Raw genomic sequence first — 115,343 nt, forward strand, 5'->3', positions numbered from 1 at the left:
ATCAGCTTGAAGATTTTGTGCCAAGGCTTGAAAGACTTGGTTGAAGGCAGCCGTAGCTTCGTCTTCGTGACCTTTTTGGCGCTCGAGAGCCTGGTCCATGACTTCTTGACCATACTTATCTACCGCCTCTTGCTGGTATTTTTGATGGTCTTGATAGCTAAATCCAGTGAATTTTTCCTCAATAGTCATTTTTCTTTCTCCTTTTTGTTCTTGAATGGTTTTTTGCAAGGTGGAAATCAAGGTATCCAGATGTTGCCTTTCTCGAGTTAGATAGTCCAACTGCCTAGTCAAATGTGGTAACAAGTCCGTCTTTTCTTCCTTCAATAGCTCTGCTATTTTTTCTAAAGAAAAGCCTAGATACTTGTAATAAAGGATAACCTGAAGTCGTTCTAAATCTTCTTGACTGTAGGTTCGATAGCCATTTTCTGACTTTAACGGAACCAAGAGTCCTATCTTATCATAATGGTAAAGGGTCTTGATAGAGACGCCTGAAAGCTGCGCAGCTTCTTTGATATGGTACATGATTTCCTCCTCACATAAATAGTATATACCCTCCCCTTTGAGGAGAGTCAAGTATTTTATCATATTTTTTATAAAAACATGAAAATCGCTTTCTTGACAGACTTGAAAAATCATGATAGGATAATCAAGTCTATCAATCAAATAAAAAGCTCATAAAGAGCCATTGAGAGAAGGCTATTTGACAACTCAAGTAGCCTTTTCTTATTTTAAACAATAGATCGGAGTTTAACGATGTCTGAAAAATCGCAATGGGGCTCAAAACTGGGCTTTATCCTTGCATCTGCTGGTTCTGCTATTGGTCTTGGGGCCGTTTGGAAATTCCCTTATATGACCGCTGCTAATGGTGGAGGAGGATTTTTACTGGTCTTTCTCATCTCGACACTATTGATTGGTTTCCCACTTTTGCTTGCTGAATTCGCCCTTGGTCGGAGCGCTGGCGTGTCAGCAATCAAAACCTTTGGAAAATTGGGCAATAACAAGAACTACAATTTTATCGGTTGGATCGGTGCCTTTGCCCTTTTCATCCTCTTATCCTTTTACAGTGTTATTGGGGGATGGGTTTTAGTCTATCTAGGTATCGCTATTGCTAAAGCCTTCCAAGTTGGGATTAGCAGTGATTATGCCCAGCTCTTCACAGACATTATTTCAAATCCATGGATTGCCCTTGGTTCCCAAGCCCTCTTTATCTTCCTCAACATCTTTATCGTATCTAAGGGAGTTCAAAAAGGAATTGAAAGAGCATCGAAAGTTATGATGCCCCTGCTCTTTATCATCTTTGTCATTATCATCGGGCGCTCTCTCAGCTTGCCTAATGCCATGGAAGGTGTGGTTTACTTCCTCAAACCTGACTTTTCAAAACTGACAAGCGCCGGACTCCTCTATGCTCTGGGGCAATCTTTCTTTGCATTATCGCTCGGTGTTACTGCTATGTTGACCTATGCTTCTTACTTAGATAAGAAAACCAATCTGGTCCAATCAGGTATGTCCATCGTTGCCATGAACATCTCTGTATCCATCATGGCAGGATTAGCCATCTTCCCAGCCATGTCAGCCTTTAACATTCAGTCTGAAGGTGGGCCAAGCCTCCTCTTCATCGTTTTGCCTCAACTCTTTGACAAGATGCCTTTTGGAAGTATTTTCTACATCCTCTTCCTCTTGCTTTTCCTCTTTGCGACAGTCACTTCTTCTGTCGTGATGCTGGAAATCAATGTAGGCAACATCACCAATCAGGACAATCGTAGACGTGCTAAGTGGAGTATGATTTTAGGGGTTTTAACTTTTGTATTTGGTATCCCTTCAGCCCTATCCTATGGTGTTATGGCAGACGTTCAAATCTTTGGGAAGACCTTCTTTGATGCCATGGACTTCTTGGTTTCTAATCTCCTCATGCCCTTTGGTGCACTCTGCTTGTCCCTCTTTACAGGCTATATCTTCAAAAAAGCATTGGCTATGGAGGAACTGCATCTTGATGAAAAACCATGGAAACAAGGACTTTTCCAAGTCTGGCTCTTCCTTCTTCGTTTCATCATTCCAATCATCATCATCGTGGTCTTTATCGCCCAGTTTATGTAACTATAAAAATGGACTTGAATTTTTCCCTCAAGTCCTTTCTTTATATTATGGATGACTAACAATCAATTCCAAATCTTGTCCTTCAAGTGTCCAAGCTTCAACATCGCTTGGAAGGATAAAGTGGCTACCTTTTTGAATTGGATATTCCTTACCGTCTACAGTTAGTTTCCCTTGACCAGCTAAGACACTGAACAAGCTGTAGTCAGCTGTTTTTTCAAAGTCAACTTTTCCAGTGATTTCCCACTTGTAAACTGCGAAGAAGTCATTAGACACAAGAAGAGTTGAACGCAAATCATCAGCTTTGACGGTTACAGGACGGCTGTTAGCAGGCTCGCCAATATTTAGAACATCGATGGATTTTTCAAGATGAAGCTCGCGCAAGTTGCCATTGTCATCCTTACGGTCAAAGTCATAGACACGGTAGGTTGTATCACTAGACTGTTGCGTTTCAAGGATCAAGATACCTGCACCGATAGCGTGCATAGTTCCACTTGGAACATAGAAGAAATCTCCAGCTTTTACAGGAACTTTTGTTAACAAGGCATCCCAGTTTTTATCTTCGATTTGCTGGCGGAGTTCTTCTTTTGACTTAGCGTTATGGCCGTAGATAATTTCTGAACCCTCATCTGCAGCAATAATGTACCAACATTCTGTTTTTCCGAGTTCGCCCTCATGCTCTAGTCCATAAGCATCATCTGGGTGGACTTGAACACTGAGCCAGTCATTGGCATCAAGGATTTTTGTTAAAAGCGGAAATACTGGCTCTGGACGGTTACCAAATAACTCACGGTGTTCCGCATACAAAGTAGCTAGGTCTGTTCCTTGATAGCGACCATTAGCTACCTTAGACACTCCATTTGGGTGAGCTGAGATTGCCCAATATTCTCCGATTTTTTCATTTGGAATGTCGTAGCCAAACTCATCACGTAGCTTGGTTCCACCCCAGATTTTTTCTTGCATAACGGAATTTAAAAATAATGGTTCTGACATGTTTCATCTCCTGTCTGATTTTTCCCCCTCATTATAGCAAAAAAAGAGTCCTAATTGAACTCTTTTTTTCTATCTTATAAAGAAGGGAGAAGATTTTATAAAAATAGTGAATAAATGTGTTCTACTCAATGCTTGCACCATTGCTAGCAATAACATCCTTGTACCAGTAGAAGGACTTCTTCTTGCTACGTTTGAGACTTCCATGACCTCCATTATCACGATCCACATAGATAAAGCCATAGCGCTTGTTCATTTCGCCTGTTCCAGCTGAAACCAGATCGATACAACCCCAAGTTGTATAACCGAGCAAGTCTACTCCATCTTGGTATATGGCATCTCGCATAGCCTTGATGTGGGCCTCTAAGTAAGCAATCCGATAGTCATCCGCTACATAGCCATTTTCATCCGGCGTATCAATAGCACCGAGGCCATTTTCTACGATGAACATAGGCTTTTGGTAACGATCCCAGATGGCATTGAGGGTAATACGAAGCCCAAGTGGATCAATCTGCCATCCCCATTCTGAGGATTCTAGATAGGGATTTTTGAGAGAGGCAAAAACATTTCCAGCTGTTAATTCTTTAACTTCTGGATCCCCTGATGCCACTCGACTTGCATAGTAAGAGAAGGAAACAAAGTCAACAGTGTAATTCTTCAACAAGTCTAGATCCTCTGCCGTCATTTCAATCTCAATTCCTTCACGCTCCCACTGCTTCTTAGCGTAGCTTGGGTATTCCCCACGCGCTTGAACATCAATGAAAAAGTAACTCTTGCGATCTTCCTCCATAGCAGCCCAGTAGTCTCTCGGATGGGCTGTGTTAGGATAATACTGCCCTGCTGCCAACATACATCCAACCTTGTTTTCTGGGTCAATTTCGTGGGCAAGCTTAGTCGCCAGAGCTGAAGCTACCAACTCATGGTGAGCTGCTTGGTATTTGACTTGTTCTTGATTTTCACCTTCTTCAAAACAGAGACCAGCTCCCATAAAGGGTGCATGGAGAATCATGTTGATTTCATTAAATGTTAGCCAGTATTTGACCAAACCCTTGTAACGGGTAAAAAGTGTGCGACAGAGATTCTCATAGAAGTCTAACATACGACGATTGCGCCAACCACCATACTCAGTAATTAAGTGCATGGGGCAGTCAAAATGCGTGATGGTTACCAGAGGTTGGATCCCATACTTATGGCATTCCTTAAACAAATCCTCATAAAAGGCTAGACCAGCTTCATTTGGCTCGGTTTCGTCGCCCTTAGGAAAAATCCGAGTCCAAGCAATGGAAAGCCGATAAGTCTTAAAGCCCATTTCCGCAAAAAGGGCAATATCTTCCTTGTAATGATAGTACATATCAATGGCTTCCTTGGCTGGGTAAAAATAGCCCTCCTCAAACGAAAACATCTTTTTCTGACCAGTGATAATGGCTTCACGATCTGCACCAATAGGTACAACATCAACGTTGGCCAATCCACGCCCATCAAGATTATAAGCACCCTCACATTGATTAGCTGCCGTAGCACCACCCCAGAGGAAACCCTCTGGAAATTGTAGTATTTCTGTCATCACTCTACCTCACATGATTTAGTAGTACTATTATACTATCAAACATTTAAATAAAGCTGAAATAGCCCAAAAAATGTTTTAAGAAAAGCATTTTCTTTATAAAAAAGCTTTTACGATGAACATAGAAGCTAAATAGGGTAGTTGAAGTTTGTATACAAAACTGCTTTATTTCATAAGATTTGGAAGAATGAACATGATAAAGAAAGCTAGAACAACCATAATAAAAACATTGAGATAGATAAAACATTTTGCCAACCATGCATATCGCCCAGGTCTTAGTGGTCTTTCTACATAGGAATGTTTTGGTTTGTTAGGATCATAGTAAACAGCAACTTTTCCACCAATTGGAAAGCGTTCTTTAAGTGGAGATTTTGTATAAGACAAAAAACTATTCCCCTTAACTTTGTATCTTAAAACTTGTGGAATTTCACCATTTTCAAAATTATCCGTTTTTACATCAGATACGATTGAACCTAAGGGAGTACTGATTGTATTTGAAATAGCAGATAGAAATTTAGGCCCTACGACCTTGTATTGGTTTCCATCAACAGTGTATTCAACAACTGGGAGACTAATCCCATTATAAAGAGCATAGGAATATCGGATAATAACTCCTTCCGTTCTTTCGATACATCTCTTGGCATTTCTATAATTACTAAATATAAAATAGGAAAACATAAAATAGGTGAAGGCAGCAAATCCTAAAATCATTAATCCAAATAATAGAAAGAAAGTTGTTGGCATCTTTTTTCTCCTTAAAACATGATGATGAATCTATTTTAACAGAAATGAAAGAAAAAGACCGGATTGCTCCGATCTTTTAATAGTTTATGTTCTCAATTTCTGTTTTAAAAATAGCTAAGGTTAACTTCAAATGACTAAGCACCCTATTTCATACGATAAAAATCAATCACTAGACCAGCAGGGCCTTTAACTAATAAAGACTCTGTTCCCCAATCCGTTTCACAAGGCCCATGTAAAATCTCGACACCAATCTCTTTTAATCGTTGGTAATTCTGTTCTACGTCCTCAACCTCGATGTGAAGAATGATTCCTGACTGAAAGTTTTCCAAAGGAATCAAATGATTTTGAGAGAACATGAGACAGTGACTGCCAATCGTGAACTGAGCAAAACTATCATCAACATAATCGGCCTTTTTATCCAAGATATGCTCCAGTTCCGCACAGACTTGGGGAACATCTGAAACGATAATATCTAATTGATTTAAATTCATTTACTATTCTCCATAAAAAGACCGGATGACTCCGATCTTTTCAAGTTTCCCTCTAAGAAAATCAATGCATAAAATCTACAATATTTACTTTTTGATTTTCGACGAGAGGAATTATTTGATTGCGCGTGATTGCAATCCTTCTTCTTCCAAGAAGAGGCGGAATGGTACAAGCTCTTCAGCTTCGTATTTTTCCTTAAATGCTTTGATAGCTTCTTCTGAGTGAAGTTTTGGATCCAATTCAAGTACTTCTACTGGAAGTGGACGGTGTTGAGTGATGTGAGCATCGATCACAACAGTTTTACCTTCTTTGTTGAGTTTAACAGCTTCAGCAACAACTGCATCGATATCTTCGATACGGTTTACAGTGAACCCTACAGCACCTTGCGCTTCAGCGATTTTCGCATAGTCAGCATTAGGGAAGTCACAACCAAACAAGTGTTTGTTTGTGTCTTCGTATTTGTCCTTGATGAAGGCATATTTACCATTTGAGAAGACAACGTTGATAACTGGAAGGTCGTATTGAACGTTTGTGATAACGTCTGGGTAGCACATGTTGAATGCACCGTCACCCATGATGTTCCATACTTGGCGATCTGGATTGTCTTTCTTAGCAGCGATACCACCAGGAAGGGCAATACCCATTGTCGCAAAGAGTGGAGATGTACGCCACATGTTCTTAGGTGTCATGTGAAGGTGACGAGTAGATGTTTGAGTAGTGTCACCTACGTCGATTGAGTAGATAGCGTCTTGATCAGCATGTTTGTTGATTGCATTGTAAACTTGATACAATTGCAATTCACCCTCAGTTTTACCTTCGAGTTTGTTCATGTAATCACGCCAGTTTTGGTTATTCTTAACGTTTGCACGCCACCATGGAGTAGATTCAACTGGATTCACTTTGTCAAGGATTGCTTTCGCTGCTTGACCTGCATCACCAAGGATTGAAGCGTCAAGGGCGTGACGTTTACCAAGTTTGTAAGGGTCGATATCCACTTGGATGAATTTTTCAGTGTTTTTGAATGCTTCGTATACTTCAGCAAATGGGAAGTTTGAACCAAGGAAAAGAACTGTGTCTGCTTCAAAGACCACTTCGTTGGCTGGTTTCCAACCAACACGGTAAGCAGAACCTGTCAAACCTTCGTAGTTCCATTCGAAAGCTTCGAAGTTTTTACCAGTTGTGATGATTGGGGCTTTGATTTTACGTGACAATTCAGTGATCACTTCACCAGCTTTCACACCACCGTAACCAGCGTAGATAACTGGACGTTCAGCGTTGTTCAAAATTTCAACAGCTTTGTCGATTTCAACTTCGTTCAAAGCAGGAGCGATGAATGAACGCTCGTAAGAACCTGAACCGTAGTATGAGTTTTCGTCGATTTCTTGGAAACCAAAGTTTACTGGAATTTCAACAACAGCTGGACCTTTTTTAGAAACGGCAGCACGGCAAGCTTCGTCGATAACTTTTGGTAATTGCTCTGCGTAAGCTACACGTTTGTTGTAAACAGCGATACCGTTGTACATTGGGTTTTGGTTCAATTCTTGGAAGGCATCCATGTTGAGTTCATTAACAGGACGTGATCCAAGGATAGCGAGGAATGGAGTGTTATCCATAGCTGCATCGTAAACACCGTTGATCAAGTGAGTCGCACCTGGACCACCTGAACCAACTGCAACACCGATAGAACCGCCAAATTTAGCCTGCATAACCGCTGCAAGAGCACCTGTTTCTTCGTGGCGAACTTGCAAGAAACGGATATCTTTGTCTTCAGCCAAAGCGTCCATAAGTGAGCTGAGTGTTCCTGATGGGATACCGTAGATAGTGTCTACGCCCCATGTTTTCAATACGTTAAGCATTGCTGCAGATGCAGTAATTTTCCCTTGAGTCATAATGATAACTCTCCTTAAAAGTTAATTTGATGAATAATAAAAGCGCTTTTATATGTTTTTTGAAAACGATTCAGTAAATTTACACTCCTAATTTATCACATTTACTTATAGTTTCATAAGAATGTGCTCAGAAACTTTCATTCTCTATTACAGTACAGATTGAAAACGTTTTGAAAATCTGTTTTAGAATAGCAAAAAAGCGGTTAAAACCGCCTTTTTATACTCAATGAAAATCAAAGAGCAAACTAGGAAGCTAGCCGCAGGCTGTACTTGAGTACGGCAAGGTGAAGCTGACGTGGTTTGAATTTGATTTTCGAAGAGTATTAATCGACTTTAGTAAAATTAAGCATGAGAGAGCTGATTAAAACAGATACTGAACTAAAGGCCATGGCCAATCCTGCAAGTTCTGGATTGAGTACCAAACCAAGACCAGAAAACACTCCTGCTGCAATCGGAATACCAATGAGGTTATAGATAGAAGCCCAGAAAAGATTGAGTAGAATACGATTAAAGGTCTTCTTACTCATATCAAAAGCACGTGCCAATCCTAGTAAATTGTTGGTTGTAAGGACAAGATCTGCTGATTCAATGGCAATATCTGTCCCAGAGCCCATGGCAATTCCGACATCCGCTACACTGAGGGCCGGCGCATCATTGATACCATCTCCAACAAAGGCCAATTTGCCATTCTTTTGAAGCTTGTGAATTTCATGTGCCTTTTCCTCTGGCAAGACATTTGCGATCACTTCTTCGATTCCAATTTGCTCTGCAATCGCATGGGCTACTCCAGCATTATCTCCAGTAAGCATAACCGTTCTAAGACCACGTTTTTTCAATTTAGCAATAGCTTCTCGAGCATTTTCCTTAGGGACATCCTGCAAGGCAATTAAGCCTTTTAACTGACCATCTACGGATAGGAAGACAACTGTTTTTGCTTCTTTCTCAAGCAAATCAAATCGTTCTTGATAATCATGTGGAATAGCAAGGTCAGCTAAGAGCTTAGCATTCCCAAGCAAGACTTGTTTACCATTAATAATCCCAGTCACACCTTTTCCATGCAAGGCTTGGAAGTTTTCCACTGGGTAAAGGCTAATTCCTAGTTCAGATGCACGATTAACAATAGCTTGAGCTAGCGGGTGTTGAGATACATCTTCCAGTGAAGCAGCCAAACTTAGCACTTCTCTTTCATCACCAATAACATCTGTCACTACTGGCTTCCCTTCGGTCAAGGTTCCTGTCTTATCAAAAACAACCGTTTGGACCTTTTGGATTTCCTGTAAAACTGTACCATTTTTGAGAAGAATCCCCATCTTGGCACTTCGTCCTGTTCCAACCATGAGTGCTGTCGGTGTCGCGAGTCCTAGTGCACAAGGACAGGCAATTATCAAAACAGCAACTCCGTAGAGAAGTGAAGTCACAAAGCTATCTCCAAGTAAAACAAACCAGACCCAAAAAGTAAGAAGTCCTAAAATGACAACTGCTGGTACAAAAATCCCAGAAATCTTGTCTGTCAAATCTTGAATAGGAGCACGACTCGTTTGCGCTTTCTTCACAAAGTCCACAATCTGAGCCAGCATAGTCTCAGAACCAACTTTTTCAGCTTTAAAAATGATCGTACCACTATTATTGATAGTTGACCCAATAACAGCATCTCCAACTGATTTATCGACTGGAATACTTTCCCCAGTCACCATTGATTCATCAATACTCGTTTCACCTTCTAACACGGTCCCATCAACGGCAATTTTTTCACCTGGTCGAACGCGAATGAGATCCCCAACTTTGACTTGTTCTAGAGGGATTTGAACATAAACATCATCACGCAAAACCTCTGCTGTTTTTGCTTGTAGGTCTAATAATTTTTCGACTGCCTGTGAAGTATTTTTTCGCATTTTTTCCTCAAAAACTGCTCCCAAAAGAATGAAGAAGAGGATAAATGCAGCACTTTCAAAGTAAACGGGCAGACCAGTGAAGAGGGCAACTAAGCTATAGAAATAGGCCACTAGGGTTCCCAGAGCAACCAAGGTATCCATGTTGGAATTGTGCTTTTTAAAACTAGCCCAGGCGCTTCTGATATATGGAACTCCAGCTACCAGCATAATGGGTGTTGTGGCTAAAAAGGTGCCCCAACGCATGACTTGGTGACTAATTCCTCCTGTAGACATCCCAATCATGAGAATCACAAGAGGCACAGTAAAGATACTAGTAATCCAAAAACGCTGAAAAAGACTGAGAGACTTTTTAGTTTTTTCAACAACGGTGTAGGTCCCCTTTTGCATCTTCATGCCGCATGAAAATTCATGCTCGCCCAAGTCTTGAGGCGTAAAGCGAATGACTTTTTCCTCGTCTTGAGCGATTGGTTCTAGGATTCCTTCTTCTTCGAAGAGAATCTCTTTATAACAGTTTGAAGGTGTCACACGATGAAAGGTAATCTCAGCAGGAATCCCTTTTTGCAGTTGAATGTGGGCTGGATGGTAGCCTTTGTCTGCCGTGATACGGATTTTTTGAACGCCATTTTCAAGGCTTGCTTTTACAATTTCAGTCATAATATTCTCCTATTCTACAATCATCTTACCGTGCATCATGTTCATGCCACAAGAGAAACCATACTCACCTGCTTCTTCAGGAGTGATTTCAACCACATATTGGTCTCCCATAGGCAGATTTGCATGCACTCCAAAGTCTGGAAAAACGATTTGATCCAAGCAAGGTGAAGGATCTTTTCGATCGAAAATAATGCGAGCAGGTTGCGATTTTTTGAGGATAATGGTTCCTGGAGTGTAGCCCCCCATGACCTCCACTCGAATCTCCTGATAGCCATTTTTTTGCTGGGCTCTCTTAGCATCTTCTTGCGGTTTTTTGAAAAACCAAAAGAGGATAAAAGCAATCATTCCTAAAACAACAATAGATACAAATAGATTTAACATAGCGTCTCCTTTACATACAATTACATCTTACTTCTGCCACAGCACTTGCTTTTTTCTCAGCAATCACTTCCTCCAAAACTTCCAAGTCAGCTAGGGTAAAGTCACATTCTTCAATCAAATCAGCTAGCAAGAGCTTTATTCTGCGAGAACAAAGCTTGTCTTTGATATCCTGAACCATTAAGCCCCTACTATCATCTAGCGTTAAAAGGGCCGAATAGACAAAGGACTTGCCCTGTTTTTCTCGAGTCAAACATTCTTTCTCCACCAAACGAGCCAAGAGTGTCTGGATCGTGGATTTGGACCAACTGAACCTTTTCTCTAATACTTTTATAAGATCAGTGCTTGTCTGTTCTCCCTGCATCCAGATAATCTTCATGACCTGCCATTCTGCATCCGAAATCTGCATCAGCACACCTCCAAAATCTACATTTGTCAATTACAATTATCAGTATACTCTTAAAATCTACATTTGTCAATCATAAAATCACATTTTTAAAATTTATCGCTGCTATAAATATTTTTTATCACCACAATAAAAAATACATATTATCCAAAGCTCTCTTTTAATGCTACAATGTTTTTATCATTTCTAGATGGGAGGTTCTACTTTTGGATTGGTCCATTGTTGAACAATATCTACCACTCTATCAAAAGGCATTCTTTCTGACCTTGCATATTGCAGTTTGGGGAATTCTAGGTTCTTTTTTGCTGGGGCTCATCGTCAGCGTCATCCGGCATTACCGAGTTCCTGTTTTCTCACAGTTAGCAACAGCCTATATAGAATTGTCAAGAAATACACCCCTTTTGATACAACTTTTCTTTCTCTACTTCGGTCTTCCTCGAATTGGGATTGTTCTTTCTTCAGAAGTCTGTGCAACAGTCGGGCTCATCTTCTTAGGTGGTTCCTACATGGCAGAATCCTTCCGAAGCGGGCTAGAAGCCGTCAGTCAAACCCAGCATGAGATTGGCTTAGCTATTGGCCTCACACCTTTTCAGGTTTTTCGCTACGTGGTTCTTCCACAAGCGACTGCGGTGGCTCTACCATCCTTTAGTGCCAATGTTATTTTCCTTATCAAGGAAACATCTGTTTTCTCAGCAGTTGCCCTTGCTGACCTTATGTACGTTGCTAAGGATTTGATTGGACTCTATTATGAGACAGATATCGCACTAGCCATGTTGGTGGTTGCTTACCTTATCATGCTTCTACCTATTTCACTAGTCTTTAGTTGGATAGAAAGGAGGCTCCGTCATGCAGGATTCGGGAATGCAAGTACTCTTTCAGGGAAATAATCTCCTGAGAATTTTACAAGGATTGGGAGTCACGATTGGAATTTCTATCCTGTCTGTCCTCTTATCCATGATTTTCGGAACGGTTATGGGAATTATCATGACCTCTCATTCTAGAGTGATTCGCTTCTTAACACGCTTCTATCTAGAATTTATCCGGATCATGCCCCAGCTGGTGCTTCTCTTCATCGTTTACTTCGGCTTGGCTCGAAACTTTAATATCAATATCTCTGGAGAGACTTCTGCCATTATCGTTTTCACCCTCTGGGGAACAGCTGAGATGGGGGACTTGGTCCGTGGGGCTATCACTTCCCTACCGAAACATCAGTTTGAGAGCGGACAAGCTCTTGGCTTAACTAAAGTGCAACTCTACTACCATATCATCATCCCGCAAGTCTTGAGAAGACTGCTCCCACAAGCTATCAACCTTGTCACTCGGATGATTAAAACGACTTCCTTAGTTGTTTTGATTGGGGTTGTTGAAGTTACCAAAGTTGGACAACAAATCATCGATAGTAATCGTCTAACTATCCCAACCGCTTCCTTTTGGATTTATGGAACCATCCTAGTCTTGTATTTCGCGGTTTGCTTCCCTATTTCCAAACTATCTACTCACTTAGAAAAACATTGGAGGAATTAAATGTCTGAAACTATTTTAGAAATCAAGGAACTAAAAAAATCCTTCGGAGACAATCCTATCCTCCAAGGACTTTCTCTAGATATCAAAAAGGGAGAAGTGGTCGTCATCTTAGGACCCTCTGGTTGTGGGAAAAGTACCCTTCTTCGCTGTCTCAATGGTTTAGAAAGTATTCAAGGGGGAGATATCCTGCTGGATGGTCAGTCCATCGTTGAAAATAAAAAAGATTTTCACCTGGTTCGCCAAAAGATCGGTATGGTCTTTCAAAGTTATGAACTCTTTCCTCACTTGGATGTCCTTCAAAATCTTATCTTAGGACCTATCAAGGCTCAAGGGAGAGACAAAAAAGAGGTTACTGATGAAGCTCTGCAACTACTAGAACGTGTCGGACTTCTAGATAAACAACATAGCTTCGCTCGCCAATTATCCGGCGGACAAAAGCAACGGGTTGCTATCGTTCGTGCCCTTCTCATGCATCCAGAAATCATTCTTTTTGACGAGGTAACGGCTTCACTGGATCCAGAAATGGTACGTGAGGTTTTGGAACTTATCAATGACTTGGCACAGGAAGGGCGTACTATGATTCTGGTAACCCATGAAATGCAGTTTGCCCAAGCCATTGCGGACCGCATTATCTTCCTTGACCAAGGGAAGATTGCTGAAGAAGGAACGGCTCAAGAATTCTTCACAAATCCACAAACCAAACGAGCACAAGAATTTTTAAACGTCTTTGACTTTAGCCAGTTTGGCTCATATCTATAATCAATAAAGGAGATTATTATGAAACTACTTAAACCAATTCTAACTGTTTTTGCTCTAGCATTTGCGCTTATCTTTGTCACAGCTTGTAGTTCAGGCGGAAGCTCTGATACTTCGTCTACTAAGGCAACTGCCAAAGCTCGCACCATTGATGAAATTAAGAAAAGTGGCGAACTTCGAATCGCGGTATTTGGAGACAAAAAACCGTTTGGTTATGTTGACAACGATGGTTCTTACCAAGGTTATGATATCGAACTAGGTAACCAATTAGCACAAGACCTTGGTGTCAAGGTCAAATACGTTTCTGTCGATGCTGCCAACCGTGCTGAATACTTGATTTCAAACAAAGTTGATATCACCCTTGCCAACTTCACAGTTACTGACGAACGTAAGAAACAAGTTGACTTTGCCCTTCCTTACATGAAAGTTTCTCTCGGTGTTGTGTCACCTAAGACTGGTCTAATTACAGATGTTAAGCAACTTGAAGGCAAAACCTTGATTGTTACAAAAGGAACGACTGCTGAAACTTACTTTGAGAAAAATCACCCAGAAGTAAAACTTCAAAAATATGACCAATATAGCGATGCCTATCAAGCTCTTCTTGACGGACGTGGAGATGCCTTTTCTACTGACAATACTGAAGTCCTAGCTTGGGCGCTTGAAAATAAAGGATTTGAAGTAGGAATTACTTCTCTAGGTAACCCAGATACCATTGCACCAGCAGTTCAAAAGGGTAACCAAGAACTTCTTGACTACATCAACCAAGAAATCGAAAAATTAGGTAAGGAAAACTTCTTCCACAAAGCCTATGAAAAAACACTCCACCCAACTTACGGTGACGCTGCTAAAGCAGATGACCTGGTTGTTGAAGGTGGAAAAGTTGACTAATACTCTTCGAAAATCAAATTCAAACCACGTCAGCTTTATCTGCAACCTCAAAGCTGTACTTTGAGCAGCCTGCGGTTAGCTTCCTAGTTTGCTCTTTGATTTTCATTGAGTATAACATCCAATGAAATCACAAAAAGAAATCAGGTAATCCTAGTGATTACCTGATTTTCTATTTTTTAAGCATTTTGCCAATTTTCTTGGTCTTCTTTAAATCGTTTGAGGAGGTCAAGTCCTTCTGGTGTGATGTAGCCTTCTTCTTGGGCTAGGTGGATAAGCTCGCTATAGTTTGAAAGGGTCACCAGTTTGACACCAGCATCCGCAAAGTTCTTATCTGCTTTTGCTAATTGATAGCTGAAGATAGCCACGACACCAAGAACATCCGCTCCTTCGCGTTTGGCAGCTGCAACAGCTTCAAGCACAGAACCACCAGTTGAAATAAGGTCTTCAACAACAACCATCTTTTGCCCTTGGGCTACACGGCCTTCAATTTGGTTGCCTGCTCCGTGGTCTTTTGGTTTGCTACGGATATAGGCAAATGGCAAGTTCATCTTGTCAGCGATGATGGCACCATGCGGAATGCCTGCAGTCGCTGTTCCTGCAATCACTTCTACTTCTGGGAATTCTGCCTTGATGGCTTCCACAAAACCATTTTCAATCAAGCTACGCGTTTCTGGGTAAGCAAGCGTCACACGGTTGTCCGTATAAATCGGTGACTTAATGCCGGATGCCCAAGTAAAAGGTTCTTCTGGCTTGAGGTAAACAGCTTGAATTTTCAATAGATGGCTAGCAATGTCTTTAGCAAGTGTCATGGTGTGCTCCTTTTTATAGCGTTAAATGAATCTTCTTTTTAAACCCAATCTTGTGTCCATTCTTCTTTGATGGCATGGTAGGCTGCGACTGGATCAGCTGCTTGCGTAATCGGACGCCCAACTACGATGTAGTCACTGCCAATCTGGTAAGCTTCTCCTGGGGTTACTACCCGTTTCTGATCTCCTGCTTCTGTCCCTCTTGGGCGAATCCCTGGTGTCAGACAGATAAAGTCTTCATGAGTTGCTTGTTTGATAAGCTTGGCTTCTTGGGCCGAGCAAACGACTCCATCTAGACCAGCTTCAGCTGTTTTCTGGGCATAGTGGATAACCGACTCTTGGAGGCTGGTTTGGATATTTTGACACTCTTGCATTTGTTCCTCCGAAGTTGAGGTTAATTGGGTCACAGCTATGAGAATCCCCTTGTCTCCCAATCCTTCACGCGCTGCTTGCATCATCTCAACCCCACCTGCTGCCTGCACATTGGTCATGTCAACTCCCAGGTTCGATAAAATTTTCATGGTTGATTTGACTGTATTGGGAATATCATGCAGTTTGAGATCCAAAAAGACACTATGTCCTAATGACTTCAAATAACGGACAACTTCAGGTCCTACAGCATAGTAGATTTCCATTCCTACTTTGACATAGAGCTTTTCCTCTGCTGGAAATAGGGCTAAAAACTCCTTGGCTTCTTCAAAACTTGGAAAATCCAGAGCTATGACTGGGCGACTTTCACGCATGCGTTTCTCCTCTTATCTTTCTTATCAGCCCAGCTTCCGTCAAAGAGACTACAAAAAAGGAACCTGCCAACAGCAAGGTTCCACGAAAAATGGGTAGAATCCACCCTTTCACCGTCTAACCTTAGCTGCCTCTCTGGACTGCTTTAAAGGTTTTTTACTATTCTATTATTTAAAGCGGGACTTGTCAAGTAAAAACTAGTATCCGAAGAACTTTAAAGTCAAGACTCACAATCAAGCCGATAGAATGTTCTCAAGCTTAGCGACTCTGTGATTGTTGAGTTGTTTGATTTTGATTACCCTGTTCCTCTTGTTTTTTCTTTTCTTCCTCCTGCTTTTTCTTCTCCTCTTCTTTGGCCTTGATTCTTTCGTCCTCAAGTGCCTTATCCGCCAAACTATAACTATAGATCCCAACTTCCATATCAATACCACTTGGTACTGTCAATTGAGGTTTAATCTTACTGTAGTAAGGTAATTTCTTCCCTAGTTCGGATAGAGGAACCAAAACTTCATCCGTATCATACATGGTAATCTTAAGCATATCACTAGTTACACTAGTTGGAGCCAATTCAATCGTTTTGATCGCTTGCTTAATCTCTGGGCTGATTTCAGCCAGTTGTTCAATCAAGGTTTTGACTTGCTGTTCATCGTTGAAGAGAACAGATAGATAGGTTTCTGGAAGACTGACTAGGCTAACTGGACTAGTTTCCACCGTCCCACTAGAAAGAATCGGATAATGGTCCTCTCCAGAAACATAATAGGCTACAATCCCGTATTCCTTGACCTGGATGGTGAAATTGGTCGGAAATTGATAGTGAATGCTCGCAGATTCAATCCAGTGATTGGACTTAATCATCTCAGCATGTTTGTCTTTATTGAGAAGTAGACTAAAGGTATAGTCACTATCACGAATCCCTGAAGCCTCTTTGATTTGATCTGCATTGGTCTCTACTGTCCCAGTGACTTCTATGTTTTTCAGAGTTGAGAAGGGCGTCAACAGATAGATCGAAAAGACCAAGAAAAGCAAACTCGGGATTAGAATCGTAACAGCACGCCATATATGAACTCTAGGAATAGAAGGCTTGGTAGGCTTTTTCTTGGTTTTAACCTTCTTTTCTTCTACTTTTGTTTCTTCAGATTTTTCGTCCTCTTCTTCTACTTGTTCTGTCTCAGTAGTTTCCTCCTCATTCTCAGGAGAGGACTGGTCTTCTACACTTTCCTTCTGCTCTTCAGGATTAGAGTCTGAATCATCTTCCTCCTCAGTGTCCTCAGATAAGTCTGACTCTTGTTCTTCCTTGGTCTCTTCCTCAGCTTTTTTGCGCAGATATTCACGGTTCTGCTTCTGCCACTCTGATAAAGTGGTTTCTTCTTCCGGAGTTTTTGCAACTTCTTTTTTATTGGCTTCTGCTTGGGCCTTTTCTTTGGCTAGTTGGGCCTCTTCTTCAGCTTTTTTTTGAAGATACTCTTGATTTCGTTTTTGCCACTCTGACAATTCCTTGCCTTGAGTTGGCTCTTGTTTCTTATCCTTTGACATCAATTTTCCTTATGATAAATCTTTTTTTAATAGCTCATAAAAATCTGCCACAGATTTTAATTCCTGAGAATTCTTCATCGTGTTCTGGTAGTCTTCTTTGTGGGTCAAAAGCTTGCTTACTTTTTCTTCTAAAGTTGACAAGGTCAAGTCGCTTTCTTGCAACTCCTCAGCATAGCCTTTTTTCACAAAGTAAGCCGCATTTTCAATCTGATCTCCACGGCTGGCTTCTCGACCTAGTGGCACAATGACATGCAATTTAGCCATAGCAAGGAGTTCAAAGATGGTATTGGCACCACCACGAGTGATGACAACATCAGCCATATTCATGAGCGGTTGATAGAGGTTAGTCACATAGTCAACACGATAGAGGTTTGAACTTAGTTCATTTAAACTAGCATCACCTGTCAGGTTGATGATATTGTAGCGACTAGTCAACTCTTCCTTGTGGTCTGTAACTAATTGGTTAAAGACACGCGCACCAGCAGAACCACCTACAAAGAGAAGGGTTGGTAACTTACTATCAAAGTAAGTTCGGATATCCACCATTTCTTCGGGTTCTTCCATAATTGGACCAGAAACCTTAGTCACAGCTCCAACGTGCTCTACCTTAGTGAGACTAGACGCTTGTTCAAAAGTAGAGTACATCTTAGTCGCAAACTTATAAGCGATTTTATTGGCCAAGCCCATAGAGAGGTCAGACTCGTGGATAAAGACAGGTACTCTACATACTCGCGCTGCAATGACAGGTGGAACAGATACAAATCCTCCCTTAGAAAAGAGGGCCTGTGGACGAAGACGGAGCATGATAAAGAGCGATTGAAGGATTCCAAATGTAACCTTAAAGACGTCAACCATATTTTGCCATGAGAAATATCGGCGCAATTTCCCAGTTGCAATAGAATGGAAAGTGACATCTAAACCTGACTTGAGGATTTCATGATGCTCAATTCCGTTTTTGTCACCAATATAGTGGACTTCCCAGCCATCTTCGATGAACTTAGGCATTAACAAAAGGTTGAGGGTAACGTGTCCAACCGTTCCCCCACCTGTAAATACTATTTTTTTCATATTATCCCTTTAACTCCGCTACAGTGTCGATGAAAAGATCTCCACGTACTTCAAAGTTAGCATACATATCCCAGCTAGCATTAGCAGGACTGAGGAGAACCACATCTCCTTCTTCTGCAAGTTCATAAGCCTTGCGGGTTGCATCTGCAATATCTGTTGCATCCACATAAGCCACACCTGCCTTATCGGCTGCACGTTTGACACGTTCTGCAGACTGACCGAGAATGACCATTTTCTTAAGTCCAGTAATATCTGGTACCAATTCGTCAAACTCATTACCACGGTCTAAACCACCAGCAATCAAGATAACCTTGCTATTGTCAAATCCAGACAAGGCTTTTTGAGTTGCCAAGATATTGGTTGATTTACTATCGTTATAGAATTTAACCCCATTGATTTGGTCTACAAATTGGAGACGGTGCTTGACACCACCAAAGGCTGACAAGGTTTCCTTGATGGTTTGGTTATCCACACCACGAAGCTTGGCCACAGCAACCGTCGCAAGAGCATTTTCTACATTGTGGCTACCTGGAACTCCGATTTCATTCGCTGCCATGACTACTTCCCCACGGAAGTAGAGTTGACCATCTTCCAGATAAGCTCCATCAACCTTTTCCTGTGTTGAAAATGGTACAACGGTAGCTTGTGTTTTGCTAGCCAATTCTTTTGCCAAGTCTTGGTTGAAGTTCAATACTAAGTAATCAGTCGCTGTCATATTGCTTTGAATATTCCACTTAGCTTCGACATAGGCTTCAAAAGAACCGTGATAGTCAATATGTGTTGGCATCAGGTTGGTAATAACAGCAATTTCAGGATGAAATTCTTGGATTCCCATTAGTTGGAAAGAGGATAGCTCCATGACAAGGGTATCCTTATCTGTTGCTGTCTGAGCTACCTGGCTTGCAGGGTAACCGATATTCCCAGAAAGAAGACCATTTTGTCCTGCAGCAGTCAGAACTTCACCAATCATGGTTGTGGTCGTTGTCTTACCATTTGAACCAGTAATACCGACGATTGGTGCATCAGAAATCAAATAGGCCAACTCAACCTCTGTCAAGACTGGAATGCCTTTTTCTAGAGCTTTTTCAATCATCGGATTGCTATAAGGAATTCCTGGATTTTTTACCATGAGAGCAAAATCTTCATCCAATAATTCCAAAGGATGGCCGCCAGTGACAACCTTGATGCCCTCTTCCAAGAGACTTTGCGCAGCTGGATTTTCCTCAAAAGGCTTGCCATCATTCACTGTCACAATGGCACCTAGCTTGTCCAAAAGACGAGCTGCAGATTCACCAGATTTTGCCAATCCTAGGACTAATACTTTCTTATTTTCAAATTGATCAATTCGTTTCATATCTAGAACTCCATTTCTACTCTTACTATTTTACCATTTTTATGAAAATAAAAAAGCCACAAAGGGCTTTCTTATTTGTTTTTGTCCTCGACCAACTATTCTACAGACTTGAGGGCTTCAAGCATATCTACCTTTCGGAGATAATGATTGACAAAAAAGCCTAGGATAGTCAAGATGACACAAACAGCTAGAATTGGGATGAGATACACTTCCCAGCCGACCTTGGGTTGAAAACGGAAGGTTCCAGGTGCAATCATCTGAATGAGAAATTGATGGAGATAAAAGCCTGATACCAATCCTACAATCATTCCAATTAGTGACAATATGATGGTCTCCCGATAGATGTAAAGGGTCACTTCTTTGTTATGAAAACCAAGAACCTTAATGGTTGAGAGTTCCCGAATCCGTTCAGCAACATTGATATTGGTCAAATTATAGAGAATCACAATGGCTAATAGCACCGATACCAGCACCAAAATCGCCATGGTATGATTCAGAGAATTGGCAAAACTTTCAAAGAGCTGAATGGTTGAAGCATTTTGAACGAGGCCACTGACAGCCGCCTGATCCATAAATTCTCCTGCGACTCTTTCGGTATTGACTTCACTTTTATCCTTGAGTTGGACCAAATAGGTATTCATCTTGGGTGCTTGACCGTATATCTCCTCATAGGTTGCCTGATTCATATAGACAAAATGGCCCACATAGTGCTCGGTAATAGCACCTACTTTAAAGGTTTTCCCATCGATTGTAAAATTGTCACCAACAGAAACTCCAGCCAACTGGGCTAATTTTTCAGTCAAGACAACTCCGTTAGACAAGCCCAGTTTTTCCCCATTTTTTTCTAGGAGGACAAAGGGAGCTAGGTCATCTTGATCCGTTACCATCATGGTCACGGTCTGAACGCCAGCCTTACCGGCATAGTCTTCCTCAATCTGTTTGGAAGAAATTAAACGATAGTTTTCAACTTCATCACTCTGCAATTTTTCTTCTAGCTTGGCCTTGTCAGAATCAGAAGCCCCAGCATTGACAGAGAGAATCATTTGATATTGTTGCAGATCCTTAAACTGCCTGTCGGCCACGCCAACCACAGAGGATTGAATACCAAGCCCTGCAAAGAGGAGGGCTACTGAACCTGCAACCCCAAAAATGGTCATCAGCATGCGTTGTTTGTAACGGAAAATGTTGCGAGCTGTTACCTTCTGAGTAAAACTCAAGCGTGACCAGATAAATGTTACGCGTTCCAAGAGAATTTTAGAACCCTTGACTGGTGGCTTGGGTAGTAATAATTGCGCTGCTTCTTCATGCAATTCTCTGCGAGATACAAGGTAGGCGGGTAAAACGCTAGCTATTAAGCTTAGTCCAAGAGCCAAGCAACTATAGGTCCAGTAGAAATACTGCTGACTCTCTCCAACAATCATTCGCTCAGTGATAATATGAGAGATTGTAGGTGCCAAGACGTAATGCCCAAGCAAGATTCCTAGAAGGGTTCCAAGAGTTCCAGCAACCAGACCGTAAATCACAAACTTAGCAATGATATCCTTGCTATGGTATCCTAGAGCTTTGAAAATCCCTGCATTGGTTCTTTCCTCGTCTACAAATCGTGTCATGGTGGTAAAGGTAACCATGGCTGCAACGGCATAGAGAACAACTGGAAAAATATTTCCCACGGCACGAATACTCATGGCCGAGTTACTATACATGAGATACCCTTGACCAGTAGGAGAACTCTTGCGATTGTAGACATGATAGGTTGGCTCTGTCAGAGCATTGACTTCATCCTGACTGGTCTGCCATTTAGCCTTTTCCTTAGTAAGATCTGTTTCGGCTTGGCTCAGCTTTTCCTTTTCTTGCTTTAGTCGTTCTTTTGCTTCTCCTAACTGACTAGATGCTTGACTTTTTTGTGGTTCTGGTAGTTGGCTCACTTGATTTTCTTGAGCTTGTAGACGCGTTTCGATTTCCTGCAGGCGTTTCTTGCCAGCTGTCAAGTTGCTTTCAGCCTCATCTAGCTGTTTCTTGCCCTCATCAAGGGACTCTTGAGCCTCCTTCTTCATTTTTTCTAGCCGCGCTTGACCATTATCAGCAACTAAGTTCTTTAGAGTTGCTTCTTCTTCCTCTAACTTCTTTTCGTAATCACTAGAGAAAGGATTGACATCTGTTAGACTAGCAAAACGCAGGCGGGCAATCGTGTAAACAGAGCTCTTAAAATTTTCTTCAGTTACGACACCATAGGCTGCTAGATTCCCATTACCACTGGCTGAACTCCCCATATCCGTTTTTGAGAAAATATCTGGAGAGTGGACGAAGCCTGTAATGGTATAACTATCCCGCTTCAACTGAGAATTGCTGCCCTTCTTTTGGTTCAAATGAATGACTTGACCAATCTGATAACGATCTTTCCAAAAATCCGCCAAAGCTAATTCATCTTCTTTTTCAGGCAAACGACCTTCCGTTACTTGAAATTTTGAAATCTTTTCAGTATTTGAAAAGATTCGTATGGCATCTTCACTATTTGCCAGAGTCAAATCTGTCATATAGCCAAATTCAACATCTGCTCCTGATAGAGTTTGCAATTCTTTCTGGTCTGCCAGATCTAGACCATAATCTGCTATGACGGTCATATCTGCCGCATTAGTATCTTTCAGATAAGCCCAAGCTGTTCGCTCCATATTAGGACTAGCAACCTTGAGACCAACCACGGCTAAAGAACCTAACATCATCAGAGTTAGGATGGATAAAAACCGTCCCTTTGAACCTGTGAAAGACTGGAGCAGGTCTTTCCAATATGTCTTTCTTTTCATCTTAGTACTCCAAATCATCAATATCCTGTGGTTGAGGATTGAGGATAACACTCTTGACACTGGCATCATGCATCTGAATCACCCGATCAGCTATTGGAGCTAGGGAGGCATTATGGGTCACAATGATAACGGTGGCCCCTTTTTTACGTGACATATCTTGAAGAATCTTTAGAACCTGCTTACCAGTCTGGTAGTCCAAAGCTCCCGTTGGTTCATCACAAAGGAGAATTTTAGGATTTTTAGCCACGGCTCGAGCAATGGATACTCGTTGTTGCTCACCGCCTGACAGCTGAGCTGGAAAGTTATTAAGACGGTGCCCTAATCCTACATCCTTGAGAACCTGCTCAGGATCCAAGGCATCAGCAACAATTTCTGAAGCTAGCTCAACATTTTCCTTAGCAGTCAAGTTAGAAACCAAGTTGTAAAACTGAAAGATAAAGCCAACGGCATCTCTACGATAGTTGGTTCTCTGATGGGAGGTATAGTCAGAAATGTTAGTCCCATCAATCCAGACTTGCCCTTCATCGTTTGTATCCATACCGCCTAGAATATTTAAAACGGTTGACTTCCCTGCACCAGATGACCCAAGGATAATGACTAGTTCTCCCTTTTCAATCTCGAAGTTGACATCTCGATTGGCCACGATTTCCGTATCTCCAGTATGATACCTCTTATAGCTGTTTTTCATTTCAATATAAGCCATCCTATCTCCTCCTCTTCTATCCCTATTTTCATCTTTATTATAACTCTTTTGAGGAGAGAAAGAAAGCTTATCCCTGTAGACTTTAGAGAGATTTTGAAACTTCAAAAAATACTGAAAACCGGTCAGTACGGCCTTGCCTTACTCACCATGTTTCTGAGGCAAGTCTACTTAGCTTGCTCTCTATTTTTAATCGAATATCATCTCTGGTCTTCTTTTGCAATTAATTGTTTAGACAAAAAAGCGAACAAGACCAGATTCTGTTTATCAGAAAACTAGTTTTGTCCACTTTTTATTGTCGAGATTAGTCTCTTGAACCAATCTCTATGACTTAGATGCTTTTACATCATCTTATTCGTCTTCTTTTTTCTTTCCCATTGCAAAGAGACCAAGTAATGCTCCTACAACACCTGCTGTTGCAAGGGTTGCATTTTCCTTAGTACCTGTTTTAGGGAGGATATTTTGATGACTTGCAGGTGCTTGGTAGGTCTTGTCTTGTGACATAGCAAGAGCTACTTGTGACTGCTCATCTTTGAATTCTGGAAGTTCATGGATAGCTCCTTCTGAGCCATTGACACCACCTGTGTATTCTGGAACTTGGTGAGTAGTCCCTTCTCCACCAGGAACGCCACCAGTGAACTCAGGTACTTCATGAACAGCTGCTTCTGCTCCATTGACACTGCCTGTGTATTCTGGGATTTCCACTACTGGTGCTGCTTCATCGCCTACTGTGCCAATAGCTCCTGTGTATTCTGGAACTTCATGAACAGCTGCTTCGACTGCGTTAACGCCACCCTTGAATTCTGGAACTTCTACTACTGGTGCTGCTTCATCGCCTACTGTGCCAATAGCTCCTGTGTATTCTGGAACTTCATGAACAGCTGCTTCGACTGCGTTAACGCCACCCTTGAATTCTAGGACTTCTACTACTGGTGCTGCCTCATCACCTGCTGTACCAATAGCTTCAGTGTATTCTGGAGCTTCATGAACAGCTGCTTCGACTGCGTTAACGCCACCCTTGAATTCTGGGACTTCTACTACTGGTGCTGCTTCATCGCCTGCTGTGCCAATAGCTTCAGTGTATTCTGGAACTTCATGAACAGCTGCTTCGACACCATTTACTCCACCAGTAAATTCTGGAACCTCATGGATAGCTGGATCTGTTTTACCAGATACTTCTTTCTTAGTTCCGACTAAGACAATCTCATCTTGCGGTGCTTCAATAGTTTCGCGAAGTTTTTCAGTACGGCTTCCATCTACTGCTACTTCAGTCAGGATACGTTCTTTACCTTCACGACCTTCTTGACTCACACGAGTTTCACCTTCTGCTAGAGTTGGATCTTCTTTCTTCACTGTCTTGAAGCTGAGAGCTTCTTCAACAACTTCTAGGCTAGGAAGCTCTTCCTGAACAGCTGGGGCAACTTTTCCAGTTTCAACCTTTTCTTTGGTCAATTGGATACGGTATTCCTTAACGTGTTTACCACTTTCTGAAACGAGACGTACCAATACTGGAAGTTTATCGTCACCACTATCGACAACTGTTGCCGCTACGTTTTCACCAGCTTCAACGGTCACTTTAGGACGGTTACCACTATAGGTTACTTGGTAATCCACACGAGCTTCAGAGAAGTCAGCAAGCTCTCTACCATCTACTAGAAGTTTAGAAGCTGTATTGTCTTTAGGTGCTTCACTTGGTGCGATAAAGGCCATTTCAGTGATAGCCACACCCTTCTTGTCTGCTTTTCTGTCCATGCGCCATCTCATAGCTTTAGCTTTGACCGGTGCAAAGGTTACATGGATGTCAGTTCCTGCTTGAACTTCTTGATCCGCACGGTATTCAACTTTCTCCCAGTTAGAAGGAGTGTTGAATGGATGTTCTGGATCGTATGGTTGATAGTTAGAGTAATATTCTGGTGAATCAAATTCTGGTCCCACATAGCGTTCTAGAACAAGTTTAGAAGGTGCATCTGTTCCACCATCTGCAAAGAAACGAATGCTTCCTTCAGCTACTGTACGTTCAACAATCTTACCATTTTCTCTGAAGATAACTCCTACTGAAACTTCTGGATTTTCAGATGGAGTTGGAGACCAGTTAGTCCAACGACGAGTTTCATCATCTGAACCATCGTTAACATAATCTACACGGTCATGAGAGTTTGGATCAATATCGTTAGTTGCTGAGGCAAATGAACGGTTGCTATCGTCATCGAAGTCTGGGTTGTCTGAAAGATTTTCTCCGAGCTTGTCTGTTACACGAACAGCCACTTCAGCAGTTAAATCAGTACCCAAAACGCGACCATGAACTGTAAATTCACCTGCTTTTGTTAGATTCTCTGCTGGGACTGCTTCCCAGTCAACAGCCAAGTCTTTGACTTCATAGTCAGATTTTCCTGTGAAGTAAACAGGAACTTTTGCTGGTAGCTCAAGAGTTTGTCCTTTAGCAACCAAGCGAGATGATTTGGCAACAGCAACAGGTTTACTTGCGAGCAAATCTTTATCATTTGTGAAGTGTAAGCGGTATTCACCTAGGATATCTCCGTTTTCAGCCTTGACAACAACACGAACTGGATCTCCTTCACCTACGCTTGGTACAACTGTTGCAATACCATTTTCAGTGACACTTGCTGTAACAGCTGGAGCTTTTCCTTGGCTTGCTTCTAGGTAGTAGTCAGTCAAGCCTGGGTTAAAGTTTGGCAAATCTTTTCCATCTACTTGGATTTGTGCTTGAGCATTCTTAGCTGCAGCTACTTGTTTAGAGAAGATTTGCATTTCTGTAATAGAAGTACCCCATTTACCATCTGGTCTAACCATGCGGATACGAACTGCGTAAGTGTTGACTTTATCAAAGCTAAAGTGGGTCATTTCTCCAGCTCTGACTTGATCTGGAGCCTTGAGATTTGTTACTTCTTTCCAGTTTTTATCGTCATTAAAGACATGGTCTTCGCGTGCTACGAAGCTTGGATTCTTAGGAACTGTTGGAGTTGCTGAACCGACATAGTATTCGATGACATAGGATTTAGGTGCACCAACACCGTGGTCTTCGTGGAAGGCTACATTGAGGTTATCCACTGAACGTTTAGACAGGATACCAGAGTCACCAAAGAGAATTCCTACGGATGCTTCACTTGTACGGTTCCAGTTTGTCCAGCGGTTCGCTGGTTGATTGTTATAAGAAATCAATTTATCATTGACATTAGCTACTGGGTCACTTGGATTTGAGTCTGATGCAAAGGCAAGTGGCAATTCTGAACCAGTCCACTGGTCAGAAATATTAGGACCAGTTTCTGTCTGAGCAGACACACGAACATGAAGTTTAGTTGGTAGTTGAGTACCTTCGACATGTCCTGTCACAGTAAACTTGCCTTCTTGTGCGTATTGGCTTGGTTCAATTGCGTCCCAAGTTACTTTAGCTGAAGAGACTTGGCCATTTGAGTGGTAAGTACGAACGCTCTCTGGTAGTTGAGGAGCTTCTGCAACTGGAGTAGTTACGCTCACTTCTTCGACAGCAATGATACCTTCGACAGATACCTTAGCATGTGCTTCTTTCTCAATTCCTTCAACTTTACCTAGGACTTCAAAACTATGGTATTTAGCAAGGTCTTCCTTAGCAACTGCTTGCCAAGTCACCTTGTGAACCTTCGGAAATCCTTTGTCATACTCTACAGTTACAGTAGCAGGTAGACTTGGTTCTTGGTTCAAACCTGTCACGACACTAACTGGACGGATGGCTTGGACGACTTTGCTTTCAGTATTTGCTTGAATGTTCAAGTCAATCTGACCTTCTGCTCCTTCAAATTGAGCTTTCAGAGTTACTTGACCAGGTTTGTGCAATTCAAGCATACCTTTACGAACAGCTACATCACCTTCACCTGTAGTTGAGAAGGTAACCTTATCAGCTTTCAAGACTGCTTGTGTACCGTCTTGATAGTGAGCCAAGACCTTGATACCAACCGTTTGGTCCTCTTTCAAAGCGGCTGCATTTTCAACCTCTAGGCTCAAACGTTCAATTTGTGGAGCTTCTTGTAGGAATTGGATAGCATAGGTTTGTAGTGGGCCACCATCGTTTGGTTGAACATGGATGCTTGCACGCATACCATTTGCTTCATTAGCTTGAATAACTGTCACTTGAGCATTTTCAGCTGTAGCTTTAACCTCTGGCAAGGCTGCTCCATAAGCAAGCTTGTGATATTTTACAGGTTGGTCAGTTGAAAGGCCTTCAACCGCTTGATCTGCTACAGTTACACTTGGAACTACTGGATTAGCAGCTTCCCCTTCTGCAACTACCAAGGTCGCAGCGATTTCTTCATCTTCTAAAATACCTTTTGCTGGGATGCGAGAGCCTGGGATTGCTAGTTTAGCTTGGTCTTCAGCTGCAATTTCCCACTTATTAACATCATAGCTTGCTACAGTACCATCTGACAATACGTAGGAAACAGATTTGTCAACTGAATTTAGGTCTGTATTTGGAGCGATTCTCTTGACTACAGGCAATTCTGCTTCGAGAGCCAAGACTTCAACACGCGCTTCTACATCACGTCCATCTGCCACACCCTTAACAGTCACAATTCCTGGTTCGTTGACATCAACTGCTGACCACTCTACTGGAAGTTTTGCACGACTGCCGTCACTGTAGATAAATGCCACTTTCTTAGGCATTTTTGGTGCTTGTCCGATAACTGTACGTACTTTAGGTACTTCTGTACCTAAGACAGTTTTTTCTTCTTGGTCTTTCTTACCTGTGAAGATAGTAGTTTGAGCAGATTTCAAGAGATCAGAGTGAGCAGTCAAAGTAAATTTACCAGCTTGCTCAGTTGATTTGACAATGACAACACCCTTACCATTGAAGGCCTTACGAACCCATGAACCGTCTGCTTGCTCTTTGTAACGCTCACGGCTAGCTTGTTCACCGTTATCCACACCGACAATCTGACCTTGGCCGTGCAACTGGAAGCGAACAAGGTTATTGGCAGTTGGAACTACATTACCAGCGCTATCAACGATTTCGTAGTAAATATAAGTGAGATCTTTTCCGTCTGCTGCGATAGCATTTTCTTCTTTGACTAGGCGAACACCTGCAGGTTCACCAGCAGTCGTAACCTTATCACGAGCAATTTCATTACCAGCCTCATCGCGAGCTACTGCTTCCAAGGTTCCAGGGTGATAAGCAACCTTCCACTCAAGGTAAAGTTCCTTGGCATTGGCACCTTCTTGGTAAGTACGGCCATCACTAGTTTGTTTCTTGTTAAAGGTTTTCTTACCTAGAGACTCGCCATTCAAGAACAGTTCCACACTGGCAGCATTTGAAAATGCACGAACAGGAATCTTACCATCTGCGTCCGCTACATTTGCTTTCAGAGTAGGATCTTCCCAGTTCCAGTGAGGAAGGAGGTGAACCATTGGTTTCTTCTGAGCAGAAACCCATTGGCTTTGGTACAAGTAGTAGTCATTCTTAGGAATGCCAGCTGTATCTACGATACCAAAGTAAGAACTCTTAACTGGTGTGTTGTTTTGGTTGTGCCATGGAGTAGGCTCACCGATATAGTCAGTACCTGTCCAGATAAACTGACCAGCATAACCAGCATTGTCTCGGTCAAAAGTCCACGATGCAGTGGCTGTTTTACCCCAACCAACACGGTCATTACCATAGTCTGATTGCTCATAATGACGGTAAGCTTGGTTGCTATGAACTAGCTCACTTTCTGGACGGAAATAGCTACCACGAGTACGAGTTGCAGAAGAAGTTTCTGAACCGTAAATCAACCAATTCGGATGTTTCGCACGAAGCTTCTTGTAGTTGTCCTCTGAGTAGTTAAATCCAACCGCATCAAGTTCGTTGGCAATCTTTTCATGATCACCACTACCATCACCAAAGCGGAACTTATCTGCTCCCATAGTAACATAGCGTGTCTTATCAACTGCTTTAATAACTTGGACCAAGCGTTTAACAGTCGCTAGAGAACGAGCCTTACCGTCTGCTTCACCGATTTCATTACCGATAGACCACATGACGATAGCAGGGTTATTCTTGCCTCTCTCGACCATTGTACGTAGGTCAAAATCAGACCATTTTTCACCTTTTTTAGCATCTGGGTGAGTGGCGTCTTTGTCAAAGAAACGTCCGTAGTCATACTGTTTCTTCCCACCGTACCAAGTATCGAAGGCTTCTTCTTGCACCAACAAACCTAGTTCTGCAGCGATCTGCAAGGTCTGCTCACTAGCTGGGTTGTGGGTTGTACGGATAGAGTTCACACCCATATCCTTCATCTGTTTCAGACGACGGTATTCTGCCTTATAGTTTTCTTCAGCCCCTAGAGCTCCGTGGTCGTGGTGAAGAGAAACCCCATGGAATTTGATGCGTTCACCATTCAAAGAGAATCCTTCATTTGGTGTCCAGTTATAGTAACGGTAACCAAACAAGTCCTTCTTAGCATCGACCAATTGACCATCACGATAAACACGAGTCACTAATTCATAAAGAGCTGGTTTATCATTAAGGACTGTCCAGAGTTTTGGTTTCTCAACTTGCAAAATAGCATTTAGGCTAGTTGATTGATGAGCTTTCAAGACTTGGCTATCTGTACGAACCACGTCCGTTACAGCCTGACCATTTCTTTCAATAATTTGGTATTCAGCAACAATTTCATGATCTTTGTCATCTGTATTGACAATCTTACTTGTTACATGAGTATCAACCTTACCATTTTGTTGTTTTTCAAGGTCTGGTGTTAAGATAGTTGTTCCATTTTTCTCAGCATGAACCTTATCTGTGACTTGAAGGGTAACATCGCGGTAAATACCACTTCCTGAATACCAACGGCTACTTGGTTGTTTATTGACCGCATGTACAGCTACGACATTCTCACGACCGTCTTTATTGAGATAGTCAGTGATGTCATATGAGAATTGGTTGTAACCATTTGGATAGTGACCAACTAGCTGACCGTTTACGTAGACTTGCGAATCCATATAAACTCCATCAAAGACCAGACGAACATTCTTATTAAGGTCTTTTTCATCAAGTTTAAAGGTCTTGCGATACCAAGCATCACCACCATTGAGTTGTCCACCTTCGTTTTGGGCAGGAGAATCATGATCAAAGTCATTGTAAATACTCCAGTCATGAGGAAGGTCTAATTTCTTCCAGCTTGATACATCTGCATCTGGTTTGATAGCATCTTTTGCATTGGCATTGAGTTTAAAATGCCAGTTTTGGTTAAATTCTACTTTACGGTCCTCAACCAATTGATTTACCTCCTCGCTGGTAGCCGATTTTAGGTCCGGTTTTTCCGTTTGAGCAGATTGATCTTGAGTAATTGCTTGAGGTTTCTTATCTAAGATGGAATCCACTTTTTTATCAGAATCTGATTGTACAGTTTGGTCGTCCTGTGCCTTTTCAACTTCATGAGCTGGTGTAGCAACTTCACTTGCAGCTGATTCAGTTGATGCTGGCTGTTCTGGACTTCTTGTTTCACCAAGATCCTCTTTATGAGACTCATCCTCTACTTTTTCTGCAGCAACTGCAATTGGAGTTTCATCAGCTGAGACTGGGCTTGCACCAGCTACACTTGCTCCAAATAAGACTGAGCAAGTACCGATGACTACAGAGCAAGTTCCAACGGTAAATTTTCGGATACTGTACACTCTTTTTCGATTCCAATGATCTTTTCTCATAAGATCCTCCTTATATTCGTAACCGCTTCCAATTTTATGTAAGCGCTCTACTTTTTCAGTAGTATTTTGCTTCTATTTTATAAAATAATATAAGAAACTTCAATACTGGCAGCATAAAAATCATACTTTTGATTCTTTTTTCTATAATTAGTAGAAAACTTTGAAAATCTGAATGTACATTTAGTGAATGATTTTACTAAAAAAGGCGGTGGGACAGAAATCGATAGACAAAGTCTCGATTTCGTAGTCCCAGCCCCGCGAGGATGATTAGGATCTTTTTGGAGTCTAATACTCAATGAAAATCAAAGAGCAAACTAGGAAGCTAGCCGCAGGTTGCTCAAAGCACTGCTTTGAGGTTGTTGATAGAACTGACGAAGTCAGCTCAAAACACTGTTTTGAGGTTGTTGATAGAACTGACGAAGTCAGTAACATACCTACGGCAAGGCGACGCTGACGTGGTTTGAAGAGATTTTCGAAGAGTATAAAAGACGAACAAAAAGTTCAATCAACTACCGCGTCAAAGTTTGATTGCTAATAAAAAGTGAGGTCGGGATCTTTTGTCCCAACCTCTTTTACGGACTATCAAACTGATATTTCCTTATAGATTATTGACTAGATTTCTCCTTTTTCAGTAGCTTGACCATCTCATTTTTACGTTCTTCAAGCTCGGCAATTTGCTGAAGCAAAAGCTCTGAAAAATCACATTCAAGCTCTTCAGTTTCGCCACTATTATACCAATCTAGAGCTACTATATGATTGTCCTTATCAAAGCAGAAAATCACATCTCCATCCCCGATGATAGATAGAAATGGAATATAGTCAACAAATCCTAAATCATGTAATTCCTTGGTTTTTATTCGAATGTCTAAAAAGTCTGGGATCCCATTTGCAATTCCAAAGACCTTAATACCTCGACAGAAGGTCCAAAATGGTGCTACATCGTAAGCCTTGGCTCTTGGCCATAGCTCTTCCCTGACTTCCATAAAGAGGCCTCCCAGAGCTGACATGGTGAATTCTCTGAAATCTTCTGGCAGACGAATACCATATTGATTTTCAAAATCCTGAACATCTTCTTCCGATGGTTCATTGCCCATGCAGGCGACAACTTGATAAGTTTCCTTATCATAGTGACGAAAATAATCATAAACTTCCTTGAGTGCCATCATCCAACTCCTTATCCAAGATAGATATACTCGATAACCACATCACATAGTTGGTGATCCTCATCATAGCCAAAGTAAACAGGATAATTTCCATCTCCAAAACCAGACTGAATCATTGGAATAGTCAGGTCTGTATCTGGGATTTTAAAGTTAATCCAATCACCGCCTTCTCGTTGATATAGGGGATGTTCTATGGCATTTTGAGCAAAAATTTCCGCAAAGAAATCATCATAGATGTTTTTTTCAGGATTTTCTTGATACCATTTTTCTTCAAAATCACAGTAGGCATTTTTTGTCTCAACATCCACAATAGTTGCCAAGCCTGCATCGACTGAAAATCCAAAATAAGAATCTTCTTCAACCGAATCCAGGTTTTCATTGCCAATTAAGGCTTCATAGTAGACAACTGGAAGCTTATCTGTAAATTGAACTCTTGTTGCAACATACCGATAATGATCTTCTTCTATCTTGACTACTAAGGTTTTGAGAGGAAATGTTCCTTTAGGAACTGTCTCTAGATAGGGGTTTTCATTCCTACGGAGCCAGACCAAAGGATCTCTAACTAATATTTCTCCACTTGGGAAGATCACTTCCCCCATATCTAAGACAAAGACTTCCTTGCCGTCTATTTCTTTCATCTCGAAACACGCTGCGTAATTGACAGACGAGGTCAAAATATGTTTGATTTCTTGGTATTTTTGCAACCATTCTTCAGAAACTTGAAGTTTTTCCATCGGTCTTTCCTTTCTCGTTTAAAACAAACCTGTACTGAAGTTAAAAATAGATTTAAATCGAATCTAAATAAACCACAAATCCAGCTGGCAAGATAACTTGTTGTCCATCTTCAAACTGGCAATGACTCGCTAAATCAACTGAATCTCTGTCTAAAATGTATTTCTCAGAAGACTGATTGAAGATTGCCTGAACTTCTTTTCCTTCATAGCTCCATTTCAAAGCTAGAACATCTGGTTTCAATTCTTCCAAGCGATAATTACCATGCTGGATCATGCTTGCCACTTCCTTACGAACCTTAATTAATTTCTTCATGAAATTCAGCATATCATTGTCCTCAGAAACACGGTCCCAAGGCATGACACGACGGCAATCGGGATCTGGTCCACCTTTAAGTGCCAGCTCTGTTCCGTAATAGATACAAGGAGTCCCTTTTTGAAGATAGAGGAAGGTTAAAGCAGCCTTAACATACTGGATATTTCCTTTGGCAGTCGTGAGGATACGCTCTGTATCGTGAGAGTCTAAAAGGTTAAACATCACTTCCGAGATTTGTTGCTTATAGTACATAGACTGGCTATTGATTTCTGAAATGAACTGCTCTGTCTTTTTATGCTGACGCAAGAAATAATCCTTGATACTTTCAGAAAGTGGGTAGTTCATAACTGCATGGAACTCATCCCCTTTTAGCCAAGGCTGAGAAGTATGCCAGATTTCACCCAAGATGTACAAATCAGGCTTTTTAGCAAGAACTGCCTTTCTGAAATCTCTCCAGAACTGGTGGTCAATTTCATTGGCAACGTCCAAACGCCAAGCATCGATATCAAAATTCTCAATCCAGTAGGTCGCAACACTTAAAAGATAAGCTTTAACCTCAGGATTGGCTGTATTTAACTTAGGCATATAGCTGGCAAAGGCAAAGGTATGATACGGTAGTTCTCTTGGGTTCTTAACTTTATCCTCAGTAACTGGGAATTCTTGAATATGGAACCAATCTTTATAAGGGGAATTTTCTCCGTTTTTTAAGACATCCTGCCATTGGGCAGACTGGTAACCGATATGGTTAAACACCGCATCAAGCATGATCTTAATGCCACGTTTATGAGCTTCTTCAACTAGATTATGAAAGACTTCCTTGTCTCCAAAGTGACGGTCAATCTCAAAATAATCCGTGGTATCATATTTGTGATTGGTTGTAGCTTCAAAAATCGGACAGAGATAGAGCCCAGTGATTCCTAGGTCTTTGAGATAGTCCAGATGGTCGATAATCCCTTGCAAATCTCCACCAAAAAAATCATCCCTTTCAGGAGAAATCTCTGCATCCCACGCTCGAGCTCCATTTGGAGTTAGTTTTGGATTTCCATTAGCAAAGCGTTCTGGAAAAATCTGGTACCAAACGGTATTTGAAACCCAGCTTGGAACTTGGCAACCATCGATTTCGTGAATGTAAGGAAGCTTGAAACCATTACCTTCAGCATCCAAGTTTTCTTGAGTATGTTCTACACAACCCTTATCTCCATAGAAGACACCCTGACCTTCCTTATCAAGGAGTTCAAAGAGATACTGAATCCGTGCAAAATGAACCGAAACTGTAACCTGCCAATAATCAAATAAGGCGTCTGAGGTTACTTTGGTCATTTCATTCTTAGCTTCATACTTATCCTCAATAAAAATAAAGGGATCACCATAGTGTAGAATGACCTGCTGGACATCATTTTTCTTGGTTCTGATTCGAATATGTATCTGACCTTCCTTATAAAGATAAGCATACTCTGATTCTGGTCTATGATAAATGGCTGTTAATTCCATGTCTTGTCTCCTAAAATTAATAAAAACGCAAACGTTTTCATAATTGCTGGTTCCAGTATACTATTTTAAGATTCGATTTGCAATTTTTATACCAGTTTTACGATAGATATATAGATGGACAAGGGAAAAATTGAGTAGACTCTTTTTGAGCTTTAAAAAGAGAGTTTCCATGAACCGGAAAACTCTCTCATCATTACGGAGCAGATGATTAAAATAAATGCTATCTGATATCTTTAATCTTCTAAAATGAAAATTTCTTCAACATGTAGTCGTAGCAATCTTGCAATTTTCATTGCTAGTTCAAGTGTAGGATTGTACTTGTCATTCTCTATAGCAATTATGGTTTGTCGACTAACGCCTAATATTTTTGCCATATCTTCCTGACGTAGTCCTTCAGACTTTCTTAACTGTTTGATATTATTTTTCATACAGCATTAGTCTTTCTGAAAACAATAAATGCCAATTGCCAAAACTACGATAAGGATAACAACCATCAAAATTACTCCTTGAACAAGTTTATTTGGTTCTTTAAAATCCTCATCACCGTCAATCATTTTATGTTTTATTGCATGTTGAGTAAATCCTTGAATAGAAATAGATAAACATAAAATCAGACATGGTAACATTTCAAGTTTAATGCCTTTTGTAATAGATTGATAGATATTAAATACTGTCCATCCACATAAACCAAATAGAGCCGTTTTATAACCCCATTCCTCAGAACGTAGCTGAATCGCTCTGTCCATTTCATCCATTTTTCTCATAGTCCTGTTCCTCCAATCCGTCAAAAAATGTCAAGAGCTCTTTACATTTTTTATTATACTCTAAATCGATAAAATGTCAAGATGTTTTAACATTCTTAGGCTTTTTTTATTTTCTTCATCTATTCTAAAAATATTCCTAACTCCGATTTACAGCCTAGTCAATCTGACAAAGGGCAAGTTCTTTTAATCCTATTTTATCTTGACTTCATAAGCTTCGGCTATAGATATACTTTTAGTTATGTTAGACTCGAAGTTTATCCTCTCTTTTCTGCTTTCTTATCTAAATTATACTCCAAAACTATCAAATAGAGATAAACTACCAGTATATTCAGAGTTTATTTTTGATAAACAACTCCTCAAAATTAAAGCAAAAAGCCATTCCTCAAGGGAACAGCTTTCTCACTTATAATTAAAGGTTTCCCCAGCTAACTTATCTGCTAACTTGGGAAAGAGGGTGTAAAACTTATGGGCTAGATTGAGCAAGATTGGAAGATTGAGTTCCCGCTTGTTTTTTCCTATGGTTTTGACAATCTTTCTAGCTACTGCATCTGGCTCGAGTAGGAAACGGTCAACCGATTTAAGGTAGGTTCCATCCGGATCAGCCTGGTCAAAAAATCCTGTACGAATCGGACCTGGATTGACCGTTGTCACATAGACTCCATAGGGCATGAGTTCGAGACGCAAAGCGTTTGAAAAACCAATAGCCGCAAACTTGGTCGCTGAGTAAAGACTGGACTTGCCAGTAGCTATCAAACCTGCCATGCTGACGATATTGATGATATGCCCTTTTCGGTTCTCCCTCATACGAGCTCCAACCAACCGAGACAGATTCATCAAAGCAAAGGTGTTAACCTCAAACATCTGATGAATATCTTGATCAGAAATCTTGTCGAAGTCTTCAAAAATCCCGTAACCAGCGTTATTAATCAAAACATCAATCTTGCCATAGCGCTGGTAGAGTTCAGCTACTAGGCCTTCTAGGGCTTGAGGATCGGTAATGTCCATCTCGACCAAGTCAGCATGTGGGTGATTCGCATATAGTTGAGCTAATTTTTCCTTGTTTCTGCCGAGTAAGATGAGTTGGTCATCTGGCAAGAGTTTGACCATTTCTTGGGCTAGACCACCACTAGAACCCGTAATGAGAATAGTAAACATACTTATCCTTTCTCAATCTTCTAGATTTCCACTTCTTCTAGGTCTTTAACCACATGGACATTTTCAAAAATCGTTGCCGCATCTTTCTTGAGCTGGCTAATGTCTTTTGAAAGAAAACGGGCACTGATATGGTTGAGTAGGAGGCGTTTGGCACCTGCTTCAACTGCGACCTCCGCTGCCTGCATGTTGGTTGAGTGACCATGATTGCGAGCAATTTTTTCATCACCCTTGCCATAAGTAGACTCGTGGACTAGGACATCAGCATTGATACCAAGACGCACACTAGCATCCGTTTTTCGAGTATCACCCAAAATAGTGATAATCTTACCAGATCGCGGTGCTGAGATATAATCTGCTGCCTTGATCTCGGTGCCGTCTTCTAGGACAACATCCTGACCGTTTTTGATTTTTCCAAAGAGTGGTCCAAATGGCACACCAGCAGCTTTGAGCTTTTCAGCATCCAAGGTTCCTTCTAAATCCTTTTGCATGATACGATAGCCGACACAGAAAATAGTGTGATCCAACTCTTCTGCATACACCATGAATTTATCAGTTTCGAGAATTTTCCCTAGGGAATCCTTGTCAAACTCATGGAAATGAATCTTATAGGGCAGACGTGATCCAGACACACGTAAACTAGTCAAGACAAATGACTTAATACCTTGGGGACCATAGATTTCCAAATCTGTCTGCTCTTCATTGGCTTGAAAGGCACGACTAGAGAGAAATCCTGGTAAGCCAAAGATATGGTCTCCGTGTAAGTGGGTGATAAAGATTTTGCTGACCTTGCGTGGTCGAATTGTAGTCTCAAGAATGCGATTTTGCGTTCCTTCGCCACAGTCAAAAAGCCAGACTTCGTTAATCTCATCCAAGAGTTTCAGGGCGAGACTTGAAACGTTGCGGGCTTTAGAGGGCTGACCAGCCCCCGTTCCTAAAAATTGAATATCCATTCGATACTTTCTAATTAATCAATATATAACATAGCGGTGCGGTTTTCTGAGCGATAATAAAACTTACCAGTATAGGCTTTAGCTTCTTGTAGCAAATCCTCTTGACTATAGCCTTTGAGACGTTTGCGACCATCAGCCAAGCTTTCCAAATCAGTCAAAGCTGTGAGATTTTCTACGTTAACAACATCCTCTTCTCCGACAGCCTTCATATAAATCTTTCCAGACTCCTCAAAGACTAGCTGATGGGGGAAAATTTGCGCAATTTCAAAAAGCAAGTCAGCTGTGATTGTTTCCTCAGTTTCTGAGAAAATCCGACCCAGACCTTCTTTCTCATAGCAAAAACCAAAAGATTTGCCTGACAGATTAAGACGAATAAAGGGTTTGCTTTCTTCCGTGAAACTTGGCTCAGCATTGTAGAGGTTCAGTTCCTGGCTGACTTCTGCAAAATAATCCGTCGCAGCTTGAGGACTTTTTTTCTGGTAGAGTTCTGCAAAGTAGGCATTAACCACGCTAGGTGGAGGTGTGATGAGAGCTAGTTGCTCCTCTTCAGACCTACTAGCTAAAAGCTGATCTAGATATACCTTGTCTAAACTCGTATAGCCACCATATTTGAGAGCTAATGATTTGATATCAGTCATAAAATTCTTCTAATCTCCATTTATTTTTCTCAGAAATGTAGCCTCTGATGACTTCGCCATCATCTTGGTAGTCACGTTCTTCAAGAATCGCAACACTTTCTAAATCATGAATCTTGTAAGACTTAGAAAAAGGCACGCGCAAAGTAAAGGGTTCAAAAATTTCCTTGATCTTATCTAGCAATAAAGCTTGCAACTGTTCTCGACTATCTTTAGACTTGGCAGAAATCAGTGCATACGGCGTTTGGGTAGGCGTGAAATCTTCCACCAAATCCGCTTTATTATAAAGGGTTAGGCGAGGAATATCCTCCATGTCCAAATCTTTCATGATAGACAGGACCGTTTTTTCATGTTCCTCATGGTAAGGATTGCTGGCATCAATAACATGAACCAGAAGATCTACATGCTTGCTTTCTTCCAAGGTCGACTTGAAACTAGATACCAACTCTGTCGGCAAATCTTGAATAAATCCAACGGTATCGGTCAAGGTTACCTGTAGATTGCCACCAAGATGGATGCTTTTAGTCGTCGCATCCAGAGTTGCGAAAAGCTCATTTGCCTCATACTGGATCTTGCTAGTCAAGGTGTTCATGATGGTTGACTTACCAGCATTGGTGTAACCAATCAAACCAATCTTAAAGGTGCTTGACTCCAAGCGTTTTTCTCGAACTGTTGCCCGATTTTTCTCCACCACTTTAAGTTGACGTTCGATATCTGTGATCTGATTGCGAACACTACGACGATTAAGCTCCAACTGACTCTCACCTGGACCACGGGAACCAATTCCCCCTGCCTGACGGCTAAGCATAATTCCTTGACCAACCAAGCGAGGTAAGAGATACTTGAGTTGCGCAAGATGAACTTGAAGCTTTCCTTCATGACTTCGAGCTTTCATGGCAAAGATATCCAAAATCAACTGCATACGGTCAATAACCTTGACCCCGAGAACTTCTTCTAAATTGACATTTTGACGAGGTGTCAGACGGTTGTTGACGATGACAGTCGTGATTTCTTCTGCGTCCACCATTTGAGCTATTTCTTCTAACTTACCAGAACCGACGAAGGTCTTGGAATCGTATTTTTCACGTTTTTGTCTGTAGCTATCTACTACAACTGCACCTGCTGTCTTTGCTAGACTGGCTAGTTCTTCCATAGAGAGGTCAAAATTTTCCATGCCCTGGAGTTCAACACCAATGAGCAAGACTCGCTCCTCTTTTTTCTCCGTTTCAATCATTTAAAAACTCCTCAATCTGGCTTAAAATGCGCTCTTTCACACCAGATTCTCCTATCTGATAAAAGGTCACCTGCATGCGGTTACGGAACCAGGTTAGCTGGCGCTTGGCAAAACGACGAGTCGCCTGCTTGAGACTATCACTAGCCTCCTCCAAACTCTGCTCTCCTCGAAAATAGGGAAAGAGTTCCTTGTAGCCAATCCCTTTAGCAGCCTGCACATCTGGATAATGGTCAAAGAGCCACTTGGCTTCATCTAGAAGTCCAGCTTCAAACATCAGGTCCACTCTGTGATTGATACGCTCATAAAGCTGACTACGCTCATCATCCAAGCAAATAATCAGAGGTTCATACAAGGTCTCTTGATTTTCCAAGTCTTGAGCAAAATGGGCAATTTCCAAGGCACGCATGGCACGACGACGATTAAACTGGGGAATTTCAAGGCCTATTTGCTCTACAAGATGGGCTAACTCCTCATCTGAAAAAGGATCTAGACTAGCACGATAAGCTAAAATCTCCTCATGAGGTGTCTCCCCACCTAAATGATATCCTTCTAGCAGACTCTGGATATAAAGTCCTGTCCCACCTGCAATAATAGCGAGCTTACCTCGACTTTGAATATCCTCAATGGCCGCCTTAGCTTCTGAAACAAAATCAAAAGCCGAGTAAGACTCGGTTACTTCTCTCACATCAATCAAGTGATGAGGAACACTTGCCTGCTCCTCTGGACTAGCCTTGGCTGTCCCAATATCTAGTCCTCGATAGACTTGTTGGCTATCTCCACTAACTACTTCACCATTAAAACGCTTAGCAACTTCAATGGCTAGAGCTGTCTTTCCAACTGCAGTCGGTCCAACAATCACAATTATTTTTGTTTTCATCTTTTTTCCTTGAAAAATTCCCATTTTTTCGTTACTATTATTATATCACAAAAAGGTCAGTCAGAAAAATGCGACCTCTTGAGGTAGCTGGCTGATTTATAAGTTAAAGGAGGAATACTCATGGCTAAAGGTTTCGCTAAAGGTCTTGTAACAGGTATTGCAGGAACTGTCGCTGCAGTTGCAGGTGCAGTTTACGCAGTTAAAAAGAAAGTGATCGAACCAGAAGAACAAAAAGCAGCTTTCATCGAAGAAAACCGTAAGAAAGCAGCGCGTCGTCGCGTATCACGTTAAAAAACAAAAGAAGTTGGGATTTATAGTCTCAACTTCTTTTTTTCTATATTTATACTCAATAAAAACCAAATAGGAAACTAGGAATCTAGCGTGTTTTGAAGAGATTATCAGAGAGTATTAAATAGCTAGGTCAAACTTCAACTGTGGCTTGACTGGATCATAATCAACCAGCTCAAAATCTTCTGCTTTAATATCAAAGAAGTTTGTCTTGTCTGGTACATTCAAGACCAAACGTGGTTGGCAGTTTGAAGGCTCACGACGAAGCAATTCCTGAGCTTGTTCAAATTGATTGTCATAGATGTGAAGGTTGTTGATAAAGTAGAAGAATTTCCCAACTTTCCAACCAAAGTGTTTAGCAATCATCATTTGAAGAGCCACATACTGCATAGCATTGATATGGTGGGCCACCAGCATGTCATTAGAACGCTGGGTCAAGGTTGCATCCAAATAGATTTCCCCATCTACACGACGGACATCAAACATAGTCTGAAAGGCACATGGAAGAAGGCCGTCTGTTTCCTCGAATGCTTGATAATCCCAGAGCGAGATGATATTGCGACGGTTCCAAGGATTGACTTCTAACTGTTTGAGAATCTTGTTAATGATGTCATGCTTCTTAACAACAGCCCCATAACGTTCCCCAATAGTCCCTGTATCTCCAACTTCCCAGTCATTCCAGTAGTGAACATTGTACTTATCATTGAGTACTTCTAAGCTATTGGTCTGGTCTTGATAAATCCAAAGTACTTCCTTGATGGCTGATTTGATTGCGATGGGGCGCAAGGTCGTGATTGGAAATTCGCCCTTAGACAAATCATACTCCGCAAAAGCACCTGTGATGTACTTGGAGTTAGCTACTGTTCCATCCTTATACTTGGGACGTGCTTGCTCGGAAAACACACCCTCATTCAAGATTCGCTCGATATTTTCTTTAAAAATCGTATCTGCTTTTGTCATTTACTCTCACCTCAATTATTGTCTTAACTAGTATAGCATAAAAAGGGCTTTTCTACCTGCTCAGCAAATCAATGGCCTTTTTATATTTCTTCAATCTTTCCCTATCCTTTGCAGTAATAGAAGGCAATCTCGATAAATCTGAATTATGTTTTAGATCAGCTAATTTGACTACTCGTGCTAGAGGATTTGTCTTTACAGTTTCCAAATATGCTTGATAATCTTGCATTGGTTTCTTTGTCAAAACCTGAACATCAGTAACAACTGTTTCTGGTAAACCAGCTTGTAATAGTTCTTCAGCTGAAACAGGACTATCCTCAAGAACATCATGCAACAAAGCAACTGCTTTTTCTTCTTCCGTTTGTACAAGACTGGCTACATAGATTGGATGTTCTATGTAAGCCACCCCTGCCTTATCCAGTTGCCCTTCATGAGCTTGCCTAGCAATAGACAAGGCTAAATCAACCATGGATTGTTCTACAGTATTCATCCAAAACTCCTCCTATCATTAGTGAGCTATTACTTTATTTTAACAACTTCAACTTAAAAAGAGCTTGATCAATATCCAAGCTCTTGATTCATGTGCATTATTGCAAGACAAGTGACGCAGCACCAATCACTCCAGCGTCATTTCCTAGAGTTGCAAGAGCTAGTTTAGTTGTTGTGCGAACTTGTGGGAAGGTATTTTCATCATAAACCTTTTGCACACCTTGAAGGAGGAATTCTCCCGCAGCTGATACACCACCACCTATAACGATTGTTGATGGGTTTAGGATTGAACCGATGTTGGCACATGCAATACCCAAGTAACGTGAGAAGTTACGGTAAACGATCAAGGCAAGGTCATCTCCTTCTTTTGCCAAATCAAAGACAGTTTTAGCTGTTACTTCTTCTCCGTCATCAATCAAGCGTTTCAACTCTGCATCGCCTTCGTATTCATCTGCGTAACGACGAGTCAAGTTGACGATACCTGTCGCTGAAGCTACTGTCTCAAGACAGCCTTTCTTACCGCAAGTACATGCGATTGGTTGGTCAAAGTCAACTGTGATGTGTCCAAGTTCACCAGCAGCACCTGCAACACCGTGAAGCAATTTACCTTCTGCTACGATACCGCCACCAACACCTGTACCAAGTGTCATAAAGACAACGTCTGGTTGGTTGTCACCAGCACCCATCCAACGCTCACCAAGAGCTGCCACGTTGGCGTCGTTGTCAATGAAGAATGGAATACCCAAGGCTTTTTCCATTTTTTCTTTGATTGGTTGAAGAGTTTTCCAGTTCAAGTTGTAGGCACCGATAACAGTCCCTTTTTCACGGTCAACCACACCAGGTGATCCCATACCAATTCCACGGAAATCTTCAGCAGACAATCCAAGCAAGCCCAAACGGTGTTGAATAGTTTCAATCATATCGTCTACGATATGGCTTCCTTCATCCAAAATGTTAGTCTTAATAGACCATTTTTCTTGGATTTCTCCTTCTTGCGTTAAAATAGCGAACTTGATAGAAGTTCCACCAAGGTCAATCCCAATAATCTTTTGACTCATCGTCTTCTCCTTATCCTTAATTGAAAATGCTTACAGTACTAGTATAACAAAATCTGCCATTCAGTGCAAAGGTTTGCATTAACTTTCCAGAATTTTTTCTATTCTATGGTTTCCACAAACCAGAAGCATCTACATAATAGCGTCCGCCATCAACTCGCTCATTCTTAGCCATTTTACCATCCGATTTCAAATAGTAATTTCCTTGCCATGCATTACGAGCATAAGATCCATCTGATTTTAAGTAGTACCAAGATTGGTAAGAAGAGTCATAGACCCATTCACTCTGAGCCATTTTCCCATTTGACTTGAGGTAATATGCACCTTGCCAAGTATTTTGCGCATAAGATCCATCTGATTTGAGGTAATACCAGGCTTTGTAGTAAGAATCATAAATCCATTCACCCTGAGCCATCTTACCATCTGATTTGAGGTAGTAACTTCCTTGCCAAGTATTGCGGGCATAAGATCCATCTGATTTGAGGTAATACCAGGCTTGGTAATAGTTATCGTATACCCACTCATTCTCAGCCATTCTTCCATCTGACTTGAGATAGTAAGCACCCTGCCAAGTATTTGTTACTGGTTTCCCATTTTCAGAAAAATAGTACCAAGATCCATTCTGACGAACCCAGCCACTTTCAGCTGCTACACTTGGGGTAGGTGCTACACTATCAGGTGCTACATTGGTGTTAGCTTGAGATGCACCCGTCTTTTTCTCTTTTAAAACTCCCTGAGGCGCATTCTTCGATTCACAAGCGATTCCATCATGATCCTTATCCAGAGTGGCAGAATAACCTGGTTCTCCCTTATGAATATCTGCATATCCATTCTCCCAAGCTTCCTTACAGCTCGAAAAATGGATACTTTCATCTGCAACAACAGGATGTAAAAACAGAGCAAGGACAGGTAAAGAAACTAGGCCTAGTTTTAATAGATGACGTTTGTTCATGATTTTCTCCTAAAATTATAATATCAATCTCAATATTATTTTATCAAACTTGTTTCAGCAATTCAAGAAAACTTCTGGTTAATTCTGCAAACTCTTTTGGTTTTGCCTTATTCAAGACATGAGGGCCGTCAGGGATGATCTCAAACTGAGAATCTGGAATCAGTTCTTGAATAGCTTTCATTGAACTGAGATTAGGCTTATCCTGACTACCACAAATTAACAAGCTTGGATAGGGACAATTCCGTGCAATCTCTCTTAAATCAAGTGTTTTTAATTCCTCAGAAACTCCAACCATAAGAGCTTTATCTGCCCCCTGCTTCTCATATATCCTCTTAGGAAGCAATTTAAATATCAGCAACTGAATGTAAAAAGGAATGTTACCTGCTAATTTCAGTGGACATCCTGACAAAACCAAGGCCTGAAGATTTGGTATCTCAGAACTTGAAAGCTCCAACGCTAGTGCAGCCCCTAAAGACAAACCGATTAAGACAAAAGGTTCTGTTTCCTTTGATAAGTGCTGATAAATGCGTTCCTTGGCTTCTTGGTAGGTCCCAACTCCTGAAGAAAATAAGTCCAGGGCTTCAGAGGGATAATCTGCCAGCAAATCCTGAACTTCTTTCCAACTATCTGCTGACTGTCCCAAACCGTGTAAAAATATGAGTTTCAATTAGTTCTCCTTTACTGACAATTCATACAAGCCCCTGACTGCATTACAGCCATAGATAACTTCTGCGCGCTTCAAATCTTCTATGGTCAAGTTCTTCTCTTCTACTTGTCCGCTTTCAAGTAAATGCTGGCGATAAATTCCAGGTAAAAGACCAAGATAGCTAGGTGGTGTATAGAGCTTACCATCCATTTTTAAAACCAGATTCGCAATAGAAGTTTCAAGCAATTTTCCATCAACAGTGTGATAGATGATTTCCTGCTCTCCCGTTGTCAAATGCGGTCGGTGGGTCGTCTTAAAGTAGGTAAAGGCCTGCTGCAAATCAGCTTCTTGCAGACAAAGTTTAGCCTGACAGAAGCCAGAACTAAGTGGTGTTAATACTTGTCGATCAATGTCTATTTCTCCAGACTTATTGAGACTGATTCGCAAACGGTAGTCTTGATGGAGGTCACAAGCCTGACATTCCTTCTCTATTTCTTCTATCAAACCAGCTTCATCAAATGGAAAGGCAAAGTAACGACTTGCTTTTTGCAGTCTTTCTAGATGTTGCTTTTCAAAGAGTAATTTTTTTTGGCTGATTTTCCCTGTCGTAATCAATTGAAAACGAGGCTGTTTTCGGTAAAGAACAGCAGCCTTTTGCTGGACTTCACGGTATTCTGACTCCCAAGTGCTATCCCAAGTGATGCCTCCACCGACTCCATAGATGGCTTGCTCTCGATGCAGTTGAATGGTTCGAATAGCCACATTGAAAATCCGGCGCCCATTTGGAAGCAAGAGACCAATCGTACCACAGTAGACTCCTCTAGCTTGTGGTTCCAAGTTCTTGATAATTTCCATAGTCGCTATCTTGGGAGCCCCTGTAATAGAACCACATGGAAAGAGTGAACGGAAAATTTCAACTAGGTCAACATCTGGTCGTAACTGACTCTTGATGGTCGAAGTCATCTGCCAAACCGTTGAATACTGTTCCACCTGACATAAACGTTCCACATGCTCACTTCCCACCTCAGACAGACGATTCATGTCATTGCGCAAGAGGTCCACTATCATCATATTCTCTGAGCGATTTTTAGGATCCTTTTCTAACCAAACTGCCTCTTTCAAGTCTTCAGCATCAGTCAAACCACGTTTAGTCGTCCCCTTCATAGGACGAGTTGTCAGTTCACGATCATTTTGTTCAAAAAAGAGTTCTGGACTCATGGAAATCACTGCCATGTCGTCATGTTCAACATAGGCATTGTAACCTGCCTCCTGCTCTACCACCATGCGATTGTAGATAGCAAAAGGGTTAGAAGTCAACTCCTGCTTGAGTTGAACGGTGTAGTTGACCTGATAGGTATCTCCCTGCCGTAAATGATGGTGAATCTGGGCAATCGCCTTTTCATAGTCCTCTGCAGAAGTTACTTCCTGCCAGTTTGATGGCAAATCCACCTCCTCATAAGTCAGAGGAATGCTGGATGTTTCAACTTTGTCATGAACAGTAAAGTAAAGCAAATACTCGCCCAGTAGAGGAACCTTGTGAACTGCTAGTTTTTCCTCAAAAGCAGGTGCAGCCTCATAACTGACATAACCTGCTACATAAAAGCCTTGCTCTTGGTAGTTTTCCACTTGAGCTAATAAGTCTGCCACTTCTGCTAAATCTCTGGTTCTTAACTCTTTGATAGGCTGGGTAAAGGTGTACCGCTCGCCCAAAGCCCTAAAATCAATCACTGTTTTTCTATGCATATCCTAAGTATACCATAAAAGCCAGACCCCAAACAGGAGATCTGGCAATTTTATTCTTTGAGAATGATAAAGTAGATGTCACTTTCTAAGAAAATCTGAACATAGCATTCTCTTTTATCACACCGACTTTTTATCTATCCTTTAGGAAAGAGTTCAGATGAAAAGGCATCTGTAACCTGTAATAGTTTTTGGAAGACTTTTTTCTTCAGAGCTACTGTATAGTTTGCAACTGAGCCTCCATACTTAAAGTTTCGGTAATCCGTTTCTACTGCTTGGTCAAACAAATCTTGCAATTTCTCGTAAGAATCAATTTGCTGGCCATCAATTTCAAAACTATGAATTCCTCGTTTTGCCTTGGCAATAATAGCGTCAAACCAGGCCTTCTTCCATTCTTCCAAGTTCTGGAACTTGCCCTTCGAAACCTTCTGGATGATGAAATCATCTCCAAGGGTGTCACGTCCCTCGCTTAACGCCTCATCCTTGTATTTATTAGAAGCATAGCCTAGGAAACCATTTTCGTAGCCATAATAACCCCACATACGGAAGGCATTATGCTTGAAGGATAGGGCTCCTGGAGCTCCCTGACTTGTATTTCCACCATAAATAGCATCCACCATCTTGACATTGACATAAGCTGTCTTGAGTTCTTCTGGTCGGTAAGTTCCTTGGTAATGCCTATTGGTGATGATGTTATGTTTGATTAAGTCATCCACAGAATTTAGCTGAGTCTTGGCTTCCTCATCTGTCAATGGACGGACATAGTCCCACTGGTTTGGAGCAAGGAGTTTATTATCTTGGTCCTGATGACGCATTTGCTTGGTCATCTTGCTGAACCAAGCCTTCTTCAAAGCCAGATCATTCTTAGCGAGTACTCGTTCTCCTTCCAGATAATCTAGAAGCATCAAGGCCTCGTTATACCCCTTCATGTAGTGGTCAATCTGCTGGCGTGTTTGCAACTTGGTTGGATCTGGATTGTACCATTGATCCCCATCATTTGGTCGCATGTAAGCCATGTTGATACCGAGGGCGCCGTACTCACCCTGATGACCTTCCTCAGCCGGTGACTGGAGCATGCCCTGAGCATAGGCTTCTACATAGGTTCCTTCACGGTGTTTGTAGCCACCCAGATAGACAATACGATCGTTGACGTGAGTTGTCTCATGGGTGTATACAGACAAGCCATACTCACTCATCATGTCAATTTCTACAAAGTGAACAGCATCTCTGGCATTTATCTTTGGATAGATAGAGGCATAAGCTCCTAGCTTATTGTCTTTATAGTAGCGACCTGCTGGTCCAAATACCTCACGAATTGGCGCGTAATCTTCCATACCACTAGTATGTCCATAACGCTCTACCCAGCCACGTCCATCAACGCGATAGCCTTCCCAAACTGGTGTAGCTACATTAAAGTCACTCTTAACCATACGGTCTTTGACATCATCAGCAGCAAGTCGATACCAGAAGTCCAAGTAAGTCAACTGACGGTCCGCTACTAGATCAATGTCAGCTTTCATCTGGTCTATTGTTTTGCCAGATTTATCTGCTGATCCAAAAGTAATGGTATTGTAGTTGGAAATCAAGAACATCTGTGCCTTCTTAACATTCAACAAAGGCAGAATCATATTGCGATGCAACCAGTTATTAAGATTGTCATAAGCCCGATGCTTCCGATTTGCAATTTCTTGATTCTTCGAAGCTCTCTCGGCTATGTACACATGGCCCTTGGTAGCATTCACAAACCAGTCATTCATATCCTTGTCAGTCGTCAATAACTGTCTGTTGTAGTCTAAGAAGGCATGTAAATCTTCAGATTTTGTATCTTTGGCTAGGACTCTTGCAAAGGTTTCATGAGTCTGGTCGCCTTTTAGGTTGTTCTCTCTTGAACCAAGTTCAATCAATCGATCCAAGATATCCACATTTTGCCCATAAAAATCTGGTTTAAAGAGCATGAGTTCTTTCAGGTTGTAATCCGCAAATCGGATACCGTAATAGCGATTAAGATAAGCAAGTCCCAGCATGATAGCTGATTGATTGTCCTGAACTTTTTTCTTCAAGGCAGCAGTTCTAGCAGGCGAATCATTCCACTGATAGTCTAGATTGGTAAGCAACTTATCAACTAGGGTTCCCAGCTGCGCTTTGACTTCTGCAAAGCTTTCTTCTAGATACCAGTTCTTCACTTCCTCAACCTTCTTATCAAGGCTAGTGGTTTGATCATCTAGGATTCGATAAACTCCATCCGACTGTAAGTCCACCGTTTTCAGGATAGATATTAGCTCCTTGGCTAGGGCTGAACGGTCCTTAACCAGCATATCTGGAGTATAAAGCAGATCCAAGTCGGCAATCTTGTATTCCTTGATGGCAGTCAAGCCAGAATTTTGTGAGGTAATTGCAAATACATCCTTGGTCTTGTCTGCATAATGAACCATGATATGATCTGCCACTGACAGGTCCGTCACAAAATCTTGTCCCTTCATAGCAATAACAGAGACTATCTCTTTCTTGGCTAGATTGTGTTTAAGATCCAGTTTATTCCCTTGATTAACGATCCATTCTTTATTGTAGAAAGGCTGTAATTTTTCAAGGTTACGATAGGCTTGATCATGGCGACTATCATAATCTTGAATATCCTTATAAGCGTATTCTTTTACACCGGCAATAGTCGGAGAATCAGCACTTGACTTAGCCAAGTAGTAGCTGTATCCTGCTTCAAAGGTTTTCTGAGCATTGCGCTGAATCAAGTCAGTTGCCTCAGCAGTAACCTTGTAGTACTCTTTGCCATCTATTCTCTCAGTTTGAATAGACTTGATGGCTAAACGGCTGGTCTTGTGGTCCTCTGAACTAATCTTGAGGTAATAGTTTGCTAAATCGCTTGGTGCTTCTGTTAGTTGTTGAATCTCAGACTCTTTGCCATTTTCAACCTTAACAAGGCTTGTTTCCTTGATATCTTTTATTTCTAGCTTTTTAAGCTCTAAACGAAGCTTCTTGTCCTCAAGTAGAGTGCTCTCCTCACCCTTACCACGATTAAAGACCATCCTTGTAGATATGGTGTAATCCGTATAAAGTTTCAGATTATCAACTGTTGCTTCCAGCTGATCACTCGTGAAGTCCAGAGTCTGTTCCTCTAGCCCCTTGGCTTTAATAGTGGCACTGATTTTTGAAACGGTAACGCCATCTGCCTTGTCCAAGTTATAGCTTAAGCGAGCTGAACGGCCCATCGAATTTCCAGTAATATTAGAAAGAGTAAGGACTGGTACAGGTTTTATCTCTACATTTTTCTTACTACCACGGACGATAATCTGATCTTTAGCTTCTGTTAAAATCCGTGTTGTTTCTTTGAGTTCTGAGATACGTTTCCCATCTTTTTCCTCATAGCTGGTAACAATCTCTTTCTCACCATCTTGACCGACTTGCTCAATTCTTGTTTCACCAAGAAGCATGTCTGGATCAATTTTTTCCCTAGTTTGTTTAGGAATCAACTCTTTTCGGACTTCAACATGTAGAGTCGGTTTTGCATCTTGAACGAGCGCTTCAGTGGCATTCACACCACCACTATAGCTAGGGAGTTCCTGTTTCAGAGTATCAACTGGGACTGCGCCTCCTTCATAATCTGGTAGGCTTTCAGCTACTGTACCTTGACCATTGACGCCTCCTTCAAATGTTGGTTTTGTTGGCTCGACTAAGGATTCGCCGAATACGCCACCGGTGAACTCAGGATGTTCCTGTTTCAGAGTATCAACTGGAACTGCACCACCTTCATACTCTGGTAAGGTTTCAGCTACTACACCTTGGCCATTGACGCCACCCTCAAATGATGGTTTTGTTGGCTCAACTAAGGATTCGCCAGATACACCACCTATAAATTCAGGTTTGTTGTGGACTTCTGGGACGCCACTTTGACTACTAAATTCTGCTTTATACTCTGGCAAGGCTTCAGCTACTGCTCCTTGACCATTGACGCCACCCTCAAATGTTGGTTTAGACGGCTCAACAAGTGGTTCACCATTAACTCCACCTGTGAATTCAGGATGTTCTTGTTTCAGAGTATCAACTGGAACTGCACCACCTTCATACTCTGGTAAGGTTTCAGCTACTGCTCCTTGGCCATTAAAACCACCCTCAAATGTTGGTTTAGACGGCTCAACCAAGGATTCGCCTGATACGCCACCTGTAAAGTCTGGTTTTTTGTGGACTTCTGGAAGGCCACTTTGACTGCTAAATTCTGGTGTGTACTCTGGCAAGGATTCGGCTATTGTACCTTGACCATTGACGCCACCCTCAAATGTTGGTTTAGACGGTTCAACCAAAGATTCTCCCGATACACCACCTGTAAATTCTAGTTTGTTGTGGACTTCTGGAAGGCCACTTTGACTGCTAAATTCTGGGATATACTCTGGCAAAGCTTCAGCTACTGTACCCGCGCCATTGACGCCACCTTCAAATGTTGGTTTAGGTGGTTCAACTAAAGATTCGCCGGATACACCGCCTGTAAAGTCTGGGATTTCCTGTTTCAAAGTTTCAACTGGAACTGCACCACCTTCATAGTCTTGTAGGGTTTCAGCTACTGCTCCTTGGCCATTAACACCACCCTCAAATGTTGGTTTAGACGGCTCAACCAAGGATTCGCCTGATACGCCACCTGTAAAGTCTGCTTTGTCATGGACTTCTGGGATGCCACTTTGACTGCTAAATTCTGGTGTATACTCTGGTAAGCTTTCAGCTACTGCTCCTAGGCCATTGACTCCACCTTCAAATGTTGGTTTTGTTGGCTCAACCAAGGATTCACCTGATACACCGCCTGTAAAGGCGGGTTTCTCGTGGACTTCTGGGATGCCACTTTGACTGCTAAATTCTGGTGTATACTCTGGTAAGCTTTCAGCTACTGCCCCTTGGCCATTAACACCACCCTCAAATGTTGGTTTTGTTGGCTCAACCAAGGATTCGCCTGATACGCCGCCTGTGAATTCGGGAATTTCATGAACGGCTGCTTGATTTACTGGTTTTGCAGGAATTTCTGGATTTGCACTAGATGTTAGATCTTGCCCCGTCCCTCTTAAATCGGACTCTAATAAATAACCGACATAATCATAGCCTTTAATGTCAATAATACCTTGAGAGAAACCATCTGCAGAGACAAGGGTTTTAGTCTGATCATAAGCTAGTAAGTCCTTGTGTTCAAAAGCAAATACTTGATAAGGGAGTAATAAACTCTTACCTACAGAAGCAATCAATAACACTCCAACTATCTTAGAAGGCTTTTTCCTAGAAAATAGGAAAACCACCAAACTAGCCGTCAGAAGACCAAGACCAGCCAAGGGGAAGGTGACTGATCCTGTTTGAGGTAAGACGGCTTGTCCCTGCTTACGATAGACTAGATAATAGCTCTCTTGACTAAGATCTTGTGGTAATTCATGGTGAATGAGTTCACGTTCAGCAGCTGTCAACTCCGATTCCGATAAATAGTGAAAGGAAACTTGCTTGGTTTCATCTGCCTGAACCAGTTTGGGTTCAAGTGCTCCTCCAATGAAGGCAAGTCCAATCAATACCGAGCCCACCCCCATGCTCAGTTTACGAATGGCAAATTTTTGTAACTTTTTTCTATCTTCCATATCAGCTTTGTTCTTGTCCTTAAAGACATCTCCTTTATTCCGTTTTCATAATCTTATTATAATATTTTGTTGATTTTTTTACAAAATATTTTCGAGATAAATCGATATTTTTATTTAAGTACATATTCCAATATACCATCTGGCTAGCGACCCAGTTATTAGTAGATAGCTTCAAGCGTTGAAAAACGGATAGCTTTAGCCTTGCCTGTTTTCAGTATTGAAAGATTTGCGGGAGTAATACCTACACGTTCGATTAAATTGCCCAACCGCTTCTAAAATCCAAATTCTACACTTCTTATGAATTAAAATATATTTCTAGTAAACTCTTTTTAATAATTTCAAGATCACTCAACATAATCCAACAAATAGCCATAGCCCTTTTCTTCCATTTGATCCTTAGGAATAAAGCGAATGGAGAGACTATTGATACAATATCGTAGCCCACCCTTTTCTGTAGGTCCATCTGTAAAGACATGTCCTAGGTGAGAATTCCCTGTTCGACTTCTGACTTCTGTTCTGACCATATTGTATGACTTGTCTTCCTTATAGGTCGCAACATCTGGACTGATCGGCTGGGTAAAACTTGGCCAACCACAACCCGACTCAAATTTATCTTTCGAAGAAAAGAGAGGTTCGCCAGTCGCAACATCCACATAAATACCTGCTTCAAATTTATCCCAGTAACGATTTGAAAAGGCACGTTCTGTTTGACCATTTTGAGTCACGGCATACTCCTCTGAAGACAAAAGTTTTTTCAATTCATCGTCGCTCGGTTTTGGATATTGACTTGCATCAATGACCGGATAGGCTGCCTGATTGACATTGATATGGCAATATCCATTAGGGTTTTTCTGGAGATAGTCTTGGTGGTAGTCCTCAGCCACGATAAAATTTCTTAAGGCTTCCTTTTCAACCGCTAGAGGCTGGTCGTATTTCTGAGCAACTTGGTCAAAAACTTGATTGATGACTTCTAAATCTTTCTCATCTGTATAGTAGACTCCTGTTCTGTACTGAGTCCCCACATCATTTCCCTGCTTATTCTTACTGACTGGATTGATAATGCGGAAATAATGAAGCAAGATCTCTTTTAGAGAGATTTGATTAGCATCATAGGTCACATGAACAGTCTCAGCATGCCCAGTTTGGCCGATCAATTCATACTGGGTTGTTTCTCCTCTACCATTTGCATAGCCCGAAACAGCATCTGTCACACCCGCTACTCGCGAAAAATACTCTTCTACTCCCCAGAAACAACCTCCCGCTAGATAGATATCATGTAAGTCAGCATCTTTACTTGGCTCAGTTTTTTTCTTGGCCTTTTGTCCTTGACTAACTGCTGCCTTCTCGATTTGAGTGGTATCTGTGTAGCTTGCGCTCCTTTTTTCCAAAAGAAATAAAAATCCAATAATAATGCAAATGATGATTCCAATGAATACAATTATTTTTAATTTATCATTCATGATGAGCCTCTAATCTATGCTTTTTAGCGTCTGTAAAATAGTTTCCTTGTCCATAAAACCTGGCTGGGTCTTGACTAGTTTGCCTTCTTTATCGATAAAAGCCTGAGTCGGATAAGAACGAACTCCGTAACTCGCTAAAAGTTGTCCCGAAGGGTCTAACAATACTGGTAAATCTTTATAGTCCAAGCCCTGATACCATTTCTTGAAGCCTTCTTCTGCTTGCTCGCCTTTTTGACCAGGAGAAACGACTGTCAAAACAACATAGTCATCGCTTTCTTCTTTAGCCAGCTCATCGGTATCAGGTAAACTAGCTAGACAAATAGAGCACCAAGATGCCCAAAATTTGAGATAGACCTTTTTACCCTTATAATCAGATAGATGATAGGTTTTCCCATCAACTCCCGTGAGTTCAAAGTCTGTAACTGCTTCTCCGTTTTTTGCTACCTGAGAGCTAACTTGCTCTTGTTTGTCTCCATTTTGTTTATCAGCCTCGCTTGTTGTCTGATTTTTACAAGCTGATAGACAAAGAAAACTAGTGCAGACCAATGCAGTTGCTTGCCATTTTTTCATCTTCATCACCTTCCTTGTTTATCATATGAATATAGATATTGACTTTGTAGTTCTATTATATACCTACCTTGCTAAAAATACTTAGAATCTGTTTGGAAAATCATTAAACTTCGGCTCTATAATATTTGTAGTGGGTAAATCCCCTATGGATATTATGGAGCCTATTTTTGTGTAGAAAAAAAGTCCCATATGACCTATAATGAAAAGCGACTAAACAACTCATTAGAAAGATTCATATGGAACAATTACATTTTATCACAAAACTACTCGATATCAAAGACCCAAACATCAAAATTCTAGATATTATCAATATGGATACTCACAAAGAAATCATCGCTAAACTGGATTATGAGGCTCCATCTTGTCCTGATTGCGGAAGTCAAATGAAGAAATATGACTTCCAAAAACCGTCGAAAATTCCTTACCTCGAAACGACTGGTATGCCTACTAGAATCCTCCTTAGAAAACGCCGTTTCAAGTGCTATCAGTGCTCGAAAATGATGGTCGCCGTGACCTCTCTCGTCAAGAAAAATCACCAAATTCCTCGTATTATCAATCAAAAAATTGCGCAAAAATTGATTGAAAAGACTTCTATGACTGATATTGCCCATCAGCTTTCCATTTCAACTTCAACTGTCGTTCGCAAGCTCAATGACTTCCGTTTTAAACATGACTTTAGCCGACTTCCTGAGATTATGTCTTGGGACGAGTATGCCTTTACCAAGGGAAAGATGAGTTTTATCGCACAAGATTTTGACAATCTCAACATTATCACCGTGCTTGAAGGTAGAACCCAGACTATCATCCGAAATCACTTTCTGCGCTACGATAGAGCCGTTCGCTGTCAGGTGAAAATAATTACTATGGATATGTTTAGTCCTTACTATAACTTGGCTAAACAGCTTTTTCCATGTGCTAAAATCGTTCTAGATCGCTTTCACATTATCCAACATCTTAGCCGTGCTATGAGTCGTGTCCGTGTTCAAATCATGAATCAATTTGAGCGAAAATCTCATGAATACAAGGCTATCAAGCGCTATTGGAAACTCATCCAACAAGATAGCCGTAAACTGAGTGATAAACGTTTTTATCGCCCTACTTTTCGCATGCACTTAACGAATAAAGAGATTCTAGACAAGCTTTTGAGCTATTCAGAAGACTTGAAACACCACTATAATCTCTATCAACTCTTGCTTTTTCACTTCCAGAATAAAGAAGCTGACAAATTTTTCGGACTTATTGAGGACAATCTGAAGCAGGTTCATCCTCTTTTTCAGACTGTCTTTAAGACATTTCTCAAGGACAAAGAGAAAATTGTCAACGCCCTTCAATTGCCCTATTCCAACGCTAAATTGGAAGCGACTAATAATCTCATTAAACTCATCAAACGAAATGCTTTTGGTTTTAGGAACTTTGACAACTTTAAGAAACGAATTTTTATCGCTCTGAATATAAAAATGGAGAGGACAACGATTGTCCTCTCCAGATGTTAGCTTTTATTCAACCCACTACAGTTGACAAAGAGCCTAAACTTCTTGATTACAAAAACTCCCACCTGCTAAGCAGATGAGAGCTTTGAATTATTAGACTTCCTGCGAAACTAGAATCCTAGTTCACGATTGATAATGCCAGTAATCAAATTCATTCGTAATCCAAACCGTTTGCGTCGATTTCGATAGGTTGTTGAAAATATTTTAAACGTTTTTACTTTGGCAAAAATATTCTCAACCTTGATTCTCTCTTTAGATAGCGCATGGTTATAGGATTTATCTTCAAGAGTTAGTGGCTTAAGTTTGCTTGATTTCCTCGGAGTTTGCGCTTGTGAATACATCTTCATGAGTCCTTGATAACCACTGTCAGCCAAGATTTTACCAGCTTGTCCGATATTTCTGCGACTCATTTTGAACAATTTCATATCGTGGCAATAGTTCACTGCAATATCCAAAGAAACAATTCTCCCTTGGCTTGTGACAATCGCTTGAGCCTTCATAGCATGGCATTTCTTTTTACCAGAATAATTGGCTAGTTGATTTTTTTAGGACGATTTATTTTTACCTCTGTTGCATCCACAATCACCGTATCCTCAGCACTAAGATGAGTTTTTGAAATCGTAAAGCCACTTTGAATAAGAGTTGATTCAACCCATTGACTCCGACGAATTAAGTTGCTTTCGTGAATGCCAAAATCAGCCGCAATTTGTTCATAAGTACGGTATTCGCGCATGTATTGAAGAGTAGCCATGAGGAGATCTTCTAAGCTTAACTTAGGGGTCCGTCCACCTTTTGCGTGTTTACGTTGATAAGCTGTTTTTAATACGGCTAACATCTCTTCAAAAGTAGTGCGCTGAACACCAACAAGGCGTTTAAAGCGTGCATCAGTTAATGGTTTACTTACTTCATAATTCATAGTTTTATTGTATCATATTTTGTTTCGCAGGAAGTCTATTTAAAGATTGAAGTTTTAAAGCTATCTGTTTGTTGAAGAAGTTTCTTGAAGACTTTTTCTTTCAAAGCAACAGTATTGTCAAATTTAACAGATCCGTTATTTAGAGTAGCCTTATCTTTATCAACTGCTTCAGCAAATGCGCGTTTCAAGTCTTCATAACTATTGTATGTTTTACCATCAATTTCAATAGATTGAATTCCTTTTTTAGCGCTTGTTACAACTTCATTGAAGTATGCTTTCTTCCAATCTTCAAGATTGTTGAATTTTCCTTCAGAAATCTTGTTAATGATGAAGTCATCACCTAGAGTATTTTTACCAGCTTTTTTAGATTCAGCTTTCAGCATGTTAGAAGCATAGTTTAAGAAGCCTTTTTCGTAACCATAGTAACCCCAGATTCTGAAAGTATTGTGTTTGAAGGACATAGCTCCAGGAGCACCTTCACTTGTATTACCACCATAGATACCAGTCATCATTGGAACATTCACATAAGCAGAATCAAAGTCAGTAGGATTATAAACTCTGTTACCTGGACCACGGTTGGTCATGAAGTTGTTGGTTACTAAGTCATCTACTGTACGTAAAGGAATAGCTTTCTCCTCATCACTTAAAGGTCTAACCTTATCGAATTGGTTCTTGGTGTTATTTCCTCGGTATTGCTTATCAACCTTCTTGAACCAAGCATTGTTTAAATCTTGATTTGCTTTATCGAGGACAGCTTCTCCTTCAAGATAATCCAGAAGCATAAGAGTATCGTTGTAGCCCTTCATGTAACGATCAATTTCGTCACGTGATTTCAGATCATTTGGATTGGTGTTATACCATTGATTTCCATCATTTGGACGTTCATAAGCCATGTTAAGACCTAGGGCCTTATATTCACCGTTTGGATTTGACACTGATGGAGTTTGCAACATTCCTTGTGCAAATGCTTCAAGATCTGTTCCTTCACGGTGTCTTGAGCCACCTAGATAAACCATTCGGTCATTGACGTGAGTTGTTTCGTGAGTAAAAGCAGAAACTCCAAAATCACTAATCATGTCCGTCACCATAAAGAAGACAGAGTCATCTTTATATGGATTCGCGTAAACACGAGCAGTTGCTCCCATACGCCAATCAGTCGCATGGTAACGATCGGTTGGTCCGTACAATTCGCGAATTGGAGCTACATCTTTACCACTATTAGTATGCCCATAACGGTCTGTGCTGATACCTTTATAGTTTTGGTTATCCAAAACTGGTGTTGGTACCATGTTATTGCTCTTCAAGAGTTGATTCCGAACCTTATCAGTTGCTAAACGTGACCAGAAGTCTAGATAATTCTGCTGCTCTTTAGCGACCTTATCAATTTCAGCTTTGAAGGCATTCCGTTCTGCTTCAGTATACTTACCATATTTCTCAAAGGAACTATAGGCCAAGGTATTATAGGTTGAAATTAAGAACATATGAGCATCTTTAAGATTCAAAAGTGGCAAGATCATCTTACCGTGCATATCATTGTTTAAACCTTCGTAGGCTCTGTGTTTCTTATCAGCAAACTCAGGAGTTGTTGTTTTTGGTTCCACGATATAGACATTATCTTTAGTTGCTTTAATGAACCAATCATTTAGATCTTTGTCTTCTGTGAATAGACGCATATTATAGTCTAAGAAACTGTTTAACTCGCCTATACCGATAACTCCACCGATAGTTTCGCGATAAGCTTCTAAAGTTCTATCACCTTTAATATTATTTTCTTTGGAACCAATCTTGATCAAGAAGTCTAACACACTTACATTTTTACCATAGAAGTCTGGTTTGAACAACATAAGTTGCTTGATATTAAAGTTATCAAACTTAACTCCATAATAACGATTGAGGTAAGACAAACCAAGAAGAACCGCTGCCTTGTTGTCATCAATCTTCTTGATCAAGGCACGTTTAGCAGCCTCATCTGTGTTTAATTGATGATCTTCATTTTCAAGCAACTGTTTCACAAATTTAGCCAGATTATCCTTGACTTCTTTGAAGCTTTCTTCTAGGTAAAGATCTTTGATAGCGTTAACTTTATTTGGTCCTGTTCTACCAAGTTTTTGGTAAACTGGATCTGATTGTAGCTCAACTGGACTTAATTTTTCAACGATAGCATTGATAAGATCGCTACGGTCTTTGTCAACGATATTAGGTGTGTAAACAACTTCTCCAAGTTCAGCAATGTTGTACTCTTTCACTTGTTTAACCTTAGATTCTTTCAGCGAAACAGTAAAGATGTCTTTTGTCTTATCAGCATAGTGCACCAAAATGTGGTCAGCATCAGCCAATTCTGTTACAAAGGTATTGCCTTTCATGGCAGTTACAGACAAGACTTCTTTAGTCAAGAGAGGACTACTTGCAGCAAGTTTGTTTCCTTGGTTTACGATCCATTCTTTATTATAGAATGGTTGCAATTTTTCGATATTGCGGTAGGCAAGTTCACGAGAGGCATCGTAATCTTGAGTATCTTTATAAGTATCAGCTTTTACTTTCTTATTATTGAGAGTATCCTCAACAAGAGGTTTAATTTCAAACGTATCAGCAGTGATACCGAATTCAGCGATCTTTTTATTTGCTTCTTCAAGACTGATTTCTTGAATTCTGTTAGTACGAGAACGTTTGAATGAACGTTTACCAGAGCTGACATCTTTAACAACATAGTTTCGCTCAATCCAATCGTTTGTATAGTAACCGTCTTCTTCGTCTAAGTCTTTTGAACCGTAGAACTCTTCACCATTTTCAACTTTCATCATTGAAACAGTATCAGCAACTCTACCCCATGTCCAGTTTTTACTAATGAATCCACCAACCTCAACAGGTGTCTTAACATTAATGGTTCCTTTAGTAACAGCATTACGAACAGAAGCATACTTGTCGATTCCATTAGGATCCGAACCATTATCAGATCTAGCAAGAAGACCACCAACACGAGCTTTATTGGCTGTAATATCAGCATCTACATAAGCGTGTTTGATATTCCCTCTCCAAATTTCACCGGCAATACCACCAATATCCCAGCCTTTGTCACCAACACCAGTAAGTTTACCAATGAATGCGACATTTTTAAGTAGGCCACCAACATCTGCTTTATTGACAATACCAGCAATACCATCTTTACCAAGAACACTACCAGTCACCTTGACATTCTCAACTGTAGCATTTTTAATCGTTCTTGCAAGTGGTGAAATATTTTCAGCCCAAGGCATATTGATATCAACGTTACCTAGGTTAATATTTGTAACCGAGCCACCCTCGATATTATCGAACAATTGACGAGCCATATTGTGGATTGTGTACTGCTTTCCTTCAACACTTGTTAAAGTTCCACTAAACTTACCAGGTACATATTGTTTATTTGGTGTTGGAACATTAGCTGCATTAAGATCAGCACCTAGTTTAAATGTTCCATTTTTATTGTCCTGCATGGCCTTTACAAGATCATTGAAATCATAGTAAACATCACCTTCATGGGCTTTTGGCTTAGCAAAGTAATGAACATATTCCTCTGTAAACTGATTATCTGCGTTACGTTGGACTAGGTCTGGTGCTTTAGCAGTTACTTTGTACAATGTTTTACCATCTACAGTAACTTCTTCAATCTTGTCAACAGCTAGTCTTGTAACCTTGTTATCATGAGTTGTCACTTTCAAGTAATAAGGTTTAACATCTGATGGTTTAGCTGACAATAGACTATTATCAGTTTCTACACCTTGGTCATCAACACTGATAAGGCTGGTTTCCTTGATATTTTTGACTTCGACTTTTTTGAGATCAAGTCGCAGTGGTTCTTCCGTGAGAACAACTTCTTCGTTCCCATTTCCACGATCGTAAACCATCTTAGTCGCAATCTTGTAGTCCTTGTAGTATTTCAAGTTTGTAAGATTTGCAGTCAGGTCTCCCTCAGACATGTTGACTGTTTGAAGGCTAGTATCACCATCTTTCAAGACAACTTCAAGAGATTTAATGGTTACACCTGTTGGTTTAACCAATTGGTAACGAACCTTGGCACTACGCTCTAATTCTTCTTTATCTATATGAGTGAGGGTCAACGTTGGCTCAGTCAGGATTTGATCACCTTTTTTGATGATACGATCTTGAACTGCTTCAACAACTTCCTCTGAAATCGTTGGAGCATCCGCAGTTTTCACGCCCTTAAGAGTCTTATAGACTTTGGTAATCTTTTTCTTACCGTTTTGACCAGCTTGAGCAACAACTTCTGTTCCCTTCGGAAGAGTGCTGTCTACTTCTGTTCTTGTCTCGAAAGGAATTTCTTCAAACGAAACTTCTTCAACTTGACCTTCAATAGCCTTGGTACCACGACTAATTTTTTCGTTTACTGGCGCCGTAACAATTTCTGTACTCGTGCTGATTGGGTCCCCAACTTTTTGGCCATTGACTGTCTTATAGACACGATGAATCAGCTGACTTCCTGCTTGACCGTTTTGAATCACTGTTTCTTCATCAGTGTAACGAGTATCATCAGCTACATACTCCTTTGTATATGGAACTGCTACTGTTTCAGTTTCTGTGACAGTTGCTTCAGCTACTTCATACGCTGGCAACTCTGGCTGAACTAGGGATTCACCTTCGTGACCTGCTTCTTGGGTTCCTTTGGCTGTAATCTCACCTGTATAAGCTGGGGCTTCTGGCTGAACAAGAGATTCGCCTTCATGGCCTTCTTCTTGCGTGCCTTTAGCACTAATCTCGCCGGTGTAGGCTGGCAATTCTGGCTGAACTAGGGATTCGCCTTCGTGGCCTTCTTCTTGCGTGCCTTTAGCACTATGCTCGCTAGTGTAAGCTGGGGCTTCTGGTTGAACTAGGGATTCACCTTCGTGACCTGCTTCTTGGGTGCCTTTAGCACTAATCTCGCCGGTGTAGGCTGGCAATTCTGGCTGAACTAGGGATTCGCCTTCGTGGCCTTCTTCTTGCGTGCCTTTAGCACTATGCTCGCTAGTGTAAGCTGGGGCTTCTGGTTGAACTAGGGATTCACCTTCGTGACCTGCTTCTTGGGTGCCTTTAGCACTAATCTCGCCTGTATAGGCTGGCAACTCTGGTTGAACTAGGGATTCGCCTTCATGGCCTGCTTCTTGAGTTCCTTTAGCGCTAAATTCGCCTGTATAGGCTGGCAATTCTGGCTGAATCAAAGATTCGCCTTCGTGGCCCTCTTCTTGAGTTCCTTTAGTGCTAAGTTCGCCTGTATAGGCTGGCAATTCTGGTTGAACCAAAGTTTCGCCTTCGTGGCCTGCTTCTTGAGTGCCTTTAGTGCTAAGTTCGCCTGTATAGGCTGGCAATTCTGGTTGAACCAAAGTTTCGCCTTCGTGGCCTGCTTCTTGAGTGCCTTTAGCACTAAGTTCGCCTGTATAGGCTGGCAATTCTGGCTGAACCAAAGATTCGCCTTCGTGACCTGCTTCTTGAGTGCCTTTAGCGCTAAGTTCGCCTGTATAGGCTGGCAATTCTGGCTGAACCAAAGATTCGCCTTCGTGACCCTCTTCTTGGGTTCCTTTGGCTGTAAGCTCGCCGGTGTAGGCTGGCAATTCTGGCTGAACCAAAGATTCGCCTTCGTGGCCTGCTTCTTGAGTGCCTTTAGCGCTAAGTTCGCCTGTATAGGCTGGCAATTCTGGTTGAACCAAAGATTCGCCTTCGTGGCCTGCTTCTTGAGTGCCTTTAGCAGTAGCAATTTTCTCTGACTGGTCTTGGAAATCTGATGCTTTAAAGTAACCTACGTACTCGTATCCTTCAATTTGAATGACACCTTTTGCCAAGTCCTCTTGACTACTTCCAGCAATCGTTTGGTTATAAGACACCAAGATTTTATTCTCAAAGGCTTGAGCTGACTGAGGGATAAAGTAACTACCACCTAGAGCTCCAATAAAGAGAATACCCAACATTTTATTACGATGTTTTTTAGACATCACCACAACAACCAAAGACGCTGTTGCAAAACCAAGAGTTGCTAGGGCCAACTCCTTGCTTCCAGTGTTCGGCAATTGTTGAGAATTCACTTCCTTTTTTCTGTAAACAAGATAGACAACATCATCTTGCTTTAAATCTGAAGGAAGTTCGCGATGGATCAAAGCCTTTTCTGCTTCTGTCAATTCTTGTTCAGCCAAATAACGGTAATGAACTTGGTTTGGTGCTGCCACTTCGTTAGCTGCAACAGTTTCAACTAAAAAGTTGTTTGCTCCCAAAAGAAATGTCCCGATAACTGCAGAACCTACACCAACTGAGAACTTCCGAATAGAGTATTTAATAACTTTATCAAACTGCATTTTTCTGTTTTTCATTTTAAATCTTTCTAATGTGATCTATTGGATATTGAGCACGCGTCCCTCCAATGAGTTTTGGTCGACTAGCAAGTGCTGTCACATGAGCCAGACCAATCTCTCTTAAGACTGGTCGAATGGGTACCTGAACATGTTTGATATGCATACCGATAGCTGTATCACCAATGTCTAGACCAGCATCTGCCCTGATAAATTCGACCTCCACGGGATCCTTCATATAGCGAAAGGCGGCCAATTGACCAGAACCTCCTGCATGTATGGTCGGGAGTACACTCACAATCTCCAACTGATGTTTTATAGCTACTTCTCGTTCAACAACTAAAGCCCGATTGACATGTTCACAACCTTGAACAGCCAGTTGAATTCCCTTAGCCGTCAACAGTTCCAACATAGTCTTGACAATAAGTTCACCGATTTCCTGACTCGAATCTTTTCCGATGTGTCCTCCCAGCACTTCACTCGAAGACAAACCCAAGACAAATAGTGCTCCCTCCTGTAAAGAAGCCTTGTCTAGTACATCTTCAAGAATCTGCTGTGTTTCTATTTGAATCCGTCTTTGGTCCATATTTCACCTCGCTTTTTTCATTCTATCATATCGTTTTTCATCAATTTTAGCAAGATTGGAAGACATAGGAATACCATTTGCTCGGATTCAAAAACTATATGAGGGCTCTTTTCAAAAACTGATTCAAATTTTATCTATTTTCAAATATAAACTAAAATTATACTTTGAAAACAAAAAAATATAATAGTTTAGTAAAATCGTTGATGTAACAACATTTACACCTAAAAGATTTGTCAGTTGATTCGATTCTAAACTACCGAAAAGCAACTTCTACCATTCTACCCCATGTCTTCCATTAAAGCTACTACTTTGCCTTATTTTTTGGACATTTTTTCTACCTTGTATTAACATTTAATCATTCAGAAAATTTTCATGAAATTATGCTAAAATTTTAATTCTACTATCAAATTATAATATAGCAATTTTTTGAATACAAACTGTATCCAATTTTTTTAAAATAGATTTTACAGAGAAGATAACAAAAGGCGGTGTGACAGAAATCGATAGACAAAGTCTAGATTTCGTAGTCCCAGCCCCGCGAGGATGATTAGGAGCTTTTTGGAGTCTAATACTCAATGAAAATCAAAGAGCAAACTAGGAAGCTAGCCGCAGGCTGTACTTGAGTACGGCAAGGCGACGCTGACGTGGTTTGAATTTGATTTTCGAAGAGTATAAAAGACGAACAGAAAGTTCAATCAACTACCGCGTCAAAGTTTGATTGCTAATAAAAAGTGAGGTCGGGATCTTTTGTCCCAACCTCTTTTTCTAGATTAAACTTTTTGGAGTCCTTGGACAGCATCGTGGTTGATGATGATTTGACCGTATTCTTGGAGAACTGAACGGCTGATATCACTATCATCAGCAAATTCACGCATGCGAGCCAATAACCAAGCTGGATAAAGACTTGGATGATCTTCTACATCAACCAAAACTGTTAGATAGTATTGGTCGTTCATTTTGTAAAGTTCTGAAGTCTCCATTTGGTAGTCAACCGTTTTGGCAAAAGAAACCAAACTAGCTAAATTGTCAAAACGTAAGATGTAGTAGATATACGGTTCTCTTTTTCCTTCTTCTACTTCAAGGACTTCATCAAGCGCTGCTTCCTCTTCCTTTTCAACCTGTTCTAAAGATTGAATGGCTTCAATATCGTCTTTAGTTTTTTCTGCCATGGTTTTCTCCAAGGTTTTCAAAAACTCATCTGGAGACATTTTAGCCAACTCATCCATATCAGGAAGGTCTGCCAAATCGTCAAAATCCAAATTCTGGTCGATCTTAGACTTAGTTACAAAGACGTCGACCTTATCAGGCTTCGGTGTTACTCGGAAACTAAGCATGCCTGTATCCAAAAAACTATCTGGCATTTCTAGTTCATCCAAAATGGCGTAGAAAAATTCTTCTGTTTTCTCTTGCGGAACGAGAAAGTCTGCGATTTCCATTCCACGATCCATCAAATCTTCTAAAGACATGGTGATTTTTAAAGTCGTATCACTGATTTGTTTCATTTTCATAGTTCGTAACCTCATACTTTCAGTTCTATCTATTATACAAGATTTCACAGATTTTATCAAAAGAATGGCGTTGGGTTATCGATTACTATCTAGTATAGAATACTTATTACGCTATCACACTCTTTTTTATCAAAGATAAAACACTTCATTATGCACTTGACCTAGTTCGTGCAAGGATTAAAAGAGGATAAAGGTCTGTATCCCTTTCAAAAATGTTCAAATTAAATATTATGTAACAAAAAGAAGACCTTACAGAGTCTTCTTTTTTTCTTTACGGACTACACAATAAATACCCACTCAATAAGCTTGTTAGAGCAAACGAAGTCAAGTCGATACTGACCTAGCTTAAAAAATCACTTTATAAATCTACTGTTAGTACCTTCCCAGCTCTCACGACTTGCTCACCTGTAATATAGACGTCATCAACATCACTGGATTTGACAGCATAAACGAGGTGAGACAGCATGTTTTCTTGAGGTTGGAGATGGATTTTTCCTTGAGGTTGAATGACTAGAAAATCTGCTTGCTTGCCGACTTCCAGGCTACCAATCTCATCTTCCATTCTCAACACCTTAGCTCCCTCGATAGTCAGAGCCTTGAGGGCAGTTTCGATTGGAAATTGGCTAGCATCGCCACTTTTCATTTTCTGTAAAAGAGCTGCGGTCCGTCCTTCCTCAAACATATCAAGGTTATTGTTAGAAGCAACTGAGTCAGTCGCAATACCGACTGGCACTCCTGCCTTTTGAAGTTGGACGACTGGTGCAATTCCCGAAGCTAGTTTGAGATTGCTGATAGGATTGTGGGCAATGGCAACTTGCGAATCTGCCAAGCGGGTAATTTCTGCTTCATTCAACTCCACACCGTGGGCAAATACAGCCTGATGATCTAAATACCCAAGTTCATCTAGAAAGGCTATTGGACGTTTACCATAACGCTTCAGGATAATGTCTGACTCTTCCTGTGTTTCTGCCACATGGATATGAAGTGGGATATCTTCTTCTTTTGCTAGGTTCAAGCTTGCTTCTAGCAATTCTCGACTACAACTGTAGGGCGAATGAGGAGCCACCATAACCTTGAAATTGGGATCCTGATAGCCTTTGATTGTCCCGATGACAGCACGAGTTTTTGCTATAGTCTCATCTGTGGTCTCCATGTCTGAAGAAAAGAGAGTTGGAGAAAAATAGCAACGCATCTTGGATGCCTTGACTGCTTCATAAATCTTCTCTATCTCTACTCCATTCGGATTGTACATATCATTGAATGTTGTCGTTCCTGACTGGAGCATCTCTGTTAGCGCCTCTTTGACGGCTTTTGTAGTCATCTCTGGTGTAAATTCTGCTTCTGCTGGCCAGATATAGTCTTCTAGCCATTCATGGAGATTGCTATCGTCACGAATGCCTCTCAAGCCTGTCATAGCAGAGTGGGTATGGCAGTTAACCAAACCAGGCATAATCCAAGCACCCTGATAGTCTATGATTTGATCTGCTTGCTTGAGAATTTCTTGATTTTCCTGACCGACATAGACGATTTGAGAATTTTCAAGAGCTAAGATACCATCCAGGTAGACATGGAAATCTTGGTCACAAGTCACGATATTTACATGCTGAAAGACTTTCATCAATAGGCTCCTTTTCTAAATTATACTCTTCGAAAATCAAATTCAAACCACGTCAGCGTCGCCTTGCCGTATGTGTAGGATACTGACTACGTCAGTTCCATCTACAACCTCAAAACAGTGTTTTGAGCAACCTGCGGCTAGTTTCCTAGTTTGCTCTTTGATTTTCATTGAGTATTAGCTTTCATACTAGATAATTTTCTAGCTATTGTAACAAAAAAGTCACCCGAAGGCAACTTTTATTCTGTATTTGCTTGTTTGCTTTATAAACGATTAAAAGTCTATTCTGGACTAAAAGTAGCTGCTTCTTGCATTTGATAGTATTTTCCTTTTCTAGCCATCAGTTCCTGATGATTGCCATACTCGACAATATCTCCATCCACCAAGACAAGAATCAAATCAGCATCCTGAATGGTTGACAAACGGTGGGCGATGATAAAGCTTGTCCTTCCCTTCATGAGTTTGGCAAAGGCATCCTGAACCAGCACCTCGGTACGGGTATCAATGGATGAAGTCGCCTCATCTAAGATAAGAATCTTAGGAATGGCTAGAAAGACACGGGCAATGGTTAAGAGCTGAGCCTGACCAACAGACAAGGATTCCCCTGCATTTTCAAGCTTGGTATCATAACCATGTGGCAACTGTTGGATAAAGAAGTCTGCGTTAGCTGCCTTGGCTGCCGCAATGACCTGCTCTCGGCTAGCATCAGGATTGCCAAAGGCAATATTGTCATGAATGCTTCCTTGCTTGAGCCAAGTTTCTTGAAGCACCATTCCAAACTGCTGTCGAAGAGAAGCTCGAGTATAGTCATAAATGGAATGACCATCCAATAAAATATCTCCAGAGTTAATCGGGTAAAAACGCATAAGAAGATTAATGATGGTAGACTTCCCCGCACCCGTTGGCCCAACGATGGCAACCTTGCTACCAGCCGGAATGTCAATAGACAAATCCTTAATCAAGATTTTTTCTGGAGTATAGCCAAAAGAAACATGCTTAAAGGAAATAGCTCCCTTGACTTGGTCGCTGTTCAATTCTTTAAGACCAGTTTCTCTAATCTCAGGGCTTTCTAAAACAGTATAAACACGTTCTGCACAAGCCAATGCACTCTGCAACTCGGCTAAGACTGATGAAATATCATTAAAAGGCTTAGTGTACTGCTGCACATAGTTTAAAAAGGTCACTAAACGTCCAACTGTCAAAGTAGAGCCCATCATGATACGGAAGGCCCCTACTCCAGCAAGGAGGGCATAAATGAGGGCATTGACAAAACGGGTTGAAGGGTTAACAGTCGAAGAATAAAAGATAGCTGACTGAGAATAACCTGCGTAGTTATCATTTGCCTCATGAAGTCTCTCGATAAATTCTTCTTGAGCATTAAAAGACTGGATTATAGTCTGTTGGGTGAGCGATTCTTCAATCAACTGGGTTTGAATACCCCTAGACTCTGTCTGTTTTTGAAAAAGATGGTAGGATCTCTTAGCGATAAAGCGTGAAATGACCATAGACAGAGGTGTTAAGAGCAGAACTAATAGAGTCATCAAAAGATGAATTTGGAGCATAGCAAAGATGCTGACCAAAATCATTAAAACTCCTATGAAAAATTGGTTGAAAATCATGTTCAGTCCCGCTGCCAACTGCTCGATATCTGTCGTTACACGGCTGACCATTTCTCCACTACCTTGTCTATCTACCAGGGCAATCGGAAGACGATGGAGCTTTTCAATGATTTTTTCGCGCAAATCTCTGGTATAGGAGAAAATCAGTCGATTATAGAGGAGAGGATTGGCCCATTGTACCAGCGTATTCCCAATGATCACCAGAATCATCTGGAGGAAAATCTGCCAAAATAGCTGGGATGAACTATCGACTAGGACTTGGTCAATCACCTGTCCTATCAAGATTGGTAGATAGATTGATAGGGCTACCTGAGCAATGGTACCCAAGAAAGCCAGGAAAAGAAGGACGGGATAACTTGCTAAATCTTTTGCCAGACGTTTGAGGGTTTGACTTGCATGTTTGCCTTTCATTCTAATCCTCCTTTCCATGTTGGGATGCATTGATTTCACGATAGACTTGACTAGTCTCCATCAATTCCTCATGATTTCCAAGTGCTAATTGCTCCCCTTTCTCTAAAAGAAGAATCTGGTCTGCAATCTTCAAGGTTGAGGTCCGTTGGGAAATCAAGATCAAGCTAGTATCTGGCAAGTTTTCCTGAATGGCCTTTAGAAGATTGGATTCAGTAATGGTATCAAGTGCTGAAGTCGCATCATCCAAGATGAGAAATGGTGCTCGACGCAAGACTGCCCTAGCAATCGACAAGCGTTGCTTTTGACCACCTGAGAAATTACGACCACCTGCTTGAACCTCTGCGTCCAGCTGACCTTCCTTGTCACTGACAAAATCCTTGGCTTGAGCAATTTCTAAAGCCTTCCAGAGTTCTTGGTCTGAAACAGTCTCTTCCATACCCAAAGTTAAGTTTGAGCGGATAGTACCTTTAAAGAGTTCAACCTTTTGAGGGACATAGGCTATCCAGGACCGCCATTGGGCAAGATTTTGAGGACTGTTTCCAGCCTGGGAAAGGACTATACTACCACTATCTGGTTGGTACAAACCAAGTAAGACCTGAACCAAGGTTGACTTACCAGAACCAGTTCCTCCGATAATCCCAAGAATCTCCCCTTGTTGCATATCAAAAGAAATATCTCTCAGAGAAGGTTGGGCAGCATCTGGATAAGTAAAGGTCAAGTCTTGGATGTGTAAAACTTGATTTCCAGAAACCCTTCCTGCCTGAAGTTCAGAATGAATATCTTCAGGTTTTTCAGCGAATACTTCCTCAATACGCTTGGCAGATGTATAAGACTGGTTGAGCGAATTGATCAGCATGGCTAGTTTAATTAACTCAACCAAGATTTGAAGAAGATAGTTGATCAGAGCAATCAAGGCACCCTGACTGAGCCAGCCTCCCTGGATAGAAATATAACCATTCCAGATAATCACCAGCAAAGTTCCGTTGACGATCAAATAGGTCAAAGGTGTCAAGAGACTAGACCAGTAGCCTGTTCTCATTTGGATAGCCGTATAGACTTGGTTGAGTACTTGGAAATTCTCGATTTCTCGTTTTTCTTGACCAAAAGCACGAATCACGCGCATCCCTTGTAGTTGTTGGCGTGTTTCCTGAACCAGCTGGTCTGTTTTCTTTCTCAAAATGCTATAAAGAGGATTGACCAAGCGCGATAACACGACAATGACAAAGGTCAAAATGACAACCATGACCAAAAACCAGAAGGTCAATTCAGGCGAGAGACGATAGGCCATAAAAATGGCACCAAAAACAATAATAGGAGCCCTTAAAAATAGGCGTAAAAATTGATTGATCCCTGTCTGAATCTGATAGGTATCTGAAGTCAAACGCGTCACCAAACTCGATGTCGTCAAACGGTCTCGACTATCCTTGGGCAAGGAGAGAATATGACGATAGAGGTCATTGGTCAACTCCTTGGTAAAGCCAACAGCTGCCTTAGCTGAGTAAAACTGGGCAACTAGAGCAACTAGGACACCGATGACCGCAAAAACAAAGAGGAGACCCATTTGCATCCAGAGGTGTGCTTGATCTTTTTGAGGGATGGATTGGTCGACAATCCCAGCTATCACCATGGGAACTAAGAGTTCAAAAACGGCTTCTAGCAATTTAAACAAGGGCGCTAGGAAAGACTCCTTGAGGTAGAGTTTAAAGTAAGAAAGTAATTGTTTCATATGTCCCTTCTATTTTCAAAATGAAGAAGGTGGAAAAACCACCATCTTTTTTACTTATTCAAATATGGAAGTAGGTAGCCATAACCAGCCTCTTCCATTTCATCCTTAGCAATGAATCGTAGAGAGGCAGAATTGATGCAATAACGTAAGCCACCTAGTTCCTGAGGTCCGTCTGTAAAGACATGACCCAAGTGGGCATTACCCGAACGTGATCGAACTTCGATACGCTCCATACCGTGACTCAAGTCCTGATAGTAATGAATGAGTTCCTTGGAAATAGGATGGCTAAAACTTGGCCATCCACAGCCTGAGGCAAACTTATCCTTGGCAAAGAAGAGGGGCTCACCAGTCGTGATATCGACATAAATTCCTTCCTCAAAAGTTTGGTCATAAGCATTGCTAAAGGGAGCTTCCGTGGCAGCTTCTTGCGTGACTCGATAGGACTCTTCTGACAAATTCTCTCGTAAAACTGCCTGACTAGGTTTTTCATAGTTGGCGGCATCTATCAGTGGTTTCTCAGCATCCCTCACATCAATGTGGCAATAACCACCAGGATTTTTCTTGAGGTAGTCTTGGTGATAGTCCTCAGCCAGGATATAGTGTCGGAGTTTCTCCACTTCTACCGCTATCTTGCGACCGAGCATGCGCTCCTGCTCTTGGACAAGAGCATAGATAGTCGGTAAATCCTTTTCATCTAGGTAATAAATCCCTGTGCGGTATTGACGACCACGGTCATTTCCTTGTTGGTTGACAGATAAAGGATCAATGACTCGGAAATAATAAAGCAAAATCTCACGGAGTGAGACTGCCTTTTCATCATAGATAACTTGCACAGTCTCTGCGTGATCTGTTTCTTTAATTAATTGATAATTGGTAGTTTCTACCTGACCATTAGCATAACCAACACTTGTTTGCAACACTCCAGAAATACGGGAAAAGTATTCCTCTAAGCCCCAAAAGCAACCACCTGCTAAATATATTTCTGCCATCTCATACCTCCTTGACTATCTATCGGTCAGCAAAAGTGGGAAACATTTCATATCCCATCTTTCATTTTCAAAAAAAGGACAGGAAGCCCTCTAATAGAGAGTTTCCCCATCCTATCGCTATATTTATTTTTCTTCGACGCGCACGCCTTGTGTGTCTACTTGCAAATCATGAAGCTTGCCTTTGAACGGTTGTTTTTCAAGCTCTGCCTTAATCTTCGGCATCTTATCAGGCTCAGCTAGAACCATGACAGTAGGCCCAGCGCCAGACAAGTAGGTCGCATAAGCACCATTTCTCTTAGCAACTTTTTTTATGGTCGCAAATTCTCGCACCAAATCTTGGCGGTAACGCTCATGGAAAAGATCACTCTCAATAGCTTGTCCTGCTTTGACCATGTCTCCAGTCAGCAAGGCTGCAATCGCTACATTGGCGATAGAACTTGCTGCAACAGCTTCTTTATAAGAAAGTTTCTTGGGCAAGACACCACGACTATCTCGGGTACGCAATTCATAATTTGGAATGTAGGCTAGAAAGGCACACTCTGGAAAAGGCGCTACAACTGCTGAAACCTGACCCTCGACTGAGCTGGCAATGACCAGATTTCCATAGATAGCAGGTGCAACATTATCAGGATGCCCTTCAATCTTAGTCGCCAATTGCAACTTATCGTGATCCGTTAATTTTAGGTTCCCTAATTGATTTGCCAGCTCAATTCCTGCAACGATGACTGAACTAGAAGAACCAAGTCCACGCGCAAGTGGAATATCACTAATCATTTTCAGACGTCTTGGTTGTAGGTCTGGAACAATTTGTAAAGCAATCTTCAGCAAAAGATTACGTTCATCACGTGGAATCCATTTGCCTAATTGGTGCTCGATCATCCATTCTTCACGTTCCTCACAAACCTGAATTTCTAGATACTTAGTTACAGCTACACCAACAGAGTCAAAGCCAGGACCCACATTGGCACTTGTAGCAGGTACAATAATCTTCATCTTAGTCTCCTAAAACCTTGAAGGTGTTGAGAAGTTCAAATTCAGCTACACCCTTCAAAGCTGCTGTAATATTTTCAAGCTGTGCCTTGTTAATCTTATGGGTAATGATGACAATACGAGCCTTGCCTTCTTGCTTACCATCTTGAAGGATTTGCTTGAAGGAAATATCTTCCGCATTAAAGAGCTCTGCCAATTTCAAGACTTGCCCTTTTGAATCTGGAGCCAGGATTGAGAAATAGTAGTTGGCTTTGACATCTTCTGGTTGAGCTAAAACAAGGTCACGATGGTATTCGTTAAAGGCTTTGCCAATGGTGCCGTCATTCAAACGACGAACGATACGGGCAATATCAGCTACAACGCTTGTTGCAGTTGGTTTTTGACCTGCACCTGGTCCATAGTACATAGACTCGCCGATACCGATAGATTCCACAAAGACCGCATTCATAACACCGTTAACACTTGCAAGTGGGTGAGCCTTAGGAAGGAAGGTTGGTGTAACCTCAGCAGCGATTCCAGAAGGTGTTTCTTCGATAGAACCTACTAATTTAACCACGTACCCAAGATCTTGGGCAACTGCCACATCTTCTGGAGTGATATTGCGGATTCCTTGGTGGGCAACATCTTCAAATTTGACATTCATCCCAAATGCAAACTGGCTGAGGATGACCATCTTGTAGGCCGCATCAATCCCGTCAACGTCATTGGTTGGGTCGCTTTCAGCAAAGCCAAGTCGTTGGGCTTCTGCCAAAGCATCTTCATAAGACCAGCCTTCTTCTACCATTTTGGTCATCATGAAGTTAGATGTTCCATTGACAACACCAAGAACACGAGTAATTTTATCTGATGCAAGTGAGTTGACCAAGGTACGAAGGATTGGGATTCCTCCCGCAACAGCTGCTTCATAATAAAGAGCAACATTATGAGCTTTGGCAATCTCAAGCAATTCTGCACCATGAACAGCCAAAAGGTCCTTGTTGGCTGTCACGACATGTTTCCCTGCTTCTAAGGCACGAGTGATAAATGTTTTTGCCGGTTCGATACGTCCCATCAACTCAACAACAATCGCGATGTCTTTATCTGACAAAATTTCGTCAATATTTGTTACAAAATTAAAATCATTTCCTGCTTCAAGCAAGCGTGCTTTCTCTTCATCGTCTTTGACCAAAACTTTTGCTACTTCAATTTCTGAATGTGCTGCTTGAAAAATTTTTTCTCCATTTTCCTTTAGCAAGAATGGTACACCACTGGCTACTGTACCAAATCCAAGTAAAGCAATTTTAACTGACATGTTTGTCTCCTTGAAATTTTCTAATAGTCCTATTATACCAAAATTGTGAGAAAATTCCTACCATTCTGAACTAAAAATAGAAGCATCAAATCATAAAAAAGCCTGCCCTGATTCAATCAAGAGCAGACGCTATTTTCAATCTATTTTACAAAGACCATTTCCTTGTCACTAGACAGGTCGTCTCGATAGGTAAAACCTGCAAAACTGAGCTTTTTAATCTCTTCTACCGAAGTTACCTGATCTTTCATCAAGACTGTTAAGAAAGTACCTCTAGCTTTCTTTGAAATGGTTGAGTGGACTTTAAGTTTTCCATCTCTGTCTTCCATAAACTTAAAGGTCACCAATTTTTCACGGATATCTTTTGGAAAGACAGTTTCAAACTCCGAAGACAAGAGTGAAAAGATTAGTTCTTCACCCTTCACCGACTCTTCATAAGCTGATTGCCAGTGACTTTTCAGGCTTTTCCCAGCAATTTTAAGCTTCATCAAAAAGTCTAGTCTGTGAGGTGCAATCGGTGCAAAGGCTGGAATCACACCGTAAAGAGCTGACGTTATCATGAGGTGTTTCTCCAGATAGGCTTGTTCAGCCTTGGTTAGATTGTCCCGTTTGATGTTGCGATACATGAGTCCATCAAAGAGGTGCAAGGCTGGATAGTTTTTTTCAGTGCCAGTTTTTAAGGCCTGGATATGGTCATACTCCTCTTGTGCTTTTTCAGCAGAAATTTTGTAAAAACTTTCCAGCTCTTGGGCAGAATATCTGGCCAATTCATCTAGCACCGCCTGACTTTCAGGACGTAAAGGTCTAGCCTCTAAACTAGGGATTTCGGTATTCATTTCTTTTGCAGTTGGGATTAGAATTTTCATAGTGTTAGTGTAGCATATTTTTTTAGGACTACCAAGGATTTGCACCTAAAAACCTCGGTGACTACCGAGGTTTCTTTCCTTATTTTGGCAATCCTAACCAGATTGCAAAGAGAACTAGTGCTGTCCCAAGGCAGCTTGTCAAGATAGATGAAAGAGTAACCTTTTTCTCCTTTAGATGAGAAAATCCTATCTTCAAAGCGAAAAGACCAAGCAACATCGAACCAATCATCAGATAAAATCCCATTTGACTGTCCTCCATTTATTATTCTTTCATTTATTATCACAAATTTCAAACAAGAGTGCAAGAAAAACGAGGTTGTTTCCTTAAGCTTGAAGGATGGACCCTGATCTAGGATACAAGGCCTATATGATAATCCCTTCCAAATGATCCAATTCATGCTGACAAATCTGAGCAGGAAATCCTGTCAGGGTAATGGTTTGCTCTTGCCAATGGATATCTCTGTAGCTTACTGTAATCTTCTCATACCGAGTTGTCGGTCTTACACCTGTCAAAGACAAACAACCTTCCTCTGTCTCGTATGACCCTTCAAAAGATTGGAGAACTGGATTAAACATAACCATGGGAATCATTCCAATATTAAAAATAATGACGCGTTTTTGTACTCCAATCATATTGGCCCCTAGTCCAACACAGGTTTCTCGGTTGGCCTGTAGAGTATCCTGCAAATCCTTTGCTAGGGGTAAATCTTCCTGACTAGCAGGCTGGGATACCTGCGACAAAAACAAAATATCTTTTACAATTTTCTTTTCCAAGATTCTTTCCTCCATACGATATCGTTCTCCTTGATTATAGCACAAAATTATACTCTTCGAAAATCAAATTTAAACCACGTCAGCTTCACCTTGCCGTACTCAAGTACAGCCTGCGGCTCTCTTCCTAGTTTATTCTTTGCTTTTCATTGAGTATTATTTCAGTTTATCTTTACATTAAAACAAAAAGCCATCCGAAGATGACTTTTCATAATTGTTTAAATCGCGTTTTTATCTTTTCCAAGTGCTCGTTGAACTGCTTTGACAATTTCAACAAGGACCACAATCATAAGTGCTCCTACAGCGACCACTATCCATTGAGTCAAACTCAAATGTGACACGTGGAAGAGATTATTAAATCCAGGAACCAAAATTGTCACCACAAAGAGGACGAAGGCAACTGGGATAGACCAGTTAAAGGTCTTGTTCGTAAAGAGTCCCACTTTAAAGATTGATTGGTAAACCGACTTAACGTTAAAGGCATGGAGCAATTGGATCAAACCGAGAGTTGCAAAAGCCATGGTAAGGGCATCCGCGTGGATTTCACTTTGAACTTGGTGCTCTGGGAAGATAAGAGCCCAACAATAAACACCTAAAACTAGCATAGTTTGGAAGATCCCTTGATAAATGATTGCTCCGAAGACACCGCCATCAAAGAAGTTAGACTTACGGCCACGAGGTTTGTGAGTCATGACACCTGGTTCAGCAGGTTCCACACCAAGGGCGATAGCTGGTAAAGTATCTGTTACCAAGTTGATCCAGAGAAGGTGCACTGGTTGCAACACATCCCAACCAAAGAGGGTTGCAAAGAAGATGGTGAAGACCTCAGCCATATTGGCAGACAAGAGGTATTGAATAGATTTTTGGATGTTAGAGAAGACCTTACGTCCTTCTTCAACCGCTACGATAATAGTTGCGAAGTTGTCATCTGCAAGGACCATATCAGAAGCTCCCTTAGAAACCTCTGTACCTGTAATCCCCATACCGATACCGATATCAGCTGTCTTAAGTGATGGTGCGTCATTAACCCCATCACCAGTCATGGCAACAACCTTGCCTTCTTTTTGCCATGCTTTCACGATACGAACTTTGTGTTCAGGAGACACACGAGCATAAACAGAGTATTGCTTGAAGACTTTTTGGAATTCTTCATCAGTGAGTTCATTCAACTCAGCACCCGTGAAGACATGGTCTTCGGTGTCATTTGGATCGATGATTCCAAGACGTTTAGCAATAGCTTCAGCTGTATCTTGGTGGTCACCCGTGATCATGATTGGACGGATTCCTGCTTCCTTAGCAACACGAACAGCTTCTGCTGCTTCTGGACGCTCAGGGTCAATCATGCCGACCAAACCAGAGAAGATGAGGTCAGACTCAACGATTTCAGATTCCAAGGTTGGGATTTCGTTGTTTGTCTTATAAGCCATCATCAAGACACGAAGGGCTTGTTTAGCCAAATCTTTGTTGGTAGCAAGGATAGCTTGTTTGTCTTCTTCTGTGATGTGGCGAACTTCCCCATTGACTTCAATACGTGTCACACGTTTGAGCAATTGGTCAGGGGCACCCTTAACAGCGATAAAGTAAGTACCGTCTGCTTCCTTATGGATTGTAGACATAAGTTTACGTTCTGAGTCAAATGGCAATTCTGCCACACGTGGCTCGTCCTTCAAGATTTCACGAACGTCAAAACTGTGATCCAAACCAAACTGTACAAGGGCTGTCTCCGTTGGATCTCCAATCAATTTACCAGATGGGTCCACTTTAGTGTCATTGGCAAAGTTCATGATGCGAAGCGTATTGTTGTTTGCAGCAATTTCAGCTGCAGAGCTTTGCAATTGACCGTTAGTATAAACTTTTTCAACAGTCATTTGGTTCATGGTCAAGGTACCTGTTTTATCAGATGCAATGATTTCTGTTGAACCAAGCGTTTCAACTGCTGGTAATTTACGAACAATCGAATTACGTTTAGCAAGGGTTGTTGTTCCCAAAGAGAGAACGATAGTTACAATAGCAGGGAGACCTTCTGGAATCGCTGCAACCGCAAGAGCAACCGCAACCATCAAGCCTTCTAACGGATGTTCTCCACGAACGAAGACACCAACCAAGAAAGTGATAATCGCAATCACAACGATTAAGTAAGTCAAGGCTTTAGATAATTGTTCCAAGCTTTGCTTCAATGGTGTTTCTGTCTCATCGGCATTGGCCAACATATCCGCAATCTTACCAACTTCAGTATACATACCAGTGTTAGTCACGACACCAATACCACGACCGTAAGTTACGTTTGAGTTTTGGTAACCCATGTTAACACGATCACCGATACCAGCATCTGCTTCCACCACTTGAGTAATATCTTTTTCAACTGGTACAGATTCACCAGTAAGAGCAGCTTCTTCGATTTTAAGAGACGCCGCTTCCAGCAAACGCATATCGGCAGGCACCACATCTCCAGATTCTAGCAAGACGATGTCCCCAGGCACCAATTCTTTTGAGTCAATCTCAATGACATGACCATCACGACGAACACGGGCCATTGGGCTAGACATATTTTTCAACGCTTCAATGGCTGCTTCAGCTTGCCCTTCTTGGTAAACACCAAAGGCTGCATTCAAGACAACTACGGCCAAGATGATAATGGCATCTGTTAAACCGTCCATGCCTTCTGTAATCACAGAAAGTGCGGCTGCCGCCAGCAAGATGATGATCATCAAATCCTTAAATTGATCAAGGAATTTAGCTAGTAGGCTACGTTTTTCGCCCTCTTCTAACTCATTTCGACCATAAGTCGCTAAGCGTTCTTGAGCCTGGGCAGTTGACAAACCTTCAACAGATGAGTCCAAATTCTTTAGGACTTCCTCAGAAGATTGCGTATAAAACAAGTCTTTATTTTGTTCTTTTGACAAAACAGTCTCCTCCTTTTTGGCCTCTTTTTACAAAAAAAGAGACCTGTTTTTTAAAAAAACAAGTCTCGCTGTTTAATATAGTGCCGGAAATAATTCGTAATGACGACACTATCGCGGTTAACCGCCAGCTACTCCCTTGAGTAGTTCTATTATAACAGATTTTCAAAAATTTTCAAGTGCTGGAGTGGAGTGAGTCACCTCCATTTGAATTTTCCTTACAAAACCAGTATAATGATAGAATACAAAAATTCTAGGAAGAGAGTCAGATGAATCAATCGGTTTCAAACTTGAAATTAGCTGAACGAGGTGCTATTATAAGCATCTTGACCTACCTTTTCTTGTCAGCAGCTAAGTTAGCAGCAGGCCACCTCCTTCACTCGTCCAGTTTAGTAGCAGATGGTTTCAACAACGTTTCTGATATCATCGGAAATGTTGCCCTCCTCATTGGGATTCGTTTGGCCCGCCAACCAGCAGATAGAGACCATCGTTTCGGTCACTGGAAAATCGAGGACTTGGCAAGCCTCATCACTTCCATCATCATGTTTTACGTTGGTTTTGATGTTCTACGGGATACCATTCAAAAGATACTCAGCCGTGAGCAAACGGTCATTGACCCACTTGGGGCTACTCTGGGAGTCATCTCTGCTATCATCATGTTTGCAGTTTATCTCTACAATACTCATCTGAGCAAGCAAGCCAAATCCAAAGCCCTTAAGGCTGCAGCCAAAGATAATTTGTCAGATGCAGTGACATCTCTTGGAACATCTATTGCTATTCTAGCCAGCAGCTTCAACTATCCAATCGTGGATAAGTTGGTCGCTATTATCATTACCTTCTTTATCCTCAAGACTGCCTATGATATCTTTATCGAGTCGTCTTTCAGTCTTTCAGATGGTTTTGATGAACATTTGTTGGAAGATTACCAAAAGGCTATCATGGAAATTCCTAAGATTAGCAAGGTCAAATCACAACGCGGTCGTACTTATGGAAGTAATATTTATCTAGACATTACTCTCGAGATGAATCCAGACCTCTCCGTTTTCGAAAGTCACGAAATTGCTGATCAGGTCGAATCCATGCTGACAGAACGCTTTGGTGTCTTTGATACAGACATTCATATCGAACCAGCACCGATTCCTGAAGATGAAATTCTAGATAATGTCTATAAAAAATTGCTCATGAGAGAGCAACTAATTGACCAAGGAAATCAATTGGAAGAATTACTGGCTGAAGATTTCATTTATATTCGCCAAGACGGACTAGAACTAGACAAGAAAGCCTATAAGGAGGAAAAAGAATTAACCTCTGCTATCAAGGAACTTCACTTGACGTCCATTAGTCAGAAGACAAAACTCATCCGCTATCAGATTGGGGACACCATCCATACAAGTATCTGGCGCAGACATGAAACTTGGCAAAATATATTCCATCAGGAAACGAAAATTGAAAAAGACTAAAGAAAGAGGCCGGGACAAATCCCGACCTCATTTTTATGCTTATTTTGCTACGCTCTTAGCAAGAACGAAGTTTCCAAGTGTAGCCGAACCATTACCTGCAACAGCTGGTGTTACGATATAGTCACGTACATCCGGAACTGGTAGGTAACCATTGAGCAAGGATGTGAATTTCTCACGCACACGGTCAAGCATGTGTTGTTGGGCCATAACCCCACCACCAAATACGATGACATCTGGGCGGAAGGTTACAGTTGCGTTGACTGCAGCTTGAGCGATATAGTAGGCTTGAACATCCCATACAGAACTATTCAATTCGATGTTTTCACCACGAATTCCTGTACGAGCTTCTAAGCTTGGACCAGCCGCAAAGCCTTCCAAACATCCTTTGTGGAAAGGACAAACACCGTTGAATTCTTTTTCAATATCCATTGGGTGTTTAGCCACGTAGTAGTGACCCATCTCAGGGTGACCCACGCCACCGATAAACTCACCACGTTGGATGACACCTGCACCGATACCTGTCCCGATTGTGTAGTAAACCAAGTTCTCGATACGGCCACCAGCATTGTTACGGGCAACCACTTCACCGTAGGCAGAGCTGTTTACGTCTGTAGTGAAGTACATTGGCACGTTTAGGGCGCGACGAAGGGCACCAAGCAAGTCCACATTTGCCCAGTGAGGTTTTGGAGTTGTTGTGATAAAGCCATAAGTTTTTGAGTTTTTGTCAATATCAATGGGACCAAATGAACCAATTGCAAGACCTGCAAGATTATCAAATTTTGAAAAGAACTCGATGGTTTTATCGATTGTTTCGATAGGAGTTGTTGTTGGGAATTGTGTTTTTTCTACAATGTTAAAGTTTTCATCACCGACAGCACAGACAAATTTTGTACCGCCCGCTTCCAAGCTTCCGTATAGTTTTGTCATGATAAACCTCTAGTTTTTATTTTCTCTATTATAGCATATTTCAAGGAGGAAAGTTGCTCTATATTTTAGTTTTTTCTCTGTAAATTTTACGATTCAATCAAAAACGAACAAACATGACATTTGTTCGTTTTTTTGATTTATTAAGCTTTAACTTCGATGATTGCATCACCCTTAGCAACTGTTCCAGAAGCAACTGGATTTACTGAAGCAAAGTCTGCAGTGTTTGTCACGATAACCATTGTTGTGTTATCAAGACCTACAGCAGCAATCTTAGCTGAGTCAAATGTTCCAAGAACATCTCCAGCTTTAACCTTGTCACCTTGAGCAACTTTTTGGTCAAATCCTTCACCGTTCATTGAAACAGTGTCGATACCCACGTGGATCAAGATTTCAGCTCCGTTTGCAGTTTTCAAACCATAAGCATGTCCTGTTGGGAAGACGATTGTCACTTCAGCATCAGCTGGGGCGTAAACAACATCTTGACTAGGTTTTACAGCGATACCTTGTCCCATAGCTCCACTTGAGAAGACTGGGTCATTAACATCTGAAAGGGCAACTACGTCACCAACGATTGGTGTTTGGATTGTTTCGTCTGTTAGCTTAGATGCAGTTTCTACTACTTCTTCGCTAACTTCAGGCTTTTTTACAGTTGATTCTCCATCAGTTTCATCTTCATAACCAAACATGTAAGTAAGAGCAAAACCAAGAGCGAATGATACAGCTACCATAAGAAGGTATTGTGGAAGTTGTCCGTTACCAATGTAAAGCATTGTACCAGGGATGATTGTGATACCATTACCAGTACCAGCAAGACCAAGGATAGATGCCAATCCACCACCGATTGCACCAGCGATCAATGAAAGGAAGAATGGTTTACGGAAACGCAAGTTAACCCCGAAGATAGCAGGCTCAGTAATACCTAGGAAGGCAGAAAGAGCAGCTGGGAAAGCAAGTGTTTTAAGTTTTGGATTTTTAGTTTTAACACCAACGGCTACTGTTGCAGCACCTTGAGCAGTCATGGCAGCTGTGATGATAGCGTTGAATGGGTTAACATGGTCAGTAGCAAGCAATTGAACTTCAAGCAAGTTGAAGATGTGGTGAACACCTGATACGACGATAACTTGGTGAACTCCACCAATCAAGAAACCACCAAGACCAAATGGCAAGTTAAGGATAGCTTTTGTTCCAAGAAGGATGTAGTTTTCAACAACGTGGAAGACTGGTCCGATGATAAACAAACCAAGAATTGACATTACGAGGAGTGTTACGAATGGTGTTACCAAAAGGTCAAGAACATCTGGAACAACTTTACGAACAGCTTTTTCAAACTTAGCTCCGACAACCCCGATGATGAAGGCTGGAAGAACTGAACCTTGCAAACCAACAACTGGGATAAATCCGAAGAAGTTCATAGCAGTTACTTCTCCACCAGAAGCAACAGCCCAGGCATTTGGAAGTGAGCCTGAAACGAGCATCATACCAAGAACGATACCAACGGCTGGGTTACCACCGAATACACGGAAGGTTGACCAAACAACCAAACCTGGCAAGATGATGAAGGCTGTGTCAGTCAAGATTTGAGTGTAAGTTGTCACATCTTCTGGAAGTGTCATTCCAAGAGCATTCAAGAGACCACGAACACCCATGAAGAGACCAGTTGCTACGATAACTGGAATGATTGGAACAAAGACGTCACCAAAAGTACGGATGGCACGTTGGAACCAATTTCCTTGTTTAGCAGCTTCTGCCTTCATCTCATCCTTAGATGTCGTTGGCAAACCAAGAGCTACGACTTCGTCGTACATCTTGTTTACTGTACCTGTACCAAAAATGATTTGGTATTGACCTGAGTTAAAGAAAGCACCTTGAACTTTTTCCAAGTTCTCAATAGCATCTTTGTTAATCTTCGCTTCATCTTTCACCATAACACGAAGGCGAGTAGCACAGTGAGCTACACTGTTAACATTCTCACGTCCGCCCAAGGCTTCGATGACTTTTTTTGCAATTTCTGTATTGGTCATTTGCAAAAATCTCCTTATAAAAAAATTTGTTCTTGTTTGAAAGCGATTTTACTCGCCCCACGAATATTATTCTATCACGTTTAAAAAATATGTCAAGCGTTTTGCAGAAAAAATTTTGCTATTTTTTATTTTTTGATTGTTTTTGCTATTTTTTTCATCAACACAGCCATAACACCCTCTAAAATCAAGGTTTTTACTTTAAAGTTTTTCAAAAACTTTCATATTTTCATCATTTTCCATAAAATTACGTTTCCAAACTCTGTCAATCGTTTGACATTTTTTTCTTTAATTTAGTGTAAAAGACTTGCTTTTTTATAAGGAAACGTTTACTATTAAGATAGTAGAATTTATGGAGGAAATAGAAATGGAATGGACTACTGAACGTCGTTACAGACGTTATGAAGATTGGACACAAGAAGAAAGAAAAGAAATCCAAGAAAAGATGGTGCAATCCCCATGGCATGTCAGCTATCACATTGAACCAAAGGAAGGACTTCTCAACGATCCAAACGGTTTTTCTTATTTTGATGGTAAGTGGATTGTCTTTTACCAAAACTTCCCCTTTGGAGCAGCCCACGGCTTGAAATCTTGGGTTCAACTTGAGAGTGACGATTTGGTGCACTTTACTGAAACAGGTGTAAAAATCTTACCTGATACTCCACTGGATAGCCACGGCGCTTACTCAGGATCTGCTATGCAGTTTGGTGATCAATTGTTCCTATTCTATACAGGAAATGTCCGTGATGAAAATTGGGTTCGCCACCCTTATCAGATTGGTGCCTTGATGGATAAGGATGGAAATATTAAAAAGATTGATAAGATCTTGATTGATCAGCCTGCTGATGCTACTGACCACTTCCGCGATCCACAGATTTTTAACTTTAAAGGACAATACTACGCAATCGTTGGTGGTCAAGACTTGGAGAAAAAAGGGTTTATCCGTCTTTACAAAGCTGTCGAAAATGATTATACAAACTGGCAAGAAGTTGGTGATCTTGACTTCAACAATGACCGTACTGCCTATATGATGGAGTGCCCAAATCTTGTCTTTGTTGGAGAACAACCTGTCCTTCTCTACTGCCCACAAGGTTTGGATAAAAAGGTTCTTGACTACGATAATATCTATCCAAATATGTATAAAATCGGTGTTTCCTTCGATCCTGAAAATGCTCGTATGGTAGATGTGTCTGAACTACACAATCTAGACTATGGTTTCGAAGCATATGCCACTCAGGCCTTCAATGCTCCTGATGGACGTGCTCTGGCAGTTAGTTGGCTTGGTTTGCCAGATGTGTCTTATCCATCTGATCGTTTTGATCACCAAGGGACTTTCTCATTGGTCAAGGAACTTACCATTAAAGATGGCAAACTCTATCAGTATCCTGTAGCTGCTATCAAAGAACTCCGTGCTTCACAAGAGGAATTTTCAAATCGTTCTGAAACCAAAAACACCTACGAGCTCGAGCTTAACTTAGCAGCCAATAGTCAAAGTGAAATCGTTCTTCTTGCTGACAAAGATGGCAAAGGACTCTCTATCAATTTTGACCTTGTCAATGGTCAAGTTACTGTTGACCGCAGTCAAGCAGGTGAGCAATATGCTCAAGAATTTGGAACTACTCGCTCATGTTCAATCGACAACCAAGCTACTACTGTAAATATCTTCATCGATAATTCAGTCTTTGAAATTTTCATCAATAAAGGAGAAAAAGTATTTTCTGGTCGTGTCTTCCCTCACAAAGATCAAAATGGAATCCTCATTAAATCTGGAACCCCAACTGGAACTTACTACGAATTAGAATATGGTCGCAAAACTAACTGATGTCGCAGAACTAGCAGGCGTCAGCCCAACTACTGTCTCACGTGTTATCAATAAAAAGGGCTACCTGTCAGAAAAAACTATTCAAAAGGTCAATGAGGCCATGCGGGAGTTAGGCTACAAACCCAACAACCTTGCTCGTAGCCTCCAAGGGAAATCAGCCAAGTTAATTGGGTTGATTTTCCCAAAAATCAGCCATGTTTTCTATGCTGAATTGATTGACAAACTGGAGCACGAACTCTTCAAAAACGGCTATAAGACCATCATCTGTAATAGTGAGCACGATTCGGAAAAAGAACGTGAATATCTTGAAATGCTAGAAGCTAATCAAGTGGATGGCATTATCTCTGGTAGCCATAACTTAGGGATTGAGGACTACAATCGCGTAACGGCTCCAATCATTTCTTTTGACCGAAACCTATCACCAGACATTCCTGTCGTTTCCTCTGATAACTATGCTGGTGGAGTCCTAGCAGCTCAAACCTTGGCTAAAACTGGATCCAAGTCTGTCATTATGATTACAGGTAATGACAACTCCAATTCACCAACTGGACTTCGCCATGCAGGCTTTGCTTCTATCTTCCCAAAAGCTCCCATCATCAATATTTCCAGTGACTTTTCACCCCTCCGCAAGGAAATGGAAATCAAAAGTATTCTGAAAAAACAAAAACCAGATGCTATTTTCGCATCGGATGATTTGACTGCCATCTTGGTAATGAAGATCGCCCAGGAACTTGGCATCTCTGTTCCAGAACAACTCAAGGTTATTGGTTACGATGGAACTTATTTTATCGAGAATTTCTATCCTCATCTTACTACCATTAAACAACCTTTAGAAGAAATTGCTCGCCTGACAGTTGATTTACTCCTTCAAAAAATCGAAGGAAAAGAAGTTGCCACGACTGGTTATTTCTTACCAGTCAGCCTCTTACCAGGTAAAAGTATTTAAACAAAAAGAGTCTGAGACAAAATAGTTCTCAGACTCTTAATTTAGTATACTATCAATAAATAATATTATAGAAGCAATAATAATTATAATTTTACCTATTTGGATAAGCTTATTTTGAGATTTAAATATATTTTCTAATAAAAATATTTGGATCACACACATTATAGGAATTAAATTTTTTGAAATTGAGAAGTACCCAAACAAATAGACTATAAATAATAAAAATAAAACTATATTGTATTTCTTATTCAAAACAGTTATCACCAATTACCTTAATTCCCAAAATAGTAGACCCCATGTCAACTACAGCATTTTCAAATTTTGTAGCTGAAGCCACCTCATTAGCATGAACAACTGAAACACCTTCTGTAAGTGCTATATTCAATATTACTGTACTAAGTAATGCAACACTCACCATTTTAATTTTTTATTCCTAATCAAAAATCCTCCTCTCTATATTTTTTGATTAAGAATCTTAATAATTTACAACTATGTTATAACAAAAAATGAAAGCGTTGTCAATACATACGTCTTGTTTTTTTGAACAAAAACAGAAAAACTGGCAAATAATGTCATTGAATTAAGAAACTCAAATACGATTCTGTATTTGAGTTTCTTTTATTTGAAAAAACAGTAAAAAGCGCTAAAAATCAAACCAGTCTAAATTTTTCTTATGATCTTAAATGTTTCAATAGCGTTTGCGCTTTTTCTAGATTAAAGGTTTTTTCAGCAATCAAGTTTTCTACTAACTTGGGTACTTCTGCCTCAGTCGCACCTGCTAAAAGCGCTAAAGATTTCGCTTGAAGCTTCATGTGTCCATGCTGAATCCCTGTACTGACAAGAGCTTTAAGTGCTGCAAAGTTTTGAGCGAGACCAATCGAAACGATAATTTGAGCCAATTCTTTGGCAGATGGTTGACCTAGCAACTCATGACTGAGTACAACTCGAGGATTGAGACCAATCGAACCGCCCTTAGTGGCAACTGGCATCGGCATGGTCATCTCTCCAATAAGCTCTTCGTTTTCCAAATCTATAGTCCAACGACTGAGTCCTCGATAGGCGCCATCATGACTTGCATAGGCATGCGCTCCTGCTTCGATGGCACGCCAATCATTTCCTGTCGCAATCAAAAGGGCATCGATTCCATTAAAAATTCCCTTATTGTGAGTAGCTGCTCGATAAGGATCTGCCTGAGCAAACTGGCTAGCTAAAACCATTTTTTCCGCTAGTTCACGCGCTTCATCCTTCTGGCGACTCAAATAACGAAAGGCAATACGACAAGTTGCTGTTACTAGAGAATCTGTGGCATAGTTGGATAGAATTCCCATTAAACTTTGCCCTTGACTTAGAGCCTCTAGACTTGGTTTTAAAGCTTCAAGCATGGTATTGAGCATATTAGCTCCCATTGCTTCCTGAGTATCTACATGGAGATAAACCACTAAAAAGTCAGACTCACCAGAAATTTTTTCAACTGTTAGCTCTCTGGCTCCACCACCACGTTTGACAATAGAGGGATAGGCTTGGTTTGCTTGTTCGAGCAACTCTGCTTTTTGACTCAGAATAGCCTGACAAGCTTTATCCCTATCTGGAACCTGATAGAGGGCTACCTGACCTATCATTTGTCGCTGATGAACTTGAGCTGTAAAACCTCCAGCACGTTTGATAATCTTACTGGCAAAACTAGCTGCAGCAACAACAGATGGCTCTTCGGTCACATAAGGAACGGTGTACTCTTGACCGTTTACCAGTACTTCTGGAACTACTGAGTATGGGAGAGAAAAGGTCCCCACCACATTTTCACTCAGTTGGTCCGCAACTGCTAGACTGAGATTCTCATTTTGCTCAAGACTTTCTTGGGCTTCAATAGAAGTAAGCGCCTGAGACTTAACTAGTTCTAGGCGCTCTTGAATTGATTTTTTAGCAAATCCATTCCAATTTTTTTTCATTATTTTTCAACCTTGCTGTAGCGACGTTGGTGTTCTACAATCTCAACCAGAGCATAGTCCTGTCCTTCATAGCCTGACATGGTTGCAGAACCTGACTCATCCAAGTTTGCTTCCTCAAAGAAGATTCGTTCATAATCAGCTACGCTCAATGCTTGACGTTGATCTAGCAATTCTAAGCGATTTTTCTGCAATTGCTGTTCATAGCCTTCGACCAATTCCACACTGAAGAACTCAGATACAGCACCACTACCATAGCTGTAGAGGGCAATTTTATCTCCTGCCTTAAGGCTATCTGAATTCTCAAGTAGGGACAAAAGCCCTAAAAAGAGGGAACCTGTATAGATATTTCCAACCTTTTGGCTATAAATAATAGACTCATCAAAGTGTTTTTGGAGTAAATCCTTTTTCTCTTGAGGTAGAGATTTATCAAGGATTTTTTTTAATCCCTTGAGAGCTAGCTTTGGATATGGTAAATGGAAACAAATAGCTTCAAAATCATCCAAAGTACAGTCATAACGCTTTTGGTACTCTTCCCAAGTCGTTTTTAAGCTATCAAGATATTGCTGTGTTGAGTAAACCCCATTTACAAATGGTGTTGTCGAGTAATTTGGACGCCAGAAGTCCATAATGTCACGAGTCTGCGCAACGTTATCGTTGTTGAATACCATAACTCGTGGATTTTGGCTAATCAACATGGCAACACAGCCGGCTCCTTGAGTTGGTTCTCCAGGAGTTTCAACACCATACCTTGCAATATCACTGGCTAGTACCAAAACTTTTGATTTTGGAGAATTTTCTACGTGTAACTTAGCATAGTGAAGGGCCGCTGTTGCACCATAACAAGCCTCCTTGATTTCAAAACTACGAGCAAATGGTTGGATTCCTAATAAACCGTGTACAAAGACTGCAGCCGCCTTACTTTGATCGATTCCAGATTCTGTCGCAACGATAACCATATCAATCTCTTGCTTATCTTCTTCAGTCAGGATAGAATTACCTGCACTGGCAGCCAAGGTAACAATATCCTCTGTCAAAGGAGCAATACTCAATTCTTTTAAAAGGAGTCCTTTACTCAATTTTTCAGGATCAATTCCTCGGGTTTCTGCTAAATCTTGTAATTTCAAAACGTATTGACTGGTCGCAAAACCAATCTTATCAATACCGATTGTCATATTTACCTCTATTTTTATCATTCATTGTAAAAAATCGTTCACCTCTATTTTATCACAATTGAGGTCAAATGAGCGAAAAAAGACTTGATTCACCAAATCAAGTTCATTTTAAAAACCTTATTTCATTTTTAGACTGAGCCAACAAACAGAACTTTAGGGCTATAAAAAATCGAGTCTTAGCTAGCTCGATTCTTTTTGAGATAATGATACAATTTCAACAAAACTGTCCCACTGGCCATTCCAATGGAGATAACGAGAGCTAGCATCATGACTAACATGGCACTAGAAATGGCATGGCCGTAGTCACCTGTAACGAAGAAAGAAGTGGTTCGGTAAGATAGATAACCTGGTACTAATGGTGCCAGAATGGCTAGGGCAAAAACTACTGCTGGCGTTTTGTAGAGAATACTCATAATCTGGCTGACACAAGAACCAATCACCGCAGCAATAAAGGTTGCCAAAATAACATTGGTTGGTTCCTTGAGTATCAAATAGAGTAGCCAGATAGACATTCCTAAAACTCCACCAGGGATAAGCATGGAACGCTGGACATTTAAAACGATTAAAAAGGTAATAATGGCAAGCAAACTTGCCAGAGCTTGCAATAAAAATGTTGTTAGTGTCATATTAGTTCATGAGTAAGAGGGCGACTGATGTTCCAGCCCCTAAGGCAAGGGTAATCAGCAAGGATTCAAACATCTTGCTCATACCAGAGTTGATATGGTTGGTCATAATATCTCGAACAGCATTGGTAAGGGCAATTCCAGGCACAAAGGGCATAACCGCACCTGCAATCACTAAATCCGCCGTCGATTGTAAACCAGAATAGCGCGCCCAAAATTGTGCAATCAAACCAAAGACAAGAGCTCCTGCGAAAGCAGTCATAAAAGGGATACGAATAAACTTTTCTACATAGAGAGAGCAAGTAAAAGCAAACAAGGTCGCCACTCCTGCTCCGATGGCATCATAGACATTCCCACCAAACATGATTGAAAAGAAAGGAGCACTGAGGGTCGCTGCAGCAGTTAGTTGAACATTGGTATAGGGAGACGCCTTGGCATTCAATTCCTTTAGTTGGATAAAGGCTGTTTCCAAATCAAGCTGTCCTGATACAAGCTGCCGTGAAATCTGGTTGACATCACACACCTTCTCAATATTATAAGCAGAGGAGGTCACTCGCTTCATACGAGAGATATTTGTATTTTCAATGGAGAAAAAAATGGCGGCAGGCATGGCTAAAACATTACAATCCATAATACCCTGTGAATGAGCAATCCGAATCATGGTATCTTCAACACGATAAATCTCAGAACCATTGCGAAGCAGAATTGTTCCAGCTAGCATGATGACATCAATAACTGCATTCAGTTTTTTTGATTCTTCCATGTTTCCCTCCTTTTTCAAACTCCATTTTATTTTATCATAATTTCGAAGGAAAAAAAATCTTTGCCACAAAAACTGTGACAAAGATTATTTAGTTATCTGTGTTGTGTTCGTCCACATGAGTTGGTGTAGACGAAGATGGTGTCGATGGACTTTGAGATGGCACCGTATTATCTGCCCTGTTAGAGTTACGCTGGCTCGAAGACGGAACCGAAGAAGATGATGGTGGAGTTTTTGGTTTATAAATAGAAATCTTTATACGTGTCGTACTTAGATCAACTTTCTCACCTAGTTTTGGACTTTGATCCACAACAGTTCCTTCAGCAGTGCCCTCAGGAGCTGTCGATACCTCCACTACTTCGATATTGGCTTCCTTGACACCAACAATTTGAATTAAGTTATTCTTTGTAAATTCAAGACTTGAGCCAATATAACTTGGCATGGTCACGGTTGTCACCTTTTTAGCAACAGTCAAAACGATAGAAGTTGCCTTGGTAAGATCATAAGTCGTACCTTCTACTAAGCTCTGTTTTAAAACCACACCTGGTTCTGATTCACTGGACTCTTCTTCTTCAATCTTAATCAGATTTTCAGGAACTTTTTTCCCTTTCAATTCTGCAATAACATCAGTAGATTTGCGTCCAATATAGTTTCCAATCTTAAATGATTGTTTACCTGAAGATATGATTAGATTAACTTTAGACCCTTCTTTGCGAGCTGAGCCAGCATCTGGATCTGTTCGGATAACCCGACCTTCTTCTACGGTATCACTCGCTTCGGTCTTCTCCTCGCCAATCTCAAAATTCGCTTTTTTCAGGGTTTCCTTAGCTTCAGCAACAGTTTGACCTGCAACTTTTGGAATCTCAACAGTAGCTGGTGTTCTGGATAAAATCCACACCAGAGAAGCGGCAACCAGTACGAAACTTGCTAGTAGAACTAGATAACGTGCTTTAAAACGACGTTTTTTCACTGGTTTTTCCACAGATTTTTTAGCACTTACTTCTGGGCTAGCTTTAGTTGCCTGATGGCTTTCTGTCTGTGGTTGAACCTTAGGAATAGAGGTCAAGGTTGTCTGAGAAACTTTTGGCAATGTCTTTGTGTCTGCCTTAGTAGCATCATCAAAAACACGTTTGGCTTCATTTCTGCGGTTATAAGATAGACTGCTAGATAAATCAACATACATCTCTGAAACCGACTTGTATCGATCCGTAAGCTTTTTAGCAGTTGCCTTGATAACCACATTTTCTAAGGCTTGGGGGACAGATGGATTTTCAGCGATGACCGATGGCAGCGGTTTTTGAAAATGCTGGAGGGCAATGGTTACTGCACTATCGCCATCATAAGGGATATGCCCTGTCAACATCTCATAGAAGATAATCCCCATGGCATAGATGTCACTCTGGACAGTTGCCTTAGAGCCACGAGCCTGCTCAGGTGACAAGTAGTGGACAGAGCCCAGCATAGAGTTGGTCTGAGTCAGACTGGTCTCTGCAAAGGCTACGGCAATCCCAAAGTCAGTTACCTTGGCCGTCCCATCCGGAGTTAAAAGAATGTTTTGAGGTTTTAAGTCACGATGGACAATACCTTTAGTGTGCGCTAAGCGCATCGCTAAGAGAATCTGACCCATAATACGGACAGCTTCTTCATTTGAGAGGGGATAGTGTTCTTTGATATAGCGCTTGAGATCAAGACCGGCTACATATTCCATAGCCAGGTACTGTTGACCGTCCTCTTCGCCGATATCCGTTATCCGAACGATATGGGGATGATCTAAGTCAGCCATTGCACGCGCTTCACGCTGAAAACGAGCAACAGCAATCGGGTCAGTCTGGTAGTTAGTCCTTAGGACCTTTACAGCTACCTCTTCCCCGTCTAAAATCAAATCCTTGGCCAGGTAGACATCCGCCATACCTCCACGGCCAATTTGTTTGACAATCCGATACCGCCCGGCAAAAATCTTGCCGATCTGGATCATTGTGCCGCCTCCTCCTCAATCGAAACAAGGGCAACTGTAATATTATCAAGGCCACCAGCATTGTTAGCAAAACGAATCAAGGTCGCCGCTTTATCATCAAGCGAGATATCACTTGTGACAATATCACAGATTTCACTAGCTGAAATCATATTTGTCAGACCATCGCTATTGAGCAAGAGATAGTCTCCTGCTTCCAAACTGACAATTCCTAAGTCAGGTTGAATTTCGTCTTTTTGTCCGATAGATTGGGTGATAATATTTTTTTGTGGATGCGCTTCTGCCTCTTCTGGTGTCAGTTGACCTGCCTTGAGCAATTCGTTAACCAAGGAATGATCACTTGTCAGTTGACGGTACTCTTCCCCTCGAATGAGACCGATTCTAGAATCTCCGATATGGGCATAAATTGCCTGATTTCCGATAACTGCAAGAGCTTCGAGGGTTGTCCCCATTCCCTTGTAGGCTTCATCTCGTCCTAGTTGATAAATCTTTTGATTTTCAACTTCTAGATGGTGGGCAAACCATTCGCGAACTTCATTAACGGTGTCGATCTGCGTATCAACCCAGGCAACACCTAAGTCCGTAACTGCCATCTCACTGGCAATATTTCCTGCGCGATGACCTCCCATCCCATCAGCCAAGATGATCATCGTGCGACCGGCACGGTTGACAAAAAGATTGACATAGTCTTGATTATTTGTACGTTTCTGACCCACATCTGTTAATAATGAAATCTCCATTGTGTCAGTTCCTTCCTAATTGGACATCTTACGAAATTGGCTGATGAAGAATCCATCACTTCCGTATAATTCCGGAGTAATAAGGATACAGCCATCTTTTAGAATATCCTTGCATTCGTGTTCTAGTTTAACCTGCTCGAACTCGGGATGACTTTCTAAAAATGCTTGAACCACTTTAAAGTTCTCTTCCGAGACAATAGTGCAGGTACTATAGGTTATTATACCACCTTTTCGTAGTGTTTGACAAACACTACCTAATATTTCCAGCTGAATTTCCTGTAATGACGCGAAATCTGCCGTTTCTTTATTGTATTTGATATCTGGTTTTCGACGCAATAGACCAATCCCTGAGCAAGGGGCATCAACAAGAATCTTATCAAATTGATCCTTGCCAAAAAACTCGTGGACCTTTCGGGCATCCAATTTTTGTGTTTGAACACGGTCTGCTACTCCTAAACGCTGAGCATTTTCCTGAATCAAAGTGAGTTTATGATCGTAGAGATCCAGAGCTGTTACCTGACCTGTCGTTAGATAAGATGCCATATGGGCTGTTTTCCCACCTGGAGCCGCACAGGCATCCAAAACCTGCTCCTCTCCTTGTAGCTCTAGTGTTGGTGCAACCAGTTGACTAGACTCATCTTGGATAGTAATAACCCCTTCAGCAAACAAGTCATGACCCGCAAAATGCCCCTGCTCCTTGACCAGACCAGAAGCTGATAAAGCAGAATCACTTGCACCGAGCAGAGCTTTGATTTCCTCTTTTCGGTTCAAATCTGTTACGCGAATACTGGCTTTATTCCGTTGCAAAAGACTCTCAAAAATCGCTTGAGCTCGCTCTTCTCCGTACTCTTCCTTGAGTTTCGAAATCAACCAAACTGGTAAAGAATAGGCAATAGAATCACGCTTATTTTTACGCTTGATAGAGGCACTATCTGGCAAACCTTCTCGCAGGATACGGCGAAGGACTGCATTGACCAGTTTTTCACTACCCTTCTTACGAGATTTTGCAATTTCAACCGCTTCATTGACCACTGCATGGTCAGGAAGCTTATCCAAGTATTGGAGTTGGTAGGTGCTCATGAGAAGTAAAACATAGAGCCAACTGTCCAGCTTGTCTCTATCCTCAATAAAGTGAGAAATGTACCACTCTAGCGTGAGTTTTCGAGCTACAGTTCCATAGACCAGCTCTGTCACCAAACCTTTGTCTGCCGCTGATAGTTGACTTCCCTTGAGGTGTTTATTTAAGGCGATATTGGAGTAAGCTTGTTGGATAAAAACATCCTCCAATACCTCTAAGGCTAAACTTCTAGCCGTTTCTACTTTAGTCACCAAATCGTTCTCCTACTGTCAAGGTACGTCCAACACCATTAAGGAAGGAAGCAATGTCCATCTTAGGTTTCCCTGCTGGTTGAACCTGTCTGAGAGATAGAGCCCCCTCTGCTGTTGCGACGATTAATTCTTTCTTACCGATGGAGATAATCTCACCCGGATTCCCCTTCCCTTCTACAGGCTGAGCTTCATAGATTTTGAAGCGTTCTCCCTTGAGGAAGGTATGAGCAACTGGCCATGGATTCATCCCACGGATTTGGTTAAAGAGTTGACGATTGATCTTGTTCCAGTCTAATTTTTCTTCCTCAGGTTTGATATTCGGTGAGAAAGTTACTTGGCTTGGGTCTTGTGGTTCTGGCTGAATTTCACCAGCTATATAAGCTGGTAGAGTATCCAAAAGCAAATCACGACCGACAATGGCCAATTTTTCAAATAAGGTGCCGACATTGTCCTCATCAGTAATTGGAATACTACGACGAGAAATCATATCTCCTGCATCCATTTCCTTGACCATTTCCATAATGGTTACTCCTGCCTCCTCATCACCCTGAATCAAGGCATAATGGATAGGAGCACCACCACGGTGTTTAGGAAGGAGCGAAGCATGAACATTGACTGCAAAATCCATGCTATCAAGGAGTTTACTTGGGAGGAATTGTCCAAAAGCTGCTGTTACAATCCCATCAGCTCCCAAATTCATGATGGCTTCCATTTCTGGACTACCCGATAATTTTTCAGGTTGGTAAATAGGAAGTCCTGCCTCTTTGGCAACTTGTTTCACTGGGGTTTCTTGGATGACTTTTTTACGTCCAACTGCACGGTCTGGCTGAGTTACAACTGCTAGAATCTCATAGCGATCATCTGTCAAAAGTCCCTTCAAAACGGTCGCTGAAAAGTCGGGAGTTCCCATAAAGATTAATTTTGTCATATCTTCTCCTTCTTATAAAAACTGTTGCGGTTCGTGGTCAATACTGAGACGAAGTTCGCTATTTTCCCGTTCTTGTGTCAAGGCCAAGACCTGGTTAAGGGTTGGACCAAGCTCATCTTCTAAACGGTATTTGATTAAAATCTGGTAATGATAGAGGTTGTGGGTTCGAGCAATAGGTTTTGGCGTTGGACCAAGAATTATACTAGCATCCGACAAACCTGACCGCAATATTTCCATGACTTGATAAGCACGTTTAAGAACCTCTTCTTCTTTCTTATGAGACAAGGTAATTCCAATTGTGAAATAATAAGGTGGATAACCCAACTGACGTCTGATGCCCATTTCATAGGCATAAAAGCCTTCATAGTCCTGATCCTTGGCAAAGCGAATAGCATAGTGCTGAGGATTGTAAGACTGGATCAAGACCTGCCCAGCTTTTTCAGCCCTTCCTGCTCGTCCTGCCACCTGGGTCAAGAGTTGGAAAGTCCTCTCAGAAGAACGGAAATCAGGTAGGTTCAAGGCTGTATCTGCATTGAGAACACCAACCAAGGTTACATTTGGAAAATCCAAGCCCTTGGCAATCATCTGAGTTCCAAGTAAAATATCCGCTTCACCCTTGCCAAATTGTTCAAGTAGAGCTTGGTGACTGCCTTTTTTACGAGTTGTATCTACATCCATGCGCAGAATTCGTGCTTGAGGAAAAAGTTCGGCTAGCTCATCGTAGGCCTTTTGAGTCCCTGTCCCATAATAACGAATGCTACGACTCTGACAGTTTGGACAGACATGGGGGATTTCCTTCGTAAAACCACAATAATGACAGTTCATAGTCTTAGTATCCATGTGCAGCGTCAGAGAAATATCGCAGTTGGGACAGGTATCAACTGTCCCACATTCCCGGCACATGACAAAGCTAGAATAACCACGGCGATTGAGCATGAGAACAACCTGCTCTTTTTTATCCAGTCGATCTTGAATGGCCTCAATCAGTGGTGGTGTAAAGTTTGATGTTTCATTCTGCCCGATATAGTCACGGAAATCAATCAGTTGAACCTCAGGTATACTTGCTAAAGGATTGGCACGTTGCGTCAGGCGTAGATGATGATAAACACCCTTACCAGCACGCGCACGACTTTCTAAACTCGGTGTTGCAGAACCAAGTACTAGGGCAGCTTGATTATACTGAGCTCGTAAAAGAGCCACATCCCTAGCATGATAACGCGGATTGCTATCTTGCTTGTAGCTGGCCTCATGCTCTTCATCGATAATGATAACACCTAGATTTTTTAAAGGTGCAAAAATAGCCGAGCGAGCCCCAACGACTACCTGAGCATCTCCACGCTCCACCTTGCGCCACTCATCGTACTTTTCACCATTTGACAAGCCAGAGTGGAGAATGGCGACTTTATCTCCAAACCGAGCAATAAAGCGCTCCGTCATTTGAGGTGTCAGAGAGATTTCTGGTACAAGAACAATCGATGTTTTTCCCATATCCAAGGCACCTTGGATAATCTGTAAGTAAACCTCGGTTTTCCCACTTCCTGTAATCCCTTGAAGGAGAAAGGGAGGATGTTTCTTTCCAATCGCTCCAACAACCGCCTCACAGGCTTGTTTTTGCTCTAGGTTTAACTCTAAGGCTTGATTTGACTCGATTCCTTCAAAGTAGGCGGCTGAGCGTTGAACTTCCTTTTGAAGAATCGTCAAAGCACCCTGTTCCACAAAGAAATTGACTTGTTCCCGTGAGTAATGTTCTAACAAATCAGCTAAAGGAACTGTTTCAGGATGTACTAATAAATATTCTCGCAGTTCCAATTTCTTCTTGGCACGATTTGAGATTTCTAGTTTTTCTAAATGATTAAGATTCACTTGAACCCAAGACTGTGTTTTGACTTTCTTCTGGTCTACAGCCTGATACTCTAATTTCAAGATCCCTTTTCGAGTCAATTGCATCATCTCAGCTTGCTTTTCTAAGTCTAGAGATGAAAATGCTAAGGACTCTTGCGTTCCAAACAAACGGTCTCTGTCTTTCTGACTCAAGCCTTCCAGAGGGTAGAGGATCTTATCATAGCTAGAGTTCAAAAATCCAGGAAGCATAGCTTTTAGAATGGTAATCTTGTATGAAAAAACTGACTTACGTAGTTCTTCAGCTAGCCAGAGTTGTTCCTCCGTTAAAACAGGAGAAAAGTCCAGCACCTCAGCAATCTCTTTCAAGTCCTCGTCTGCCACATCTGCATCAGATTGAGACTCCATTCCAAGAACAATTCCCTGAATCAAGCGATTGGCCTTCCCAAAAGGTACATGAACCCGCATACCAACTTCCAGCATCTCTTCAAATTCCTCAGGAATCTTGTAGCTATAGGGCTGGTCTGTCTGCATCAAGGGAACATCGACAATGATTTTTGCAATAGCCATATCCTCACCTCCTTCTCTTCTTAAATCGTTCCAATTGATTGAGTATTCTTACAATAGAAAAAATAAGATTGAGTCCCCCCAACCTTAAATTTTTTCACCTTCTTCTTTTTCTTTCGCGATTTGCTCTTTGATTTTCTTTTCTTCTTCTTCTTTCAATCGTCTTTCTTCTTCGATACGACGGCGAACAGCTTCGCGTTTTCCTTCTGGATCTGGGTGGATGGTTACATTCCCTGATTCAATTTCTTCCAAGGCACGAAGAGTTGATTTTTCAGATTTAAATTCTTGAGTTGGAGGTGCTCCAGCTTCTAATTCGTGAGCACGTTTTGCTTCCAAGATGACGAGTGAATATTTTGATGGTACCTTATCAAGCAAGGTATCAATAGAGGGTTTAAGCATCATTTGTTTGTACCTGTTTTCTATAGTTTATCGAATAGTCGGAGACTTTGGTAGCATATCCTGATAATGACCAATCACGCGGTCTACACGGAAATGTTCTGCTTCAATCACACGTTTTACACGTTCTGCGGCAAGAGGAACATGGTCATTTACAATAGCGTAGTCATACTCACGCATCAAAGCAATTTCTTCCTTGGCTTTTTCGATACGCTGAGCAATTACTTCTGCACTATCGGTACCACGACCTACGAGACGGTCTTGCAATTCTTCCAAATCTGGTGGTGTCAAAAAAATAAAGACAGCATCTGGAACTTTTTTCTTGACCTGGAGAGCTCCCTGTACTTCAATTTCAAGAAAGACATCGATTCCCTTATCAAGCGTTTCATTGACATAGGTCAGAGGAGTTCCGTAGTAGTTGCCTACATACTCTGCATACTCTAACATTTGCCCTTGACGGATCAATTCTTCAAATTCTTCCCGTGTACGGAAGAAATAATCAACACCATCTACTTCACCTGGACGTTGTGCCCGTGTCGTCATAGATACTGAATATTGAAATTGATTTTCAGAACTCTCAAAAATTTCTCGTCTAACCGTTCCTTTTCCAACTCCTGAAGGACCTGAAAAAACGATTAGTAAGCCTCGGTCTGCCATTATGTCTCCTTTGGATAGTTTGTGAAATGACTTGAAAATTTCTGTAAGATTATATATCTAAAGCCATTTCTGCTCGCTACAATCTTTCTATCTAGTGTAACAAAAAAGCAGTAATTTTTCAACTGCTCTTTCTTATTTATTTTGCATAATCAACTGCACGAAGTTCACGAATCACGGTTACCTTGATATTTCCTGGGTAATCGAGATTGTTTTCGATTTTCTCACGAACTTTATGAGCCAAGATTGTGACCTTGTCATCTTTGATTTGACCTGGATTTACCATAATGCGGATTTCGCGACCAGCTTGAAGGGCAAAGCTATTTTGAACACCTTCAAAGCTATTAGCAATTTCTTCAAGATCATGGAGACGTTTGATGTAGCTTTCGAGTGACTCACTACGAGCTCCTGGACGGGCAGCACTCAATGCATCCGCCGCAGCAACGATGACTGCGATCACACTTTCAGGTTCTACATCTCCGTGGTGACTGGCAATAGTATTCACCACAACTGGATGTTCCTTGTACTTGCGAGCCAACTCAGTACCAATCTCAACGTGGCTACCTTCTACCTCTCGGTCAATGGCTTTACCAATATCGTGAAGGAATCCCGCGCGACGAGCAAGGGTAGCATTCTCACCAAGTTCGCTAGCCATGATACCAGCCAACTTAGCAACTTCAATCGAATGACGCAAGACATTTTGTCCGTATGAAGTACGGAACTGCAAGCGTCCCATGATCTTCATCAAGTCTGGGTGAAGGTTTGGTGCACCAATTTCATAGGCTGCGGCTTCACCATATTCACGAATCTTATTGTCAATCTCTTGACGATTTTTCTCAACCAACTCTTCGATACGAGCTGGGTGGATACGTCCATCCTTAAGCAAGGTTTCCATCGTCATACGGGCAATCTCGCGACGGATAGGGTCAAAACCTGACAAGGTTACCACTTCTGGCGTATCATCAATGATAACATCAACCCCTGTCAAACTTTCAAAAGTACGGATATTACGTCCTTCACGACCAATGATACGACCTTTCATAGTATCATCAGGCAGATGAACCGTAGAGTTGGTAGACTCAGCCACATACTCACCAGCAATTCTCTGCATAGCTTGGGACAAGATATCCTTAGCCAATTTGTCTGAACGTTCCTTGACTTCTTGCTCAGCCTCACGAATGCGACTAGCAATTTCCTTAGTCAAGTTTTCCTCTGTCTGGGCCAAGATAATGTCTTTTGCTTCCGACTGAGTCAGAGTTCCAATACGCTCTAGTTCAGCTTGCTTTTGTTTCTCAATTTCTTCTAGTTGCTCTTCACGTACATCAAGGTTTTTTGCTCTATCAGAAATACTTTGTTCTTTTTGTTCAAGTGTTTTTTCTTTGTTCGTCAAATTGTCATCTTTACGATCAAGACTGCTAGCACGTTCGGTCAAACGACTTTCGATTTGCTTGAGTTCTTGACGTTCCGATTTAAATTCAGCATCCACTTCTTCACGGTATTTTCTGGCTTCTTCTTTGGCCTCCAATAGTGCTTCTTTTTTAAGAGACTTGCTTTCGCTCTTAGCTTCATTGAGTAATAAATCCGCTTCGCGCTCAGCTTGTCCTCGTAAATTAGTTGCTTCTTGTTCAGCATTTAAAAGCATCAGCTCTGCAGCCTCTTGTGATGATTTCATCTTGACTGAGATGCTGACATATCCAATGACTAAACCAATGATGACGGCAAAAACAACGATAACAATCGCCATAATTTCCATGTTTTTACCTCAATTTATTTGTTTATCCGAATGATATGCATTCTTATACATTCTACCATAAAAATTGATTTTTAACAAACCTTAAATAGAATATGTTTTGGGGAATTTAGCGCGTATTTTAGGATTACAATTCCTTGGTTTTTAAGGAGATAATTCAGTATCGCTATCAAAAAGTTCCACCGAATCTCTATAGCTATGGATTTTCTATTGTTGTGCCAAATAGTGTTCCACTAGATTCAAACATTTTGCTTTCAAGTCTTTGAAAATTCACTTTAGGAAATTACAGCTTATCTTCAAGATCAAATTTGTCATAAATTAACTTTTTTATTTAGTTGTATCAATTTATTTCTTAAGTATTAGTTTATCCTCATCGAGAGCTTTTAAAATATACTCATTAATCAATTTATTATCTTCTTCATTTTTTGAAAAATAAGTTTTAATATTATTGGGAGTTCTATGTTCTAGTAGACGATGGATAACATCATCACTTCTATCATGGAACCAGGTCCAATCTACTTCAGGATAAAGTCCTCGAATATCTTCTTCAATATCTTTTAAAATCTCAAAATCAGAAAAATATCCTTTTCTACTTAAGTTGTATAAATCTGATACAGACTTTTCTCTTGGGTCTGGGAAAGTTTTAACCCCCTCAACTCTTTTATCATTAATTCTTTTAATCAAATAATGGTAGATTTTATTTTGTATCTGAGGAAAATCATAGACATTATAACTCATTAAATCAATTACTTTATGGTAAATAATGTTTTCTGATTCTTCATAAACTTTTAGAGTATCTAGAATGTCATCTTTAATATCCTCTTCAAAATACTTAAATAAGTGACATATCAAGTCAGAATATTCTATGATATTTTTTATATCATCATTTTTATATTTTATTCTTAAAATATCTGTATTAAATTTTTCGAGTACTATTATTGCAGTTTCCTGATCAGTTGAGCAGTATTCTAGTAACTGTGAATAGAGTGGATACACTGAATTATATAAAGAAAAATTTTTCTCCAAAATTTCATTTAAATGTTTATTTACAATCCCAATTATCTTAGATTTCAATGAATCTTTATCAATAGCATCCATATTATCGAGGACAATTTTAATAATTCTCCTAAATTCCTCGCTCCAATTATAATACAGTATTTGATTATTTAAAATTTCTATTACTTTTTCTATGTCAATATCATCAACAAGAGGAAGAAAAGTTAGCATGTTTTTAAGCTCTCGAAGATTTTCATCTTCAGTAATTTCAAGTCTTTCTTGAAGATGGGTAATTCGATTCAACAAATAGTCTTTCGCTTCCTCAGTAACTTTTATTTTACCAAATGAATAGTTTCTAAAATATAAATTTACAACCTTAAAATCTATATTCGGAAGAATTAATTGAACATCATCCAAATCAAGATTTTTAAGCCAAGAAGATGTTCTATCGAAAATACTTGAATCAGGGTTTACATATGAATTATCATAACTAAGTAATAATATTTCTAAATATCTATTAATGATTGATTTATAAATCTTATAATGTTCAACACATAAACAATTTAATTTTAAAAAGTTACAAAGATTTTTTACTGTAAACTCCGCATTAAATAGATAATTATTAGCAGACCATCCTCCTCTTCTATAGCTTTCATGCTCTTCACGAATTTCATCAAATAATTCATTAATAGTTTCTAATTTTCTATATAAAAAATTGAAATTAAGGATTGAATCTCTAAAAAATTCTATAATCTTTTTCTCATCTCCTGTAACCGAGTTAATAATTTGTTCTGTTAATTCGCTTAATTCTCCATCATAAATTGGCTCTGCATAACTAGGTGTTTTTTCGTATCTATCAATTATTTGAATTTGCTGAAAATTAAATTCACAAACTAAGAAATTAAAATAGTCTTTCTGACGAAATGCTATATTAGCTAGTTCTCTAAATTTTGCTTTTGCTAAAGAATATTGTTTTTCTTCATACAACTTAAAAGCCTTACTTAAGAATCGATTCCCCTTTAAATCTCTAGGTTCACCAATCTCCATATCTAGAAAGCGGTTTAATAAAGATTTTTTAGATACCATATTTCGTAATTCTTCATGACCATCAATTTCAAATCTTAATTGATTATTTCCAAACCAGCAATACTCATCATCCCAGTTTAAAGCCCTTTTCTTTAAATCAGAATATCTAGAAAAATCTTTCGCATCAATAAAACTAAGTCTATCTAAAAAAGCCAGTTGATTCCATAAATCATCAGCATTATTTACAACTTGACTTCGGTTTTCTGATAGAACCTCTAAAAAATCTTTTGTCCTGCAATACAATTTGTTCTGTTTTTCGGATGTCTCCTGACCTGGATTCTCTTCATTAGAGATAATGATAATTCCTTGCTTCTTATAATAGTCTCGGATGATCATAGACGGTTCCTCGGGAGTATAAAAATAAGCATTTTTAGCATCCAATTTAAATGTATTTTGAATCATTCTAAAAATTGAATTAAAAGTCGAATCACTTAGAGAATACCCCACAAACAATAGAGTATGATTCATTATCAATGACTGGATTAAAGTAGAAATCATTGGGAAGTTCAAATGATAGTCTAAATAATCATCTTCTTTCAAAACAATATTTTTCTTACTCAAGTCACCATGCATTTTAATCAAGTATCTTTCCGAACTCGTATAAGGGATGTCTTTATCCTCAGCGACTACATTGTACTTTAACAAGCCACTATCAAATTGACTCTCCAGAAGTGAATCATAGTTTGTCATAATAATATGTTTTGGTGCAATTTTTTCTATTAATTTATGTAACTCATTTGGTTTACTCAATCCCTTCTTAAAGAAAATTTCTTCTATCTTTTTTGTGTACTGATTTTTCCCAAAGGTATCATAATAATACTGAGCAATTCTCAGTGGACTATCTGTTTTTTCTTCTGGTATGTTCAATTCTTTTTTTAATGATTGAATCAATTCTCCCCAAGTTGGTAGATTAGAATTAGCTGATATTCCTGCACCAACAAACAAAACTAAGGAATTTTCTTTAATAGAATTCTTTATTTGAGTTATAGATAAATTATAATTTTCTTCCATATTTTAACCATCCTATCATTAGCTTGTATTACATAAATACAAATTATGCTTATAAATCTTCTTTTTTATTACATAATCTTAAACAAAAGTTTATCATGGTTTATAAATATAAAAATTTATTTGTCTTTTATATTCAATTTATGATTTTTAATATAACCAATTCTCTTCATTATACCACAAAATAAGAGTTATAAAGCGGATTCAAGGATAAACAACCTGGTTATTATACTAAATTTTTTCACTGTCTTTCTAATCTAGGAATTCTATCATTTCTCAAAAAGATTTATCTTCTTACTAGCTAAAATTTCCACAATAAAAAAGCCTACCTTTCAGTAGACTTAATAATGATCTTTAAAGGATAAAAAAGCGATGCTTTCACCATCCATCATATATATCAAGCGATTTTCTGCGTCAATACGACGCGACCAAGCTCCTTGGTACTCATACTTGAGCGGTTCTGGTTTACCAATTCCTGTAAAAGGGTCGCGTTGAATATTCTTGATTAGTTTATTGATTCTTTTCAATGTTTTCTTATCTTGGTTTTGCCAGTAGCAATAATCCGCCCAGGCATCTTCTGTAAACTTGAGTAGCATCCATCACTCCTCAATCACATGCACCTGAGTATGTCCTGCACGAACTTGGGACATTCCTCGCAAGACCTTGTCAGAAAGCTCCTTATTCTGAGTAATTCTCAAGGTTTCTTGAATACTATCCCACTCACTCTTTGAAAGAACGACAATATCCTCGTCAGGATTTTTGTTGACCACTGTCAAAGGTTCAAACTCATCGTTTACCTTCTTCATATAATCCTTTAAATGATTTCGGAATGTTGAGTAAAGAACTGCTTCCATAACCATACCTCGTTTTACCTCTTTTCCATTATTATACACGAAAAGAATAAAATTGTCAGGAACTTGTACAAGATTTTTCTTTTTCTATCTATTTATTCGAAAAAAACTAAAAAAGCCTACCTCAAAGTAGACTCAGTTTGATTCGATTTTAATTGGCACTCGACCAAAATTTTGTTCTGCGATACTTGGGTGTCCCAGCTGATAAATTTGGTCCGCCTTTTGGGTCATAGCATCCCAGGGTTCTTTGCCGATTCGGCTAACTAGATTAACCTGCTCCTTAAGAGTTTTAAGGTGTTGTCTGCCTTTTTCTGTAAAGCCAAGGACATGTATGCCTTCTGGTAAGTCGCTTTCTCTAGCCTGCACCAGAATATAGGTCAATAGGCGTCGCACACGCGCCTTTGTGTAGCGTTTGGTAGCAACTGACTCTACCAATTCTTCCACAGACTGAGCTGTCTTTATAGCATCCTTGATACGAACTGCCATTTCTTGATTGACCTGATAGATAGTGGTTAGGTCTAGGTTTGACAAAATTTGATAGCGAAGCAAGGGAAAATAGTTATCCCAGCTCACCTTACCAGCATTTTTAAAGATTTCAACAGAAGGCATAAAGCGTTCTAAGAAATCTTGGTCATTTTGGTGCTGACGGAGAGCTGTTGCAGATGCAAAGTCAACATCCTTGTCCACGGAATGGTAACCCGCTCCCTGACGTTGAATTGGATGAAGTTTGATCTTTCGCCCTGCTACCGCCTTAGCATATGCAAGAGCAAGGACATGATTGGGCGTATTACCAGAAAAATCAAGACCTGCAAATTCCTTCCACATGGCTTGGGTTTTCTGAGGGTAAGAAAGAGAATCCGATAAGTTTTCCATGAAGGCTTCCATCTCTCGACCACATTCTGCATATAGGTTAGCAATTTGCTGGTAATCCAGAACTTCTTCTGTCCCAAAGGCTAGGGTATCAATCCCCAAACGAATTAAGATAGCCACTGCACCTTGACCAAAGAAATCCGCTGCTTGTACACTGACTAAAAAGGGTAATTCTACAACTAAATCCGCCCCATTTTCTAGCGCCATTTGAGCCCGTGTCCACTTGTCCACAATAGCAGGCTCTCCCCGTTGCATGAAATTCCCAGACATGGCCACAATTTTCAGTCCCTCTGCCTGTTCCAGCAGGTATTTATGGCCATTGTGAAAGGGATTGAACTCCGCGATAATACCTGTGATAGTCATGGTAATCTCCTACTTCTGCGCTACAAAAAACCAACGGGTACTGGTTTCTGTTGGCTCCTTGTCTTCAAAGTCCGCAAAGAGTTTGAAGGACTTAAATCCAGCCTGCTCCAGCAAAATATCATAGGTCAAGATCTCGTAAGTCCGTTCCTCATGTACCTCATCATGACGACTAAAGGAACCGTCTGTCTCCTTGACAAAGAAGGTCAGTTCATGCACGATTGAGTGAGGAGCTTCGTCCTCATAGGTATCCCAAAGCATAGCGAAGTCTTCCGCATTTTCATGATAGGAATAGCCAGGGAAAACCTCATCAGTCTGGTAGGTCGAATGCACATCAAAGATAAAGACACCATCTTCATTGAGAGCATTATAGACTTCCTTAAAGACGTCCCCTACTTCCACCTCATCCTGCATGTAGCAGATTGAGTCCGAATAACAAGTGACAAAGTCGTATTGACCTACCTTGGACAAATCCAGCATATTGCCTTCAATAAATTCAATCTTTTGCTTGGCTGAAGCCGCTCTCTTCTCGGCAATCTTCAACATATCAGCACTCAAGTCCAGGCCAGTCACATCAAAACCAGCTTGAGAAAAGCGAACAGACTGGATACCTGTCCCACAAGCCAATTCCAAGAGTTTCTTTCTCTCCTTAGTTTTTGGCAAGTGACGCAGAGAAAAATCCGTCCATTTATCGTATAAACTATCGTCCATGACTGCATCATAGACCGCCGCAAAGGTTTCATAAGTTGCCATAATCATGATACCAAGAGCCTCCATGGCAAACACCACTCGCTCTTTACCTTTCTATCAATTTTTTCTAAAATAAGCAAATAAAACCCAGTTGACTACAACTGAGTTCATCTTCTAAGCAAGAGCTTCTGAAATATCTACTGAATTCGCCTCATGCCATAGTTTTTCTAGGTTATAGTGGGCACGCATTTCTTCTGAGAAGATATGCACAACGACAGCGCCTAGGTCCAGCAAGACCCAACCTCCAGCTGCATCACCTTCGACATGGCTACCTTTAAAGCCTGCTTGGGCTACTTTTTCACGGATATTATCAGCGATAGCATCCAACTGACGGCTATTCATTGAGCTAGTGATAACAAAGTAGTCCGTCACGCTGGTCAATTCTTGTACGTCAAGTGCGAGGATATCCTCCGCACGTTTCTCATCAGCCGCTTTCACGACTAGTTCTAGTAATTCTTTTTCGTTCATTTAGTCCTCTTTCTAGAAAATATGTTTGTAATCTAGGACATCTGCAAAGCGCTCCTCCCAAATGCCCTCATAAAATTCATTTATCGTTTCTGCTGGAATGTCATCGCCATCAAACGTTGTGCAAGTTCCTTCTGGAATAATAAGCTGATAGCCATATTCAAAGGCAACCTTGACAGAGGTATCCACACAATATTCTGTCTGCATACCACATAAAACTAATTTTTCAATCCCCTGTTTATCCAAGTATTCTTTTAAACCAGTTTCTTTGAAAATACTGTTATACTTCTTCTGAAAGACCTTTTCATTAGGTTTTCGACTTAAAAACTCAGATAACTGCCAATCTTCTGATGTTTGAGCTTCAGAGTTCTCAATATGTTGAACATAAATAATTTCGATATTCTTGCTTCTAGCCTGGTTTTGTAAATAAGAAATTTTTTCCAATAGACTTTTTGTCTGAAACCCAGTTTCCACTAAAATATTCTGAACATCAATGATTATAAAAGCCGTCTTCATTTAATCCTCTTTCAAATAGTGCACAAAGGCGTTATAGGTTTCAAGGGTTTGGGGATAGATGGGGAATCCCTGATGAGCTAAATGCTCCACGGTATGAGCTGTCTCGTAAGCTACTGCCTTATTTAGTGATAGTTCAGCAATTTCACGCGCCTCATCTACTCCTGGAAAGGCACGATTGTGCTCGATGTAGTCTGCAACATAGATAACTTTGTCAAGATCCGTCATCTGACTCGCTCCAACTGTATGGATTTCTATTGCACGCAGAATTTCAGGATCTTTCAAATCTAAATCTTCCTGAATCTTGTAAATTCCTACCATCCCATGCCAGACATTATTGCCCCAATTTTTGAAGTCTGGATCTAGTTGATATCGGTCAATCAAGTCTAGAAATTCTTGATCTGATAGCTTTTTAGCATAGTCATGAAGGAGACCGGCTAGACCTGCTTTTTCAACATCCACACCAAAGCGCTGAGCCAATTCTATGGCTGCACGCTCTACACCCAGACAATGGGTTAGACGTTTTTCAGGTAGGAGCTCTGCCATTTTTTCCAACAATTCTTTACGCGAACAGTTGATATAGTCTTGGTATGCCATCAGTAAAGCCCTTCTTTCTCGATATAGTCTAGTACAGGCTTAGGTAGGAGAAAGTTAGGTGTGCGTCCTTGGGCGATGAAATCACGCACCATGCTGGATGAAATATCCATGAGAGGCACATCCACCCAGATAACTGGATAAGAAGTCCCTGCCTTGTAACGTGGACGCTGAACCCCCACAAACTGAACCAAATCGACCAATTCGTCAATTCTATACCACTTAGGCAGATAGTCTACCATATCGGCACCGATAATGAAATAGTAATCTGTATCTGGATTCTTCTCTGTTAGAAGCTTCATGGTGTCGTAAGTGTAAGAAATACCCTTACGTTCTAGCTCGATGGTTTCAATAGCTAGACCCTCGATTCCATCAATCGCTAACTCAAGCATTTTGAGACGGTGGTGTTCAGGAATGGTTTCCTTTTTATCTACGTGAGGTGGTTGATATTCAGGCATGAGCAGAACCTGATCCAATCCCAACTGCTGGCGCACTTGGTCTGCCACGATCAGGTGCGCATTATGAACAGGGTTAAAATTTCCACCCAAGATACCGACTTGTTTGCGTTTTTTATCCTTGATTTCTGGCTCTAACTCCACTTTTGTAAAGGGAGTTAATAATTCAATTGCCATAGGTTAATCTCCTTTACTTTTCTGTAAAAAACAGCTTTTGGGAGCGTCGTGCTTAGATTTCTTTAACTTTTTTAGAAATCTTGCGATTTTCTTTCTTGCTTGATTGTTTATACAAAATCAAGATGCGTCCGATTTTTTGGACTGTATCCACACCAATTTCTTCTTCCAAGATTTCAGCTACTTCGTGGATATTCTCATCTGTGTTTTGCAAGAGAGTAACCTTGATCAATTCACGCGCGTCAAGTGCTTGGCGAACGCTGGTTTTGATTTGGTCGTTTAGACCATTTTTCCCGATTTGGATGATGGGTTTGAGGGTGTGTGCCTGGCTGTTGAGGAAGGCACGTTGTTTTGATGTTAGTGACATATTCTTTCTTCCTTTTTTGATAGTTATTTTAGGTGGTGGGGGACGGTCGGAACTAATTTCCCAAAGATTTCATCTTTGAAAAATGGATTTCCTGACCTCACAATTGAGCCTAGGTCTCAATTGCGCCCCTTGCCAATCTATAGATTGGCAATCACACCACGGCAATAACTATCTCTACATGAGCTCACTTTGTTCGCTCAGTGATTTTATTTTAAATAATTGCTTTTCGTGTGACGACTGCGACGCCTTCTGGTGCCCAGACGGCTACTTTGGCAGTGCCTGTTACACGAATCCAGCCTAGTCCTGAGATAACTAAGTCAGTCTTATCCTTGATAGTAAAGACATGTTGGACCAGTTTTGGAAAATCTTCTTTTTCCTTGCTATTTGGTGGTGTTAGAAGGGTTCCCAGGTGCTTATCGTAAAAGTCACTCGCTCCTTCAAGCTTGGTACGATGAAGTTTGAGTTCATTGTCAAAGAAAGCTGTAAATCCTTGCTTTTCTCCTTCAATGAAATCAAATCGTCCCAAGCCACCTAAAAATAGAGTTTGCTCTGGATTGAGCTGATAGGTTTTAGGTTTGATTTCCTTTTTAGGACTGACATACTTGAGATTTTTAGCCGTCAAGTAGTGAGCCATCTGATGACGATGGATAATCCCTGGTGTATCATAGATATAAGAACCATCATCAAGTGGAATCTCAATCTTATCTAGAGTTGTCCCTGGGAAGCGTGAAGTTGTGATGACGTTCTGGTCACCCGTAATTTCCTGGATAATAGCATTGATCAGAGTTGATTTCCCAACATTGGTCACACCAACTACGTAAACATCACGTCCCTTACGGTAGTGCTCGATTTTGTCAATGACTTCCTTAATGGCATGCTTATTTTGGGCTGAAGTCAAGACGACATCGACCGGACGAAGTCCTTCTTCGTGAGCACGCTCCATCAGCCACTGGCTAATCTTACCTGGTTTAACTGACTTAGGTAGGATATCTTTTTTATTTCCGACTAAGAGCACATCATTGCCCGATACAAAACGTGGCAAACCTGGGATGACAGAACCATTAAAGTCAAAGATATCAATGACATTAACTACCAAGGCATCACTGTCCCCCACCTCGTGCAGAAGTTTGAGGAAATCATCATCCGTTAACTGAACATCAGTGATTTCATTGTAGTGACGAAGACGAAAACAGCGTTGACAATAGACTTCACCTGCCTCCAAACCTTTTTCGAGTGCCGACTGGGGGGTGAAACCAAGCCCAGTCTTATCTGTAGTCTGAATAGTTGCTCCACAACCAATACAGAGAATTTCTTCCATAATTAGATTCCTTTTTTATATGTAATCGGTCCGTATTTTTCAGCGATTTTTCTCATCACACGACGCTCACGCGCTCGGTTAATCTGAGTCTTAATAGAGTCGTGCTGGACCAAGGGTTTGACCAAAATCGAGCGAATACCAGCTCGATGGGCCGCTCGAATATCCGTCATGAGCTGATCTCCAACCATGACCACTTCGTTTTTCTCATAGTGGAATTCCTTCATGGCACGATCAATCCCGAAAGTAAAGGGCTTCAAAGCCCAATAAACATAGTCAATTCCAAATTTTTCAACTGCACGTTGAACTCTTTTTTTAGAGTTGTTAGACACCACGATGATGCGAATACCAGCATCACGAAGGTCATGTAACCACTGCTTCATTTCTGGAGTCCCATCAGGGTTATTCCAAGCAATCAGAGTGTTGTCCAAATCCACCAAAACAGCTTTGATCCCTTGGTTTTTCAGGCTTTGGACTGTCAAATCATAAACTGCTTCCACAGCAAAATCTGGCATGTAATTTTCAATCGCCATTCTGTCTCCTTCTCTTTTATTTTCTAGTAATTTTCTTCAGCCATTGAGATAAGGCTGCCCATAAAATCAAACTTGCTATTAAGATATAAATCCAAGCATTGGGCTCTTCTGTAAATGGCAGAGGGACATTCATTCCGAAAAATCCTGTAATGACTGCAAGAATGGCTAGCAAAACTGAGATAATGGTCAAGGTTGTCAAACTATCATTCAGGTTATTGTTTAGGATGTTGTTGTAAGAAGCGGAGAGTTGTTGCAAGACTTGAGAAATCAAATCTGTCATGGACACCAACTGATGAGCTTCAATCATAGCATCATCAAACTGCTCTCTTTCCACTTCGTTAAAGTTCCGATAAAGCGCATGTCCCTGGATATGCTCCAAGAGGAGGCGATTTTGTTTAGCCGCTGCCGTTAGATAAACCATACCAGTTTCCAAGTCAGAGAGGGCAAAGAGATTTTTTTTAGTGGTTGTTTGACGCAACAAGGCACTGATTTCATCCTTACTTTTATCCATCTGTTCAATGACAGGATAATAAGCATTGCTGATAAGCTCTAAACCGGCAAATAGAAACTTGTAGATTGAAATGATTTCATGATTTTCAAGATAGCCTAGCATCTGATCAATGACATAAGCGTTCTTATGATTGCTGATGGTAATCATTCGTTGTTTTTCAACGATAAAGGTCATGGGAATGGCTTCATAGTATTCCTTGTCCTTCTCTAAGTCAAGAACGTTGTAGATAAAGGTCACTGTCCCATTTTCACGGTTATAATCCATGTGGGCTCGTTCGTTTCTATCCAGCGCATACTCGATGGTTTCTTTATCCAATCCATAGATTTCAGATAAATCTTCAAGATTTTTGATGATTTCCACATCTAGATTAATCCAGGTACAACCATTTCCTAACTGCTTATCTAAAAACATCGTTTCTCCTTCACCAAACTTTTTCTATTGTACCATAAATCAAGTAAAATTTCAGTTCTCTTCTTTTCTTGAAAAATTGCTAACGACGGTGATATTCCTATTAGGAACAAAATGAAGAGCTTGGTCATCACTTCTCAGTTGAGTCGTTCGAATTCCGACACTAACGACTTTTCCCGATACAGTAATAGGGCCATTGGTCAAAACAACTTCATCTCCGACATCCAACTGGCGTTCAAAGAGAATAAAGAAGCCGTTGATGACATCTGATAGAAAGCCTTGTGCCCCCATACCGATAGCCACTCCAGCAATCCCAGCCCCAGCAAGCAAGCTAGATACAGGCAACCCTAAGATAGACAAGATACAGTAAATCAAGAAGAAATAAAGTGTGTAGTTAAAAATATTCTCAAGCAAACGAGAAATGGTCTTTTGTCTACCTGCATCTCGATTTGAAAATTTAAGTGAAGGTTTAACAATCTTTCGTACAGCAACATGGAGGAACTTTTTAGCTATATAGAATAGAAGGATAAGAAGTAGAAGAGAAATCACCTTGGTCAAGAGATTTTCTAAAACAGTTGTTACATCTAATTTATCCAGATAACGTTGAAAAAATTCTTGCATATAAAACTCCTTTTCTATTCATTATACCATAAATCCTTCCTCGCCATCCTTTTCATAAATATTCATTTATTCTAATAAAATCTATAAGACACTTGCTTTTCAAGTATATTTATACTATAATCATAAACAATACACAAAAAGGAGACCTTTATGAAAAGAATTATTCGTGCTTGGAACAAAACAAATCTGATCAAACGGATCGGAATCGGAATGACCTTGGGAGCTATTCTAGGTCTACTCGTTCCTAATCTAACTGGCATTGGTTTATTGGGAGATTTATTTGTAGGAGGACTAAAGGCCATCGCCCCTGTCCTGGTTTTTGCTTTAGTCGCTAACGCCCTTTCCCAACACCAGAAAGGTCAAGATAGCAATATGAAAAAAGTCATTTTCCTCTATTTGCTTGGGACCTTTGCTGCGGCTCTTGTAGCAGTTTTGGCTAGCTTTCTCTTCCCTGTTCAGATGGTCTTGAGTAGTGCTAGTACAGAAGTTACTCCTCCAGACGGCATCGGACAAGTACTCAGTAATCTCCTACTAAAAATAGTAGACAATCCTGTCAATGCCATCATCGAAGCTAACTATATCGGAATTCTCTCTTGGGCTATCGTCTTTGGAGTTGCCATGCGAGAAGCTAGCAAAAATAGCAAGGAGCTACTCAAAACAATGGCCAGTGTGACTTCAAAAATCGTCGAATGGATCATTAACCTTGCGCCATTTGGTATCCTCGGGTTAGTCTTCGAAACCATCTCTGGTCAAGGTATTGCGAGTTTAGCAAATTACGGAATCTTACTCGGACTTTTGATTGCCACTATGGTTTTCGTTGCCCTAGTGATCAATCCTCTGATTGCTTTTCTCTTTATCAAGAAAAATCCTTATCCACTTGTTTGGAAATGTTTGCGTATCAGCGGAGTCACAGCCTTTTTCACCCGAAGCTCAGCTGCAAATATCCCTGTTAATATGAAACTCTGTGAGGATCTAGGTCTTAATCCAGATACCTATTCTGTCTCTATCCCACTTGGATCAACTATCAATATGGCTGGAGCTGCTGTTACCATCAACATCTTAACCCTAGCTGCTGTCAATACCCTTGGAATCTCAGTTGATTTTGCAACAGCCTTTGTACTCAGTATCGTTGCAGCCATCTCTGCCTGCGGTGCTTCAGGAATTGCCGGAGGTTCTCTCCTACTTATCCCGGTTGCTTGCAGTCTCTTTGGAATTACCAATGATATTGCTATGCAGGTTGTGGGTGTCGGATTTGTCATCGGTGTTATTCAAGACTCTTGCGAAACAGCCCTCAACTCCTCAACAGATGTCCTCTTTACAGCAGTAGCCGAATTTTCCTCTGCTCGCAATAAATAATCAAGGAGGTTGGGACAAAAAATCCCGACCTCACTTTTCATTAACAATCAAACTTTGACGCGGTAGCTGATTGAACTTTTTGTTCGTCTTTTAGACTCCAAAAAGCTCCTAATCATCCTCGCGGGGCTGGGACGACGAAATCGAGACTTTGTCTATCGATTTCTGTCCCACCGCCTTTGTCTGGTTTCTATCATTCATTTTAGGAAATGTCTCATGTCTATCACTCAACGTACTTTTAAACTTGTTTTAGCCACTTGTCTAGCCTGTGTTCTAGCCTACTTTCTTGATTTATCTTCGGCTGTTTCTGCTGGTATCATCGCCCTTTTGAGCTTATCAGATACCCGTAGAAGTACGATCAAACTGGCTAAAAACCGCTTATTCTCAACCCTGCTGGCTCTGTCTATCGGCGTCTTAGCCTTTCAACTGACTGGCTACCATATTTGGAGTTTTGGTCTCTATCTCGCCCTCTATGTCCCTCTGGCCTATAAACTGGGCTGGGAGATTGGCATTACCCCGAGTAGTGTCCTAGTCAGTCATCTCTTGGTTCAGAAGTCTACATCACCAGATCTGCTAGTGAATGAGCTCCTCCTATTTCTGATCGGTACGGGATTTGCCTTGACTGTCAATCTTTACATGCCTTCTCGGCAAGAAGAGATCCATCTCTATCATCTCAAGGTGGAAGAAAAACTCAAACACATTTTACAACGTTTTGAATATTATCTTGGAAAGGGCGATGGTCGTAACCGTGCCCAACTCGTTGAAGAACTGGATCATCTTCTTGAAGAAGCTCTCAAACTGGTCTATCTTGATCACTCTGACCACCTCTTTCATCAGACCGACTATCATATCCACTATTTCGAAATGAGACAGAGACAGAGTCGCATTCTTCGTAATATGGCCCAGCAAATCAACACCTGTAATCTAGCCGCAAGCGAAAGCCTAATCCTTGCCCAGCTATTCGCTAAAATTGCAGATCAACTCAGTCAGACCAATCCTGCCAACGATTTATTAAATGATATTGAAAGCTACCTGCAGGTATTTCGCAATCGTAACCTCCCTAAAACAAGGGAAGAATTTGAAACGCGCGCAACCTTACTTCAACTCCTGCGCGAATTGGAAAACTTTATTCAACTGAAAGTTGACTTCTATCAACGCTATTCTGAAGAAAAAAGCAATCTATCATCATAAACAAAACACCTTTTGAACTGCGAAAACTTGCAATTCAAAAGGTGTTTTTCTGTCTCAAACCTAGCTAACTAGTTAATCTTACCGAGTAGCAAAATTGCTATGAACTCCTAATGATAGACTTATCTTTCCCTTAAGAAGTATAGATGGAATTTCTAAACTCATCTGATTCCTTAAGATATGCCTTGTAAATAGCTTTTTTCAACTTCTGAACAGGAGTTTCAATAAAACGATATTGTTTTTGACTGATATTTCCTGCTTTGATCTGAGCAAGTTCTTCTTTTACCGCTTCATCCATCAATTGCTTCATTCTTTCAGGACTGGCAATCACTTCTTGCTTACCTTTGTAGTCAATCGTAATCGATTTTAACTTACTTATATTAGCAATCCGTTCATCCATTTGTTCCTTCTTGAATTGGGCATAGGTCTTACCAGCTAAGATCTTTTCAAAGATGTACTGGTCTGACAAGGGACGATTCTCTTTTTCAGCATCTTGTTTGTACTGATTAGAGACATAAGGAACGAAACCTTCGTAATAGCCAAGTTCTGCCATGAGTTCAAAGGCTTGTTTTCTAAAGCTGATATCACCACTCATTCCCTTATCATTTTCGTTGACACCATAAATCGTATCAAACATATCAACGGTATAATAACCATTGGCATCTACTTTCCCTGTAGCCGTGAATCCTTTAATGATATAGCGATTTACCACGATATGATTGTCAATCAAACTATGAACATCGCCTAATTTGCTAGCATCTGCCTCGGTCAAGGCCTTGATTTCCTCGCTCTGGTGGGTTGGTTTGACTGATGGATTTGGATAAGGAACAGGAGTTCTTGAACCACTTGTCGCACTTGGCAAGAGTTGCTTGAAGTAGACTGCCTTATCCGCAGCTGACAATCCTCGACTTGCCTCAGCTTCTAGATAATCTAAAGTATAGAGAACATCGAAACTACCGTGCATATATTCTTTCACATCTGTGGCTGATTTAAAGCGCTCTGGTGTCTTGTTGTAGAAACTGTCTTTGTCACTCTCATCATAAACAAAGTTCAAGTTAAAGTAGGT

The 115,343-nt window shown here is 40.8% G+C and carries 94 protein-coding genes and 2 pseudogenes (2 of these 96 running past the window's edge); 12 read left to right on the forward strand and 84 right to left on the reverse strand.

The window, feature by feature from the left end:
• A protein-coding gene (locus tag RRU92_RS09780; RefSeq protein ID WP_153225293.1) for a MerR family transcriptional regulator crosses the window boundary here: on the reverse strand, positions 1-522 show its 5' portion. Its footprint begins 219 nt before the window's first position; only the first 522 of its 741 coding nucleotides appear in the window; it begins with the start codon at positions 520-522; its stop codon lies beyond the left edge, outside the window.
• A gap of 231 nt (positions 523-753) precedes the next feature.
• Between RRU92_RS09780 and RRU92_RS09785 the strand changes: the two genes are divergently transcribed.
• Positions 754-2,094, forward strand: a complete 1,341-nt coding sequence (locus tag RRU92_RS09785; RefSeq protein WP_315639672.1) for a sodium-dependent transporter — start codon at positions 754-756, stop codon at positions 2,092-2,094.
• Positions 2,095-2,139: 45 nt separating this feature from the next.
• Here the strand turns inward: RRU92_RS09785 and manA are convergent, their stop codons facing one another.
• From manA to RRU92_RS09825, 8 genes are all read right to left on the reverse strand, one after another.
• On the reverse strand, positions 2,140-3,084 hold the full coding sequence (manA, locus tag RRU92_RS09790) for a mannose-6-phosphate isomerase, class I (RefSeq protein WP_315639673.1): 945 nt from the start codon (positions 3,082-3,084) through the stop codon (positions 2,140-2,142).
• A 121-nt stretch (positions 3,085-3,205) separates the two neighbouring features.
• Positions 3,206-4,645 (reverse strand): 6-phospho-beta-glucosidase, encoded by a 1,440-nt coding sequence (locus RRU92_RS09795; protein ID WP_315639675.1) that lies wholly within the window; start codon positions 4,643-4,645, stop codon positions 3,206-3,208.
• 165 nt (positions 4,646-4,810) lie between these two features.
• The gene (locus RRU92_RS09800) at positions 4,811-5,389 is read right to left on the reverse strand and encodes a DUF3592 domain-containing protein (RefSeq protein ID WP_315639677.1); all 579 of its coding nucleotides are present in this window, start codon (positions 5,387-5,389) and stop codon (positions 4,811-4,813) included.
• 143 nt (positions 5,390-5,532) lie between these two features.
• On the reverse strand, positions 5,533-5,880 hold the full coding sequence (locus RRU92_RS09805) for a VOC family protein (RefSeq protein WP_153225296.1): 348 nt from the start codon (positions 5,878-5,880) through the stop codon (positions 5,533-5,535).
• Positions 5,881-5,991: 111 nt separating this feature from the next.
• On the reverse strand, positions 5,992-7,767 hold the full coding sequence (spxB, locus tag RRU92_RS09810) for a pyruvate oxidase (RefSeq protein ID WP_315639680.1): 1,776 nt from the start codon (positions 7,765-7,767) through the stop codon (positions 5,992-5,994).
• Positions 7,768-8,090: 323 nt separating this feature from the next.
• Complete coding sequence (locus RRU92_RS09815) at positions 8,091-10,313, reverse strand: heavy metal translocating P-type ATPase (protein ID WP_315639681.1); 2,223 nt, start codon at positions 10,311-10,313, stop codon at positions 8,091-8,093.
• Positions 10,314-10,322: 9 nt separating this feature from the next.
• Positions 10,323-10,694, reverse strand: coding sequence for a cupredoxin domain-containing protein (locus RRU92_RS09820; protein ID WP_315639682.1), 372 nt, complete (start codon positions 10,692-10,694; stop codon positions 10,323-10,325).
• A 10-nt stretch (positions 10,695-10,704) separates the two neighbouring features.
• The gene (locus RRU92_RS09825) at positions 10,705-11,100 is read right to left on the reverse strand and encodes a CopY/TcrY family copper transport repressor (RefSeq protein ID WP_315639683.1); all 396 of its coding nucleotides are present in this window, start codon (positions 11,098-11,100) and stop codon (positions 10,705-10,707) included.
• A 203-nt stretch (positions 11,101-11,303) separates the two neighbouring features.
• Between RRU92_RS09825 and RRU92_RS09830 the strand changes: the two genes are divergently transcribed.
• The 4 genes from RRU92_RS09830 to RRU92_RS09845 are packed head-to-tail and all read left to right on the forward strand — an operon-like array spanning position 11,304 to position 14,265.
• Positions 11,304-11,984, forward strand: a complete 681-nt coding sequence (locus RRU92_RS09830) for an amino acid ABC transporter permease (RefSeq protein ID WP_060956039.1) — start codon at positions 11,304-11,306, stop codon at positions 11,982-11,984.
• Positions 11,944-12,621: an amino acid ABC transporter permease gene (locus RRU92_RS09835; protein WP_315639685.1), complete on the forward strand. Its 678-nt coding sequence runs from the start codon at positions 11,944-11,946 to the stop codon at positions 12,619-12,621. Before RRU92_RS09830 ends, RRU92_RS09835 begins: the two co-directional genes overlap by 41 nt.
• A complete protein-coding gene (locus RRU92_RS09840) occupies positions 12,622-13,380 on the forward strand; it encodes an amino acid ABC transporter ATP-binding protein (RefSeq protein WP_315639687.1) in 759 nt (252 codons plus the stop codon). It abuts the gene before it with no gap.
• A gap of 18 nt (positions 13,381-13,398) precedes the next feature.
• Positions 13,399-14,265 (forward strand): cysteine ABC transporter substrate-binding protein, encoded by an 867-nt coding sequence (locus RRU92_RS09845; protein ID WP_315639688.1) that lies wholly within the window; start codon positions 13,399-13,401, stop codon positions 14,263-14,265.
• A gap of 176 nt (positions 14,266-14,441) precedes the next feature.
• Here RRU92_RS09845 and pyrE read toward each other — a convergent pair whose 3' ends face one another.
• The 20 genes and pseudogenes from pyrE to miaA all read right to left on the reverse strand — a co-directional run bounded on the left by pyrE (position 14,442) and on the right by miaA (position 40,255).
• Positions 14,442-15,074, reverse strand: coding sequence for an orotate phosphoribosyltransferase (gene pyrE, locus RRU92_RS09850; protein ID WP_315639690.1), 633 nt, complete (start codon positions 15,072-15,074; stop codon positions 14,442-14,444).
• 38 nt (positions 15,075-15,112) lie between these two features.
• Entirely contained in the window at positions 15,113-15,814 is a 702-nt protein-coding gene (gene pyrF / locus RRU92_RS09855; protein ID WP_315639691.1) for an orotidine-5'-phosphate decarboxylase, read from the reverse strand.
• Between the two features lie 256 nt (positions 15,815-16,070).
• Complete coding sequence (locus RRU92_RS09860) at positions 16,071-17,345, reverse strand: cell division protein FtsQ/DivIB (RefSeq protein WP_315639692.1); 1,275 nt, start codon at positions 17,343-17,345, stop codon at positions 16,071-16,073.
• Positions 17,346-17,354: 9 nt separating this feature from the next.
• Entirely contained in the window at positions 17,355-18,413 is a 1,059-nt protein-coding gene (locus RRU92_RS09865; protein WP_049549387.1) for a UDP-N-acetylglucosamine--N-acetylmuramyl-(pentapeptide) pyrophosphoryl-undecaprenol N-acetylglucosamine transferase, read from the reverse strand.
• Position 18,414: 1 nt separating this feature from the next.
• Positions 18,415-19,767 carry a UDP-N-acetylmuramoyl-L-alanine--D-glutamate ligase gene (murD, locus tag RRU92_RS09870; RefSeq protein ID WP_049549388.1) on the reverse strand — a complete coding sequence of 451 codons (1,353 nt, stop codon included), beginning with the start codon at positions 19,765-19,767 and terminating at the stop codon, positions 18,415-18,417.
• A 95-nt stretch (positions 19,768-19,862) separates the two neighbouring features.
• Positions 19,863-22,568, reverse strand: a complete 2,706-nt coding sequence (locus RRU92_RS09875; RefSeq protein ID WP_315639699.1) for an FtsX-like permease family protein — start codon at positions 22,566-22,568, stop codon at positions 19,863-19,865.
• Position 22,569: 1 nt separating this feature from the next.
• Positions 22,570-23,271 carry an ABC transporter ATP-binding protein gene (locus tag RRU92_RS09880; protein WP_315639701.1) on the reverse strand — a complete coding sequence of 234 codons (702 nt, stop codon included), beginning with the start codon at positions 23,269-23,271 and terminating at the stop codon, positions 22,570-22,572.
• Positions 23,272-23,619: 348 nt separating this feature from the next.
• Positions 23,620-24,471 (reverse strand): SIALI-17 repeat-containing surface protein, encoded by an 852-nt coding sequence (locus tag RRU92_RS10360; RefSeq protein ID WP_410530778.1) that lies wholly within the window; start codon positions 24,469-24,471, stop codon positions 23,620-23,622.
• A pseudogene (gene bgaA / locus RRU92_RS09890) lies at positions 24,447-30,561 on the reverse strand (LPXTG-anchored adhesin/beta-galactosidase BgaA); the annotation flags it as partial. The pseudogene bgaA and the gene RRU92_RS10360, both read right to left, overlap by 25 nt.
• A 210-nt stretch (positions 30,562-30,771) precedes the next feature.
• A pseudogene (locus RRU92_RS10365) lies at positions 30,772-30,939 on the reverse strand (YSIRK-type signal peptide-containing protein); the annotation flags it as partial.
• Between the two features lie 605 nt (positions 30,940-31,544).
• Positions 31,545-32,102 carry an SMI1/KNR4 family protein gene (locus RRU92_RS09895; protein ID WP_315640929.1) on the reverse strand — a complete coding sequence of 186 codons (558 nt, stop codon included), beginning with the start codon at positions 32,100-32,102 and terminating at the stop codon, positions 31,545-31,547.
• A gap of 11 nt (positions 32,103-32,113) precedes the next feature.
• On the reverse strand, positions 32,114-32,836 hold the full coding sequence (locus RRU92_RS09900; RefSeq protein WP_315639702.1) for a DUF4241 domain-containing protein: 723 nt from the start codon (positions 32,834-32,836) through the stop codon (positions 32,114-32,116).
• A gap of 52 nt (positions 32,837-32,888) precedes the next feature.
• A complete protein-coding gene (locus RRU92_RS09905; RefSeq protein ID WP_315639704.1) occupies positions 32,889-34,640 on the reverse strand; it encodes a glycoside hydrolase family 13 protein in 1,752 nt (583 codons plus the stop codon).
• A gap of 233 nt (positions 34,641-34,873) precedes the next feature.
• Entirely contained in the window at positions 34,874-35,068 is a 195-nt protein-coding gene (locus RRU92_RS09910; protein ID WP_006148098.1) for a helix-turn-helix transcriptional regulator, read from the reverse strand.
• Positions 35,069-35,074: 6 nt separating this feature from the next.
• Positions 35,075-35,404 carry a hypothetical protein gene (locus RRU92_RS09915; protein WP_315639707.1) on the reverse strand — a complete coding sequence of 110 codons (330 nt, stop codon included), beginning with the start codon at positions 35,402-35,404 and terminating at the stop codon, positions 35,075-35,077.
• A 399-nt stretch (positions 35,405-35,803) separates the two neighbouring features.
• Entirely contained in the window at positions 35,804-36,559 is a 756-nt protein-coding gene (locus RRU92_RS09920) for an SDR family oxidoreductase (RefSeq protein WP_315639708.1), read from the reverse strand.
• A gap of 20 nt (positions 36,560-36,579) precedes the next feature.
• Positions 36,580-37,509 carry a ribonuclease Z gene (gene rnz, locus RRU92_RS09925; RefSeq protein ID WP_315639709.1) on the reverse strand — a complete coding sequence of 310 codons (930 nt, stop codon included), beginning with the start codon at positions 37,507-37,509 and terminating at the stop codon, positions 36,580-36,582.
• Between the two features lie 14 nt (positions 37,510-37,523).
• Positions 37,524-38,147 carry a cystathionine beta-lyase gene (locus RRU92_RS09930; protein ID WP_315639711.1) on the reverse strand — a complete coding sequence of 208 codons (624 nt, stop codon included), beginning with the start codon at positions 38,145-38,147 and terminating at the stop codon, positions 37,524-37,526.
• Complete coding sequence (gene hflX / locus RRU92_RS09935; protein WP_315639712.1) at positions 38,140-39,378, reverse strand: GTPase HflX; 1,239 nt, start codon at positions 39,376-39,378, stop codon at positions 38,140-38,142. Before hflX ends, RRU92_RS09930 begins: the two co-directional genes overlap by 8 nt.
• Positions 39,371-40,255: a tRNA (adenosine(37)-N6)-dimethylallyltransferase MiaA gene (gene miaA, locus RRU92_RS09940; RefSeq protein ID WP_315639713.1), complete on the reverse strand. Its 885-nt coding sequence runs from the start codon at positions 40,253-40,255 to the stop codon at positions 39,371-39,373. The genes hflX and miaA overlap by 8 nt, the downstream gene beginning before the upstream one ends.
• Positions 40,256-40,375: 120 nt before the next feature.
• Between miaA and RRU92_RS09945 the strand changes: the two genes are divergently transcribed.
• Complete coding sequence (locus RRU92_RS09945; protein WP_049526232.1) at positions 40,376-40,546, forward strand: DUF3042 family protein; 171 nt, start codon at positions 40,376-40,378, stop codon at positions 40,544-40,546.
• 117 nt (positions 40,547-40,663) lie between these two features.
• Here the strand turns inward: RRU92_RS09945 and RRU92_RS09950 are convergent, their stop codons facing one another.
• From RRU92_RS09950 to RRU92_RS09995, 10 genes are all read right to left on the reverse strand, one after another.
• A complete protein-coding gene (locus RRU92_RS09950; RefSeq protein WP_315639716.1) occupies positions 40,664-41,503 on the reverse strand; it encodes a thymidylate synthase in 840 nt (279 codons plus the stop codon).
• A 52-nt stretch (positions 41,504-41,555) separates the two neighbouring features.
• Complete coding sequence (locus RRU92_RS09955; RefSeq protein WP_315639717.1) at positions 41,556-41,990, reverse strand: GTP pyrophosphokinase; 435 nt, start codon at positions 41,988-41,990, stop codon at positions 41,556-41,558.
• A 97-nt stretch (positions 41,991-42,087) separates the two neighbouring features.
• Positions 42,088-43,047, reverse strand: a complete 960-nt coding sequence (locus tag RRU92_RS09960) for an ROK family glucokinase (RefSeq protein ID WP_000078556.1) — start codon at positions 43,045-43,047, stop codon at positions 42,088-42,090.
• Between the two features lie 103 nt (positions 43,048-43,150).
• Positions 43,151-43,996, reverse strand: coding sequence for an excalibur calcium-binding domain-containing protein (locus RRU92_RS09965; RefSeq protein WP_315639722.1), 846 nt, complete (start codon positions 43,994-43,996; stop codon positions 43,151-43,153).
• 43 nt (positions 43,997-44,039) lie between these two features.
• Positions 44,040-44,663, reverse strand: a complete 624-nt coding sequence (locus tag RRU92_RS09970) for an alpha/beta hydrolase (protein ID WP_315639724.1) — start codon at positions 44,661-44,663, stop codon at positions 44,040-44,042.
• Positions 44,664-46,385, reverse strand: coding sequence for an aminodeoxychorismate synthase component I (pabB, locus tag RRU92_RS09975; RefSeq protein WP_315639725.1), 1,722 nt, complete (start codon positions 46,383-46,385; stop codon positions 44,664-44,666). It lies immediately after the preceding gene.
• A gap of 134 nt (positions 46,386-46,519) precedes the next feature.
• Positions 46,520-51,994: an SIALI-17 repeat-containing surface protein gene (locus RRU92_RS09980; RefSeq protein ID WP_315639727.1), complete on the reverse strand. Its 5,475-nt coding sequence runs from the start codon at positions 51,992-51,994 to the stop codon at positions 46,520-46,522.
• A 158-nt stretch (positions 51,995-52,152) separates the two neighbouring features.
• Positions 52,153-52,260 carry a helix-turn-helix domain-containing protein gene (locus RRU92_RS09985; RefSeq protein ID WP_148131649.1) on the reverse strand — a complete coding sequence of 36 codons (108 nt, stop codon included), beginning with the start codon at positions 52,258-52,260 and terminating at the stop codon, positions 52,153-52,155.
• Positions 52,261-52,338: 78 nt separating this feature from the next.
• A complete protein-coding gene (gene msrB / locus RRU92_RS09990) occupies positions 52,339-53,454 on the reverse strand; it encodes a peptide-methionine (R)-S-oxide reductase MsrB (RefSeq protein WP_315639731.1) in 1,116 nt (371 codons plus the stop codon).
• 9 nt (positions 53,455-53,463) lie between these two features.
• Positions 53,464-54,024: a TlpA family protein disulfide reductase gene (locus RRU92_RS09995; protein WP_315639734.1), complete on the reverse strand. Its 561-nt coding sequence runs from the start codon at positions 54,022-54,024 to the stop codon at positions 53,464-53,466.
• A gap of 236 nt (positions 54,025-54,260) precedes the next feature.
• On the opposite strand from RRU92_RS09995, the gene RRU92_RS10000 reads away from it, so the two are divergent.
• Positions 54,261-55,517 carry an ISL3 family transposase gene (locus tag RRU92_RS10000; protein ID WP_315639140.1) on the forward strand — a complete coding sequence of 419 codons (1,257 nt, stop codon included), beginning with the start codon at positions 54,261-54,263 and terminating at the stop codon, positions 55,515-55,517.
• 107 nt (positions 55,518-55,624) lie between these two features.
• On the opposite strand, the gene RRU92_RS10005 is transcribed toward RRU92_RS10000, so the two are convergent.
• From RRU92_RS10005 to RRU92_RS10075, 15 genes are all read right to left on the reverse strand, one after another.
• Positions 55,625-56,430, reverse strand: a protein-coding gene (locus tag RRU92_RS10005) for an IS5 family transposase (RefSeq protein ID WP_315639137.1) whose coding sequence is annotated in 2 segments (ribosomal slippage) — positions 55,625-56,053 and positions 56,056-56,430 — 804 coding nt in all. Because the reading frame shifts where the segments join, the coding sequence is not laid out codon by codon here.
• Between the two features lie 35 nt (positions 56,431-56,465).
• Positions 56,466-62,762, reverse strand: coding sequence for a ZmpA/ZmpB/ZmpC family metallo-endopeptidase (locus tag RRU92_RS10010; protein ID WP_315639736.1), 6,297 nt, complete (start codon positions 62,760-62,762; stop codon positions 56,466-56,468).
• Between the two features lies 1 nt (position 62,763).
• Positions 62,764-63,327, reverse strand: a complete 564-nt coding sequence (locus RRU92_RS10015) for a TIGR01440 family protein (protein ID WP_315639737.1) — start codon at positions 63,325-63,327, stop codon at positions 62,764-62,766.
• 770 nt (positions 63,328-64,097) lie between these two features.
• Positions 64,098-64,835, reverse strand: coding sequence for an adaptor protein MecA (gene mecA / locus RRU92_RS10020; protein WP_315639738.1), 738 nt, complete (start codon positions 64,833-64,835; stop codon positions 64,098-64,100).
• A gap of 358 nt (positions 64,836-65,193) precedes the next feature.
• On the reverse strand, positions 65,194-66,453 hold the full coding sequence (locus tag RRU92_RS10025; protein ID WP_315639739.1) for a TRZ/ATZ family protein: 1,260 nt from the start codon (positions 66,451-66,453) through the stop codon (positions 65,194-65,196).
• Between the two features lie 42 nt (positions 66,454-66,495).
• Positions 66,496-66,621 carry a hypothetical protein gene (locus RRU92_RS10030; protein ID WP_315639741.1) on the reverse strand — a complete coding sequence of 42 codons (126 nt, stop codon included), beginning with the start codon at positions 66,619-66,621 and terminating at the stop codon, positions 66,496-66,498.
• A gap of 110 nt (positions 66,622-66,731) precedes the next feature.
• Entirely contained in the window at positions 66,732-68,480 is a 1,749-nt protein-coding gene (locus tag RRU92_RS10035) for an ABC transporter ATP-binding protein (RefSeq protein WP_315639743.1), read from the reverse strand.
• Between the two features lies 1 nt (position 68,481).
• Positions 68,482-70,206, reverse strand: a complete 1,725-nt coding sequence (locus tag RRU92_RS10040) for an ABC transporter ATP-binding protein (protein ID WP_315639744.1) — start codon at positions 70,204-70,206, stop codon at positions 68,482-68,484.
• A 50-nt stretch (positions 70,207-70,256) separates the two neighbouring features.
• On the reverse strand, positions 70,257-71,195 hold the full coding sequence (msrB, locus tag RRU92_RS10045) for a peptide-methionine (R)-S-oxide reductase MsrB (protein ID WP_315639745.1): 939 nt from the start codon (positions 71,193-71,195) through the stop codon (positions 70,257-70,259).
• 123 nt (positions 71,196-71,318) lie between these two features.
• Positions 71,319-72,188, reverse strand: coding sequence for a homoserine kinase (gene thrB, locus RRU92_RS10050; RefSeq protein ID WP_315639746.1), 870 nt, complete (start codon positions 72,186-72,188; stop codon positions 71,319-71,321).
• 1 nt (position 72,189) lies between these two features.
• Positions 72,190-73,476, reverse strand: coding sequence for a homoserine dehydrogenase (locus RRU92_RS10055; RefSeq protein ID WP_315639750.1), 1,287 nt, complete (start codon positions 73,474-73,476; stop codon positions 72,190-72,192).
• Between the two features lie 140 nt (positions 73,477-73,616).
• Positions 73,617-74,339 (reverse strand): peroxide stress protein YaaA, encoded by a 723-nt coding sequence (yaaA, locus tag RRU92_RS10060; RefSeq protein ID WP_315639751.1) that lies wholly within the window; start codon positions 74,337-74,339, stop codon positions 73,617-73,619.
• Positions 74,340-74,418: 79 nt separating this feature from the next.
• On the reverse strand, positions 74,419-74,583 hold the full coding sequence (locus tag RRU92_RS10065; RefSeq protein WP_060956070.1) for a DUF3953 domain-containing protein: 165 nt from the start codon (positions 74,581-74,583) through the stop codon (positions 74,419-74,421).
• Positions 74,584-74,702: 119 nt separating this feature from the next.
• Positions 74,703-75,113 carry a peptide deformylase gene (locus tag RRU92_RS10070; protein ID WP_315640931.1) on the reverse strand — a complete coding sequence of 137 codons (411 nt, stop codon included), beginning with the start codon at positions 75,111-75,113 and terminating at the stop codon, positions 74,703-74,705.
• 215 nt (positions 75,114-75,328) lie between these two features.
• A complete protein-coding gene (locus tag RRU92_RS10075; RefSeq protein ID WP_315639753.1) occupies positions 75,329-78,013 on the reverse strand; it encodes a cation-translocating P-type ATPase in 2,685 nt (894 codons plus the stop codon).
• 266 nt (positions 78,014-78,279) lie between these two features.
• Between RRU92_RS10075 and RRU92_RS10080 the strand changes: the two genes are divergently transcribed.
• On the forward strand, positions 78,280-79,470 hold the full coding sequence (locus RRU92_RS10080; RefSeq protein WP_315639757.1) for a cation diffusion facilitator family transporter: 1,191 nt from the start codon (positions 78,280-78,282) through the stop codon (positions 79,468-79,470).
• A 39-nt stretch (positions 79,471-79,509) separates the two neighbouring features.
• Here RRU92_RS10080 and scrK read toward each other — a convergent pair whose 3' ends face one another.
• Both scrK and RRU92_RS10090 read right to left on the reverse strand, forming a co-directional pair.
• Positions 79,510-80,397: a fructokinase ScrK gene (gene scrK, locus RRU92_RS10085; RefSeq protein WP_153225026.1), complete on the reverse strand. Its 888-nt coding sequence runs from the start codon at positions 80,395-80,397 to the stop codon at positions 79,510-79,512.
• Positions 80,398-80,537: 140 nt separating this feature from the next.
• The gene (locus tag RRU92_RS10090) at positions 80,538-82,418 is read right to left on the reverse strand and encodes a sucrose-specific PTS transporter subunit IIBC (RefSeq protein WP_315639761.1); all 1,881 of its coding nucleotides are present in this window, start codon (positions 82,416-82,418) and stop codon (positions 80,538-80,540) included.
• A gap of 364 nt (positions 82,419-82,782) precedes the next feature.
• On the opposite strand from RRU92_RS10090, the gene RRU92_RS10095 reads away from it, so the two are divergent.
• Together RRU92_RS10095 and RRU92_RS10100 are read left to right on the forward strand one after the other, a co-directional pair.
• Positions 82,783-84,237 (forward strand): sucrose-6-phosphate hydrolase, encoded by a 1,455-nt coding sequence (locus tag RRU92_RS10095; protein ID WP_049528003.1) that lies wholly within the window; start codon positions 82,783-82,785, stop codon positions 84,235-84,237.
• Positions 84,218-85,183 (forward strand): LacI family DNA-binding transcriptional regulator, encoded by a 966-nt coding sequence (locus tag RRU92_RS10100; RefSeq protein ID WP_049528006.1) that lies wholly within the window; start codon positions 84,218-84,220, stop codon positions 85,181-85,183. The genes RRU92_RS10095 and RRU92_RS10100 overlap by 20 nt, the downstream gene beginning before the upstream one ends.
• Positions 85,184-85,427: 244 nt before the next feature.
• Here RRU92_RS10100 and RRU92_RS10105 read toward each other — a convergent pair whose 3' ends face one another.
• From RRU92_RS10105 to RRU92_RS10235, 27 genes are all read right to left on the reverse strand, one after another.
• On the reverse strand, positions 85,428-85,568 hold the full coding sequence (locus RRU92_RS10105) for a hypothetical protein (RefSeq protein ID WP_315639764.1): 141 nt from the start codon (positions 85,566-85,568) through the stop codon (positions 85,428-85,430).
• A gap of 286 nt (positions 85,569-85,854) precedes the next feature.
• A complete protein-coding gene (locus RRU92_RS10110; RefSeq protein WP_315639767.1) occupies positions 85,855-87,129 on the reverse strand; it encodes a hydroxymethylglutaryl-CoA reductase, degradative in 1,275 nt (424 codons plus the stop codon).
• The gene (locus tag RRU92_RS10115; RefSeq protein ID WP_315639769.1) at positions 87,129-88,301 is read right to left on the reverse strand and encodes a hydroxymethylglutaryl-CoA synthase; all 1,173 of its coding nucleotides are present in this window, start codon (positions 88,299-88,301) and stop codon (positions 87,129-87,131) included. Before RRU92_RS10115 ends, RRU92_RS10110 begins: the two co-directional genes overlap by 1 nt.
• 176 nt (positions 88,302-88,477) lie before the next feature.
• A complete protein-coding gene (locus RRU92_RS10120) occupies positions 88,478-88,927 on the reverse strand; it encodes a threonine/serine exporter family protein (protein ID WP_049503410.1) in 450 nt (149 codons plus the stop codon).
• 1 nt (position 88,928) lies between these two features.
• The gene (locus RRU92_RS10125) at positions 88,929-89,687 is read right to left on the reverse strand and encodes a threonine/serine exporter family protein (RefSeq protein WP_075230622.1); all 759 of its coding nucleotides are present in this window, start codon (positions 89,685-89,687) and stop codon (positions 88,929-88,931) included.
• Between the two features lie 88 nt (positions 89,688-89,775).
• Positions 89,776-91,659, reverse strand: a complete 1,884-nt coding sequence (gene pknB / locus RRU92_RS10130; protein WP_315639772.1) for a Stk1 family PASTA domain-containing Ser/Thr kinase — start codon at positions 91,657-91,659, stop codon at positions 89,776-89,778.
• Positions 91,656-92,396, reverse strand: coding sequence for a Stp1/IreP family PP2C-type Ser/Thr phosphatase (locus RRU92_RS10135; protein ID WP_315639774.1), 741 nt, complete (start codon positions 92,394-92,396; stop codon positions 91,656-91,658). The genes pknB and RRU92_RS10135 overlap by 4 nt, the downstream gene beginning before the upstream one ends.
• A 15-nt stretch (positions 92,397-92,411) precedes the next feature.
• Positions 92,412-93,725, reverse strand: a complete 1,314-nt coding sequence (rsmB, locus tag RRU92_RS10140) for a 16S rRNA (cytosine(967)-C(5))-methyltransferase RsmB (RefSeq protein WP_315639776.1) — start codon at positions 93,723-93,725, stop codon at positions 92,412-92,414.
• Positions 93,718-94,653 (reverse strand): methionyl-tRNA formyltransferase, encoded by a 936-nt coding sequence (gene fmt, locus RRU92_RS10145; RefSeq protein WP_315639778.1) that lies wholly within the window; start codon positions 94,651-94,653, stop codon positions 93,718-93,720. Before fmt ends, rsmB begins: the two co-directional genes overlap by 8 nt.
• A gap of 12 nt (positions 94,654-94,665) precedes the next feature.
• Positions 94,666-97,062, reverse strand: a complete 2,397-nt coding sequence (locus tag RRU92_RS10150; protein WP_315639780.1) for a primosomal protein N' — start codon at positions 97,060-97,062, stop codon at positions 94,666-94,668.
• Between the two features lie 84 nt (positions 97,063-97,146).
• Positions 97,147-97,461: a DNA-directed RNA polymerase subunit omega gene (gene rpoZ, locus RRU92_RS10155; protein WP_045763172.1), complete on the reverse strand. Its 315-nt coding sequence runs from the start codon at positions 97,459-97,461 to the stop codon at positions 97,147-97,149.
• A gap of 24 nt (positions 97,462-97,485) precedes the next feature.
• Positions 97,486-98,112 (reverse strand): guanylate kinase, encoded by a 627-nt coding sequence (gmk, locus tag RRU92_RS10160; RefSeq protein WP_000775049.1) that lies wholly within the window; start codon positions 98,110-98,112, stop codon positions 97,486-97,488.
• 136 nt (positions 98,113-98,248) lie between these two features.
• Positions 98,249-99,862 carry a ribonuclease Y gene (locus RRU92_RS10165; protein WP_070461168.1) on the reverse strand — a complete coding sequence of 538 codons (1,614 nt, stop codon included), beginning with the start codon at positions 99,860-99,862 and terminating at the stop codon, positions 98,249-98,251.
• A gap of 342 nt (positions 99,863-100,204) precedes the next feature.
• Complete coding sequence (locus RRU92_RS10170) at positions 100,205-102,952, reverse strand: SIR2 family protein (RefSeq protein ID WP_315639784.1); 2,748 nt, start codon at positions 102,950-102,952, stop codon at positions 100,205-100,207.
• 338 nt (positions 102,953-103,290) lie between these two features.
• Positions 103,291-103,545 (reverse strand): Txe/YoeB family addiction module toxin, encoded by a 255-nt coding sequence (locus tag RRU92_RS10175; protein WP_315639786.1) that lies wholly within the window; start codon positions 103,543-103,545, stop codon positions 103,291-103,293.
• A 3-nt stretch (positions 103,546-103,548) separates the two neighbouring features.
• Positions 103,549-103,803, reverse strand: coding sequence for a type II toxin-antitoxin system Phd/YefM family antitoxin (locus tag RRU92_RS10180; protein ID WP_315639787.1), 255 nt, complete (start codon positions 103,801-103,803; stop codon positions 103,549-103,551).
• Positions 103,804-103,935: 132 nt separating this feature from the next.
• Positions 103,936-105,033, reverse strand: coding sequence for a nucleotidyltransferase (locus RRU92_RS10185; protein WP_315639788.1), 1,098 nt, complete (start codon positions 105,031-105,033; stop codon positions 103,936-103,938).
• 9 nt (positions 105,034-105,042) lie between these two features.
• Positions 105,043-105,783, reverse strand: a complete 741-nt coding sequence (locus tag RRU92_RS10190; RefSeq protein WP_315640933.1) for a class I SAM-dependent methyltransferase — start codon at positions 105,781-105,783, stop codon at positions 105,043-105,045.
• Positions 105,784-105,894: 111 nt separating this feature from the next.
• Positions 105,895-106,248 carry a ribosome silencing factor gene (gene rsfS, locus RRU92_RS10195; RefSeq protein ID WP_001003029.1) on the reverse strand — a complete coding sequence of 118 codons (354 nt, stop codon included), beginning with the start codon at positions 106,246-106,248 and terminating at the stop codon, positions 105,895-105,897.
• Positions 106,249-106,260: 12 nt separating this feature from the next.
• Positions 106,261-106,761 (reverse strand): cysteine hydrolase family protein, encoded by a 501-nt coding sequence (locus tag RRU92_RS10200; RefSeq protein ID WP_281335339.1) that lies wholly within the window; start codon positions 106,759-106,761, stop codon positions 106,261-106,263.
• Positions 106,762-107,355, reverse strand: a complete 594-nt coding sequence (yqeK, locus tag RRU92_RS10205; protein ID WP_281335338.1) for a bis(5'-nucleosyl)-tetraphosphatase (symmetrical) YqeK — start codon at positions 107,353-107,355, stop codon at positions 106,762-106,764.
• The gene (locus tag RRU92_RS10210) at positions 107,355-107,984 is read right to left on the reverse strand and encodes a nicotinate-nucleotide adenylyltransferase (protein WP_045763164.1); all 630 of its coding nucleotides are present in this window, start codon (positions 107,982-107,984) and stop codon (positions 107,355-107,357) included. The genes yqeK and RRU92_RS10210 overlap by 1 nt, the downstream gene beginning before the upstream one ends.
• A 52-nt stretch (positions 107,985-108,036) precedes the next feature.
• Positions 108,037-108,348 carry a ribosome assembly RNA-binding protein YhbY gene (gene yhbY / locus RRU92_RS10215; RefSeq protein WP_000060171.1) on the reverse strand — a complete coding sequence of 104 codons (312 nt, stop codon included), beginning with the start codon at positions 108,346-108,348 and terminating at the stop codon, positions 108,037-108,039.
• 211 nt (positions 108,349-108,559) lie between these two features.
• The gene (yqeH, locus tag RRU92_RS10220) at positions 108,560-109,666 is read right to left on the reverse strand and encodes a ribosome biogenesis GTPase YqeH (RefSeq protein WP_315639791.1); all 1,107 of its coding nucleotides are present in this window, start codon (positions 109,664-109,666) and stop codon (positions 108,560-108,562) included.
• Positions 109,667-109,668: 2 nt separating this feature from the next.
• Positions 109,669-110,196 carry a YqeG family HAD IIIA-type phosphatase gene (locus tag RRU92_RS10225; protein ID WP_075231454.1) on the reverse strand — a complete coding sequence of 176 codons (528 nt, stop codon included), beginning with the start codon at positions 110,194-110,196 and terminating at the stop codon, positions 109,669-109,671.
• A gap of 16 nt (positions 110,197-110,212) precedes the next feature.
• Positions 110,213-111,118 (reverse strand): magnesium transporter CorA family protein, encoded by a 906-nt coding sequence (locus RRU92_RS10230; protein ID WP_075231455.1) that lies wholly within the window; start codon positions 111,116-111,118, stop codon positions 110,213-110,215.
• A 51-nt stretch (positions 111,119-111,169) separates the two neighbouring features.
• Positions 111,170-111,736, reverse strand: coding sequence for a mechanosensitive ion channel family protein (locus RRU92_RS10235; protein WP_248035264.1), 567 nt, complete (start codon positions 111,734-111,736; stop codon positions 111,170-111,172).
• A 150-nt stretch (positions 111,737-111,886) separates the two neighbouring features.
• On the opposite strand from RRU92_RS10235, the gene sstT reads away from it, so the two are divergent.
• Both sstT and RRU92_RS10245 read left to right on the forward strand, forming a co-directional pair.
• Entirely contained in the window at positions 111,887-113,092 is a 1,206-nt protein-coding gene (gene sstT, locus RRU92_RS10240) for a serine/threonine transporter SstT (RefSeq protein ID WP_281335333.1), read from the forward strand.
• Between the two features lie 213 nt (positions 113,093-113,305).
• Positions 113,306-114,280: an aromatic acid exporter family protein gene (locus RRU92_RS10245; protein WP_315639794.1), complete on the forward strand. Its 975-nt coding sequence runs from the start codon at positions 113,306-113,308 to the stop codon at positions 114,278-114,280.
• A 130-nt stretch (positions 114,281-114,410) separates the two neighbouring features.
• Here RRU92_RS10245 and RRU92_RS10250 read toward each other — a convergent pair whose 3' ends face one another.
• Positions 114,411-115,343 carry the 3' end of a G5 domain-containing protein gene (locus RRU92_RS10250; protein ID WP_315639795.1) on the reverse strand. It continues 5,196 nt past the right edge of the window, so the window shows 933 of its 6,129 coding nt (coding positions 5,197-6,129); the start codon falls outside the window, past its right edge — the gene reads right to left on this strand; the stop codon is at positions 114,411-114,413.

The sequence above is a fragment of the Streptococcus sp. DTU_2020_1001019_1_SI_AUS_MUR_006 genome (genome assembly GCF_032340315.1).
Classification (GTDB): domain Bacteria; phylum Bacillota; class Bacilli; order Lactobacillales; family Streptococcaceae; genus Streptococcus.

What these genes read in the sequence shown, in the direction of transcription:
- RRU92_RS10095 (WP_049528003.1), top strand. Translation starts at nt 82,783, where the DNA reads ATGGAATGGACTACTGAACGTCGTTACAGACGTTATGAAGATTGGACA.
- RRU92_RS10010 (WP_315639736.1), bottom strand. Translation starts at nt 62,762, where the DNA reads ATGAAAAACAGAAAAATGCAGTTTGATAAAGTTATTAAATACTCTATT.
- RRU92_RS10225 (WP_075231454.1), bottom strand. Translation starts at nt 110,196, where the DNA reads ATGGCGATTGAAAATTACATGCCAGATTTTGCTGTGGAAGCAGTTTAT.
- RRU92_RS10025 (WP_315639739.1), bottom strand. Translation starts at nt 66,453, where the DNA reads ATGAAAGTCTTTCAGCATGTAAATATCGTGACTTGTGACCAAGATTTC.
- RRU92_RS09965 (WP_315639722.1), bottom strand. Translation starts at nt 43,996, where the DNA reads ATGAACAAACGTCATCTATTAAAACTAGGCCTAGTTTCTTTACCTGTC.
- RRU92_RS10080 (WP_315639757.1), top strand. Translation starts at nt 78,280, where the DNA reads ATGAATCAATCGGTTTCAAACTTGAAATTAGCTGAACGAGGTGCTATT.
- RRU92_RS10245 (WP_315639794.1), top strand. Translation starts at nt 113,306, where the DNA reads ATGTCTATCACTCAACGTACTTTTAAACTTGTTTTAGCCACTTGTCTA.
- RRU92_RS10055 (WP_315639750.1), bottom strand. Translation starts at nt 73,476, where the DNA reads ATGTCAGTTAAAATTGCTTTACTTGGATTTGGTACAGTAGCCAGTGGT.
- RRU92_RS09905 (WP_315639704.1), bottom strand. Translation starts at nt 34,640, where the DNA reads ATGGAATTAACAGCCATTTATCATAGACCAGAATCAGAGTATGCTTAT.
- pyrF (WP_315639691.1), bottom strand. Translation starts at nt 15,814, where the DNA reads ATGCGTGAAAGTCGCCCAGTCATAGCTCTGGATTTTCCAAGTTTTGAA.
- msrB (WP_315639745.1), bottom strand. Translation starts at nt 71,195, where the DNA reads ATGGCAGAAATATATTTAGCAGGTGGTTGCTTTTGGGGCTTAGAGGAA.
- RRU92_RS09895 (WP_315640929.1), bottom strand. Translation starts at nt 32,102, where the DNA reads ATGGCACTCAAGGAAGTTTATGATTATTTTCGTCACTATGATAAGGAA.
- RRU92_RS10135 (WP_315639774.1), bottom strand. Translation starts at nt 92,396, where the DNA reads ATGGAGATTTCATTATTAACAGATGTGGGTCAGAAACGTACAAATAAT.
- RRU92_RS10125 (WP_075230622.1), bottom strand. Translation starts at nt 89,687, where the DNA reads ATGGAAGAATCAAAAAAACTGAATGCAGTTATTGATGTCATCATGCTA.
- rpoZ (WP_045763172.1), bottom strand. Translation starts at nt 97,461, where the DNA reads ATGATGCTTAAACCCTCTATTGATACCTTGCTTGATAAGGTACCATCA.
- RRU92_RS09805 (WP_153225296.1), bottom strand. Translation starts at nt 5,880, where the DNA reads ATGAATTTAAATCAATTAGATATTATCGTTTCAGATGTTCCCCAAGTC.
- RRU92_RS09930 (WP_315639711.1), bottom strand. Translation starts at nt 38,147, where the DNA reads ATGACTGATATCAAATCATTAGCTCTCAAATATGGTGGCTATACGAGT.
- rsfS (WP_001003029.1), bottom strand. Translation starts at nt 106,248, where the DNA reads ATGAACGAAAAAGAATTACTAGAACTAGTCGTGAAAGCGGCTGATGAG.
- RRU92_RS09825 (WP_315639683.1), bottom strand. Translation starts at nt 11,100, where the DNA reads ATGCAGATTTCGGATGCAGAATGGCAGGTCATGAAGATTATCTGGATG.
- RRU92_RS10200 (WP_281335339.1), bottom strand. Translation starts at nt 106,761, where the DNA reads ATGAAGACGGCTTTTATAATCATTGATGTTCAGAATATTTTAGTGGAA.
- yaaA (WP_315639751.1), bottom strand. Translation starts at nt 74,339, where the DNA reads ATGAAAATTCTAATCCCAACTGCAAAAGAAATGAATACCGAAATCCCT.
- RRU92_RS10150 (WP_315639780.1), bottom strand. Translation starts at nt 97,062, where the DNA reads ATGGCTATTGCAAAAATCATTGTCGATGTTCCCTTGATGCAGACAGAC.
- hflX (WP_315639712.1), bottom strand. Translation starts at nt 39,378, where the DNA reads ATGATTGAAACGGAGAAAAAAGAGGAGCGAGTCTTGCTCATTGGTGTT.
- RRU92_RS09820 (WP_315639682.1), bottom strand. Translation starts at nt 10,694, where the DNA reads ATGTTAAATCTATTTGTATCTATTGTTGTTTTAGGAATGATTGCTTTT.
- fmt (WP_315639778.1), bottom strand. Translation starts at nt 94,653, where the DNA reads ATGACAAAATTAATCTTTATGGGAACTCCCGACTTTTCAGCGACCGTT.
- RRU92_RS09815 (WP_315639681.1), bottom strand. Translation starts at nt 10,313, where the DNA reads ATGACTGAAATTGTAAAAGCAAGCCTTGAAAATGGCGTTCAAAAAATC.
- RRU92_RS10190 (WP_315640933.1), bottom strand. Translation starts at nt 105,783, where the DNA reads ATGGCAACTTATGAAACCTTTGCGGCGGTCTATGATGCAGTCATGGAC.
- miaA (WP_315639713.1), bottom strand. Translation starts at nt 40,255, where the DNA reads ATGAAAACAAAAATAATTGTGATTGTTGGACCGACTGCAGTTGGAAAG.
- RRU92_RS09955 (WP_315639717.1), bottom strand. Translation starts at nt 41,990, where the DNA reads ATGAATACTGTAGAACAATCCATGGTTGATTTAGCCTTGTCTATTGCT.
- RRU92_RS09840 (WP_315639687.1), top strand. Translation starts at nt 12,622, where the DNA reads ATGTCTGAAACTATTTTAGAAATCAAGGAACTAAAAAAATCCTTCGGA.
- RRU92_RS10115 (WP_315639769.1), bottom strand. Translation starts at nt 88,301, where the DNA reads ATGACAATCGGTATTGATAAGATTGGTTTTGCGACCAGTCAATACGTT.
- RRU92_RS10230 (WP_075231455.1), bottom strand. Translation starts at nt 111,118, where the DNA reads ATGTTTTTAGATAAGCAGTTAGGAAATGGTTGTACCTGGATTAATCTA.
- RRU92_RS10015 (WP_315639737.1), bottom strand. Translation starts at nt 63,327, where the DNA reads ATGGACCAAAGACGGATTCAAATAGAAACACAGCAGATTCTTGAAGAT.
- RRU92_RS09875 (WP_315639699.1), bottom strand. Translation starts at nt 22,568, where the DNA reads ATGAAAAGAAAGACATATTGGAAAGACCTGCTCCAGTCTTTCACAGGT.
- RRU92_RS09995 (WP_315639734.1), bottom strand. Translation starts at nt 54,024, where the DNA reads ATGAAAAAATGGCAAGCAACTGCATTGGTCTGCACTAGTTTTCTTTGT.
- RRU92_RS10210 (WP_045763164.1), bottom strand. Translation starts at nt 107,984, where the DNA reads ATGGCAATTGAATTATTAACTCCCTTTACAAAAGTGGAGTTAGAGCCA.
- RRU92_RS09865 (WP_049549387.1), bottom strand. Translation starts at nt 18,413, where the DNA reads ATGAAAAAAATAGTATTTACAGGTGGGGGAACGGTTGGACACGTTACC.
- mecA (WP_315639738.1), bottom strand. Translation starts at nt 64,835, where the DNA reads ATGAAAATGAAACAAATCAGTGATACGACTTTAAAAATCACCATGTCT.
- RRU92_RS09880 (WP_315639701.1), bottom strand. Translation starts at nt 23,271, where the DNA reads ATGGCTTATATTGAAATGAAAAACAGCTATAAGAGGTATCATACTGGA.
- pabB (WP_315639725.1), bottom strand. Translation starts at nt 46,385, where the DNA reads ATGCATAGAAAAACAGTGATTGATTTTAGGGCTTTGGGCGAGCGGTAC.
- pyrE (WP_315639690.1), bottom strand. Translation starts at nt 15,074, where the DNA reads ATGACACTTGCTAAAGACATTGCTAGCCATCTATTGAAAATTCAAGCT.
- RRU92_RS10235 (WP_248035264.1), bottom strand. Translation starts at nt 111,736, where the DNA reads ATGCAAGAATTTTTTCAACGTTATCTGGATAAATTAGATGTAACAACT.
- RRU92_RS10040 (WP_315639744.1), bottom strand. Translation starts at nt 70,206, where the DNA reads ATGAAACAATTACTTTCTTACTTTAAACTCTACCTCAAGGAGTCTTTC.
- yhbY (WP_000060171.1), bottom strand. Translation starts at nt 108,348, where the DNA reads ATGTCACTAACATCAAAACAACGTGCCTTCCTCAACAGCCAGGCACAC.
- RRU92_RS09980 (WP_315639727.1), bottom strand. Translation starts at nt 51,994, where the DNA reads ATGGAAGATAGAAAAAAGTTACAAAAATTTGCCATTCGTAAACTGAGC.
- pknB (WP_315639772.1), bottom strand. Translation starts at nt 91,659, where the DNA reads ATGATCCAGATCGGCAAGATTTTTGCCGGGCGGTATCGGATTGTCAAA.
- RRU92_RS09845 (WP_315639688.1), top strand. Translation starts at nt 13,399, where the DNA reads ATGAAACTACTTAAACCAATTCTAACTGTTTTTGCTCTAGCATTTGCG.
- RRU92_RS10110 (WP_315639767.1), bottom strand. Translation starts at nt 87,129, where the DNA reads ATGAAAAAAAATTGGAATGGATTTGCTAAAAAATCAATTCAAGAGCGC.
- msrB (WP_315639731.1), bottom strand. Translation starts at nt 53,454, where the DNA reads ATGAATGATAAATTAAAAATAATTGTATTCATTGGAATCATCATTTGC.
- RRU92_RS10180 (WP_315639787.1), bottom strand. Translation starts at nt 103,803, where the DNA reads ATGGAAGCAGTTCTTTACTCAACATTCCGAAATCATTTAAAGGATTAT.
- RRU92_RS10035 (WP_315639743.1), bottom strand. Translation starts at nt 68,480, where the DNA reads ATGAAAGGCAAACATGCAAGTCAAACCCTCAAACGTCTGGCAAAAGAT.
- RRU92_RS09785 (WP_315639672.1), top strand. Translation starts at nt 754, where the DNA reads ATGTCTGAAAAATCGCAATGGGGCTCAAAACTGGGCTTTATCCTTGCA.
- yqeK (WP_281335338.1), bottom strand. Translation starts at nt 107,355, where the DNA reads ATGGCATACCAAGACTATATCAACTGTTCGCGTAAAGAATTGTTGGAA.
- RRU92_RS09950 (WP_315639716.1), bottom strand. Translation starts at nt 41,503, where the DNA reads ATGACAAAAGCAGATACGATTTTTAAAGAAAATATCGAGCGAATCTTG.
- RRU92_RS09860 (WP_315639692.1), bottom strand. Translation starts at nt 17,345, where the DNA reads ATGTCAAAGGATAAGAAACAAGAGCCAACTCAAGGCAAGGAATTGTCA.
- RRU92_RS10030 (WP_315639741.1), bottom strand. Translation starts at nt 66,621, where the DNA reads ATGAAAATCAAAGAGCAAACTAGGAAACTAGCCGCAGGTTGCTCAAAA.
- RRU92_RS09800 (WP_315639677.1), bottom strand. Translation starts at nt 5,389, where the DNA reads ATGCCAACAACTTTCTTTCTATTATTTGGATTAATGATTTTAGGATTT.
- RRU92_RS09945 (WP_049526232.1), top strand. Translation starts at nt 40,376, where the DNA reads ATGGCTAAAGGTTTCGCTAAAGGTCTTGTAACAGGTATTGCAGGAACT.
- RRU92_RS10000 (WP_315639140.1), top strand. Translation starts at nt 54,261, where the DNA reads ATGGAACAATTACATTTTATCACAAAACTACTCGATATCAAAGACCCA.
- gmk (WP_000775049.1), bottom strand. Translation starts at nt 98,112, where the DNA reads ATGGCAGACCGAGGCTTACTAATCGTTTTTTCAGGTCCTTCAGGAGTT.
- RRU92_RS10100 (WP_049528006.1), top strand. Translation starts at nt 84,218, where the DNA reads ATGGTCGCAAAACTAACTGATGTCGCAGAACTAGCAGGCGTCAGCCCA.
- thrB (WP_315639746.1), bottom strand. Translation starts at nt 72,188, where the DNA reads ATGAAGATTATTGTACCTGCTACAAGTGCCAATGTGGGTCCTGGCTTT.
- sstT (WP_281335333.1), top strand. Translation starts at nt 111,887, where the DNA reads ATGAAAAGAATTATTCGTGCTTGGAACAAAACAAATCTGATCAAACGG.
- RRU92_RS10165 (WP_070461168.1), bottom strand. Translation starts at nt 99,862, where the DNA reads ATGGAAATTATGGCGATTGTTATCGTTGTTTTTGCCGTCATCATTGGT.
- RRU92_RS09915 (WP_315639707.1), bottom strand. Translation starts at nt 35,404, where the DNA reads ATGAGAAAAATGGATGAAATGGACAGAGCGATTCAGCTACGTTCTGAG.
- RRU92_RS10170 (WP_315639784.1), bottom strand. Translation starts at nt 102,952, where the DNA reads ATGGAAGAAAATTATAATTTATCTATAACTCAAATAAAGAATTCTATT.
- RRU92_RS10175 (WP_315639786.1), bottom strand. Translation starts at nt 103,545, where the DNA reads ATGCTACTCAAGTTTACAGAAGATGCCTGGGCGGATTATTGCTACTGG.
- RRU92_RS10185 (WP_315639788.1), bottom strand. Translation starts at nt 105,033, where the DNA reads ATGACTATCACAGGTATTATCGCGGAGTTCAATCCCTTTCACAATGGC.
- RRU92_RS09835 (WP_315639685.1), top strand. Translation starts at nt 11,944, where the DNA reads ATGCAGGATTCGGGAATGCAAGTACTCTTTCAGGGAAATAATCTCCTG.
- murD (WP_049549388.1), bottom strand. Translation starts at nt 19,767, where the DNA reads ATGAAACGAATTGATCAATTTGAAAATAAGAAAGTATTAGTCCTAGGA.
- RRU92_RS09795 (WP_315639675.1), bottom strand. Translation starts at nt 4,645, where the DNA reads ATGACAGAAATACTACAATTTCCAGAGGGTTTCCTCTGGGGTGGTGCT.
- RRU92_RS09910 (WP_006148098.1), bottom strand. Translation starts at nt 35,068, where the DNA reads ATGAAAAATAATATCAAACAGTTAAGAAAGTCTGAAGGACTACGTCAG.
- rnz (WP_315639709.1), bottom strand. Translation starts at nt 37,509, where the DNA reads ATGGATATTCAATTTTTAGGAACGGGGGCTGGTCAGCCCTCTAAAGCC.
- RRU92_RS10120 (WP_049503410.1), bottom strand. Translation starts at nt 88,927, where the DNA reads ATGACACTAACAACATTTTTATTGCAAGCTCTGGCAAGTTTGCTTGCC.
- RRU92_RS09920 (WP_315639708.1), bottom strand. Translation starts at nt 36,559, where the DNA reads ATGTTTACTATTCTCATTACGGGTTCTAGTGGTGGTCTAGCCCAAGAA.
- manA (WP_315639673.1), bottom strand. Translation starts at nt 3,084, where the DNA reads ATGTCAGAACCATTATTTTTAAATTCCGTTATGCAAGAAAAAATCTGG.
- RRU92_RS10090 (WP_315639761.1), bottom strand. Translation starts at nt 82,418, where the DNA reads ATGACCAATACAGAAATTGCAAAAAAAGTCATCGAAGCCTTGGGCGGA.
- scrK (WP_153225026.1), bottom strand. Translation starts at nt 80,397, where the DNA reads ATGACAAAACTATACGGAAGCTTGGAAGCGGGCGGTACAAAATTTGTC.
- spxB (WP_315639680.1), bottom strand. Translation starts at nt 7,767, where the DNA reads ATGACTCAAGGGAAAATTACTGCATCTGCAGCAATGCTTAACGTATTG.
- RRU92_RS10065 (WP_060956070.1), bottom strand. Translation starts at nt 74,583, where the DNA reads ATGGGATTTTATCTGATGATTGGTTCGATGTTGCTTGGTCTTTTCGCT.
- RRU92_RS09960 (WP_000078556.1), bottom strand. Translation starts at nt 43,047, where the DNA reads ATGAGTCAAAAGATTATTGGGATTGACCTTGGTGGAACTTCTATCAAG.
- yqeH (WP_315639791.1), bottom strand. Translation starts at nt 109,666, where the DNA reads ATGGAAGAAATTCTCTGTATTGGTTGTGGAGCAACTATTCAGACTACA.
- RRU92_RS09900 (WP_315639702.1), bottom strand. Translation starts at nt 32,836, where the DNA reads ATGGAAAAACTTCAAGTTTCTGAAGAATGGTTGCAAAAATACCAAGAA.